Source organism: Sphaerotilus natans, from assembly GCF_900156335.1.
Lineage (GTDB): Bacteria > Pseudomonadota > Gammaproteobacteria > Burkholderiales > Burkholderiaceae_C > Sphaerotilus > Sphaerotilus natans.
In genome coordinates this window covers 30,492-141,171 of sequence record NZ_FTMZ01000011.1, presented here as the reverse complement: position 1 = coordinate 141,171, position 110,680 = coordinate 30,492, and the positions used below count along the sequence as shown (strand labels likewise).

Sequence of the window (110,680 nt, the reverse complement as noted above, 5' to 3'; positions counted from 1 at the left end):
GCATCGCCGAATACCTTGAGCGCCTGCCGGCCATGGCCTTCTCGGCTGACATTGTGATCATCGAATGATCGTGATCCCGGAGGGTGCGAAACGCCCAATCAGGTCGGACCTGCTGGTCCGTGTGGTCCTTCGGTCCGACCTGACCCCTATCCCGTTGACCGTGGAGCTTGAGGTTCGGGATGTTGCTGAGACCAAGCCGCTGCGCGAGGGCGCCATCTGCAAGGTGGGGCGGGATCAGCACGAGTTTCTGCTGGTGCGCCGCGGCGGGCACACGGATGACGGCTATGACCAGTCCATGCGCAACACGGGCACTCGCGCATACATCGGGCTGCTCGCCTCGTGCGCACCGATCGCTGACCCGCTGCAGCGTGCTGTGATCAGGTACGGTGCAACGCTGGGCGATGTCTACCGAGCGTGCGGTGCGCGGGTGCGGATCGAATCCGACTTCACGCTGCCGATCTTCGTCTGCATGAAGGGGCTCACGCCCAGCTTCGAGCTTGCGAAGTCATTGGTTGAGGCCGCCGGCTCGATCGTGGTGACGGATTCTGGCCAGATCGCGTTTCGGCGCTTGCCCGAGATGCTTGCCCAGGCGCCGGTCGTTGAGATGAGGGAGGACTCGGCTGAGCAGATTTCGTCGAACCTGCTGGAGCGGCAGTTTGTCCCTTCGGTGTTCTCGACTGATCGCACAGGGGAGTTCCTGCAAGGTCGGACCGACAGCGCGCGAGGTATCGCGTACCGGCCGCGTGCCAGCATGGACATCCTGAACAACATGCGATCCGTGCCGATCACCCGTCGCAGAGTGATGTCGGGGTTCGCACCTCACATCAACGCAGGGCACTGCATCACGCTCGCGGGGACGAGGTACTTCGTGCTGACCGCTGCGCACGCATTCGAGACTGGTGGCGACGGCACTGACTCTGTGCAGGCTTCAACGCTCTGGCTGGCTCAGGTGGCAGCATGAACAGGATCGATGGATTGATACCCGGCGTGGTGCGCGAGTACCTGGCCGATTCGCGAGAGTGCCGCGTCGAGATCCCCGGCATGACGGACGGCGCTACCGAAATGTTGCTCGCCCAGATCATGCAGTCGATCGGAGATGTTTCCGAGAAGACGGAGATCGAAATTCTTCCTGGCGATCGCGTCTGGATAGAGTTCGAGTGTGGAGATCAGCGGTTCCCCGTCATCGTGGGGTATCGGGCCAAGAATGTCGGCAACAGGCTGCAGTGGCGCCGCTGGCACCACCAGAATGTTGAGGTGCTGGCAGACGATGTGCTGCAGCTCGTGACCCCGAAGGGGAAGGTGCGGATCAGCGGTGGCGGCGATGACATCGAGGTCGCCGCCGCATCGCGGATCCGCGCCAGTGTCGGCTCTTCGGCAGTCACCGTCACCGGATCGTCGATCAAGCTGGAAGCTGGTGGATCGTCCATATCGATCGACAGCGGCGGCGTGAAGATCAACGGTGCAACGATCAGGCTGAACTGATGCTGACATGGCGCGTTGAGAGCACGGACGGTCAGTCGGACGTGCTCGACGAGACGGTGTGGTTTCAGTATCCGCGTGCAGCATCCGGAACCATGGACACGATCACGGTGATCGCCCCTGAAGGAGAGCCTGAACCGGGAAAGGTGCTGGTCAGGATCGTGGACATCGACCCGCCATTGCCGGACGGACTGGCCGTCACCATCTCCAGCGACATCCCGGCGGCTGCTGTTCGCCTGGTGCTGGAGCTGCCTCGTGCTGCCGTCCTGATCGGCGCGAGTGTGCCGATCATCGAGCTGTCCTACCAGCGCATTCAGGGCGGTGAGCTGACCCGTGCCGAAGACTTCGATGGCATCCCCCCTGAAGCCGAAGAAGTCATCAGCTACCACGCTGACACCTCATACCTTCCTGCCTACACGATCACGATCGAAGCGGATGAGTGGGCTCCGAACGGAGGGGGTTTCGTCGGATCTGAGCGCCGGACGTACAGGTTCGGCTTGCAGAAGGACTATTCGATCAACAGGGACGCCCTCGTGGCGGCCGTGAACTCGCGAAGGAAGAGCTGATGCCTGCCGCCACTCGACTCGGAGATCTGTGCTCAGGACACGGACCTTTTCCCCCGAGGCCGATCATCGCCGGCAGTGGCGATGTGCTGATCAATGGCCGTCCCGCTGGTCGGCAGGGCGATGCCTACGGTGTCCACTGCTCGCCGAAAAAGTGCCATGCCGGAAACGCCGCCACTGGCAGCAGCTCGGTGCTCATCAATGGCATGCCGGCCGTCAGGATCGGTGATGCCGTGAGCTGCGGCAGTGTCTCAGCACAGGGATCATCGAATGTCTTCATCGGCGGGTGAGGGCCGGAAAGCCAGCGGGATTTCCAGCATCTGCGGGGGGATGATTCTCGGCAAGGAGAACCCCGATGAACCTGCTGTTCAAGTACCAATCCCCGAAGCCCAGCGATCCCGCCATCAAGGCAATTTCCAAGGCACTCGGGCAGGCCGGTGCGCCAGTCGCCGCTGCCACGTTCGATAGCGCCACGCAGCGCCGCGCAGGCGTCGAGTACCGAACTGTCTGCCTGGTGATGCAGGACGGCCAGCGGGTCGAACTGCTGGTGAAGCCCACTGGCGATGCGTTCGAGGTGCGCATCAACGGATCGCGCATCCCAGTCTTCAATGCGCACGACTCGGATGCCGCTGCGAAAGAGATCGGTGCTCGCCTGGTCGCTGGCCGTGCCCGCTTCGTGAAGAAGCAGCTCGCGGACACAGCCGGCGTGGTCGTCCCGCCCGCATCGCGCACGGCACGGACCAATCTGATTGTCTCGCTGACGAGCCGACGAGACGAACTCAAGGATCTGGTGAGCCAGAAAGAGGCACGCCTGGAGTCCCTGCGTCCCGCGTGATCTGTGGCATTGGAAAACGGCGCCGATGGGGTGATTTTCGGGGCAAAAAATCCTGATCGAACCGGCGTAGAGGCCGGCCAACAGGAGATTCCACATGCCCACGAAACGCCGCCCCTATTCCCGCGACGAGTTCCCGTTCAAGTCCACGCAAGATGCGGTCGTCGTGCTCGATGCCGTCGATCACATCCCGGCGGGCGAAAGCAGCCGCGGCACGCGCTTCCGAGAGCTGCTCGGCTCGAACGTGCCCGACTCGATGGCCAGCCTGGCAGACAGCCTCCCCGGCGCCGACAGCGATGGCGTCGCCTGGGCCGACAAGCTGTTCGACAGCGTGGCCGACGGCATCGAGCGCTACACCGATGCCCATGGTGTCGCCCCGTCCCCCGACCTGCTGCTGGCCGCGATGCAGCAGGCCGATTCGGCTCGCCATGACTACACGAACGACGGCATTCCGCGCTCGGTCATGGACAGCGTTGGTGGCTCGGACCACCACGCCGCGAACAGCATCAACGCCAACCGTGCCTTGCTGGCCATCGAGCAGCTTTTCGAGACTGCGATTCCGTTCGGCTCCTACCTGGCGACCGACATCTCGTCGAACGAGGCCCGGCTCCACATCCTGTCGCACATCGCTGCATCGACCCACGGCGGCTACAAGGCCAACGACAGCCTGAACGGTGGCCTGGCCGGCAAGCCGTTCGCGTCGTCCTCGCGATGGATGAAGTTCGGGGGCGACTTCTCTGCCCCCCAGACGCAGAAAGTCACGTCGATCGTCGATCGCGACGGCTTCTGCGTGCAGACCGACGGCCTGGTCGTGCCGCCGATCCTGCGTGGTCGCACCATCGTCTACATCAACGGTCTGGTGGCGGCCGAAGAGCGCCCGAACCCGTCGGGAGAGACCTCGCCGATCGCCGGGGCCGTGACCATCAATGGCACGGAATACAGCATCAACGCCAAGTCGGAGCCGAGCCGTGGTCTGGTGACGATCAACAGCATCAGCCCGGCACTGCCGGAGGGCTCGGAGGTCGTCGCTCAGGCGTACATCGACTACGAGCGCGCTCCGGCACTGACTCCGCGGGTCGGCATCGAGGTCGAGACCTTCTCGATGTACGCGAACCCGAACCGCATCACCACGTCCACGACGATCGACTTCATGACGCAGCTGCAGCGTGAACTGTCGATCGACGGCCAGTCTCAGGCGCTGCAAGCGGTCCGGACTCAGCTGAGCATGGAACGTCACTTCGAGGCGCTCCGCATGGCTCGCCGGCTGGCCAAGAACACCAGCGTGTCGCATGACCTGGATCTCGCCAGCCGGAACAGTGCGCTGCTGCACTGGCAGATCTGGCAGGACTTCCTGCCGGCGCTGTCGGCCGTGCTCCAGATCGTCGTCGAGAAGACTGCCGATGCGTCCGTCGAAGTGGCCTACGTCGGCCGCCGGCTGGCGAGCGAGTTCCTGTCGCTGCCGCGCGAGATGTTCGTGCCGTCCGGTGTCCGCCCGCGTCCCGGTGTCTACCGCCTGGGCCGCCTGTTCGACCTGATCGATCTGTATTTCCTGCCGGACGGCGAGAACATCCTGCGCTCCGATTCGGCCGTCGGCGAGCACGAAATGCTGCTCATCGGTCGTGGCTCGCAGCCGGGTCGCTCGCCGATCGTCCTGGGTGACGCCGTTCCGCCGACGCTGCTGAGCCTGGCCACCAACGCCGACTTCAATTCCAACTTGGGCATGTACTCGCGCGAATTCACCCGCGTGAACCCGCACTACCGCTCCGCGCATGGTGCTGCCCTGATGACGATCAAGGGCATCAAGTGACCGTGGCGACTGCAACCCCTCGTCGGTCCGCAGTCGCAGCGCAAGCAGCCGCAGCAGCCGCCGCGGCTGCGGCTGCTGCTGTGGTGCCTGATGTCACTCAGACCGATCCACCGCCTGAGGCGAGTTCCTCCCCCGCGGGCGACATCGCCGTTCCCGTGGCCATGCCTTCTGTGTGGCCCATCACGGTGCAGATCCGCAACGACAGCGCTTTCCCGATCAGCGACCAGTCAACCGGGATGTTTGTCCCGGCTGCTTCGTCTGTCGAGATGGTCCTGTTCGATGCCGAACACGCGCGCCATGTCCGTGAGGCCGTCACTCGTGCGGCCCGAACCATCTGTCTCGCCGCGAGCGCCATCAGCTTCGTCGGCTTTCCCGATCAGGAGTGATCTGTGACCACTTTCCAATCCTTCGTTCGCTCGCTGGGCAATGAGCCCGGTGTCCAACTGTCCCCCCCGGTGGACATGACCGAGGGCGCGCAGAACTCGGCCACCGACCAGATCGCTGGTGTGATCGGCCGTTTTCAGCGCGGCCCGATCGACTCAGCCATCTTCGTGACTCGCGACACGGTGTCGCAGGCTCTCGGTCCGGCGGGCTCGATTCGCTCGAACCCGCTGAACGAGTGCGGTATCCAGCTGCGCGAAGCGCTGGAACTGGGCACCCGTGGCGCTGTCGTTCGTCGAATCGCTGCGCCGAACGCTTCGCGCTCGTTCGCTGTCGTGCGCATCCCCGGTGGCGCCGCTCTGTCCGCCGTGGTCACGGCTGGCGCGGTTTCCGAGCTGAAGATCACTGCCGCAGGCAAGCACTACCAGACCGGCACGCTGGTGAGCTTCAGCGGCCCTGGCACTGGCGCGTCGGCGAAGATCGTCGCGAACCCTGCCGGCGAAATCACGGGCTTCACCGACCTGAAGGGCGGCACCGGCTACACCACTGCGCCGACCGCCACGCCCGATGGATCGATCTGGTACAGCGTCAGCGCCGTCGAGCCGGTCAACTTCAGCCTGTACCTCGATGATCGCCACTGCTGGAACAGCGGCGTCGTCCTGAGCCTGCACGCCGATCGCACGCCGATCAGCGGCGCATCGACCCCGAACCAGGTGGTCTCGCTGCGTGTGATCGACCCGCTGAACAACAACGAAGTGACCACGTTCACCGGCTCGCTGCAGATGGGCGCGCAGGACGACTATGGCCACTCGATCTATCTGCCTGACGTGATCGAGCGGCAGGCGCCGCTGTACCGTCTGACGGTGGCCACTGGCACCGCCATCGGTCCCGAGAACGGCAACGCCTACGGCCGCTCCAGTGCCACCGGCAAGGATCTGTGGGCGACCAGCCAGACGCTCGCACTGTTCAGCGAAGGTACGGCTGCCTACACCGAAGAGACCTACGCCGAAGCGATCAAGTCGCTGACCTCGGCGTCTGGCCGTCCGTTCGGGATCCTGATGACCGGCGGCACGCAGTCGGTCATCCTGCTGGCCAAGCTGGGCGAAGCGTCCCGCGCCCTGAACATCCCGTTGGTCGGTGACGTGAACGGCAAGATGACCTACCGCGAGGCGATCGACTTTGTGCAGGGCCTGGGCTTCCAGGATGACACCGCGCACCTGATCAGCTTCTACTGGGCACCTGTCGAGGCCTATGAGCCGTTCAACGGCTACCGGGAGGTCTGGGGCACTTCCGGGGTGCAGGTCGGTCTGCGCTGCGCCCGCAATGCGCAGATCAACTCACACGGCTTCGCCCCGAAGAACCAGCCGATCGCCGGCCATCGGTTCCCTCTGCCGCGCCAGCAGCTGCGGCAGCTCGTGGCGGTTTCGGATGCGGAGAAGTCCGACCTGGCGGTCGGCGGCATCAATCCGGTGTTGTTCTACAACACTGGTGGCGGCAGCTACCAGTTCGGCGACTGCCTGACCGTGGTCAAGTCGCGCACCTCTGACCGGCGTCTCATTGCCGTCGGCGAGATGTCCGCGCACATCGACAACGCCCTCGCCGACTACGCCTCGCAGCTGACCCACAAGCGCATGAAGCAGGCCGTCAAGGACATGGAAGATTTCGCTGATCGTTTCCTGTCCAACGCGACCGCCGCTGAATGGCTGGTGCCGTCGAACCGACTGGGCGGCTCGACGTTCTCTGTCACCGTCACCCCTGTCAGCGACAGCCCGAAGACGAAGATGGCCGTCTACTACTCGACCAGCTTCGACGGCACGCTCCGTCAGGCCTTCCTGCAGCAGGCCATCACCGGCTGATGACCGAACCGGCCGCCGTAGAGGCGGCCGGAGAAGGAGAAACCATGGAATTCCTCCCCAAGAAGCGGACGCACCGCCCGACCACGCTGGCCGCGCTGAAGGCGCTGGATGCACAGAAGGCGCCGGCCGCCCCCCAGCCGGACGCCACCCCCGTGCTCGACAGCGCAGGGTTCGCGGATGCCGAGTTCAAGCTTGGCGCGGCGAGCGCAGTGCAGGCCTGGGCAGCCACCTCGCCGGCCGATCTCGCGCCCGGTGAGACGCTGATCGACCTGCTGATCGGTATCCTCGCGGGCATCTCGGCGCCCGACATCGACGCCGAGATGACGACGGATCAGTCTGATGTGTCCACGGCGCACCTGCACATGGCCGCCGACTACATGCAGCGCAAGGGTGTCGCCGAATCCGACATCCTGGCCATGCTGAACGAGGACGACATCGGCGCCGCCGAGCGAATCCACGAGTATCTGGCCGCCGAATTCGCTGCCGAGGACGGTCTGGATGACCTGCACGGCTATGTGTTCGATGCCGGCGACCAGGTGCCGATGCTCGATTCGGTGGCGGTGCTCGATGCCGTCTACAAGAAGACGGCAGTGATCCGCGGCGGGCGAAAGCTGATGGTGAACCGGCGCATCTCCGGATCCGTCAAGCTCAGCAGCGCACAGAAGGTCGCGATTCGTCGCGCGCAGCTCAAGTCGCACAGCTCTGGCGCGAAGATGGCCCGCGCCAAGTCGCTCCGCATGCGCGCGAGCATGGGCCTGTGATGTGGTGGTGGCGCAGTGAAAATCCTGTCGTCTGAATGGGGCGCACTCTCCCCCTACCTGATCGCCTTGATCTATCCGGTCAAGATGACGACGCAAGGGGACTCGCGCAGCTTCCAGCCGTTCGGGGACTTCGCTGTCGCTGCCCCCATCTCTGATGCCAACCTTGAACAGTCGGCCAACTGGACAAGCCCGTTCGAGCAGCAGACCCCGGATGCGCGCTTCAGTACGTTCTCCAGCCTGCTCCAGGTCGGCGGCCTAGACAGCGTTCTGAACGCGCTCATGAAGGTCGCGCCGGGGTCTCAGTCGGTCCTTGGCGGCGCTCAGGAGCAGCTAAGCAGCATGACCGGCCGGTCTTCAATGACCAAGCTCAACTCGACGCAGATCTACAGCGGATCGCCTCCGCTCTCGATCTCTCTGACGGCCCACTTTCGTGCCCTCAAGGATCCGTGGAAAGAAGTCGATCGGCCGGTGAATCAGCTCATGTCGTGGGCATTCCCTGAAGAGCTGGCCGCTGCAGGTATTGCCACGAATGCACTCAATCAGATGGCGGCAGGCGGATCGATATCTGTTGATTCTGTGATGCGCACCATTTACCCGTCTGTCGGGCCTTCCATCGTCGGGCTGCGGTACAAGGGCAAGGATTTCTGTCCGATGGTCATTGAGCGCGTCGGCAAGCCACTCGACTCCCCGATTGACCAGAACGGTCAGACCATCATCACGTCGGTGCAGATGACGATTTCCAGTCTGACCGCCATCGATCGAATCGACCTCAAGAAATTCGGATTCAAGTAATGAAGATCTTCCCCCCCAAGAAGACCTCCCGGATCGATGTCCGGATGCGTGAAATGACGATCGGAGAGTGCGGCGCCCTGTGCGGTATGCGTGCAGCCGCGCACGAGGCAACGACGACGCAGTTCTTGCGGTTCGTGTTGGAGTGGCAGCCTGGCTGCAAAGCCATCGATCCGTTGGCCATGACGGTCCAAGAGCGAGCCCTGCTGGTGTGCCACTACCTGTCCGTGATCCTGCCCGACGGGCCGAACTTCGCCCTGTCGAGTGGCGACACCCCGAAGGACCAACCAGCCGTGAATGCTGGGCGACTCGCCGACTTCCTTGAGATCGGGGACGACTACCTGCACGACGAAGTGGAGATCGGCCACATCGGCACTGAGGCGGTGCTGTTCCGGCCGCTCCTGGGCGTGCATGCCGAGATGCTGGAGAAGTTCTGTTCCTCTCGACGGCAGTGGATCGCAGGCATGATGGCCTGCCAGATCCGCATGGAGTCGGAGGACTACCCTGATCTGCTCGCGATGACCGACGTGGCGCGCTTCCAGTGGGTGAACGACCGGATCAATCGCATGAGCGGCATGCCACTGTCCCAAGGGGTCGAGCTGCATGACTCCTTCTTCTCTGAAGGCGCAGCCGCAGTCCGGCACTTCTTCGACGTGTGGGCCGATGACGAGGGTCTGGTGTTTCGACCGAAACCGGGGGCAGGCGTTTCGACGCTGGCCCGATTTCGATGCGATCCCTGCATCCCAGAAAGAGCGCGATCGCTTTTCGGTTGATCTGAAGGAGTCTGCCGCAACGATGGCCATCGTCGGCGGAGCCAGCTATCCGCAGGCTCTGGCCCTGCCGATGTCGTCGCTGTCAGACTTCTTCGATTCGCGAGCGTACAGCGACTTTCTGCGCCGCAAGGAAGCGGAAGGGAAGGTGACGATGGCCATGATCGATCGCGGTGACGCGATCATCCGTGCGGTCGGTGGCCTGGCGCGCGTCATGAGCAAGAGCATGGGGGCGCTTGGCACGCTCTTGCTGAAGCGGTCTCGGTAGGAAATCCTGGGCAGAGTGGTTCGTTTCGGGTGCTGCAATTGCTCCTGAGAACGAACCCATGAACATCAGCCCGCACACCATCGCCAGCACAGTCGGACCCGCGGCGTCCGCCGCACTTCCGCCGGCCGTGCTGCAGGCGGCCGGCGCACCCATCCCCGACGGCGTGTCGATCATCGCCGCAGTCACTGGGGCGCTGTGCTCCACGTACCTGAGAGAGAACAACAACCCCAGGCTCAATGCCGGGTATGTCGTTGGGTCGATCATCCATGCGATCTTGGCCGCCGGCATTGGTCTCTCAATCGCCGCAATTCTGAAAGCGGACCTGCTGCAGAACCTGCCCTTGTGGGCGATGGTCTTCCCCCTCAGCACGTCCTCGCATCTGCTGATGCCGGCAATCGGGCATCTGCTGTCCGCCAACTCGCTCGGATCGCTGGTATCTGCTCTGAGTGATCGGCTTCGCGGAGGTATCAAGAGTGAATGAGCAAATCACATGGCCTGCATTGATCTGCTGCATCTCGGGAATAGTCCTGTTTGTGTGCGCGTCTTTCGTTCTGGATAACTCAAAGCGATTGGAGTGCTCGTTGCGAGCATTCACTGGAATCTCTTTCGGTGCGCTTGGTGCCAGCGCGATGTATGCCGGGTTCTACTCGCCTGACTGGCCGATAGCTGCATTTTTCGTGTTTCTTGCTTCTGTAATTTCAGCAATCGTCGCTGCTGGCCGGGATGTTCTCGGCCGGCATCGAATTTCCAACGTGCCGAGTGAATCTCTCGGCCGCATCACACGGGAAGGGAAATCACCATGTTCAGCAGACTGAAAAAATTCATCCGTTCTTCGTCTCGCCCGAATCGCCTCCAGGTCGGCGTGCTTTATCCGTCCGGCGATGTCGTGGTGATGTGGGAGGGCGAAGCGATCCCGCGTGTCTGGCCTGCTGGCGTGGCCGTCGCGATCGCCGATCGGGTCAATGCGCACCGCGACCTGTATGAGGGCGCCCACGTCGTTTCCGGGGCTCTGCCGGCGCCTCAGGTGTCGTGAGCTGCGCCGATGCGCTGGCCCCGTTCTACCCGGCCGGATCTGCGTTGTTCGCCGATCCGGCGCCGCCTGCTGATGTCGCATTAGCGCCACGGCCTGTTTTCGCAAAATTGGCGTAACTGATGGCGTAGCTTTTGGCCTTCAAAGACCTGTTCCACATAGGAGAACACTCCTATTGAGGATCAATGTGTTTGAAGGCCATTTTTGATTGCGTAGTTTTCCGCGTAGCTTTTGCGTAAAAATGGCATCTCTCATTCGAGAATACGCCTCTGCATCATCGGCGTGTGGCCGCCCAGGCTGTCCGTGTCCGGGCGCGTCGTCGGGGTTCTGCTCATGGGTGTCGGCGCCGGGGGCGCCGGGGCGGAAAAACCCGCCATCTTAGCGAGCACCTGGGAAACTTCACGATGGACATCATTCACCAGATCCTGTCGCACAACGCCGGCCGCGAGCCCGAGCGGCTGCAGCGCAAGTACGACCGCATGCGCGAGAGCGCCTTCGTCTTCCTGCGAGCGACCTGCCATCTGTTCTGGCGGCGGCTGCCGGCCGGGCTGGCGCTGTTCGAGGCGGGGCCGGACGGCGCGCCGGCCGTCTGGAGCTGCGGCGACCTGCATTTCGAGAACGTCGGCAGCTACGAGGGCGACAACCTCCAGACCTACTTCGACATCAACGACTTCGACGAGTCGGCGCTGGCGCCGGCGAGCTGGGACCTGCTGCGGCTGCTCGCCAGCCTGCGTGTGGGCGCCGACACGCTGGAGATCGACGCCGAGGCCGCGCGGGCGCTGTGCCGCACCACGCTGCAGGCCTATGTGCAGGCGCTGCGGCGCGGCAAGGCCTTCTGGATCGAGCGCGACGTGGCCGACGGCGTGGTCCGCGAGCTGCTCGATCAGCTCCGCCGCCGCGATGCCGAGGCGTTTCTCGACAAGCGCAGCAGCGGGCGTGGCGCCTCGCGCCGGCTGAAGGTCGACGGCAAGCGCGCGCTGAAGGCGTCCGAGGCCGAGCAGCAGCAGGTGCGTGCCTTCATGGCCGACTTCGCGGCGACGCAGCCCGATCCGGACTTCTTCCGGGTGCTCGATGTCGAGCGGCGGGTGGCTGGCACCGGCTCGCTTGGCCTGGCGCGCTGGGTGGTGCTGGTGCAGGGCGAGGGTGGCGACAGCGGCCAGCGTCTGCTGGACCTGAAGCAGGCGGTGCCCTCATCGCTGGAAGCGCTGCTGCCGGCGCATGGCATGGCGCAGCCGGCCTGGCCCGATGCGGCCACCCGCATCGTCACGCTGCAGCAGCGGCTGCAGGCGGTGCCGATGGCCTGGCTGCATGCGGTCAGCCTGGGCGACAGCCCCTGCGTGCTGCGCGAGCTGCAGCCCACCGAGGACCGGGTCTCGCTCGACCGTGCCACCACCTCCGGCGAGGAGCTGCGCGACTTCGCCGCGACGCTGGGCCGGCTGCTGGCCTGGGCCCAGCTGCGCTCGGGCGGGCAGGGCGGCTCGGCAAACGCCGATGCGCTGATCGCCTTCGGCGCGCGCCAGGACTGGCACGCGTCGATGCTCGACACCGCCGAGACGATGGCGCTGCAGGTCGAGCAGGACTGGGCGGTCTATGCGGCCGCGCATGACGCGGGCCGCTTCCGGGTCTTCGAGGGCTGAGCCGGCCGGTTCGATCAGAACGGCGCGTCGCCGTCGCGGCGGCGGCCGCGGCGCGGGGCCTCGGCAGGGGCCTCTTCCTTCGGCGGCATGTCTGCCTTGCGGATGCGGGTCGGGGCCTTGCGGATCACGACCGGGGCCGGCGCGGCTTCCTCGGGCATCGGCTCGAAGGCAGCGGCCAGCGCGGCGGCCGGCGACAGCGGCACGTCCACCGGCAGCGCGGCCTTCGGCGCCTCGGCTTCCGGCTCGGGCTGGGTGGCGGCCAAGTATTCGTCGAGCGGCACCAGCTTGCCCGGCTGCGTCGGCGCGGCCTTGCGCACGGTGCGGACCGGCGCGGTGGCGCTGCCCTCGTCGGCGGTCTCGGCCTTCTTGGCGCGCGGCTTGCGGGCCTTCGGCGCGGCCTCGATCACCGGGGCCTCGGGCTCGTCTTCCTTGATGATGCGGGTGAAGGGGGTCAGGATCTGCACCAGCTGGCCGTAGACCTTGGGCGTGGCGGCGATCACCTCGCGCTGGTAGAGGTAGTCGGCCTCGCCGGTGAAGTTGCCGATCAGGCCGCCCGCCTCAGTCACGATCAGCGAGCCGGCGGCGATGTCCCACGGGCTCAGGCCGGTCTCGAAGAAGCCGTCATACCAGCCCGCCGCGACGTAGCACAGGTCCAGCGCGGCCGCGCCGGGGCGGCGCAGGCCGGCGCAGGCGGGCATCAGCTCTTCCATGATCTTCAGGTAGCGCTTGAAGTTGTCGCCCTTGCGGAAGGGGAAGCCGGTGCCGATCAGCGCGTCGGCCAGGCGGATGCGCTTGGAGACGCGGATGCGCTTGTCGTTGAGGTAGGCGCCGCGGCCCTTGGTGGCGTAGAACAGGTCGTTGCGGCTCGGGTCGTAGACGACGGCCTGCTCGACCTTGCCCTTGAAGGCCAGCGCGATCGAGACCGCGTACTGCGGGAAGCCGTGGATGAAGTTGGTCGTGCCGTCCAGCGGATCGATGATCCAGACGAAGTCGCTGTGCTGCGCGCCCTGCGAGCGGCCCGACTCCTCGGCCAGGAAGCCGTGGCCCGGATAGGCCTGGCGGATGGTGTCGATGATCGCCTGCTCTGCCGCCTGGTCGACCTCGGTGACGAAGTCGTTGGGCCCCTTGCTGGTCACGGTCAGGCGCTCGACGTCGAGGCTGGCCCGGTTGATGATCGCCCCGGCCGCGCGCGCGGCCTTGATGGCGATGTTGAGCATGGGGTGCAAAGAGGCTTGCGACATGGAAATGCGGCTCCGGGACTCGGTTCGACGAGTGAAGTGGGTGCGAGGGGCTGGCGAAAGGAAAGAGCGGGGCGCGGACGGATCAGCCACGCTGGCTTGAACGCCTAAGATAACCGGTCATTCTACGATGTCCGCGCCCGAAAACGGCGCCTGAAAGGTCTTCTCTCGTGCCTGTCGCCCCCGATTCGACCCGCTTCGTGCTGGTCAACACCAGCCACCCCGGCAACGTCGGTGCCACCGCCCGCGCGATGAAGGTGATGGGATTTTCCGAGCTGGTGCTGGTGGCGCCGCGCTTCGGCGACGTGCTCAGCCAGGAGGAGACGGTAGCGATGGCCAGCGGCGCGGCCGACATCCTGGTGCGCGCGCGCATCGTGCCGACGCTCGACGAGGCGCTCGAGGGCGTGCAGCTGGCCTGCGCCACCGCGATGACGCCGCGCGACTTCGGCCCGCCGGTGGAATCGCCGCGTGCCTGCTTCGAGCGCCTGGCCGCGCGGCCCGACAAGGTCGCCTTCGTCTTCGGCAGCGAGCGCTTCGGGCTGTCGAACGAGGATGTCTACCGCTGCCATGTCTGCCTCTCGATCCCGACGAACCCCGACTACGGCTCGCTGAACCTGGCGCAGGCGGTGCAGCTGCTGGCCTACGAGTGGCGCCAGGCGCTGGGCGGCTTCGCGGTGCTGCCGCGCACCCGCGACGCCGAGCGCGCCGGCATCGACGCGGTGCAGGGCGCGCTCGCGCATTGGGAGCAGGCGCTGGTGCACCTGGGCTTTCTCGATCCGAAGGTGCCGCGCAAGCTGATGCCGCGCCTGAACCAGCTGCTCAACCGCGCCGAGCCGACGGTCGAGGAGATCAGCATCCTGCGCGGCATCGCCCGCGAGATCCTGCGTCGCGGCTGAAAATCGGCGCCCGTCCTACACTTCGCTTTCGTCGGCGATGCGTTGCGTCGCTGCCTCCCGAAGCTCGTCACGAGTCCGCCATGTTCAGCCGCCTGAAAGAAGACATCGACTGCATTCTCGAACGCGATCCGGCCGCCCGCTCGCGCCTGGAGGTGCTGACCTGTTATCCGGGCCTGCATGCGCTGTGGATCCAGCGTCTGGCGCACTGGTTCTGGGTGCGCGACTTCAAGTGGCTGGGCCGCTGGCTGTCGAACTGGGGCCGCTTCCTGACCGGCATCGAGATCCACCCCGGCGCCACCTTCGGCCGGCGTGTCTTCATCGACCACGGCATGGGCATCGTCATCGGCGAGATGGCCGAGGTCGGCGACGACTGCACCATCTACCAGGGCGTGACGCTGGGCGGCACCTCGCTGGTCAAGGGCGCCAAGCGCCATCCGACGCTGGGCCGCGGCGTGATCGTCGGCGCCAACGCCTGCGTGCTGGGCGGCTTCACGGTGGGCGACGGCGCGCGCGTGGGCTCCGGCGCGGTGGTGACCAAGCCGGTGCCCGAGGGCGCCACCGCGGTGGGCAACCCCGCGCGCATCATCGCCGCGCAGCAGGACGCCCAGCGCGAGGCTGCGGCCGCGCGCATGGGCTTTTCCGCCTACGGCGTGACGCAGGGCGAGGACCCGGTCGCGCAGGCGATGAAGGGCCTGATCGACAACGCCTCCAGCCACGAGCACCAGATCGCGCTGCTGTGGCAGGCGATCGAGAAGCTCTCGGCGCGTGCCCGCGAGCTGCCGGCCGACCCCTGCGTGCCCGACGAGGCGCACCGCACCGAGACGTTCGACGCCGAGCGGCTGAATCGGCTGGTCAAGTAGCGCAGTGGCGTTGCGCCGCCCCGTCGCAAGGTTTCTGAAAGTTTCCAGAAAGACTCGGCGTCGATCTCCTTGTTAAGTTACATCCAGTTGCAATCAGACAGGATGTTTCGCATGGAGATCACTGGAAAGTCGGGGAGAGCGGCCGGGCCGCTGCTGTCGACCGGGCTGCTGCTGCCGCTGCTGCTGGCCGGCTGCCTGTCGGGCGGCTCGGACAGAGAGATCGCCTCGCCGCAGGCCCAGGCGCTGGAAGCCATCCTGCAGAGCGAATCGGGCGGCAGTGCGCTGCAGCCCTTCAGCGCCTGTGAGGCCTCCGGCCTGGGGACCGATCACCGTGTCGGTCCGGGCCAGCCCTACACCGAGCTGGAGCAGGTGCCCTGGGAGTCGCTGCGGGCGGGCGACACGGTGCGCATCTTTCACCGTGCCGAGCCCTACCGGGGCAAGTTCATGCTGGCCGCGCAGGGCACGGCTGCCGCGCCGGTGCGGGTGTGCGGCGTGCGCTCGGCCGCGGGCGAGCGCCCGACGATCAACGGCAGCGGCGCGGTGTCGCGCCCGGCGCTGGCCAGTGGCTACAGCGCCAGCGCCGAATACCGCCTGCTGCATCAGGCGCGCTCGCTGATCCTGATCAAGCCGCTGGCCAGCGCGGCCGACGCCTGGACCCAGGCGCCCTCGCACATCCAGATCGACGGCCTGCGCATCGTGCGCGCCCACCCCGACCTGTCCTTCACCGATGTCGACGGCGTCAGCCGGCGCTACGAGGCCTTCGGCGCCTGCATCTGGATCGAGCGCGGCCGCAACATCACGCTGGCCGACAACGAGATCGCCGACTGCCAGATGGGCGTGTTCAGCAAGTCGACCGACGACAACAGCGCCTCGGTCACCCGGGACCTGCGCCTGATCGGCAACCACATTCACGGCCACGGCATCCGGGGCAGCGACCGGGTGCATGCGACCTACACCCAGGGCGTGGGCACGGTGATCGAGTTCAACCGCTACGGCCCGCCGCGCGAGGGCGCGCTGGGCAACGCGATCAAGGACCGTTCGGCCGGTCTGATCGTGCGCCACAACCGCATCGAGGAGGGCGCGCACGCGCTCGATCTGGTCGAGGCCGAGGATTTCCCGAAGACCGCGCTGGCCACCGCGGCCTACCGCGAGACCCATGTGCACGGCAACGTCATCATCAAGCGCGGCGACACCGGCACCACGGTCCACTACGGCGGCGACCACTATGGCAGCTGGCCCGGCGCGATGTGGGGCGAGCCGATCTACCGCAAGGGCACGCTGCATTTCTACGACAACCTGGTCGAGCTGACCGGCAGCTCGGCGGTGCTGTTCCAGATCTCGACGACCGAGGAGCGGGTGCAGGCCTGGAACAACATCGTGGTCTATGCGCCGACGGTGCAGTCGCGCCTGCTGCGGGCCGAACAGGACATCGGCGCGTCCTGGACCAGCGGCGGCATCGTGACGCTGGGCGCGAACAACCGCATCGTCAGCGGCTGGCGCGACACCAGCCCGTGGCACCCGGTCGGCGGCCAGCTGATCGGCGCCGAGCGGGTGACGACGATCGACGCGATGCCCGCCGATCCGGCCGCGCTGATCGCGCAGTCCGGCGGCCTGCTCGGCGCGCCTCAGGTGCGCTGAGGCCGGCGCGCGGTCTTCGGCCGGAAGGCGCTGATGACCGCCTCGCGCGTCTCGATGTAGGGCCCGCCGATCAGGTCGATGCAGTAGGGCACCGCGGCGAAGATGCCCGGGCAGGGCGGCTGCGCGTCCGGCAGGCCTTCGAGCGTCTCGGCGATCGACTTGGGCTGGCCCGGCAGGTTCAGGATCAGCGCGCGGCCGCGGATCACCGCCACCTGGCGCGACAGGATGGCCGTGGGCACGAAGCGCAGGCTGATCTGGCGCATCTGCTCGCCGAAGCCCGGCATGACCTTGTCGGCCACCGCCAGCGTGGCCTCAGGCGTCACGTCGCGCGGCGCCGGGCCGGTGCCGCCGGTGGTCAGCACCAGGTCGCAGCGCTCGACGTCGACCAGCTCGCGCAGCGTCGCGCTGATGCCGTCCTGCTCGTCCGGGATCAGCCGGGTGACCCAGGTGACCGGGTTGTGCAGCGCGCGTGCCATCCAGTCCTGCAGCGCCGGGATTCCCTTGTCCTCGTAGACGCCGCTGCTGGCACGGTCGCTGATCGAGACCAGGCCGATGCGCAGCGGCTCGGGCGGGGGCAGCAGGGTGGTGGCGTCACTCATCGTCGTCTTCCTGGTCGTCGTCGGCGTCGTCCGGGGCGGCTGCGGCGGCGGCCGCGGCCAGCGTGGCCTTGATCTGCTGGAACAGCTCGCGGTAGGCGCGGCCCTTGCGCTCGGTCGGGGCCTCGGCGCCCTGGGCGGCGGCGGCTGCAGCCGCGGCCTGGTCCTTGCGCGCGTTGCGGATCAGCGTGCGCAGCGCCTGCGCATCGGTGCCGGGGTGCTCGCCCATCCACTGGGTGAAGGCGTCGTCCTCGGCGATCAGGCGGTCACGCCAGCGCTCGGCGGTGTGCAGCGCCAGCGTCTCCTTGGCGCCGGGCAGCTTGAAGGAGGCCACCGCCTCGCGCAGCGGCTCGGCGTCGATGCCGCGCATGATCTTGCCGATGTACTGCAGCTGGCGCCGGCGGCCCTCGTGCGAGCGGATGCGCTTGAGGTCGAGCAGCGCGTCGAGCAGCGACTCGGGCATGCCGACGATCGCCTTCAGGCGGTGCGCGGGCATTTCGTCGAGTTCCTTGCCGAGCGCCTGCAGGTCGTGCATCTGCTGCTTCAGCCGCGTCTTGCTGGGGCGGCCGGAAAAGTCCTCGTCGGGCAGCTCATCGCCGGCGGGCTCGTGATCGAAGTGGTAATTCGGGTGCATGGGTGGGAAGGGGGCTCGGGGACCGGGCGGGTCGGACTGCCCCCGGTGGGGACGACGGCTATGATACGAGCGACCACCCCCCGCACCGCCAGCCCCGACTGTCCATGACCGCCAAGACCCGCCGTCCGTCCCGTTCGAAGGCTGCAGCTCCGGCTGCCGCGACCGTGCCTGCCCAGGCGCCCGAGGCGGGCTTCGCCTACAGCCGCGCGCAGTTCGCCGACCTGGTCGAGCAGACGCTGGAGATCGCCAAGTCGCTCGGCGCCAGCGACGCCGGCGTCGAGGTCTCCGAGGGCTCGGGCCTGTCGGTGTCGGTGCGCAAGGGCCGGCTCGAGAACGTCGAGCGCAACCGCGACAAGGCGGTCGGCGTGACCGTCTACCTCGGCCAGCGCCGCGGCAACGCCAGCACCTCCGACTTCTCGCCGCAGGCGCTGCGCCAGACGGTGCAGGCGGCCTACGACATCGCCCGCTTCACCGCCGAGGATCCGGCCGCTGGCCTGCCTGAGGCCGAGGACCTCGCGCTGGGCGAGGCGGCCGAATGCCGGCTCGATCTCTTCCATCCCTGGCAGGTCGAGGCCGAGGCCGCCGCCGAGATGGCGCTGCGCTGCGAGGCCGCGGCCCTGGGCGTGGACCGGCGCATCACCAATTCCGACGGCGCGGGCGTGTCGGCGCAGCAGTCGCACTTCTTCGCCGGCAACAGCCGGGGCTTTCGCGGCGGCTACGCCAGCTCGCGCCACTCGATGTCGGTCTCGCCGATCGCGGGCCGGGGCGCGCAGATGCAGCGCGACTCCTGGTACAGCTCGGCGCGCGACGTGGCGGATCTGGCCTCGCCCGAGGCGGTGGGCCGCTACGCTGCCGAGCGTGCGCTCTCGCGCCTGAAGGGCCGCAAGATCGCCACCGGCGAGGTGCCGGTGCTGTTCGAATCGACGGTGGCCGCCGGCCTGCTCGGCGCCTATGTGCAGGCCACCAGCGGCGGCGCGCTCTACCGCCGCACCACCTTCCTGGCCGACAGCCTGGGCCAGCAGGTCTTTCCCGATCACATCGACATCCACGAGGATCCGCACCTCCTCAAGGGCAAGGGCAGCGCGCCCTTCGACGACGAGGGCGTGCGCACCCGCGCCCGCCAGGTGGTCGAGGCCGGCGTGACCCAGGGCTATTTCCTGTCGAGCTACTCGGCGCGCAAGCTCGGCATGAAGACCACCGGCCACGCCGGCGGCGCGCAGAACCTGCGCCTGTCGAGCCGCCTGACCCAGGCCGGCGACAGCCTCGACGAGATGATCCGCAAGCTCGGCCGCGGCCTGTTCGTCATCGAGTTGATGGGCCAGGGCGTCAACTACGTCACCGGCGACTACTCGCGCGGCGCGGCCGGCTTCTGGGTCGAGAACGGCCGCATCGCCTATCCGGTCGAGGAGATCACCATCGCCGGCAACCTGCGCGACATGCTGCGCGGCATCGTCGCGGTCGGCGCCGACGAGTACGCCTCGGGCAGCCGCACCATCGGCTCGGTGCTGATCGACCGGATGATGGTGGCCGGCCACTGACGTGTCCCGCGGTGAGTCCGCTCCCTACGTAGTCCTGCGCAGGGGTTAGTCTCATGGTTATCCCGAAGAGGTGTTACTAGAATCGCTCTCGACCCCGAGAGAAGAACAGATTCCGCGAACATCGCCCCTTCAGGACTCATCCGCATGCAACGTCGCTCCTTCATTCGTCATTCCGGCCTGGCCGGCGTTCTGGCTGCCGGCGCTGCGCCGGCCGTGGTGCACGCGCAGGCCAACATCCGCTGGCGCCTGGCCTCGAGCTTCCCGAAGTCGCTCGACACCATCTACGGCGGCGGCGATGTCTTCGCGAAGAAGGTCGCCGAGATGTCGGGCGGCAAGTTCCAGATCACGGTGCACCCGGGCGGCGAGCTGATGCCCCCCTTCGGCGTGGTCGATGGCGTGCAGAACGGCACCGTCGAGTGCGCCCATACCGTGCCGTACTATTTCTTCGGCAAGGACGAGACCTTCGCGCTGGGCGCGGCCATTCCCTTCGGCATGAACAGCCGCCAGATGACCGCGTGGATGTTCGAGGGCAACGGCCTGAAGCTGATGCGCGAGTTCTACGCGCAGTACAACATCATCAGCTTTCCGTGCGGCAACACCGGTGCGCAGATGGGCGGCTGGTACCGCAAGCCGCTGCAGTCGATCGCCGACATGAAGGGCCTGAAGTTCCGCGTCGGCGGCTTCGCCGGCAAGGTGGTCGAGCGTCTGGGGGGCGTGCCGCAGAACATTCCCGGCGGCGAGATCTACCAGGCGCTGGAAAAGGGCACGATCGACGCGGCCGAGTGGATCGGCCCCTACGACGACCAGAAGCTCGGCTTCAACAAGGTGGCCCCCAACTATGCCTATCCGGCCTGGTGGGAGGGCGGCCCGCAGATCGACCTGTTCGTCAACCAGAAGGCCTTCAACAGCCTGTCGGCCGAATACAAGGCCATCGTCGAGGCCGCGGCCACCTACTCGCATGTCGAGATGCAGGCCAAGTACGACGCGAAGAATCCGGCCGCGCTCAAGCAGCTGGTCTCCAGCGGCACCAAGCTGTTCCGTTTCCCGAAGGACGTGATGGATGCGGCCTTCAAGGAATCGATGGCGCTGTACAGCGAGCTCTCGGCCAAGAATCCGAACTGGAAGAAGGTCTACACCGACTTCGCCAAGTTCCGCGCCGAGCAGAACCTGTGGTTCCGCTTCGCCGAGTCCGGCTTCGACGACTTCATGCAGCAGCAGAAGCTCTGATCGCCATCGCGACGATTGCCGCGAGCACCGTGCTCCTGGCGGCCGGCGGACCTGACAGCTGCACCAGATTGTCGCTCGGGTATTCCCCGCACGACAGACCGTCCCGCTCTTCCTAGAATTGGACACCCGTGCCCGACAGCCCCGGTGGCCTTGTCGGGCCACCCGCGCGATGAAGGCGCTGCAGACAGCGCTGATGACACAGGAGACAGATTCATGGAACGCCGCTCGTTTGTTCGTCATGCCGGCCTGGCCGGCATCCTGGCCGCCGGTGCCGCGCCGGCCGTGGTGCATGCGCAGGCCAACATCCGCTGGCGTCTGGCCTCGAGCTTCCCGAAGTCGCTCGACACCATCTACGGTGCCGCTGACGAGTTCTCGAAGAAGGTGGCCGCGATGTCGGGCGGCAAGTTCCAGATCACGGTGCACCCGGCCGGCGAGCTGATGCCTGCCTTCGGCGTGGTCGACGGCGTGCAGAACGCCACCGTCGAGATGGCGCACACCGCGCCCTACTATTTCTTCGGCAAGGACGAGACCTTCGCGCTGGGCTGCGCCATTCCCTTCGGCCTGAACAGCCGCCAGATGACCGCGTGGATGTACGAGGGCAACGGCCTGAAGCTGATGCGCGAGTTCTACGCCAAGTTCAGCATCGTGAACTTCCCCGGCGGCAACACCGGCGCGCAGATGGGCGGCTGGTATCGCAAGCCGGTGGCCTCGATGGCCGACATGAAGGGTCTGAAGTTCCGCGTCGGCGGCTTCGCCGGCAAGGTGGTCGAGCGCATGGGCGGCGTGCCGCAGAACATTCCCGGCGGCGAGATCTACCAGGCGCTGGAAAAGGGCACGATCGACGCGGCCGAGTGGGTCGGCCCCTACGATGACCAGAAGCTCGGCTTCAACAAGGTGGCGCCCAACTATGCCTATCCCGGCTGGTGGGAAGGCGGCCCGCAGCTCGACTTCTTCATCAACCAGAAGGCCTGGGACGGCCTGTCGGCCGAGTACAAGGCCATCGTCGAGTGCGCGGCTTCCTACGCGCATGTCGACATGCAGGGCAAGTACGACGGCCGCAATCCGGTGGCGCTGCGCAACCTGGTGGCCAGCGGCACCAAGCTGTTCCGCTTCCCGAAGGACGTGATGGACACCGCCTTCAAGGAGTCGATGGCCCTCTACGCCGAGATCGGCGACAAGAACCCGAACTGGAAGAAGGTCTACGCCGACTACGCCAAGTTCCGTGCCGATCAGAACGTGTGGTTCCGCTTCGCCGAGTCCGGCTTCGACGACTTCATGCAGCAGCAGAAGCTGTGATCGCTCGGGGCGCTTCGTGCGCCTCGCACTGAATTTCAGGGCCGCCCAGCACAGGCTGAGGCGGCTTTTTCATTTTTGTTCTGCCTTCTGTGGCGCCTCCCCCCGGCTTGAGTGGAAGTGACACTTGTCACAAAAATGAAAGGGGTATTGGGCATGAATGGTGGATAGACTTTGCATGAATAGTTCTTGTTTGCATAAATCTGGAAACCGATTATCACAATCGGATGCGATGAGTTCGAACAGGATTCATGCGTTTGCTGCACCATCGCCCTCGATGTTCCCTGTGCTTTCATGACGGATACCCCTCAGCCTTTTTCCCGTCCCCAGCTTGTTGTGCGTGCGTGGCAGCTGCGTGATGCCGACGCTGGTGCGCTGAAGCTGTTCATGAACCTGCTTCGCAGCCGCCTGCAGGCCGAATGGGTGGTGGCAGAGGCGGGTTCGCCGGTCGATCTTCTGGTGCTGCCGGTGGGCGCGGCCGATCCGTCCGGCTTCGAGGCCTTGGCCACGTCCGGGGCGATCCGGCTGAGCATTGCCGCCGATGTGGCAGAGCGGGCTCGTGCGGAGGCACCGGTGCTGCAGCGGCCGCTGCAGTTCGAGGAGTTCAGCGCGCTGATGCTCGAGATCGAGCCGGGGCTGATCGAGACGGCGGGGGCTCGCCGTGCTGCACCGGCCCCGGCTCCAGCTCCGGTCACGGTCGATGTCGCACCTGCACCCGCTCCGACCGCCGCTGTCGTCGCGGCCGCCGTGGTCGTCGAACCGGTGCCTGTGGCCCGGCCGTCTGCCCGTCCCGGGCTGGAGCTGGCGCCGGGCGCGCGGGTGCGGCTGCGGCGCTGGCCGGATCCGGTGCAACTGCAGGGGCGCAAGGGGCATCAGCGGCTGGCCAGCCAGATCGCGGCCACCGCGCTCGAGCGTGAGGATCTGCTGTCGCTGTCGGGCCTGCCGGAGGTCGAGGTCGATGCCTTCCTGCAGGCGATGCACCGTGCCGATCTGCTCGAGGTGCTGCCGCCCGAGGCCGCTTCGGCCGGCGCTGAGGCGGCTGAAGTCGCAGCCGTCGATCCCGCCGCCGCCGAGCCGGTGCCGGGCAGCCTGTTCGGTCTGATCCGCCGCCGCCTGGGCATCGGCAGCTGAAGCCCGGACGACTCGGCCTGATGCGCGACTGCAAGATCGTCTTCACCGGCACGCCCGGTGCCGGCAAGACCACCGCGATCGCCGCGATCAGCGATGTCCCGCCGGTGGTGACCGACGTGCCCAACCGGGATCCCTCGCTGGCCAAGGCCCGCACCACCGTCGGCATGGACTATGGCGAGGTGGTGATCGCCGATCTGGTGCGGGTGCGCCTGTTCGGCACGCCGGGCCAGACCCGCTTCGACTTTCTCTGGCCCATCCTCGCCCACAAGGCGATGGGGCTGATCATTCTGGTCGACAACTCTCGCCCCGATCCGCTGGCCGACCTGCGCATCTATCTCGATGCCTTCGCCGAGCAGCTCGAGCACACCGCCTGCGTCATCGGCATCGGCCGGACCGAGGCGCATCCCGAGCCGGGCCTGCAGGCCTTCGGCGACGAGCTGGCGCGGCGCGGCCGGGTGTTTCCCGTACTGCCGGTCGATGTGCGCGAGCGCGACGAGGTGCTGATGCTGCTCGACTGCATCCTGGCCCAGCTCGAGGCCCGCAACCGTGCCGGCCGTGGTCTGGCCCTGATGCGTCGCACCGGTCGGCACGAGCGATGAGCCGCTCTTTCTCTCACCTGATTTCACACTGACCACGGAAGGAATCCGAACATGGCCAACATCAAGCAAAGCCTTGAACAACTGATGACCGTCGATGGCGCGATGTGCGCAGCCCTCGTCGACTCCGAGAGCGGCATGATGCTCGGCTCGACCGGCTCCGGCGTCGATCTGGAGATCGCCGCCGCCGGCAACACCGAGGTGATGCGCGCCAAGCTGCGCACGATGAAGCAGCTCGGCCTGGACGACCGCATCGACGACCTGCTGATCACGCTGGGCAAGCAGTACCACATCATCCGCCCCTGCACCCGCCAGGAAGGCATGTTCTTCTACTTCGTGCTGGACAAGTCGCGCGCCAACCTGGCGCTGGCCCGCCGCAAGGTGGTCGACATCGACCGCGACCTGCAGTTCTGATCTTCGGCCGATCTTCTGGCTGCACCGGGCGCGGGTTCTAGAATCCGCGCCGATGAATCCTTCCTCACGGATCGCCGGCACGGCGACTGGCCGGCCGGCTCTCTGGCCCGGGCTGGCCTTTGCGCTCGTCGGCTCGATCGCCTTTTCCGGCAAGGCCATCATCGTCAAGCTGGCCTATCGGCATGGCACCGACGCGGTGACGCTGCTGATGCTGCGCATGCTGTTCGCGCTGCCGCTGTTCCTCGCGCTGGCCTGGTGGTCGGGGCGAGGGCGGCCGGCGCTGACCCGGCGCGACTGGGGCGCGGTGCTCGGTCTGGGCTTCTCGGGCTACTACCTCGCCAGCTTTCTCGACTTTCTCGGCCTGGCCTACATCAGCGCCAGCCTCGAGCGGCTGATCCTCTACCTCAACCCGACGCTGGTGCTGCTGCTGGGCGTGGTGCTGCATGGCCGCCGGGTCAGCGCGAAGCAGCTGCTGGCGCTGGCGGTCAGCTACGGCGGCGTGATGCTGGTCTTCGGCCATGAGCTGAACGATCTGGGTCCGAATGTCGGCCTGGGCACGCTGCTGGTCTTCGGCAGCGCGCTGAGCTATGCGGTCTATCTGGTGCAGAGCGGCCAGGAGGTGCAGCGCCTGGGCGCGCTGCGTCTGACCGGACTGGCCACCACCGTGGCCTGCCTGCTGTGCATCGGCCAGTTCCTGCTGCTGCGCCCGGCGGCGTCGGTGCTGACGGTGCCGACGCCGGTGCTGTGGCTGTCGCTGCTCAATGCCATCGCCTGTACCTTCGCGCCGGTCATCCTGGTGATGATGGGCATCGAGCGCCTGGGCGCGACGCTGGCGGCGCAGACCGGGCTGGTCGGGCCGATGAGCACCATCCTGATGGGCATCTTCATTCTCGGCGAGCCGATGACGCCGTGGATCCTGGGCGGCACCGCGCTGGTGCTGGTCGGCGTGGCACTGCTGGCGCGATGGCGTTGACGCTAACGGTGACGCCGAGGTTCAGCGCTTCGACGACACCACGATGCCGGCGACGATCAGCACGAAGGCCGCTGCGTGGTACAGGTGCGGCGCCTCGCCGAGCAGCGCGGTGGAGAGCAGCGCTGCGAACAGCGGCGTCAGATTGACGAACAGGCCGGCGGTCGTCGGCCCCACCGCGGCCACCGCCCGTCCCCACAGGCCATAGGCCACCAGCGACGGGCCGATGACGATGTAGGCGATCGCGGCGAACACGCCGATCGACCACTCGGGCTGGCGCGGCCAGGCCAGCGCCTCCACGCCGGCCGCACCGCCCGCCCAGAGCAGGCCGAAGAGCGTCTGCACCAGCAGGAACTCATGCCATTCCCAGGTGCGCGGCTGGCCGTCCGTGCCGGTGACCTGCGGGCGCGCCGCACCGCGCATCGACGCGGGCGGGCGCACCAGCAGCCAGCTGTAGCCCGACCAGCTCGCGGCCGCGGCCAGCATGAACAGATCGCCCTGCACGAAGTGCACCTGCGCCAGCGCCAGCGGATCGCCCCGGCCGAGCACCACCGCCACGCCGGCCAGCGACAGCGCCGCGCCGACCATCTGGCCACGCTGCGGTCGCTCCGCGAAGAAGAGCGCGCCGATCAGCAGCATCCACAGCGGCATGCTCGCGGCGATCAGCGTGACGTTGATCGGAGTCGAGGTGGTCAGCGCCACGTACTGCAGCGCGTTGTACGCGCCCACGCCCAGCAGGCCGACCAGCGCCAGATAAGGCCAGCGTGCGGCGATGTCGGCCCGGTTGCGTGCACCGGCGATCGCGCGGTGTCCGATCACCAGCAGCACCAGCAGCACCAGCGCCCAGCGGATCGCGTTGAGCAGCAGCGGCGGCACATGCGGCACCGTCATGCGCCCGACCACCGCATTGCCGGCCCACAGCAGCGGCGGCAAGGTCAGCATCAGCACCAGGCGGGGAGACAGGGCGGGCATGGCAGGACGGTCCGGAAGGGGAGCCGCATCCTAACCGCGAAATAGAACGGTCGTGCAGGACGGTGCACAGGCGTCACCATCGAAATCACACCCTTTTCGAGCGTGATTTATTTGTCATTTTTTGCGCGATGGCTCCCGGGGAGACGTTTTTTTCATCTGCTTGGATGATGCGGTTGGTCGTGATGTTCCGCACAGTCCGGTCGGAAGACAGGGGGGACGGATCGGGCGCCCGGCCACAACAGGGACCTGCGTCTCCGCGTGATGGATTCAGGCCAACAAAGGAACGCAGATGGGACGGGATGTCATCGAGCCGGCAGGCATGGGCGAGCGGCTTGTGCCGGGGGCGAGGGAGGTGGCAGGCCTGGAGGCCGAGACGCCAGGGGTGCGGCTGCTGCTGATCGACGACTACGAGTTCATCCGCATCGGCGTGCGCACGATGTGCACGCGGCTGCACGGCCGACCGGTCGCGTGGCACGAGGCGGGCTCCCTGCAGGACGGCATCGGGATCTTCGGCCACGACGGGCCCTTCGATGCGGTGCTGCTGGACCTCAACCTGAGCGACTGCAAGGGCCTGCAGGGGCTGCGCCTGTTCATGCAAGCCCATCCGCGGGCCCGGGTGCTGATCTTCAGCGGCACGGTCGACGAATTTGTCATCCGCCAGGCCCGGGCACTGGGAGCGCAGGGCTATCTGCGCAAGACCGGCTCGGCGCAGGAGCTGCAGTGCGCGCTGGCCGAGCTGCTGCCGCCGCCTGAGCGTCCGCGCCTGCCGCAGGCCGCCGAGCGGCTCTTTCCCCGACTGCCGGGCTCGTCGATGTACGACCGCATCGCCGAGCTGGGGCCGCGGCATCTGGAGGTGCTGGAGCTGGTGCTGTCGGGCTGCACCAACCAGGAGATCAGCAGCGCCACCACGCTGTCGCTGGGCACGGTCAAGAACTATGTGTCCTCGCTGCTGCTGGCGCTGGACGTGCGATCGCGCTCGCATCTGATCAGCCTGTTCCGCTGAGCGGCGCCACCGGGCCGGCATGACGCAGCGGCAGATCGCTCGGCGCGTCGTCGTCGGCCCTGGCGAAGGGGGGGAGGCGGCGCCAGAGAATGCACGGGCCGAGCGCCGCTCGGTGCGCCGCCGGCTCGAGGATGCGGCCTTCGCCGATGCCTTCGAGCGGGCGCCGGAGGTGCTGCTGGTGCTGGCCTTGGCGCAGATGGTCAGTGCAGTCTGGCTGGGCGCGCTGCAGCAGCGCGGCCCGGTGCTGCTGTGCGCGATGCTGGCGCTGGCCGGTCTGGTGCCCTGCGCGCTCGGTCACCGCGCGCTGCGCCGGGCGCGGGTGGCCGGTGCGCCGCGCGAGCGGCTGCAGCGGCTGCGCCGGCGCTGGCAGCGTTGCATGGCGCTGGCGCTGCTGACGCCCGCGCTCACGCTGGCGGCCGACCTGCTCTCGGCCGGTCGGGTCGAGCTCGAGGCGGTGGTGCTGCTGGTGCTGGTCAGCCTGTATGTCGCGGCGGTCTGGGCGGCACGGCCGCTGCTGGGCAGCATGGCGGCGGTGGGGGCGGCTGCCTGCGCGCTGGTCTGCGTCGGTCTCGGCGAGCTGCGGCTGGCCCTGTCGCTGGCGGCGGCGGCGATGCTGGCGCTGTGGCTGCGCCATCAGGTGGCGGCGGTCTGGCTGCGGGCGATGCGCGCCCGTCTCGGGGCAGATGATCTGAGCGCCTCGCTGGCGCGCGAGCGCGATGCGGCGCTGCGTGCGCAGGCCGATGCCCACCGCTTCGTCGCCACCGCCAGCCACGACCTGCGCCAGCCGATGCATGCGCTGGGCCTGTTCGTCTCGTCGCTGGAGCAGCGGGTGCAGGGCAGGCCGGAGGCCTCGATCGTGCGCAACATGACCCGATCGATCGAGGCGCTGGAGCAGTCCTTCGGCGCGATGCTCGACATCTCGCGGCTCGAGGCCGGCTCGATGGAGGTCAACCTGCAGCATTTTGCGCTGCGCGATGTCTTCCGCCGGCTGCATCTGCATTTTGCCGGGCTGGCCGAAACGGCCGGGCTGGGCCTGCGCTTCTCGCCGGGCGGCAAGTCGGTGCGCAGCGACCCGCAGCTGCTCGAGCGGGTGCTGGGCAATCTGGTGCAGAACGCGCTGCGCCATACCCGCGAGGGCGGCGTGGTGGTGGTCGCGCGCAGCACCCGCACCCACACGAACATCGAGGTCTGGGACACCGGCCGAGGCATCGCACCCGAGGAGCTGCCGCGCATCTTCGACGAGTTCTATCAGGTCCGCGAGGGCGCCCGACGCCGCCAGCGCGGCCTGGGCCTGGGCCTGGCGATCGTGCGCCGGCTGGTGCGGCTGATGGGGCACACGCTGACGGTGGCGTCCTGCCCGGGGCGGGGCACGATGTTCCGCATCGGCATCGCCACCGGTGCGCTCGACGAGATGGAGCGCGCCACCGCCGCGTCCGACACCGTGCCGATGCCGCTTTTCGAGGCCCGCTCCATCCTGGTGATCGACGACGACGAGGCGATCCGCGAGGGCCTGACGGCGGTGCTGTCCGAATGGGGCTACGAGGTGATGACGGCCGCCGGCATCGGCGAGGCGCTGGTGCTGGCCGACGAGGCCGGCGGCGCGATCGACCTGATCCTGTCGGACCTGCATCTGGCTGACGGCGAGGACGGCCTGGACGCGATCGACAGCGTTCGTCGGCGCTGCGCGTTGCCGGTGCCGGCGCTGGTCATCACCGGCGACACCACCGCCGACGAGATGCGCCGCGTCGAGCAGGCCGGGCTGGTGCTGCTGTTCAAGCCGCTGCAGCCTCGCCGGCTGATGGCGGCGCTGAGCCGGATCGATCCTCGCGGGTGACTTTGGTCGATTGCCCGCTCTTGGCGCCTGGCTGCAGACTGGCCGCCCAGGAGGACCGTGCGCTCATGCCGTCATCGAGATGTCGTTGCTGATTCGTGCCGTTCTTCGGGCGGGGGGCGTCATTGGGGGATCGCTCTGCGCGGCTTTTGGGGCGGAGGGGGGCACGCTGGGACGCGCAGACGACTGCACGCTGGCACTGCCGGATCCCCGGCGATGCATCTCGCGGCTGCAGGCCGAGGTGCTTCCCATCGAGGACGGCTACATGCTGCGCAGCCTGGGGCGGGCCAATCCGCTGCGTCTGAACGGGCAGATGCTGGCACCGGGCTGCTGCGTGCGTCTGCTCGACGGCGACGAGCTGCAAGTCGGCGACTATCTGCTGCAAGTGCAGCTGCTTCCGGCAGGATCGACCGTGATCTCGTAAGCTGACGCCTGGTCACAGGAGACATGAATGCCCGCAAGCGCCCGTGCGATCCAGATCCGCCAGTTCGGCGGCCCCGAAGCGATGCAGCTCGTCGAGCTGGAGGTCGGCGAGCCCGGCCCCGGCGAGGTGCGCATCCGCCACCACGCCGTCGGCGTCAACTTCATCGACATCTACCAGCGCACCGGCCTCTATGCCAACCCGCTGCCGCTGACGCTGGGCATGGAGGGCGCCGGCATGGTCGAGGCGGTCGGTGCGGGTGTCGATCACCTGCGGGTCGGCGACCGCGTCGCCTACGCCAGCCAGCCGCCGGGCAGCTACTGCGAGCTGCGGGTGATGCCGGCGCGCTCGGTGGTGGTGCTGCCCGACGGCATCGACTTCGAGACCGGCGCGGCGATGATGCTCAAGGGCCTGACGGTGCAGTACCTGCTGCGGCGCACCCAGCCGCAGGGCGGCCTGCAGCCGGGCGACTTCGTGCTGTGGCATGCGGCGGCCGGCGGCGTCGGCCTGATCGCCTGCCAGTGGGCGCGTGCGCTGGGCCTGCGGCTGATCGGCACCGCCGGCGGCGCCGAAAAATGTCGCCTGGCGCGGGATCACGGCGCCGAGTTCGCCATCGACTACCGCAGCGAGGACTTCGTCGCCCGGGTGCGCGAGATCACCGGCGGGCGCGGCGTGCGCGCGGTCTACGACTCGATCGGCCAGGACACCTTCGAGGGCTCGCTCGACTGTCTGGAGCCCTTCGGCCTGATGGCCAGCTTCGGCAATGCCTCCGGGCCGGTGCCGCCGGTGAACCTCGGGATGCTGGCGGCCAAGGGCTCGCTGCACCTGACGCGCCCGACGCTGTTCACCCATCTGGCCACCCGCGAGAGCACGCAGGCGATGGCCGATGATCTGTTCGCGCGGGTGGGCTCAGGCGAGGTGCAGGTTCCGGTGTCGCGCCGCTACGCGCTGGCCGACGCGGCCCAGGCCCATGCCGATCTGGCCTCGCGGGCCACCACCGGCTGCCTGGTGCTGCTGCCTTGAGCCGAACAACGCCGCTCAGCCGCGTGCGTTGCCGTCCGGGTCGCGGGTCTCGTCGATGACCGCGTCCCGGTAGGCATGCCAGCTGGCATGGCCGAGGATCGGGCCCAGGACGATCAGGCCGAGAAAGCCCGGCAGCATCGCCAGCAGCGTCAGCGCGGTCAGCAGCGCGCCCCAGAAGATCATCACCCCGGGCTGGGTCAGCACCAGGCGCATGCTGGTCAGGCCGGCGGTGATCGCGTCGACCTGGCGGTCGAGCATCATCGGAATGCTGATGACGCTGACCGCGAAGATCAGCCCGGCGAAGATCGCGCCGACGCCCAGGTAGGTGACGATGAAGCCGATGTTGTCCGGGTCCAGCAGCGCCAGCAGCGAGCCCTTCATGTCCGGCATGCCGTCGAAGCTGACCGCGAACACCACCATCGCCGCGCGGCCCCAGAGCATTTCCAGCACCAGCAGCACGAAGCCGAAGATCGCCATCTGGCCGAGGTGGCTTTCCCAGGCGACCAGGGAGTCGCCGAAGTCGGGACGCTCGCCGCGCTCGAGCTTCATCGACACGTCGTACAGGCCCATGCACAGGAAGGGGCCCATCAGCAGGAAGCCGGCCGACAGCGCCAGCATGTAGGCTGGCGCGTTCTCGTAGACCTTCAGCAGGCCCCAGCCCATGGCGACGAAGCACAGGCCGTAGAACAGGCCGATCGAGGGGTGGCGGCGGAAGTCGGCCATTCCTCGGGCCAGCCAGCGCACCGGTGCGCCCATCGGCAGCGGGCGCAGCCGGATCGGTGCAGCCTCCCGCGCTGCGGCCGGGTCGCCGGTCTGGGTTGCGGAGGATTCGGCCGGCGTGTTGTCGGTCGACGGATTGATCGGCGTCATTGCGCATCTCCTGTCGCTCTGCAGGGAGATTAGCGCCGCCCTTCGACCCTGGACAGCCCGGGGATTCCCGGCCGGCTGCTGGCTGCTCAGCGGTGTCGCTCAGCTGCGCCGCACCCGCAGCAGCTCGTCGAGGATCAGCCCGACCGCGCCCGCGGTGAGCGCGCAGTCGGCCAGATTGAAGGAGGGGAAATAGCCGCCCGGGAACATCGGCGCGAGGAAGTCCCCGTGGAACTGCAGGAAGTCGATCACATGGCCGTGCCAGGCGCGGTCGATGACATTGCCCAGCGCGCCGCCGAGCAGCATCGCCACGCTGAAGGCGAACAGGCGCTGACCGGCGTGGCTGCGCAGCATCCAGATGAACATCGCCGAGGCCGCGAAGCCCAGGCCGATGAAGAACCAGCGCTGCCAGCCCGAGGCCTGGGCCAGGAAGCTGAAGGCCGCACCGGTGTTGTGGACCCGCACCAGATTGAAGAAGCTGGTGATGACCTGGCCGTCACCGAGCTGGAAGCGCTGCACGATCAGGATCTTGGTGATCTGGTCGAGCACGATGATCAGGAACGCCAGGGCCAGCCAGGGCAGCAGGCGGGCATCGGTGCGGGAGGGCGAGGAGGAGCGGGGCTTGGAGGACATCGCGGTCGCAAAGGTCGGAGAAGGAGCCGGCGCGAGACCGGCGGATGCGCCACTGTAGCCAGTTTGCGCCGGGTGACCGTGCGCTGCGTGCTCATCGTGCCACGCCGTGAACCGGGGGGGCGGCTGTTGGTCCGGCGCATCGCCCGCACGCGGGTCACGTGATCTGCATCACAGTACGGCAGACCGGCTGGACTTCCTCTGATCTGGTCGCTTGTCAGGCATCATGGCGGATGGGAGAAGTCAAGCCTGCATAACCGGGCCGGGGAGGCAGACGGCCGATTGCCGCCTGGGTCGTGACGATGCAGCACTGCGGCACCGCAGCGCACCTGCCAGATCCCAAGAGAGCACAAGAGAGCCGAGAACCATGCTGGAACCGATCAAGTCCGCACTGCGGACTGCCTATTTCTCGAAGCGATTCAATGCGGTGGCCGTCAAGGCCTACTCCCGTCTGCGCCCGCCGCCCTACATGCGCCCGCGCATGGAGTTCGACTACGACGTCTGGAACGGCATCTGCGCTTTCCATTCCGACGATGGCCGCCAGATCGGCGAGAACAACACCAATCCCGAGATCTACCGCGAGATCGTCGAGACCGAGAGCAAGCCCTGCAAGTTCGAGGGCTCGCGCTACGGCCTGCCGATCAATCTGACGGCGCTGCGCAGCGTGATGGCGTCCTGGGACGACGCGCTGCAGCTGGTCACCACGGTGCGCGCGAACTACATCGCACGCCGCGGCCTCGACCATGCGCGCTTCAATCTGATGGAAGGCTACGTGCTGTCGAAGATGGGCGCGGCCTACGTGTCCTATCTGGTACGTCGCCGCGGCAGCACCTATGCCGCCACGCCGCCGCTGGAGACGGTGTTCTTCACGCTGGGCGTCGGCCCCTTCATGGTCGTGCGCGCGCTGATGGAGAAGGGCGACCTCACGCCGCTCGATCCGGAGCCGATGAGCGGCGAGCGCCTGTACGAGCTGGCTGACAGCTCGGGCTCTCTGCTGTCGGGCCTGAGCGGTCACGGCTGCGCGGGCAGCAAGAAGCTGATCACCCAGTTCCTCGACGCGACGATGAACGGCACCTACACCAAGGCGCTGAACTCGACCGAGGTCACGCGCATGCTGTCGGCGATCGATGACTGGGACCGTTTCTATGCCTATGTCTACGCGACCTCGAAGCTGGAGCTGCTGGTCAAGTTGGCGCAGTGCCTGAGCGCGCAGACGCTGCTGGCGCTGCAGGCCGACCAGGCCGCCGCACTGGCGCCGGCCGAGGCCGAGCTGCTGGCGCGCACGCTGGCGGGCTGCTACCACCGCGCCCAGACCGAGCTCGACGACCGCACCGTGCTGGCCAACCTGCTGACGGTGGTGCTGGCGCTGCTGGCCGAGTTCGACGACCACGAGACGCAGGCCGCGCTGACGAAGGCCGGCCTGCTCGGCCCCGACGGCCAGGCGCGCCTGGGCGAGGTCTCCGGCCCCGAGGGCCGCGCCGCGGCCGCGCGCCGGCTGCGCCGCATCACCGCGGTGCTGCAGCCGCGCTGCCAGCAGGAGCTCGATCTGACCAACCAGTCGCTGGACCGCTTCCAGGGCACGAAGGTCAGCGAGGATGACCTGCAGGTGCGCAGCTGTGGCGTGGCGGTGCGTGCGCTGCTGCAGTCGCTCGACGCCGAGCAGGGCCTGGATGGTCGTGCGGCCAGGGCGGCGGCCTGATGTCGGCCGTGCCGAAACCTGCTGCGCTGTCGGCGCTGATGGAACTGATGGAGCTGACGGTGCCTGGCCTGGGCGTGATCCGGTTGCGCCCGCTGGACCCCGAGACGGACTCGGCCACGCTGCACGACTGGCTGCGCCGCGACTACGCCGCGTTCTGGGGCATGCAGCGGCTGACGGCCGACCAGGTGCGGGACAAGTTCCGTGCGGTGGTTCAGGAGGGCCGGATGGAGGCGCTGATCGGCGAACTGCACGACGGTGTCGGCGGGCCGCGCCGGCTGTTCCTGATGGAGGCCTATCGCCCTCGGCAGGACGATCTGGCGCGCTTCTATCCGGCCCAGGACAGCGACCGGGGATTTCACCTGATCGTCGCCCCGGCCGGGGGCGCGGCGGTGCCGGGCCTGTCGTTTCACATCATGCGGCTGATGTGCGGCTGGATCTTCCGCGACGCCTCGGTGCAGCGCATCGTGGCCGAGCCCGACATCCGCAATGCCCGGATGCTGGAGCGCTGCCTGCAGACGGGCTTTCGCCTGGGCCGGGTGATGCACCTGCCGCACAAGACCGCGCAGCTGGTGACGCTCGCGCGCGCCGACTTCGAGCGGCTGGGCGAGACGCCGCCGCCCAAGGCGACGCTGCCCGCCGGCCGGGGCCGGTGGGTGAAGCTGCACCTGCTCGCCGGCCGCATCGGCCGCAAGCTCGGGATCTACGAGCGCAACTGGTGAGCTGACGGGCGCCGGGGGCGCGCCCCGTCCGGGGCTGGCGGGATCGCGCTGCCCCGGTGCGACGCCCGCCTCAGGCGCAGTGGCGCGCCTCGCCCTGGCCGTGCAGGTTGCTGTCGCAGCGGCCGCAGATCGTCGGATGCGCCGGGTTGGCACCGACATCGTCGCGGTAGTGCCAGCAGCGCTCGCACTTGGGCGCGGTGCTCGGCGTGACCGCGATGGCCAGCGCGTCGCCGGCCGCCAGCGTCACCGCCGAGGTGATCAGCACGAACTTCAGGTCCTCGCCCAGCGAGGCCAGCACCTCGAAGTCGGCCTGCGGCGCGGTGATCGCCACGGTCGCCTGCAGCGAGGCGCCGACCGCGCCGGCGGTGCGCACTGTCTCGATTTCCTTGTTGACCGCCTCGCGCACCGTGCGCACGGTGGCCCACTTGGCCAGCAGCGCGGCGTCCGGCGTGCCCAGCTCGGCGCAGGTCTCGAAGAAGATCGAGCCCTGCGAGGCGGTCCCCGCGAACTGCGCCCAGGCCTCCTCGGCGGTAAAGCTCAGGAACGGCGCCATCCAGCGCAGCATCGCGCCGGTGATCTTCCACAGCGCCGTCTGCGCCGAGCGGCGGGCCAGCGACTTCGGCGCGGTGGTGTACAGCCGGTCCTTCAGCACGTCCAGATAGAAAGCGCCCAGGTCTTCCGAGCAGTAGACCTGCAGCTTCGAGACCACCGGGTGGAACTCGTAGACCGCGTAGTGCTTCAGGATCTCGGCCTGCAGCTCGGCGGCGCGCGCCAGCGCGTAGCGGTCGATCTCCAGCAGTTCGGCGTCCGGCACCAGGTCAGTGGCGGGGTCGAAGTCGCTGGTGTTGGCCAGCAGGAAGCGCACGGTGTTGCGGATGCGCCGGTAGGCATCGACCACGCGCGCCAGGATCTTGTCGTCGATGTTGAGGTCGCCCGAGTAGTCGGTCGAGGCCACCCACAGCCGCACGATCTCGGCGCCGAGCTTGGTGGTGATGGTCTGCGGCTCGACGGTGTTGCCCAGCGACTTGCTCATCTTGCGGCCCTGGCCGTCGGTGGCGAAGCCGTGGGTCAGCAGGCCACGATAGGGCGCGCGGTCGTACAGCGCGCAGCCCAGCAGCAGCGACGAGTGGAACCAGCCGCGGTGCTGGTCATGGCCTTCGAGGTACAGATCGGCCTCGGGGCCCTCGGCATGGAAGGGCGCATGGGCGTAGTTCTTGGCGTGGCTGCCGCGCAGCACATGCTGGAAGGTCGAGCCGGAGTCGAACCACACTTCGAGGATGTCGGTGCTCTTGGTGTAGTGCGGCGCGTCCTCCGCCCCGAGGATCTCCTCGGTCGTCACGCGGCTCCAGGCCTCGATGCCGCCCTGTTCCACGATGGCCGCGGCCTGGTCGAGGATCTCCATCGTGCGCGGGTGCAGCTCGCCGGTGTTGACGTGCAGGAAGAAGGGCACCGGCACGCCCCAGGAGCGCTGGCGCGAGATGCACCAGTCCGGGCGGTTGGCGATCATGTCGCGCAGGCGCGCGCGGCCGTTCTCGGGATAGAACTGCGTCTGGTCGATGGCGTCGAGCGCGAGCTGGCGCAGCGTCTTCGGCGCCTTGTCCTTCGTGAAGACGCCTTCGCCCTCGTCCATGCGCACGAACCACTGCGCGGCGGCGCGGTAGATCACCGGCGTCTTGTGGCGCCAGCAGTGCGGGTAGCTGTGGACGATCGGCTGGGTCGCCATCAGGCGGTCGCTCTGGCCGAGCACCTCGATGACGCGCTCGCAGGCCTTCCAGATGTGCTGGCCGCCGAAGAAGGGCAGCTCGTCGGCGTAGACGCCGTGGCCCTGCACCGGGTTGAGGATATCGTCGTACTTCAGGCCATGCGCGACGCAGGAGTTGAAGTCGTCCACGCCATAGGCCGGCGCCGAGTGCACGATGCCGGTGCCGTCGCCGGCGGTGACGTAGTCGGCCAGGTACAGCGGCGACAGGCGGCGGTAGCTGTACTTGCCGCCTTCTTCGGCCGTGACGGTGTCAAAGAGTGGATGGCGGAAGACCAGGCCCTTGAGCGCCGCGCCCTGGGCGGTGGCCAGCACCGTGCCTTCGAGCTTGTAGCGCTCCAGGCACTTGGCCACCAGCTCCTCGGCCAGCAGCAGCACGCCGCGCGGCGTGTCCACCAGCGCGTAGGTGAGCTCCGGGTGCGCGTTGAGCGCCTGGTTGGCAGGGATCGTCCAGGCGGTGGTCGTCCAGATGACCGCGAAGGCCTTCTTGCCGCCCTGCGCGAGCGACTCCGGCAGGCCGCTCAGGCCGAAGGCGGCGGCCAGCGCGCCGGTGTCATCGGCCTCGAAGGCCACGTCCAGCGTGTCGCTCTTCTTGTCGGCGTACTCGATCTCGAACTCGGCCAGCGACGAGCCGCAGTCGAAGCACCAGTAGACGGGCTTCAGGCCCCGGTAGACGAAGCCGCGCTCGATCACGCGCTTGAAGGCGCGGATTTCGCCGGCCTCGTTGGCGAAGTCCATCGTGCGGTAGGGCCGCTCCCAGTCGCCGAGCACGCCCAGGCGCTTGAAGTCCTCGCGCTGCTGGCTGATCTGCTCGGTGGCGTAGGCGCGGCTCTTGGCCTGCATGTCGTCGCGCGAGAGCTTGCGCCCGTGCAGCTTCTCGATCGCGTTCTCGATCGGCAGGCCGTGGCAGTCCCAGCCGGGGATGTACTGCGCGTCCATGCCCATGAGCTGGCGCGACTTGACGATCATGTCCTTCAGGACCTTGTTCAGTGCGTGGCCGATGTGCAGACGGCCGTTGGCATACGGCGGGCCGTCGTGCAGCACGAACAGCGGCGCGTCCTTGCGGGCCTCGCGCAGGCGCAGGTACAGGCCCTCGTCGTTCCAGGCCTTGACCCAGGCGGGCTCGCGCTTGGGCAGGTCGCCGCGCATCGGGAAGGGCGTGTCGGCCAGGTTGAGCGTCGCGCGGTAGTCGGTGGCGGGGGTCTGAGTCATGGCGATTCGTTCAAGCCGTCATTCCCGCGCAGGCGGGAATCCACGACGGGGAGGGCGGTGGCAAGGGTGGGTTCCCGCGTGCGCGGGAATGACAAGGCGGGGCGGTTGCGGCGTGGGGGCGCCGCGTTCAAATTCGGTCGCGCGTGGTCTGGCGGCGTTCGGCGGCGTGGCCGTCGAACCACAGGCGTGCGTTCACCACGTCCTGGCGGATCGCGGCGGTCAGGGCGTCGAGGCCGTCGTAGCGGGCCTCGTCGCGCAGCTTGTGCAGAAGTTCCACCCGCACGAGTTTACCGTAGCCCCCCTCGCGGCCGAGCCCGGCCGGCCAGTCGAGCACATGCGTCTCGAGCAGGATGCGCCCGGCGTCCTCGACGGTGGGGCGCACGCCCAGGCTGGCCACGCCGTCGAGCGGCTGCGCCGTCAGGCCGTGCACCCGCACGACATAGATGCCGGCAGCCGCCGAGCGGCGATGCGCGAAGCGCAGGTTCAGCGTGCGAAAGCCGTCGTCCGCGCCGGCGGCCGAGGCGCCGAGCCCGCGGCCGAGCTTGCGCCCGTGCGTCACATGGCCGCTGATGCTGTAGGGGCGGCCCAGCAGCGCGGCGGTGGCAGTCATGTCGCCGCGCGCCAGCGCCTCGCGCACGGCCGAGCTCGACACCCGCAGCCCGTGCACCTCGTAGCTCATCATGCGCGCGACATCGAAGCCGGACGCGCTGCCGGCGCGGTCGAGCATCGCGTAGTCGCCGGCGCGGCGCGCGCCGAAGCGGAAGTCGTCGCCGACCAGCACATAGCGCGCGCCCAGGCCGCGCTGCAGCACCTCGCCGATGAAGGCCTCGGGCGACTGCACGGCCAGGCGCTCGTCGAAGCGCATCAGCACCACCTGATCGACGCCGCAGCGCTCCAGCTCGCCGAGCTTGTCGCGCAGCGTGGCGATGCGCGCGGGCGCCTTGTCCGGCTGGCCGGAGCGCGCGGCGAAGAAGTCGCGCGGATGCGGCTCGAAGGTCATCACGCAGCTGGGCAGGCCGCGGTGGCGCGCCTCGTTGTTCAGCAGCGCCAGCATCGCCTGGTGGCCGCGATGCACGCCGTCGAAATTGCCGATCGTCAGCGCACAGGCCGGCGCCAGCCCGGGATGATGGATGCCACGGAAGACTCGCATGGGACGCGATTATCCGGTGCCGCTCGGCTCCCGGCTCAGATCGCCGCCGGATCGACCCAGCACCACTGGCCCGGCGCGAGCCCGTCGGGGATCGTCAGTCGGCCGAAGCGGCTGCGGTGCAGCGCCTCGACATGGTTGCCCACCGCCGCGATCATGCGCTTGACCTGGTGGTACTTGCCCTCGGTCAGCATCATGCGCAGCGTGAGCTCGCCGGTGATTTCGCACTCCTCGGAGCGCACCGGCACGGGGTCGTCGTTGAGCACCACGCCGGCGCGCAGCTTCGCCAGCTGCTCCTCGGTGACCGGGCGTGCGCAGCTCACCTCGTAGACCTTGTCGACATGCTTCTTCGGGTGGGTGAGGCGGTGGATCAGCGCGCCGTCGTCGGTCAGCAGCAGCAGGCCGGTGGTGTCCTGGTCGAGCCGGCCGACCGGCTGCAGGTCGCCGCCGCTGCGCCAGCGCAGCGGCGGGGGCAGCAGCGTCATCACGCTGGGCCAGTGCTTGGGCTTCTGCGAGCACTCGTAGCCGGCGGGCTTGTGCAGCAGGATCAGCGCCTTCTCGTGCCAGGGCCAGTCGCGGCCCTCGACGGTGAGCACCAGGCCGTCGGTCTCGACCGGCTCGTCGGGATCGTCGATCACCCGGCCGGCCACCGTGACCAGGCCATTGAGCACCAGGCCATCGCAGTCGCGACGGGTGCCGAAGCCTTGCGAGAAAAGCGCCTGCGAGACGGAGAGCGCCGCAGCGCGGCGGGAGGATTTCTTGGCCATCGTGTCCAGGGAGAAAGAGGGTTCGGAGCTCAGGGCCGGGCGGCGGGCAGCGCGGCGGCGGCACCGCCGCCCAGGCCGTCGAGCGCGGCCAGCAGCGGTGCGGGCTCGCCCGACTGGCGCAGGCCGACCACCTGCTTGCCGGTCAGCATGCCCTGGCGCTGGCCGGTCGCGTCCAGCACCACCAGGGCCGGAATGCCATCGTCGACCGGATTGCCGAGCTGCTGGATGATGCGGCCGTTGCGGTCGAAATGGCCGATGTCGACCTTGACGGTGACGAAGCGTTCGGCCACCGGCGCCCCCAGCGCCGGCTGCGCCAGGTCGTCGGCCAGGCGGCGGCATTCCGGGCACCAGTTGGCGCCGAACATCACCAGCACCCGCCGGTTCTCGCGCCGGGCCTGGTCGACCGCACGGCCGATGTCGGCCTGGGCGTCGGCACGGCGGTCGTAGGGGCCGGGCACGTCCGGGCGCAGGTAGCGATTCCAGACCCGCTGGCCGACATAGGCCGCGGGAATCGCCAGCACCACGGCCAGCGCGATCAGCAGGGCGCGTGGGAGCTTCTTTCTCGGGGAGGAGGGCTTGCTGCTCGTCATGGGCCGCGATGATGCCAGCCCGCAGGCCGGATCAGCCGAACACGCCGGCGGTGTCCTGCATCTGCGCGCTGACTTGGCCGAGGTGGTGCAGCGTGTCGCCCCACTGCAGCTCCATGCAGGTCAGGCGCTTGAAGGCGTGCGCGCCGACATAGTCGTCGGTCACGCCGATGCCGCCGTGCATCTGCACGCACTGCTGGCCGACGAAGCGCATCGACTGGCCGAGCTGCACTTTGGCCTGCGCGAAGGCACGACGGCGCAGCTCGGGCGCGTCGGCCAGGCGCAGCGTGGCCAGATAGCTCATCGAGCGCGCCAGCTCCAGCGCCATCTTGCAGTCGGCCAGCCGGTGGCGCAGCGCCTGGAAGCTGGCGATCGGCACGCCGAACTGGCGCCGCGTCTTCAGGTAGTCGGCGGTCAGCGCGACGATGAAGTCCATCAGCCCGACCGCCTCGGCGCACAGCGCGGCGATGGCCACGTCGGCAGCGTGCTCGAGCGCGGGCAGCGCGTCGGTCCCGGCCGCGCTCAGGCGGTATGCCGGGGCGTCCCGGAAGGTGACTTCGGCCGCGCGTGTACCGTCGTGCAGCAGGTGGCCGCGCGTCGTCACGCCGGGCGCGTCGCGCTGGACCAGCGCCAGCGCCAGCCGGCCCGTCTCGTCGCGGGCACTGACGATGACGGCCTCGGCGCGGTCGCCGACCGGCACCAGGCTCTTGCGGCCGCTCAGGCGCCCGCCGCCGTCCGCGGCCGCCAGCGTCGTCTCGACCCGGTCGAGCCGGTAGCGTGCGCCGCTTTCCTGGTGCGCGAGCACGACCCGAGCGTCGCCGGCGGCGATGCGCGGCAGCCAGGCCGCCTGCAGCGCCTCGGGTGCGCCCGACAGCAGCACCGGGGCCACCAGCGCCGCCGCCGCATACGGCGCGCCGACCCGACCGCGGCCGAGTTCCTCCATCACCACCATCGCCTCGACCGGGCCGAAGCCCAGGCCGCCGTGCGCCTCCGGCACCGCCAGCGCGGTCAGGCCGAGTCCGGCCAGCTCGGCCCAGACCGCCGCGCTGTCGCCGCCCTCGTCGCGCACGATCGCGCGGTGGCGCTCGAAGCCGTGCGCCCGCTCGGCCCAGCGCCGCACCGCCTCGCGCAGCTGCGCCTGCTCGTCGCTGAAATCGAAGTCCATCGCCGTCTCCTTGTCCTGTGCCCAGCCCTCAGCCCAGCAGCGTCTGCGCGACGATGTTGCGCTGCACCTCGTTGCTGCCGCCGTAAATGGTGGTCTTGCGGTAGTTCAGGTAGGTCGAGGTCAGCGGGATGCAGTGCGCGTGCGCCGCGCCGCCCGGCCAGACGCCCCCCAGCGCCGCGTCGCCCTGCCAGCCGGCCTCCATCGCCTCGAAGATGAAAGGCAGGCTGTAGGGACCGCCGGCGAGCATCATCAGCTCGGTGTAGCGCTGCTGGATCTCGCTGCCGCGGATCTTCAGCAGCCCGGCCACGTCCAGCGACTGGCGGCCGCCGCGCTCGGCCGACAGCACCCGCAGCACCATCATCTCCAGCGCGACGATGTCGACCTCCAGCAGCGCGATCTGGTCGCGAAAGCGCGTGTCCTCCCACAGGCCTTCGGCGCGCGCGATGCGCTTGAGGCGCTCGAGCTCGCGCTTGGCGCGGTTGACGTCGGCGATGTTGGTGCGCTCGTGCGCGAGCAGGTGCTTGGCGCAGGTCCAGCCCTGGTTCTCCTGGCCGACGAGCTGGTCGGCCGGCACCTCGACGTCGTCGAACCAGACCTCGTTGACCTCGTGCTCGCCGTCGAGCGTGAGGATGGGCCGCACCGTCACGCCGGGCGACTTCATGTCGATCAGCAGGAAGCTGATGCCGGTCTGCGGCTTGCCCTCGTTCGAGGTGCGCACCAGGCAGAAGATCCAGTCGCCGTGCTGGGCCAGCGTGGTCCAGGTCTTCTGGCCGTTGACGATGTAGCGGTCGCCGACGCGCTCGGCGCGGGTCTTCAGGCTGGCCAGGTCCGAGCCCGAGCCCGGCTCCGAGTAGCCCTGGCTCCACCAGACCTCGCCGCTGGCGATGCCGGGCAGGAAGCGGCGCTGCTGCTCGGGCGTGCCGAAGGCCATGATGACGGGGGCCACCATCACCGGCCCGAAGGGCACGACCCGCGGCGCGCCGGCCAGCGCACATTCCTCCTCGAAGAGATGGCGCTGCACCGCGTTCCAGCCCGGCCCGCCGAATTCCTTCGGCCAGCCCCAGCCCAGCCAGCCCTTGGCACCCAGGATGCGCGCCCAGCGCTGCAGGTCCTCGCGCGACAGGCGCAGCGCGCCGTGCACCTTGGCGGCCAGGTCGGCCGGCAGGTTCTCGGCGACCCAGGTGCGCACCTCGGCGCGAAAGGCGATTTCCTCGTCGGTGAAGGACAGCTGCATTGGCGGACTCCTCGGGCGTCGGGTGCTGGCGTCGCAGTGTAGAAATCGCCTGCCGACCGCTCTTGTCGCTGCCGGGACAGCTCCGGGTTGATCCGGATCCGGCCCGCGGGCGTCAAGTTCAGGCCCGGAATGCCGATGCTACGAACTGGTACCAGTGCCGGCCCTCCGCCTCCGACGCCATGAAGAAGACGCTCACCTTCGTCCATCCCGTGCTGCACCGGCACACCGACGTGTCCCTCGGGACCGATGCCGTGCTGGTGCTGGGCGGCGTCGCTGCGGCGGTGGCCGAGCTGTTCGTGATGCTGGACGCCGGCGGCGGTCTGTCCTGGCCGGTGCTGGGCGCGGGCATCGCGCTGGCCCATGCGCGCCAGTGGCGGCATCTGCACACCTGGCCGGTGGCGGCCTCGCTGGCGCTGGCGCTGATGTCGTCCGGCCTGTCGATGCTGATCACTGGCTGGGTGCTGAACCGCGGCATCGCGCGCCGCTACCGGGGCGCCGGCTGGAAGGTGCGCGACACCGAGGGCGAGCTGGGCGAGTATTCCTCGCGCTTCCTGGCGGTCGACGGGCTGGGCTTTCGCGAGAGCGACCTGATCGGCGGGGTGGTGCGCCGCCATCTGCGCGCGGGGCTGGAGGAGGCTCAGGCCGGCGAGGTGCTGGAGCCGGTGACGCCCCAGGCGCGGCGGCGACGGCGCAGCAGCCGCACCGCGACGGCCCAGGTGCTGCCGCCTTCGCTGCCGACGCTGCTGAATCGGCCGGTGGCGCAGCCCCGTGCCGCCGAGACCGCGTCGGCCGGCGAGATCGACGCGCCACGCTGAGCGATGCGCCCGATCCGCCGGGCTCAGTCGCGGAAGTTGTTGAAGCTCAGCGGCGCCTCGGTGACGGTCTTCTTCAGCAGCGCCATCGCGGCCTGAAGATCGTCGCGCTTGGCGCCGGTCACGCGCACCGTGTCGCCCTGGATGCTGGCCTGGACCTTCATCTTGCTGTCCTTGATGGCCTTCTGGATCTTCTTGGCCAGATCGCTTTCGATGCCGGCCTTCACGGTCACCTTCTGCTTGAGCTTGTCGTGGCTCATCTTCTCCGGCGTGGCCGTCAGGTCGAGGAAGCGGATGTCGACGCCCCGCTTGGCCATCTTGCCCAGCACGATGTCGGTGACGTTCTTCAGCTGCAGGTCGTTGTCGGCGAACAGCGTGATTTCCTTGTCCTTCAGCTCGACCTTGGCATCGCTGCCCTTGAAGTCGAAGCGGGTGCCGATTTCCTTGTTCGACTGGTCGATGGCGTTGCGCACCTCGACGAGATCGGGTTCGAGGACGGTGTCGAAGCTGGGCATGGCGGGTTCTCTTTCTGGACGACGGGCGTCGAAGGGGTTCGGAAACAGGGGAAAATTCTGCCATGCGCATCGAAACCGCCGTCAACCTGCGGGCCTGGAACACCTTCGGCCTGCCCGCCATCGCCCAGACGCTGATCCACATCGACGAGGAGGCCGACGTGCGCCGCGTCGTCGATCACCCCGAGTTCGGCCGCGCGCCGAAGTTCGTGCTGGGCGGGGGCAGCAACATCGTGCTGGCGCGCGATGTCTCCGCGGTGGTGCTGAAGGTGGCCATCGGCGGCATCCGGCTGCTGGAGACCCGGGGCGACGCCTTCATCGTCGAGGCCGGTGCCGGCGTGCCCTGGCATGAACTGGTCGCCTGGACCATCGAGCAGGGGCTGCCGGGGCTGGAGAACCTGGCCCTCATTCCCGGCACGGTGGGCGCCGCGCCGGTGCAGAACATCGGCGCCTACGGGCTGGAGCTGCAGGACCGCTTCGAGTCGCTCGACGGCGTCGATCTGGTCACCGGCCGGGGCTTCACGCTCGACGGGCGGCTGTGCCGCTTCGGCTACCGCGACAGCGTCTTCAAGCACGAGCTGGCGGGCAAGAGCGTCATCACCCGGGTGCGCCTGCGCCTGCCGCGGCCGTGGCGCCCCGAGCTGGGCTACCTCGACCTGCAGCGCCGGATCGAGGAGACCGGCCTCGCCGCGCCCGACGCGCGCCAGATCTTCGACTGGGTCTGCCAGATCCGCCGCGCCAAGCTGCCGGACCCGGCGGTGATCGGCAACGCCGGCAGCTTCTTCAAGAACCCGGTGGTCACGCCCGAGCAGTGCCGCGACATCATCGCGCGCGATCCGCATGTCGTGCATTACCCGATGGACGACGGCAGCTTCAAGCTCGCCGCCGGCTGGCTGATCGACGCCTGCGGCTGGAAGGGCAAGACGGTGGGCGGCGCGGGCGTGTATGAAAAGCAGGCGCTGGTGCTGGTCAACCGCGGCGACGCCCGTGGCGCCGAGGTCATCACGCTGGCGCGCGCGATCCAGGAGAGCGTCTACGGCCGCTTCGGCATCCGCCTGGAGCCCGAGCCGGTGGTGGTGGGCTGAAGATCGGCGAGCGATGATCGGTGATCCGCGCGCTCAGCGCTGCCAGCTGCCGTTGCGGATCTCCTCGTGTGTCAGCCGCTCGACCTCGACCGGGCTGACGCCGCCGGCCACGCCCAGGCGTACCGCCGCGCTCAAGGACAGGTCGATGATGCGGCCCGGGTGAAAGGGCCCGCGGTCGTTGACCCGCACGATCACCTCACGGCCGTTGAGCGGATTGCGCACCCGCGCGTAGCTCGGCAGCGGCATCGTCGGGTGCGCGGCGGTCATCGCGTACATGTCGTAGATCTCGCCACTGGCGGTGGGGGCGCCGTGGAACTTGGTGCCGTACCAGGACGCCAGGCCGCTTTCGCGCAGCGGCTCGTCGGCGGTCATCGGCACATAGCTGCGCCCGAGCACCTGATAGGGCTTGTTCGGCCCCCCCCGGCGCAGCGGTTCGACCCGGGGCTGCGCATCGGGCACCTGGTTCAGGTCGAAGGGCCAGCGTGCCGGCGCGCCGTCGCGTGCGGCGGGATCGACCCGCTTGCCGCGCGGGGCGCGCTCCGGCGTCGTCGAGCAGCCCGCCGTCAGCAGCACGGCCGCCAGCAGCACCGGCAGACCGCGCCGGCCACCGCCCCAGGATCGCAGGAAAGACAGGGCAAGCATCATGGGTCTCATGTCGGTTGAACGGGGAATGATGAATACCATCGCTGCTCAAGCAGGCAGCCATCCATGAATCCCTGCATGAAGGGTCATTCTGGATTTTCCGTGCAGCATGTCACGGTTGAGCGGGAATCACCCTGTCCAAGGGATGGACGAGCCCGGTGTCGCTGTCGTCGGCGACGACTGTCGCGGCAAAACCCCATGGCCGCCTGATGTCCGGGGCCGATGGTGATTTCTGACCGAGGCATATTCACAGGCAGCGCCCGAGTTTCTCCCGCGTTCACGGGGTCAAGCCACGAAATGGGTGCATTTTCCGGATCGGGCGGCGTACGCTGCATTCCGTGGGCACTGTCGTCAGCCCCGCGGATGCCGGTCCAGACCGGGATTCCACGGAAACAGGCGGGTCGCGGCTGTCCATCGCGAGCCTTTCCATACCGGGAGAACCATTTCATGCGCAAGACCTTCATCGCCCTGGCCGCCTCGCTGCTGGCCGCCACCGCCGCTCACGCGTCCACCAACCTGGTCGCCAACGGCACCTTCGACAACCCCGATCTGGCCACTGGCACCTTCGAGCAGGTCAGCACCGTCGGCTTCGGCAATCTGCAGTGGGGTCACTACTCCGGCGGCACCGGCGTCACCAAGCTGGTCGACGTCGCGGGCGAGCAGTTCGCCCAGATCGCCAGCGGCGACATCATGTACGCTGCCTTCACCGCCACCGTGACCGGTGCCTACGACATCAGCTTCGACTACTCGGGCGGTGGCATCTGGGGCCTGACGGGCGCCAGCTGGGCGCCGTCGATCGTCGACTACTCCTTCGTCACCCCGTCGGCCGCCTGGACCACCCAGACCACCAGCGCCAACCTGGTGGCCGGCGAGTCCTACAAGATCTACTTCGGCGGCATGGTCACCCCGCCGGACTTCCATCCGACCCTGAACATCGACAACGTGTCGGTGGCCGCCGCGGTGCCGGAGCCCGAGACCTACGCGATGATGCTCGCCGGCCTGGGCGCGCTGGGCATGATGAGCCGCCGTCGTCGCCTCGGCGGCAAGGCCTGATGCCCGCCTGACCCCCCGCCGCACTCGCGTGCGGCAGGTGTGCGGTTGTTCTCGCCACGAACCCCCCGGACCCGCGTCCGGGGGGTTTTTATTTGTGGTGCCGCGTCGAGAGATTTTGTCGCAGGATTTTCTGGATGAAAAATAATATCTTGAATTGACTTTATCCCTCGGATAGGGTGGTTTTGCGGAAGGGGGTGATGATATTTGACCGGCCCCTGTTCATGGGTTGGCATCAGTTTGCGGGGGAGATGGAATTCTCTATCCGCCTTAATCTTCGATCGCTGTCCGGGACAGGACCCTAGACTGCAACTGGTGCTCTTTCGGCCCCGAAAGGGGCTGGCATCTTCATCCAACCCTGCTTCGACTGGAGTATTTCTCATGCGCAAGTCCATTCTTTCTGCAGCCGTCGCCCTGCTGGCGATCGGCGCCACCGCCGGTGCCCAGGCCCAGAACGTGATCGCCAATGGCGACTTCGAGCTGGCGAATGTCGCCACCGGCGGCTTCGAGAGCTTTGCCAACCTGGGCTGGAACAATCTCCAGTGGGGTTCGTACAGCGGCACCTCGTCGATCGTCGACGTGGCGGGCGATCAGTCGGCGCGCGTCAACGGTGGCGATGCCATCTGGTCGGCCTTCCAGGTGACCGCGGCGGGCGACTACGAGATCAGCTTCGACACCTTCGGTGACGGCTACTTCTCGCTCTACAACGCCAGCACCGGCACCGCGCTGAGCATGAACTTCCTGAGCAACGTCACGGAGACCACGGTCGCCGCGGGCGTCTACACGCTCAACACCACCGACGTCTACCGCCTGTACTTCGGCTCGACCGTGCTGCCGCCGACCTTCAGCAATTCGCTGACCGTCGACAACGTGTCGGTCGCTGCGGTGCCGGAGCCGGAGACCTACGCGATGATGCTCGCCGGTCTGGGTGCGCTCGGCCTGATGAACCGTCGTCGCATGAACGGCAAGCGCGCCTGAGCGCCTTCTGACCGTTCTTCTCCCGGCATGAATTGACAGGCGCCCTGCGGGGCGCCTTTTTTCGCTGTTTGTCCTGCTATCGCAGCGTCACCCAGACCGGCGCGTGATCGCTCGGGCGCTCGTTGCGGCGCGGGCCGCGGTCGATGCCGCAGGCCGAGGCGCGTGCGGCCAGCGGTGCGCTCAGCAGGATGTGGTCGATGCGCAGGCCCTGGTTGCGCCGGAACGCCAGGTTGCGGTAGTCCCACCAGCTCCAGCTGCGCTCGGGCTGCTCGAACAGGCGGAACGCATCGCTCAGGCCCAGATCGAGCAGCGCGCGGAAGGCGGCGCGCTCCTCGTCGGTGCAGTGGATCTGGCCGGCCCAGGCGACCGGGTCGTGCACGTCGCGGTCCTCGGGCGCGATGTTGAAGTCGCCCATCAGCGCCAGCGCCGGATGCGCGGCCAGCTCCTGCGCCAGCCAGCGCTGCAGCGCGGCCAGCCACGCCCGCTTGTAGACGAACTTCTCCGAATCCGGCGCCTGGCCATTGGGAAAGTAGGCGCCGACGATGCGCACGCCTCCGACCGTCGCGGCGATCACGCGCGCCTGCGGGTCGTCGAGGCCGGGAATGTTGCGGGTGATGTCGGTGATCGCCTGGCCCGAGCGGGCCAGCAGCGCCACGCCGTTGTAGGTCTTCTGGCCGAACCAGGCGCAGCCGTAGCCGGCGGCCTGCAGCGCCTCGGCGGGGAACTTGTCGTCGGTCAGCTTGGTTTCCTGCAGCACGACGATGTCGGGCGAGGCGGCGGCGAGCCAGTCGAGCAGCTGCGGCAGCCGCACCGACAGCGAATTGACGTTCCAGGTGGCAAGTTTCATGGTGCGCGCATGGTAGCGGGGGGCGCGGCGCCGGCCAGGGCCGCGGCTTCCATCGCCGCGCCGAGGCTGGGGGCCACGCCATGGGTTCCCAGCTGCGCGACGAAGCCCGAGCGCTCCAGCAGCGAGCGCGGCTGCGTGTTGAGCGCCGCGACGATCAGCCGCACGCCGCGGCGCTGCAGCTGGCGATGCAGCTGCACCAGCGCGTCGACGCCGGAGCTGTCGACCGAGATCAGCCGGTGCATCTCCAGCACCAGCACCCGGGTGTCGGGGCGCAGCCGCTCGGCCAGCGTCTCGACCTTGCCGATCGCGCCGAAGAACAGCGTGCCGTAGAGGCTGTGCACCTCGATGCCGGCCTGGGCGCCGGGCAGGGTGTCCTGGAAGGTGGTGACGTCGATCTCGGGGTCGGGTGCCAGGCGCTCGATCGAGAACAGCTGGCTCATGCGCCAGATGAAGAAGCCGCAGGCCAGCAGCAGCCCGACCTCGACCGCCACCGTCAGGTCGAAGATCACCGTCAGGAAAAAGGTGCCCAGCAGCACCGAGCGGTAGGGCAGCTTGAAGTGCCGCAGCCGGGCGAACTCGTGCCATTCGCCCATGTTCCAGGCGACGAACAGCAGGATGCCGGCCAGCACCGCCAGCGGCACATGCAGCGCCAGCGGTGCGGCGGCCAGCATGATCAGCAGCAGGATCAGCGCATGCAGCATGCCCGCCACCGGCGAGGTGGCGCCGGCGCGCACGTTCGTCACGGTGCGCGCGATCGTTCCGGTGGCCGGAATGCCGCCGAAGAAGGGCACGACCACATTGGCCACGCCCTGGGCCATCAGCTCCTGGTTCGGGTCGTGGCGGGGCGCGTCGATCATGTTGTCGGCCACCCGCGCGCACAAGAGAGACTCGATCGCGCCCAGCAGCGCGATGGTCAGCGTCGGCATCAGCAGCTGCTTGGCGGTGGCCCAGTCGAAGTCGGGCGGCTCGAAATCGGGCAGCGACTGCGGAATGCCGCCGAAGCGCGAGCCGATCGTCTCCACCGGCAGTCCCAGCAGCGTGCTGAAGGCCGTCAGCGTGACCAGCGCGACGATCGGGCCGGGCAGGCGCGAGACCACCCGGGCGCTGCGGCCCTCGACGATCTCGCGCGGCAGGAAGGTGCCCGGCTTGAAGATGCGTGCCCAGACGAACAGCCCGGCCAGGCAGAGGCTGCCCAGGCCGAAGGCCCAAGGGTTGAAGCTCGCGCGGTGCAGCCACAGCGTGTGGATCTGGGCGAAGAAGTCGGCCGGCATCTTCGTGATGTCCAGCCCGAGCAGGTCGCGCAGCTGCGACAGCGCGATCAGCACCGCAATGCCGTTGGTGAAGCCGATGACGATCGACACCGGGATGTAGCGCACCAGCCCGCCCAGCTTCAGCAGGCCCATCAGGAACAGCAGCACGCCGGCCAGCATCGTCGCGATCAGCAGGTTGGCCAGGCCGTGGCGCTCGATGATGCCGAAGACGATGACGATGAAGGCGCCGGCCGGACCGCCGATCTGCACGTTCGATCCGCCCAGCAGCGAGATCAGGAAGCCGGCGATGATCGCGGTGTACAGGCCCTGCTCGGGCTTGACGCCGCTGGCGATCGCGAAGGCCATCGCCAGCGGCAGCGCGACGATGCCCACCGTGGCGCCAGCGCCCAGGTCGGTCAGGAAGCGGCTGCGATCGTAGCCGCGCAGACTGTCGAGCAGCCGGGGACGGAAGCGGTGCAGCCGCTCGGGCAGGGCGGCGAGCACCTCGGACAGGGTGGACAGGGAACGGGACTTCACGCGGGCACTCCGGAGACGGGACGGAGCCTCGGGCGGGAAAGGCGCCCGCCGAGGCGGTCGAGGGGTCAGCGGGAAGCGCGCGCCGGCGGGCCGCAGTGGTGACGCAGCGCGATGAAGCGCCGGCGCCGGCTCAGGGGCCGGACGGCGTCTTTCGGGCGGGGCACCGCGTGCATGGTGTCGCGATTGTGCATCGCGATGGTGCGGCTGAGGATCGGTGAATGCGCGTGCGCCGATGCCCGCTCGGGCCGGATCACCGACGATGGGCGCCGTGTCTCTGGATCGGTCATGTCCTCGCGTTCACCTTCCTCGTCATCGTCGTCGCCGCGCGGCTTTCGCGGCAACAAGTCCAGCCTGCCGAGCAAGCCCTGTGCCGCCTGCGGACGCGAGATGAGCTGGCGGCGCGCCTGGGCGCGCTGCTGGGACGAGGTGAAGTACTGCTCCGAGGCCTGCCGGCGTGCGCCGGCCGCGCTCAGGCGATCCTGATCAGACGATCCGGAACACCCGGATCAGCACCGCGTTGCGCTTCGGGCGCAGGCTGTCGAGCGTGCCGGTGTAGACGCAGTCGTTGAGCCAGCCGTACTTGCCGTCGGGCGCGCTCAGGTGGATGTGCGAGGCGGCGTAGCGCGGCTGGCCCGGCGCGGTGCGCACCAGCACCTGGTTGTGCACGGTGATGATCGCGCCGTCGTCGGTCTTCAGCTCGTAGAGCGCGTCGAGCAGCCGCGCGCCGTCGCGGCGCACCAGCTGGCGGTCGGCGCCGCCGGGCAGCACCGTGCCCTTCAGGCCGGGGCCGGCGAACTCGCCGCCGGTGATCGGCACGATGCGGCGCTCGCCCAGCGGGCCCGGGCCGATCGTCACCATGTCGGCGATGTCGACGATCGATTCGTAGACGAACTCGGTGCGCGGCGCGCTGATCGGCACGTCGGTGCCCAGCGGCGAGGCGGGCGGCACGGGCGTGGCGGCGGGCTGCGCCTGGGCGGGCAGGGCGGCGGCGGTCGCGGCTGCCGCGGCGCCGAGCAGCCAGTGGCGTCGGCCGGATGCGAGGGGGGCGGGCATGGTGGTCTCCTGGGGCGGGTTCGGGCTCATTCGCAGCGGAAGCTCGTGGCGCGCTCGAGGTCGCCGCCGGCGTAGCGCGCGACCTTCGGCCAGGCGCACAGCGGGCGGCTGCGCTCGGGCGACCAGCCCGCAGGCAGCTCGGTGTTGGCGCCGCCGGGGTTGCCGGGGCCGCGCACCTGGGCGGTCACCCCGGCGGGGGCCTGGCCCTTTTCCACCCAGTCCACCAGCGGCTGCAGCAGATTGAACTGGTCGGTCGCGGGGCCGCCGCCGCAGTGGTTCATGCCGGGCACCAGGTAGAGCTGCGCGAAGTCGCTGGCATCGCCGCCGCTGTTCTTCTGCAGGTCCCGGTACCAGGCGACGCTGGCGTCGGTGGAGAACACGCCATCGCTGGTGCCGTGCCAGACCAGCATCTTGGCGCCGCGTGCGCGCAGCGCGCCGAGCTCGGCCGGCTTCGGTGGCGTCATGAACTGCATCGCCGATTCGGTGAAGGTCGCATCGGTGCGGAAGATGCCGGGGGCGTCGCGGTCCAGATGGAAGCTCAGCGCATAGCCGAGCGTGTCCTTCAGCATCTCCTTCGGCGCCGGCGGCACCATGAAGACGTAGCCGAGCGCGACCGGATCGCGGTTGCTCACCGAGTAGACGAACTTCCAGTTGGCCCAGTCCTCGGACACGAAGCCGGGGTCGGCCGGGAAGCTCGTGTAGAGCGCCCGGCCCGCCGAGTCGCGGGCGCCAGCCAGCACCTGGCCCAGCGCGGTCTTCTGCGCGCCGGTCAGGCACTGGCCGGTGCGGGTGTTGCCGTCGCAGGCGGGCACGTCGCGCTGCAGGTCGAAGGCCTTCTGGCAGGCGGCCACGTCCTGCACCATGCCGTCGGCCACGCCGTCGAGCGTGTCGCAGCGTGCCAGCAGCTTTTGCGCGAAGAACTGGCGCTCGGCGGGCGTGATCGCCGTCTTCAGGTCCTTCGGATCGGTGGCGACGCGGGCGAATTGCTGTGCGCCGTGAATCTGCGCGACCGCCGCCTGCGGCAGGTTGTAGCCGGGCGCGCCGGCCAGGATGCCGTCATAGGCCTCGGGCAGCCGCGCGGCGGTCACGAAGGCATGACGCCCGCCGTTGGAGCAGCCGCTGAAGTAGGCGCGATCCGCCGGTCGGCCGTAGCCGGCCGCGACCAGCGCCTTGGCCATCGGCGTGAGCTTGGCCACGGCCTGATAGCCGTAGTCGAGGCGCGCCTGCGGGTCCAGACCGAACAGCGGCAGCTGCTTCACGTCATGCCCGGCGTCCGAGCTGATCACCGCGAAGCCCTGCTGCAGCGCGTTGGTCAGGCCGCCGCGGCCGCCGACCGGCCCGGTGGCGGGCACCAGCAGGCCGTCCAGGCCGCCGTTGGCCTGGTAGAGGAAGCGGCCGTTCCAGGCCTGCGGCAGGCGCATCTCGAAGCCGATCGCGTAGCGCTGGCCGTCGACCGGGCTGGTGCGCTCGTGCATCACGCCGGTGATCCGGCAGTGCGCGCCCACCGGCTGGCCGGCGATCTTCAGCGCGTCGGCAGCGACCGGCTCGGCGGCGGTGAGGCGGGTGTGCGCGAAGCGGAAGCTCGCGGCCAGCTCGGCGCACTGCTGCAGCGCGCCGGGCCGGGCCGCGGCCATCGGGGTGACGGGCGCCGCCGGGCTGGCCGGACCGGGCAGGCCGGCACACCCGCCCAGCAGCGCGGCGGCAGCCAGTGCCAGAGGAAGCGGACGGATGGGCGAGGGCGAGACAGCAGGCATCATCTCTGTGACCTAACAATTGTTTGGTTCTTCGTGGCGCGACTGTAGGCAGCGACGGGAAACGCTTCCATGCGCACAAACCCGCAGATCCGCTCTGCCTAGAATCGCGCTCCATGCCTGATCCCGATCTGCCTCTCGCCGCGCCGGCCGATGCCGCCCCCGAGCCCTCCGCGCGCAAGCAGCATCTGCTGCAGGCGGCGGCCCGGGTGTTCGACGCGCGTGGCTTCAAGGCCGCCACGCTGCGCCAGATCGCCGAGGAGGCCGGCATCCTGGCGGGCTCGGTCTACCACCATGTCGAGTCGAAGGAGGCGCTCTACCTGGAGGTGCACCGCACCGGCTACCTGCGCATGCAGGCGGTGGTCGAGCGTGCGCTCGCCGGCGTCGAGGGGCCGTGGCCGCGGCTGGAGGCCGCGCTGGCGGCGCATCTGCAGGAGATGCTCGGCGGGGACCCGATCGCCCGCGTCACCGGCCAGGGGCTGATGGCGCCGCGCGACGGCCCGGTGCATGCGGTGCTGGCGCCGCTGCGGCGCCAGTACGAGGCGCTGTGGGCGCAGCTGGTCGAGGCGCTGCCCCTGCCGGCCGATCTGGACCGCCGGGTGCTGCGGCTCAACCTGCTGGTGGCGCTCAACGGCACCCGGCTCTGGTACCGGCCCGATGGCGGGCTGAGCCCGGCCGCGCTGGCGCGCCAGTGGGTGCGGATGCTGGGCGGTGACGCTCAGCCGTGGATGTAGCGGCTGAACACCTCGCCGAAGTCGCGCCGGGTGTGGCGCACATGCACCGCCTCGTTGAGATTGTCGAGCAGCGCGTTGAACTGGTCGGGCAGATCGCGCGGCAGGCCGACCTGGCCGATCCGGTACATCGACGACATCGCGCCGAGCACCTTGAAGGCGTGGCTGCGATTGTCCTCGTCGCGCGCCTGCAGCCGGCCGATGGCGATCAGCGCCTTGTAGACATCCTTGAGCTGCTCGAGGAACTGCTTGCGCACGTCGATGCTGAAGGCGGTGCCGCCGATCGAGAACTTCAGCTCCACGTCCATGTCGACGGTGCCGGCGGTCTCGATGGTGACGCGCTCGATGCGCGCGTCGGCGTAGTCATGGCGCCGGATGGTGCGCTTGGAGGACACCGCCGAGTCGCCGTCGACATGGATCAGCGCCAGGTTGGTGAAGCAGTACTCGTCCTTGCGCGACTTGATCAGGAAGAAGATCTTCTCCCCGTCCTCGTGGAAGAGGTAGTCGTCGGCGTCGACGCTGCCGTAGTCCTTGGGCTGGATGATGGTGCCGATGTCGCTCAGGCCGAGGGCTTCGGAGGCGAGCTTCTTGAACATGCGCAGTCTCCCGGAACTGGAGAAATCATTGGAGAAATCACCGATGGGCCGCGACGGGCGCGGCAGCGCAGCATAGTCCGATCACGACAGGACCGCGGAAAGGACAAGGACGATGCCGACGACGATCGATGTGCGGCGCTCGCTGCTGCTGGTGGTCGATGTGCAGGCGCTGCTGGCGCCGGCGATCGACGAGGGTGCGGCGGCGGTGGCGAACAACCGCCGGCTGCTGCAGGCGGCGCAGCACCTGCAGGTGCCGGTGCTGGTGACCGAGCACTATCCGCAGGGCCTGGGCGCGACGGTCGAGCCGCTGCAGGCGCCGATGGCCGCCGCCGGCGCCACGGTGATCGAGAAGATCCACTTCGGCGCCACCCGCGAGCCGGGTTTCCTGGAGCGGCTGCGCGGCTTCGGGCGCGACCGGATCGTCCTGACCGGCATGGAGGCGCACATCTGCGTGCTGCAGACCGGCCTGGGCCTGATCGAGGCCGGCTTCGCGCTGGCGGTGGTGGCCGACGCCAGCGCCTCGCGCACCCGGGCGAACCGGGAGGCGGGCCTGGCGCGGCTGGCCCGCCACGGCGCCGAGCTCGTCACCACCGAGATGGTGATCTACGAGTGGCTGGAGCGCGCTGGCACCGCGGACTTCCGGGCGCTGCTGCCGCTGGTGCGTTGACTGGCGGCGCAGCGGCGCCGGCCGTCAGCGGATGCGCATCCCCGGCTGCGCGCCGGGGAAGGGCTCCAGCACGAAGATGCCGGGGTTCTTCTTCTCGTCGGCGTCGCTGGCGGCCAGCACCATGCCTTCGCTGATGCCGAACTTCATCTTGCGCGGCGCGAGGTTGGCGACCATCACGGTCAGCTTGCCTTCCAGATCCTCGGGCTTGTAGACGGAGGCGATGCCGGAGAAGACGTTGCGGGTGCGGCCTTCGCCGGCGTCGAGCGTCAGGCGCAGCAGCTTGGTCGAGCCGTCCACCGTCTCGGCCTTGACGATCTTCGCCACGCGCAGGTCGACCTTGGTGAAGTCGTCGATCTTGATCTCGGGGGCGATGTCCTCGCCGCCGGGAACGATCTTCTCGGGCTCGGGCGCGGCGAAGAGTTCTTCGAGCAGCTTCGGATCGACGCGCTGCATCAGGTGCTGATAGCTGCCGATGGCGTGCGCGCCCAGCGCGCGCTCGGCGTCCGCGAAGTCCAGCGGCGCGACCTGCAGGAAGGCCTCGACCTGGGCGGCCAGCGCCGGCAGCACCGGCTTGAGGTAGATGGTCAGCAGGCGGAAGGCCTCGATGCAGACGGTGCAGACGTCCTGCAGCACGGCGTCCTGACCCGGCTGCTTGGCGATCTCCCAGGGCTTGTTCTGGTCGACGTACTCGTTGACGCGGTCGGCCAGCGCCATGATCTCGCGCAGCACCTTGGCCAGCTCGCGCGCCTCGTACAGGCCCGTCACCGTGTCGCGGTGCGCGCGCAGCGTGTCGAGCAGCGCGCGGCCCTCGACGCCGACATCGCTGCTCAGCTTGCCGCCGAAGCGCTTGCTGATGAAGCCGGCCGCGCGCGAGGCGATGTTGACGTACTTGCCGATCAGGTCGGCGTTGACGCGGGCGGTGAAGTCGTCGCGGTTGAAATCGACGTCCTCGACATGCGAGTTGAGCTTGGCGGCGATGTAGTAGCGCAGCCACTCGGGGTTCATGCCCAGCGACAGGTACTTGAGCGGATCCAGGCCGGTGCCGCGGCTCTTGCTCATCTTCTCGCCGTTGTTGACGGTCATGAAGCCGTGCACGAAGACGTTGTCGGGCGTCTTGCGGCCCGAGAAGTGCAGCGTCGCCGGCCAGAACAGCGTGTGGAAGTAGGTGATGTCCTTGCCGATGAAGTGGTACTGCTCGATCTCGGGCGAGGCCATGAACTCGGCGAAGCTGCGGGTGTCGCCGTACTTCGCGGCCGGGCCGCCCTTGTCGAACCAGTTCTTCAGCGAGGCGAGGTAGCCGATCGGCGCGTCCAGCCAGACGTAGAAGTACTTGCCCGGCGCGTCCGGGATCTCGATGCCGAAGTAGGGCGCGTCACGGCTGATGTCCCAGTCGCCCAGGCCGCCCTGGCCTTCTTCATCCTTGGTGAACCACTCCTTGATCTTGTTGAGCACCTCGGGCTGGAGCTTGCCCGGCTCGGTGGTCCAGTTCTGCAGGAACTCGACGCAGCGCGGGTCCGACAGCTTGAAGAAGTAGTGGTCGCTGGTCCTGAGCACCGGCGTGGCGCCCGACAGCGCCGAATACGGGCTTTTCAGCTCGGTCGGGCTGTAGACGGCGCCGCAGGATTCGCAGGAGTCGCCGTACTGGTCCTTGGCGCCGCACTTCGGGCACTCGCCCTTGATGAAGCGGTCGGGCAGGAACATGCCCTTCTCGGGGTCGAAGAACTGCTCGATGGCGCGGACCTCGATCAGGCCGTTGTCGCGCAGGCCGCGGTAGATGTCCTGCGCCAGCTCGTGGTTTTCGACGCCGTCGGTCGAGTGCCAGTTGTCGAAGGAAATGTGGAAACCGTCGAGGTATTCCTTGCGGCCGGCAGCGATGTCGGCGACGAACTGCTGCGGCGTCTTCCCGGCCTTCTCGGCGGCGATCATGATCGGCGCGCCGTGCGCGTCATCGGCGCCGACAAAATGCACCTGGTGGCCCCGCATGCGCTGGAACCGCACCCAGATGTCGGCCTGGATGTACTCCATGATGTGGCCGATGTGGAACTTGCCGTTGGCGTAGGGCAGGGCGGTGGTGACGAAGAGCTGGCGGGTCATGGTGGCGTTCCGGGGGGCGCTCGTGGCGGAAGAAAGCCGCCGATTCTAGGCCTGCCGCTCCTGATATCGTTGCCGCATGACGACCCCGATCCCCCCGTCCGAACCGGTGCTGACGCTCACCCGGCTGGGTCTGCGGCTGCCGGTGGCGCCGGGCCAGTCGCTGCTGGAGGCCGCGCGCGCCGCGGGCCTGCGGCTGCGCAGTTCCTGCCGCAACGGCACCTGCCGGGTCTGCCTGTGCCGGGTCACGGCCGGCGAGGCGAATCTGCGCTACCGCATCGACTGGCCCGGCCTGAGCCTGGAGGAGCGCGCCGAGGGCGGCTGGACGCTGCCCTGCGTCGCGCTGGCCGACGGCGACGTGGCGATCGACGCCACGCTGGATCCGCGCACCGCACCGCGCTGAAGTCCGAGACGACGGCCGATCGCCCCGGTCATCGGCCGATTTCATCGCGCCGGCCGCAGGTCCAATCGGGCCGGTCGCGGGAAGGTGTCGATGGCAGTGCGGAGTCGATCAGGCGGGATGGCGAGTGTCGGTCCTCGGGGACTGGCGGCGCTGTCGTGGCCGGCGCTGCGGCTGCTGATCGCGCTGCTGCTGGCGCTGCTGCTGTGGCCGCTGCCTGCGCGCGCCGTGCCGGCGGCCTCGCCGACCGAGCCACAGATGCGGGTGCTGGAGGATGTCTCCGGCGCACTCGATGCCGCGCAGGTGCTGGCCGCGCCGGGCTGGCGCGCGCTGCCGGCCGGTGCGCCCAATCTGGGCTATTCCGATTCGGCCTGGTGGTTCGACCTGCGCTGGACGCCGCCGCCCGGCGGCGGGCGCTGGAGCCATCTGGCGCTGGCCTACCCGGTGCTGGACCGGGTCGAGATCCGGCTGTTCGACCGCGACGGGATCGAGCGCGGCCACTGGCGGCTGGGCGACAAGCAGCCTTTCCATCAGCGTCCGGTGCCGCATCGTCACTTCATCGTGCCGCTGCCGCGGGCCGCGCCGGGTCAGGAGGTGGTGCGGGCCCTGGTGCGCGTGCACACCAGCAGCGCGGTGCAGCTGCCGGCGCAGCTCTGGACCGAGCAGGCCTTCCTGGCCGGCGAGCAGCTCGACCAGCTGGTGCAGGGCCTCTATCTGGGCGTGATGCTGGGCATGCTGGCCTACAACTTCTTCCTGTGGCGGGTGATGCGCGAGCGCGTCTACCTCTGGTATGTGCTGTGGGTGGCGGCGATCGCCAGCTTCCAGGCCTCGATCGGCGGGCTGGCCTTCCAGCACCTGTGGCCCGAGGCGACGCAGTGGAACGACCGCGCGATCGTGGTCTTCCTGGCGCTGGCGGTCACCAGCGCGTCCTTCTTCATGATCGATTTCCTGGCGCTGGCGCAACGCGGCGGCTGGATGCTGCGGCTGCCGCAGGCCACCGCCTGGCTGTGCCTGCTGGCGCTGCTGTCGGCCTTCGTGCTGCCGTATCCGATGGCGATCCGGCTGGCGATCGGCTGTGCGGTGGTGGCGATGTTCGGCGCGCTGGGGGTGTCGGCGCTGCGCGGCCGCGAGGGCTTTGCGCCGGCGCGCATCTTCCTGCTGGCCTGGTTCCTGGTGCTGGCGGGCGGTCTGGTGCTGGCGGCCAGCAAGTTCGGGCTGCTGCCGCGCAATGGGCTGACCGAGCATGCCACCCAGGTCGGCACCGCGCTGGAGGTCATCCTGCTGTCGCTGTCGCTGGCCGGGCGGCTGCAGCATGAACGCCGGCTGCGCGAGCAGGCCCAGGCCGAGGCGATGGCCACCCAGCGCCGCGCCAACGAGCGCCTGGAGCAGCGGGTGACCGAGCGCACCCGCGATCTCGAGCAGCTCAACCGGCGCCTGGAGCAGGCCAGTCGCACCGATGCCTTGACCGGCGTGGCCAACCGGGGCCATTTCGACGAGCGCCACGCCGGCGCGGTGCAGCGTGCGATCGCGAGCGCAGGGCCGCTGGGCGTGCTGCTGCTCGACCTCGACCATTTCAAGCGCATCAACGACACGCTCGGCCACCCGGCCGGCGACGACTGCCTGCGCGAGGTGGCCCGGCGCGTGGCGATGCTGCTGGCCGGGCAGGACGGCGTGCAGGCGCTGCTGGCGCGCTATGGCGGCGAGGAGTTCATCGCGCTGCTGCCCGGCCTGCCCCCGCAGCAGGCGCTGGCGCTGGCCGAGCGCATCCGCCTGGTGATCGCCGAGCGGCCGGTCGACAGCGTGGCCGGCCCGGTGGCGGTCACCGCCAGCCTCGGGCTGTGCTGCCGGGTGCCGCGCGATGCGGCCGATGGCATCGCGATGCTGCGCGAGGCCGACGAGGCGCTCTACCAGGCCAAGCGCAGCGGGAGAAACCGGGTGGCGATAGACTTGCGCACCGCCGCCGCGGGCGCGCCGTGAGCCGCGCGCCTGCGCCTTTCCTCGACGTCTCTCCCGAAGCCCTCCCGTCATGTCCCTGAACGAGAACACCGTCCGCGCCGCGATCCAGACCGTGGTCGACCCCAACACCGGCAAGGACTTCGTCACCGGCAAGCAGCTGCGCAACCTGAAGGTCGACGGCAGCGATGTCGCCTTCGACATCGAGCTGGGCTACCCGGCGCGCAGCCAGGTCGACGGTCTGCGCCGTGCGCTGATCGATGCGGTGCGCACGCTGCCCGGCGTCGGCAATGTCAGCGCCAACATCAGCTGGAAGGTCACCGCGCACGCGGTGCAGCGCGGCGTGCAGCTGCTGCCGGGCGTGAAGAACATCGTGGCGGTCGCCTCCGGCAAGGGCGGCGTCGGCAAGAGCACGACCGCCGTCAACCTCGCGCTGGCGCTGGCCGCCGAGGGCGCCACCGTGGGCATCGTCGACGCCGACATCTACGGCCCGAGCCAGCCGATGCTGCTGGGCATCACTGGCGCGCGGCCCGAGAGCTACGACGGCAAGACGATGGAGCCGCTGGTCGGCCACGGCATCCAGGTGATGTCGATCGGCTTCCTGGTCGACAACGACCAGGCCATGATCTGGCGCGGCCCGATGGCCACCCAGGCGCTGGAGCAGCTGCTGCGCCAGACCAACTGGAAGGACCTCGACTACCTGATCGTCGACATGCCCCCGGGCACCGGCGACATCCAGCTCACGCTGGCGCAGAAGGTGCCGGTCACCGGCGCGGTCATCGTGACCACGCCGCAGGACATCGCGCTGCTCGACGCGAAGAAGGGCCTGAAGATGTTCGAGAAGGTCAGCGTGCCGATCCTGGGCGTGGTCGAGAACATGGCGGTCTACTGCTGCCCGAACTGCGGCCACACCGAGCACATCTTCGGCGCCGACGGCGGCAAGCGCATGGCGGCCGAATACGGCATCGACCACCTCGGCAGCCTGCCGCTGAACCTGTCGATCCGCCAGCAGGCCGACGCCGGCTGCCCGACGGTGGCGGCCGAGCCCGACAGCGAGATCGCCGCGCTCTACCGCGGCGTCGCCCGCCGCGTGGCGATCAAGATCGCCGACAAGGCCAAGGACTACTCGTCGAAGTTCCCGACGATCACCGTCTCGAAGTCGACCTGAGGCGGACCGTGCCGATGCCGGCTGCGCTCACAGCGGCCGCGTCGGCACCACCCGGATGCGGTGCCAGAAGGCGCGGTCGATGATGGCCATCACGCAGGGCCGCACCTGGCGCGGCTGCTGATCGTCCATCACGCGCTTGCGCACCGGCCAGTACAGCACGCCGCCGCTGAGGCGGATCACCCGCGCCGGCGACTCCAGCCGCACCGCCTCGGCCTGGCGGCCCTGCATGTCGGCGGCGAAGATGATCACCCGCTCGCGGCTCCAGCGCACCTTGCGGCCGAGCGCGGCGACCTCGCCCTGCTGCTCGAGGGTGTCCTCCCACTCGGCCGGCGAGTCGATGCCGATCAGGCGCTGCTGCCGTCCAGGCAGCGGACAGTGCATGTGGCTGCGGGTCGCGTGCACCCGCAGCAGGGTCGCGCCGCGGCTGCCATTGCCGCTGCCGCCGATACGCTCAGGTCCTGCCTCGGACGCGTCGCTGCCGGGGGCCGCTCGCGCCGGGCCGGCCAGAAGGCTGCCCATCACCAGGCTCAGCACCACGAGCGTGCGCAGCAGGCGCGGGCGGCGACGCACAGGGGCGAAGGCAAAGGCAGACGGTTTCATGGGCTCCTGATTCTTTCGATTTGGTCGCCGACTATAGCGTCGGGATACATCTTGGCGTCGGGACTGACCCGCAGCGGCAAGCCGGCCCTCAGAATCGCGCCATGAACCTGCTCGACGCGATGCGCTACCTCAGCGCGCTGGCGCAGGCGCGCCACTTCGGCCGCGCCGCCGAGGCCTGCCACATCACCCAGCCGGCGCTGTCGAACGCGATCCGCGCGCTCGAGCAGGAGTTCGGCGTGACCATCGTGCGCCGCGGCCGCCAGTACGAGGGCCTGACGCCCGAGGGCGAGCGGGTGCTGGCCAGCGCGCACCGCATGCTCCACGAGCGCGAGGCGCTGCGCCAGGAGCTCGGCCAGGCGCGCGCCGCGCCCGGCGGGCCGCTGCTGCTGGCCTGCGTGCCGACCGCGCTGCCGGTGGCCGCGCGGCTGGTGGCGCGGCTGCGCGCGGCGCATCCGGCGCTGCGCCCGACGCTGCGCTCGCTCAGTTCGCCCGAGATCGAGACCGGGCTGGAGGAGCTGTCGATCGACCTGGCGCTGGGCTACGCCGACCGCATCGGCGAGCGCGGCGTGCGCGCGCGGGTGGCGGCGTCCTACCGCGAGCGCCATGTGCTGCTGCGCCGGCGCGAGCCGTCCGGCGCGGGCCGGCGCCGGCGGATCGCGCCGATGCGCTGGCGCGAGGCCGCCGCGCTGCCGCTGGGGCTGCTGACGCCGGAGATGCACAACCGCCACATCGTCGATGCGGCCTTCGCGCAGGCGGGCGTGGCGGTGCGGCCGGTCTTCGAGACCAACTCGGTGCTGGCGCTGCTGCTGGCGGTGCACGAGGGCGCGGTGGCCGCCAGCGTCATGCCCGGTGTGCTGGCCGGCCAGGCCCGGCGCGACGCGCAGCTGGAGATCGTGCCGCTGGTCGAGCCGGAGGTCACGGTGACGATGGGCCTGCTGGCGCCGCAGGGCGGCCGGCTGTCGCTGGCGCAGCAGGCCGCGCTGGGCTGCGTGGCCGACGCCCGCTGGTGGCACGAGACGGTCGAGGTCGGCGGCACCGAGGCCGTGGATGCGATGGATGCTGCGGTGCATCATTCAGCGCCGCTATCGGACGGTTCACCGACGTGATTGGACAGCGCCGGGGCGCCCGCCCGATGATCGGCGCATGGAGACAAGCCCCCCCCTCGACGCGCCGCAGCAGACGGCGCTGGACCAGGTGCTGGCCGCGCACGCCGGCCAGGCTGGCGCCCTGCTGCCGATCCTGCATGCGCTGCAGGACCGGCTCGGCTTCGTGCCGCCAGCGGCGCTGCCGCCCATCGCGCGCGCGCTGAACCTCTCGCGCGCCGAGGTGCACGGCGTCGTCAGCTTCTATCACCACTTCCGCACCACGCCGCCGCGCGGCCGCGTGGTGCAGATCTGCCGCGCCGAGGCCTGCCGCGCCCTGGGCGCCGAGGCGCTGTGGGCGCATGCGCAGGCGGCGGTCGAGGCGCAAGGGCGCGACACGCTGGAGCCGGCCTACTGCCTGGGCCTGTGCGCGCAGTCGCCCGCCGGCATGATCGGCGCGCGGCTGCATGCGCGGCTGACGCCGGCGCGGCTCGATGCGCTGCTCGAAGGAGACGCCGCATGACAACGATGATGGAGACGGCGCCGCTGCGGCTATGGGTGCCGCGTGACAGCGCCGCGCTGGCGGTGGGCGCCGATGCGGTGGCCGACGCGCTGCAGGCGCGCGCGTCCGCCCAGGGCGTGCCGCTGGCGCTGGTGCGCAACGGCTCGCGCGGGCTGCTGTGGCTGGAGACGCTGGTCGAGGTCGACACGCCGCTCGGACGCGTCGTCTTCGGGCCGGTGATGCCCGAGGACGTGGCGGCGCTGTGGCCGGCCCTGTGCGCCGAGGCGCGCGGCGAGGCGAGCGCGCATCCCTTGCGCCAGGGCATCGCCGCGCAGATGCCGTATCTGGCCCTGCAGGAGCGGCTCACCTTCGCGCGGGTCGGCGTCACCGATCCGCTCTCGCTCGACGACTACGCCGCGCACGGCGGCTGGACCGGGCTGAAGGCGGCGGCCGCGATGACGCCGGCCGACATCCTGCGTCAGGTCACGCATTCCGGCCTGCGCGGGCGCGGCGGCGCGGCCTTTCCGGCCGGCATCAAGTGGCGCACGGTCGCGCACGCCGAGGGCCAGACCAAATACGTGGTCTGCAACGCCGACGAGGGCGACTCCGGCACCTTCGCCGACCGCATGCTGATGGAGGGCGATCCCTTCCTGCTGATCGAGGGCATGGCGATCGCCGCGCTGGCGGTGGGCGCCGCCGAGGGCTATGTCTACATCCGCTCCGAGTACCCGCACGCGGTGGCAATGCTGCGCGAGGCGGTGGCGCGCGCCGAGACCGCGGGCTGGCTGGGCGCGGACGTGGCGGGCTCGGGTCGGGCGTTCCGGCTGCAGGTGCGCATGGGCGCCGGCTCCTACGTCTGTGGCGAGGAGACGGCGATGCTCGAAAGCCTGGAGGGCCGGCGCGGCGTCGTGCGCGCCAAGCCGCCGCTGCCGGCGATCGAAGGCCTGTTCGGCCGCCCGACCGTCATCAACAACGTGCTGACCTTCGCCGCGGTGCCGACCATCCTGGCGCGCGGCGCCGACTTCTACCGCGGCTACGGCGTCGGGCGCTCGCACGGCACGCTGCCCTTCCAGCTCGGCGGCAACATCCGCCACGGCGGGCTGGTCGAGAAGGCCTTCGGGTTGACGCTGCGCGAGCTGGTCTTCGGCTTCGGGGGCGGCACCGCCAGCGGGCGGCCGGTCAAGGCGATCCAGGTCGGCGGGCCGCTGGGCGCCTATGTGCCCGAGCCGCAGTGGGACGTGCCGCTGGACTACGAGGCCTATGCGGCCATCGGCGCGGTGGTCGGCCACGGCGGCGTGGTCGTGCATGACGACCGCGCGGACATGGCGGGGCTGGCGCGCTATGCGATGGAATTCTGCGCGCTGGAGTCCTGCGGCAAGTGCACGCCCTGCCGCATCGGCTCGACCCGCGGCGTCGAGGTGATCGACCGCATCGTGCTCAACCGCGAGCGCCCGCAGGTGCGCGCGCAGCAGGTCGAGCTGCTGCGCGACCTCTGCGACACGATGATCGGTGGCAGCCTGTGCGCGATGGGCGGCATGACGCCCTATCCGGTGCTGTCGGCGCTGGACCACTATCCGGCCGACTTCGGCCTCGAGGCGGCGCCGCTCGCCGCACCCGCCGAGGAGACGACGCGATGAACCACCCCGTCATTCCGATCCAGGCGGTCAAGACGCTGGACGCCTGCCGCCAGCCCGAGATCGACCGCGGCACGCCGGCCAGCCTCGCCGCCGAGACGGTCACGCTGAGCATCGACGGCTTCCAGGTCACGGTGCCGCAGGGCACCTCGCTGATGCGCGCGGCCATCGACGCCGGCATCCAGGTGCCCAAGCTCTGCGCCACCGACACGCTGGAGCCCTTCGGTTCATGCCGGCTGTGCCTGGTCGAGATCGAGGGCCGGCGCGGCACGCCCGCGTCCTGCACCACGCCGGCCGAGGCCGGCATGACGGTGCGCACGCAAAGCCCCAGGCTGCAGAAGCTGCGCCAGGGCGTGATGGAGCTCTACCTCAGCGACCACCCGCTCGACTGCCTGACCTGCGCGGCCAACGGCGACTGCGAGCTGCAGACCCAGGCCGGCGTGGTCGGCGTGCGCAACGTGCGCTACGGCGTCGGCGACCGCGCGGTGGCCGGCATCACCGGTCGCCACCATCTGGCGCACGCCCAGGACGAGTCGAACCCGTACTTCACCTACGATCCGTCGAAGTGCATCGTTTGCAACCGCTGCGTGCGCGCCTGCGAGGAGGTGCAGGGCACGTTCGCGCTGACGATCTCGGGCCGCGGCTTCGAGTCGCGGGTGGCCGCCGGCATGGACGAGCCGTTCATGCAGAGCGAGTGCGTCTCCTGCGGCGCCTGCGTGCAGGCCTGCCCGACCGCGACGCTGACCGAGAAGACGGTGATCGAGCTCGGCCAGCCCGAGCACAGCGTCATCACCACCTGCGCCTACTGCGGCGTGGGCTGCTCGTTCAAGGCGGAGATGAAGGGCACGCAGGTCGTGCGCATGGTGCCGTGGAAGGACGGCAAGGCCAACGAAGGCCACAGCTGCATCAAGGGCCGCTTCGCCTGGGGCTACGCGACGCACAAGGACCGCCTGACGAAACCGATGGTGCGCGACAAGATCACCGACCCGTGGCGCGAGGTGAGCTGGGACGAGGCGTTGAACCACGCCGCGGGCGAGTTCCGCCGCATCCAGTCGACTTACGGCCGCGATTCGGTCGGCGGCATCACGTCGAGCCGCTGCACCAACGAGGAGACCTACCTCGTGCAGAAGCTGATCCGCGCCGCCTTCGGCAACAACAACGTCGACACCTGCGCCCGCGTCTGCCACAGCCCGACCGGCTACGGCCTGGGCCAGACCTACGGCACCTCGGCGGGCACGCAGACCTTCAAGTCGGTCGAGCACACCGATGTGGTGATGGTCATCGGCGCCAACCCGAGCGAGGGGCATCCGGTCTTCGCGTCGCGGCTGAAGAAGCGGCTGCGCCAGGGCGCGCGGCTGATCGTGGTCGATCCGCGCCGCATCGACCTGGTGGATGCGCCGCACATCCATGCCGACTTCCACCTGCAGCTGAAACCCGGCACCAACGTGGCCGTCATCACCGCGCTGGCGCATGTGGTCGTCACCGAGGGGCTGGTGAACGAGGCCTATGTGGCCGAGCGCTGCGACCCCAAGAGCTTCCAGCAGTGGCGCGACTTCGTGTCGAGCCCCGAGAACTCGCCCGAGGCCTTCGAGGCGGTCAGCGGCGTGCCGGCCGAGGTGGTGCGCGGCGCGGCGCGGCTCTATGCGGGTGGCGGGCAGGGCGGCAACAGCGCGATCTTCTACGGCCTGGGCGTGACCGAGCACGCCCAGGGCTCGACGATGGTGATCGGCATCGCCAACCTCGCGATGGCCTGCGGCATGGTCGGGCGCGAGGGCGTGGGCGTGAACCCGCTGCGCGGCCAGAACAATGTGCAGGGCTCCTGCGACATGGGCAGCTTCCCGCACGAGCTGCCCGGCTACCGCCACATCAGCGACAGCACGGTGCGCGCGCAGTTCGACGCCGCCTGGGGCGTGACGCTCAGCCCCGAGCCGGGCCTGCGCATCCCCAACATGCTGGACGCGGCGCTGGAAGGCTCGTTCAAGGCGCTCTACGTGCAGGGCGAGGACCCGGCGCAGTCCGATCCGAACACGCAGCATGTCGCGGCGGCGCTCTCCAGCATGGAATGCGTGGTCGTGCAGGACATCTTCCTGAACGAGACAGCCAAGTACGCCCACGTCTTCCTGCCGGGCGCGTCCTTCCTGGAGAAGGACGGCACCTTCACCAACGCCGAGCGCCGCATCAGCCGCGTGCGCCAGGTGATGCCGCCGCTCTCGGGCAAGGCGGACTGGGAGGTGACGCAGGCCTTCGCCAACGCGCTGGGCTACCCGATGCACTACACGCACCCGTCGCAGATCATGGACGAGATCGCCGCACTCACCCCCAGCTTCGCGGGCGTGAGCTTCGAGAAGATCGAGCGCCTGGGCAGCGTGCAGTGGCCCTGCAACGAGACCACCGACGAGGCCGGCACGGCGATCATGCACGTCGGCGGCTTCGTGCGCGGGCGGGGGCGCTTCCTGCCGACGCAGTACGTGCCGACCGACGAGCGGGTGACGCGGCGCTTCCCGCTGATCCTGACCACCGGGCGGGTGCTGAGCCAGTACAACGTCGGCGCGCAGACGCGGCGCACCGCCAACAGCCGCTGGCACGAGGAGGACCGGCTGGAGATCCACCCGCATGACGCCGAGGAGCGCGGCGTGAAGGACGGCGACTGGGTCGGCATCACCAGCCGCGCCGGCGAGACGGTGCTGCGCGCCACCGTCACCGAGCGGGTGCAGCCGGGCGTGGTCTACACCACCTTCCATTTCCCCGAGTCCGGCGCCAACGTCATCACCACGGATTCGAGCGACTGGGCGACCAACTGCCCCGAGTACAAGGTGACGGCGGTGCAGGTCAGCCGCGTCACGCAGGCCAGCGGCTGGCAGCGCGACTTCGCCGACTTCGACCGCCTGCAGCACGGCCTGCTGCCGGAGCACGCCCGATGAGCACCGTCACTGTGGACAGCGCCGCGACGCTGGTGCGGCTGGCCAACCGCATCGGCGAGTTCTTCGCAGCCTTTGCCGATCGCGAGGAGGCGCTCGACGGCATCGCCCAGCATCTGGCGAAGTTCTGGGAGCCGCGCATGCGCCGCGGGCTCTATGTCCACCTCGACGGGCCGTCGCAGGGCGAGGGACTGGCGCCGCTGGTGCGCGAGGCGGTGCTGACGCGGCGCGGGCGGCTCGAGCCGCTCAGCGCGGCGCCAGCACCTTCGGCCGCTGGATCGTGATCGCGCGGGCCTGGTCGCGCTCGCGCCGGTAGGTGAAGGCCCCGCCTTCGAGCGCCTGCACGGCGACCGACAGCTGGGCCACGGTCGCCGCCTGCGACAGCGAGACCAGCGTGCACAGGCCGCTGGCCGCGGTGCTGCAGCTCACCGGGGTGGTCGCGCCCTGGAACAGGCCGCTGACCTTGACGCCGCCCATCGGCTTGCCGCTGGCATTGACGACGCGCACCGTGGCGCGTGCCGTCCAGCGGCCCTTGCTGACGGCGGTATCGCCCTGCAGCAGGCCGATGTTCAGCTCGTGCGCGGGCGGGAACTTCAGCGCGGTGGCGCTGCCGGCGAACAGCAGCCGGTTCGGGCTGCCCGAGAGCTGCGCCAGCACCGATGGCGTGGCCTGCGCCAGCAGCTGCTGCGTCAGCTGCGTCGGAGTCAGCGTCGGGCGCGATTCCAGCAGCAGCGCCAGCGTGCCGGCCACATGGGGTGCGGCCATCGAGGTGCCGCTGAGCAGCCGCTCCGCGGTCGGGCTGCGCCAGTCCGGCGCCGACACCCACAGACCCGGTGCCAGCAGGTCGACGCAGCTGCCGAAGTTCGAGAAGGACGCGCGCTTGTCCGCGTTGTCGCTGGCGCCGACCGTGATCGCAGCCGGCACCCGCGCCGGCGAGCGCAGGCAGGCGTTGGTGTTCTCGTTGCCCGCCGAGACCACCACATGGAAGCCCGCCAGCAGCAGACTGCGCACCGCTTCGTCCAGCATCGGGTACGCATTGGCTCCCAGGCTCATGTTGACGATGGCCGGGCGTTCCTGGCGGGTCAGGATCCAGTCGATGCCGGCCAGTACCTGGCTGATCGGTCCCGAGCCGTCGCAGCCCAGCACCCGCACCGACACCAGCGTGGTGCCCGGTGCGACCCCGGCGACGCTGCCGCCGATCGTGCCCGCCACATGGGTGCCGTGGCCACGGCAGTCGGCGCTGCCGTGGCCGTCGCGGACGTGGTCGGTGCCGGGCGCCAGTCGGTCGCCGAACTGCTGGTGGGCGGAAATGCCGGAGTCGAGCACGAAGACGGTCACGCCCTGTCCGCGTGTCGAGGTGCTCAGGCGCTGGTTCAGCGGCAGCCGGCGCTGGTCGATGCGGTCCAGGCCCCAGTGGCCGAACTCGGTCAGCGAGCGTTCCGAGGTGGTCTGTCCGGTCGACACCAGCGTGTCGGGCAATACCGAGAGCACGGCCGGATCCTGTTCGAGGCGCTGCTGCAGCGCTTCAGCCTCGCCTGCGGCCACCTCGACGGTGAAGCCGGGCCAGATGCGCGAGAAATGCAGCCTGGCCTGCGGGTCCCCTGGGCCCAGCAGCCGCAGGCTCTGGGCCTGGATGGCGGCTTCGGTGCGCTGCTGCAGCGTGCCGGCTTCGGCCTGCAGCGCGCGGGCCCGGCCGGCCTCATCGGCCGCGATCGCCGCCGGGTGCAGCTGCACGATCAGCCGCTGCGGTTCGCTGCCGGGGGCCGGGCGGGGCTCGTCCGCGCCGCCACCACAGGCAGACAGCAGCACTCCCAGCCCCAGCGTCGCCAGGGTGGTGTGCCAGGGGCGGAATCGGGCAAGGGTGTGGGCGAGGGCGCAGTCCGACTTCTCTGGCATCTCGATGTCCTCGGGGCTCATGGGCAATCAGAGGATTTCGATCTGCGCAAAAGAAAGTGAATTCCCGGCTTTTCCGGTTGCGGTCCCGGCGGGGTTCGCAGCGGGTGTTGCTGCGAAGAATGTCACGCTCCGCGTCAGGCGGCCGGATCGACCCGGTAGCGCTGCTGCATGAATCCGAAGCCGTAGGCGCGGGTCGACACCAGCGAGAGTTTCAGATCGGCCGGCAGCGGCCCGCCCAGCGGCCGGCCCTGGCCGATCAGCACCGGCACCACCGTCAGCGTGATCTCGTCGACCAGGCGCTCGGCCAGGAAGGCGGCCAGCAGCCGCGCGCCGTCGACGTAGACATGGCGCGCGCCGAGCCGGCCCAGCTCCTCGAGCACCGCCTTCGGGGGGGCCGTGCTGGCCTGCACGGTGGCGCGCAGCGCCTCGGGAATGAGCAGCGGCCGGCGGCTCATCACCCGCACCGGCCGGCTGCCATAGGGCCAGACGCCGTCGCCCAGCAGCAGCTCGAAGGTGCCGCGGCCCATCACGACCGCGTCGACGGTGGCCAGGAAGTCGGCGGTGCCGCAGTCCTCGCTGGGCGGGATGCGCCGGTTGGCTTCGTCGAGCCAGTCGATGCGGCCGTCGGGGCGGCTGATGTAGCCATCGAGCGTGGTGGCGAGGAACAGGGAGCAGCGGGGTTTCATGCGTCAGGCCGGACTTCGGAGTATCGATCTTGCGAACCCGCGATCATCCTCCATTCGCGGGGCTTTTCTGGATCCGGATGCAGATCTCCGCGTCGACACCGTGACACGATGCCGATGCCAGAATCGCCGCCATGCATGAAGACGATCACGAATTCCTGCCCGATCCGAGCGGACCCCGGCCGGTCGAGCGCCTGCAGGCCGGCCGGCGCGAGCCGCATGTCGAGACGCTGGCCGAGGAGCTGCCGGTCGCGCTGGTCTACAACGGCATCTCGCATGCGGTGATGCTGGCTTCGCCGGCCGACCTGGAGGACTTCGCGCTGGGCTTCTCGCTGTCGGAGGGCATCATCGATTCGCCCGACGATCTGCTCGACGCCGAGATCCTGCCTGCCGACCTGGGCGAGAGCGTCGCGCTGGCGGGCACCACCGAGCGCGGGCTGTCGGTCGAGCTGAAGGTGACGCTGCGCTGCTTCATGCGGCTGAAGGAGCGCCGGCGCACGCTGGCCGGGCGCACCGGCTGCGGCCTGTGCGGCACCGAGAGCCTGGCCGAGGCGGTGCGCCCGGTGGGCCGCGAGGCCGCCTGCATCGCGGTCGAGGCCGCGGCGCTGGAGCGCGCGATGGCGGCGCTGCCGCGTCACCAGACGCTGCAGCAGGCCACCGGCGCGACCCATGCCGCCGCCTGGTGCGCGCCCGACGGCGAGGTGCTGCTGGTGCGCGAGGATGTCGGCCGCCACAACGCGCTCGACAAGCTGATCGGCGCGCTGGCGCGTGCCGGCACCGATCCGGCCGCGGGCTTCGTCGTCGTCACCAGCCGCGCCAGCTACGAGATGGTCTACAAGGCCGCGCATGCCGGCTTCGGCCTGCTGGCGGCGGTGTCGGCGCCGACCGGGCTGGCGGTGCGCACCGCCGAGGCCGCCGGTCTGGTGCTGGCCGGCTTCGTGCGGGGCGACCGGGCGGTGGCCTACAGCCACGCCAGCCGGCTGCTGACCACGCCGGCGCCTGTCCCGGTCAGTTCCAGCTGACCTCGCTGGCGAAGAGATAGCCCGCGCCGTAGACGGTGCGGATCATCTTCGGGTTGTGCGGATCGGTCTCGATCTTGCGGCGCAGCCGCGAGATGCGCACGTCGATGCTGCGGTCCAGCGGCGAGAGGTCGGGGTCGCCGCAGATCTGCTCGCGCGCGAGGATGCGGTTGGGCCGCTGCAGGAAGGTCGCCAGCAGCCGTGCCTCGCCCGAGCTCAGCGTCCATTCCTGGCCGCTGGCGCTGCGCAGCAGGTTGGTGTCGGGCTGGAAGGTCCAGCCGTTGCCGAAGCGCGCCAGCTGCGGGCCGCGCTCGTCGCTGCCCTGACCGCGCCGGCGCAGGATGCTGCGCACCCGCGCGACCAGCTCGCGCGGCTCGAAGGGCTTGGTCACGTAGTCGTCGGCGCCCAGCTCCAGGCCCATGACCCGGTCGCCGATCCAGGCGCGGCCGCTCAGGATCAGCAGGCCGCAGTCATGGCGGCGCTGGATCTCCTGCATCAGCTCCATGCCGTCGCCGTCGGGCAGGCCGAGGTCGAGAATGCACAGGTCGGGCACCTGCAGCGCGAGCTGCTGGCGGGTCTCGGCGGCGCTGCGGCAGCCATGCGTCTCGAAGCCGAAGTCGCGCAGCACCGTCTGGAGCAGCCGCGCCACCTCGGCGTCGTCCTCGACGATCAGGATGCGCGTGCCCTCTCCGGGCGACCGGCTCATGGGCGTGTTCATGTGGGGTGAGCCCCTGAGGCTCGTCGGGGTCATCTCAAGGTCTCCTCGATGACGGATTCCAGCTCTTCCGGGGTGAAGGGCTTGCGCAGCAGCGGCCAGGGATCCTGCAGTCCGGGCTGCTCGTCGGAATAGCCGCTGATCAGCAGCATGCGCAGCCCGGGCCGGGCGCGCGCGGCGTGGCGGCACAGCGCCCGGCCGTCGGTGCGCCCGGGCATGACGATGTCGGTGATCAGCAAGCCGATGTCGGGCACCGCATCGAGGATCTCGCGGGCCTCGTCGCCGTCGCCGGCCTCGATCACCGGATGGCCGAGCGCGACCAGCTGGCGCCGCACGATGCGGCGCAGCTCGGCCTGGTCGTCGACCAGCAGCACCAGCGGCCGGCCGGGCCGGGCCGGTGCGGTCTCCGGATCAGGCGTCGCCCGCAGGCTCTGGCCGACGGGCGCACGCACGATCGCCGATTCGTCGAGCGCCGGCAGCAGCAGCGTCACCTGCGTGCCGGCGCCGGGGCGGCTGTGCAGCAGCACGCCGCCGCCGCACTGGTGCACGAAGCCGTAGACCATCGACAGCCCCAGGCCGCTGCCCTGGCCGAAGCGCTTGGTGGTGAAGAAGGGCTCGAAGACACGCGCCTGCGTGGCCTCGTCCATGCCGATGCCGGTGTCGGTGACGCGGATGCGCACATGGCGCCCGGGCAGCACCTCGGCCTCGGCCGCCTCGGCGGTGTCGAGCAGGCATTCGTCGGTCTCGATGCGCAGCTCGCCGCCCTCGGGCATGGCGTCGCGGGCGTTGATCGCCAGGTTCAGGATCGCGCTCTCGAGCTGATGCGCGTCGGTGCGGGCGATCAGGCGCTGGCGCGGCGCCGCCAGCGAGGTCAGCAGCCGCACCGAGTCCGGCAGCGAGCGCACCAGCAGCTGCGCGGCATCGGCCACCACCTCGCCGACATCGACCGCGCGCGGCGCCAGCGGCTGCTGGCGCGCGAAGGTCAGCAGCCGGCGGATCAGGTCGGCGCCGCTGTGCGCGGCCTTCAGCGCCGGGGTCAGGAACTCGGCCAGCTCCGGATCGCCCGGATGGCGGTCACGCAGCGCGGCCAGATTGCCGATCATCACCGCCAGCATGTTGTTCAGGTCGTGCGCGATGCCGCCGGTGAGCTGTCCGACCGCCTCCATCTTCTGCGCCTGGGCCACCGCCACCTGCGCCTGCTTGACCTCGCTGACATCGACCGACAGCACGAAGCAGCCCAGCACCTCGCCGTCGGGCCCGAACTCCGGCACCAGCTCGGTGCGGGCGTTGACGATGCGGCCGTCCTCGCGCTCCATCTCGTACTCGTAGCGCTGGCGACTGCCCTTGAGCGCCTGCACCACATGCGGGATCACCACCGCATAGACCTTGGGGGGCAGCACGTCGATGATCGGCCGCCCGGCGGCGATGTCGCGACCCCGTCCGAACCAGTCGGTATAGCCCTTGTTGGCGTACTGGTAGACATGGTTCTGGTCGAAGTAGCCGATCAGCGCGGGCACGTTGTCGAAGATCAGGCGCAGCCGCGCCTCGCTCAGGCGCAGCTCGGCCAGCAGCGCTTCGCGCGGTGCCGATTCGGGGTCGGGTTCGGAATGGGGAAGCAGCGGATCCATCCCGGCCCATTCTAGGCAGCGAGCTGACCCCGAGCTTCCGGATGCACCCGCATCGCAGGCTCGCCAAGATTCGATACATTTGCTCCGAGGTGTTGAAAAAGTCACTCGGGAAGATGCGCCTCCGTTGAATGACCAACGGAGACAGATGCCATGCCAGTGACCGGACACGCCGGCGCGATGCCTTATGACGAGGGCCTGGAGCGCCAGGCCGCCAACTTCGTGGCCTTGTCGCCGCTGAGCTTCCTGGCCCGCACCGCCGCCATTCATCCGGAGCGCATCGCCCTGGTGCACGGCCTGCTGCGCCAGACCTGGGCCACCACCTACCGGCGCTGCCGCCAGCTCGCCAGCGCCCTGCAGCGCCGCGGCGTCCACGCCGGCCAGACGGTGGCGGCGATGCTGCCCAACACCCCGGCGATGTTCGAGGCCCATTTCGGCGTGCCGATGGCCGGGGCGGTGCTCAACACCCTGAACACGCGTCTTGATCCGGAGGCGATCGCCTTCCAGCTCGATCACGGCGAGGCCCGCGTGCTGCTGACCGACCGCGAGTTCTCCTCGACCATCCGCCGCGCGCTGGCGCTGATGACCGGCCCGAAGCCGCTGGTCATCGATGTGGCCGATGCGCTGTTCGAGGGCGGCGAGTTCCTCGGCGAGAAGGAGTACGAGGACTTCCTGGCCGAGGGCGATCCGGCCTTTGCCTGGCAGCTGCCGTCGGACGAGTGGAACGCGATCGCGCTGAACTACACCAGCGGCACCACCGGCAACCCGAAGGGCGTGGTCACCCACCACCGCGGCGCCTACCTGAACGCCACCTCGAACGTCGTCACCTGGGCGATGCCGCGCCACGCCGTCTACCTGTGGACGCTGCCGATGTTCCACTGCAACGGCTGGTGCTTCCCGTGGACGATGGCGCTGCAGGCCGGCACCAGCGTGTGCCTGCGCCGGGTCGATCCGACGCTGATCTTCCCGCTGATCCGCGAGCACCGCGTCACCCACATGTGCGGCGCGCCGATCGTCTACGGCCTGCTGATCAACGCCTCCGAGCAGCTGCGCGCCGGCATCGATCACCCGATTCACGGCCTGATCGCGGGTGCGGCGCCGCCGGCGGCGATCATCGAGGGCTGCGAGCGCATCGGCATCGACATCACCCATGTCTACGGCCTGACCGAGGTCTACGGCCCGGCGGCGGTCTGCGTGCGCCAGGATGGCTGGGAAAAGCTGCCGATCGGCGAGCGTGCCGAGCTCAATGCCCGCCAGGGCGTGGCCTATCCGATGCAGGAAGCCATCGCGGTGCTCGATCCCGAGACGATGCAGCCGGTGCCGGCCGACGGCCAGACCATGGGCGAGATCTTCTTCCGCGGCAACCTGGTGATGAAGGGCTACCTGAAGAACCCCGAGGCGACCGCCGAGGCCTTCCGCGGCGGCTGGTTCCACACCGGCGACCTGGCGGTGATGCACCCGGACGGCTACGTCAAGATCAAGGACCGCAGCAAGGACATCATCATCTCCGGCGGCGAGAACATCTCCAGCGTCGAGGTCGAGGAGGTGCTCTACCGCCACCCGGCGGTGATGGTGGCGGCGATCGTCGCCGCGCCGGACCCGAAGTGGGGCGAGGTGCCCTGCGCCTTCATCGAGCTGCGCGAGGGCGCCGAGTGCAGCGAGGAGGAGATCGTCGAGTACTGCCGCCAGCACATGGCGCGCTACAAGGTGCCCAAGCGCGTGGTCTTCGGCACGCTGCCCAAGACCTCGACCGGCAAGATCCAGAAGTTCATGCTGCGCCAGCAGATGAAGTCGGCCTCGGCCATCGGCTGAGCCGGGCACCGCAACACGACAGGACGGGGGAGACGGCGATGAACGATCTTCAAGGCCACGACATCGAGGACCTGCGCGTCGGCATGACCGCGACCTTCTCGAAGACCATCACCGAGGCGGACATCGTGCTGTTCGCCGGCGTGTCCGGCGACGGCAACGCGGTGCACACCAACGAGGAGTTCGCGCAGGGCACGCCGTTCAAGGGCCGCATCGCCCACGGCTTCCTGACCGCCAGCGTCATCTCGGCCGCGGTGGCCAACAAGCTGCCCGGCCCGGGCTCGATCTACCTCGACCAGCGCATGAGCTTCAAGGCGCCGGTGCGCCCGGGCGACACGGTGCATGCGACGGTGCGGGTCAAGGAGGTCCAGCCCGAGCGCTGCCGCGTGCTGCTCGAGACGGTCTGCACCGTCAAGGGCACGGTGGTGATCGACGGCGAGGCGCTGATCAAGGTCGGCTCGCTGGTCAAGCGCGAGCAGGCCCAGGCCCGCACGGCCGCGGCGGCCGCCGCACCGGCCGAGGCCTGACGCAGCGCAGGGGGCGGCGCCGCGGGCGCCGCTATGCTCCGGCTCCTGTCCTTGCGTCCGGACCCGGAGAGCCTGCGCCATGAGCCTTGACGATGAACTGGTGGCCCCGCTGCGTGCGGTGGCCGAGCGCCTCGCGCTGCCGAAGGTGCGCGCGCTGCACCTGCCGCCGCGCGAGGCGGTGCAGGCGGCGCGCCGGGCCGGCCGCGGCGAGTTCTGCCTGCTCGAGCTCGACGACGGCACGCCCGGGGCCGCCTACGTCATGCTCGACGACGATCACGAGGCGCTGCTGCTCGGCCACGGCACCGAGGCGCTCGCGGGCGCGGACGCGCTGGCGCTGGCCGCCTCGTTCGGGGCTGCGCGCGGCGCGCGCCGGGTGGTGGCGTGGGCGGCGCTGGGCGCGCTGTCGCGCTGGCTGGTCGAGCGCGCCGGGCTGGAGGTGCCGCGCGGCGGCGATCCCTGGGGCCGGCCCGCGCCGCTTGCGGGCGAGCATCTCGGCATGGTCGGGCTGTTCACGCCGATGGTGGCGCCGCTGCTGCAGGCCGGCCTGCGGCTGACGGTGCTGGAGCTGCAGCCCGAGCTGGCCGGCCGGCGTGGCGCGCTGACGGTGACGCTGGACCCGGCGGCGCTGCAGGACTGCCCGCGCATCGTCTGCACCGCCACGACGCTGATCAACGGCAGCCTCGAGGCGCTGCTGCCGCGCCTGCGCCATGCGCGTCATCTGGCGCTGCTGGGCCCGAGCGCCGGCTGCCTGCCCGATGCGCTGTTCGCGCGCGGTGTCACCCAGCTCGGCGGGCGCTGGATCACCGATCCGGCCGGCGCGATCGATGCGGTGCGTGCCGGCCGCGGCCTGGGCGAGGTCTCGCGCAAGTTCGCCTTCAGCCGCGACGACTGGCCGGACTGCCCGGCGCTGCTCGCGCGGCTGTGATCGCGAAGGTCTCGGCGGTGGCCAGCACCTGCTCGATCGCCGCCAGCAGCGCCTCGGCGCGGAAGGGCTTGTGCAGCACCTGCAGCCCGCTGGCTGACAGCAGCGAGAGATCGCCCGGCGAGGTGTCCCCGGTGATCACCAGCACCGGGACCGGTCCGCCGTAGCTGCGTACCGCCTCGACCACATCCAGCCCGCTGGCACCGCGCAGCCGGTGGTCGGTGATCAGCAGGTCGATGCCGCTGTGGCCGCGCGGGCGCTGCGCGAGCTGGTGGCGCAGCGGCGCCAGTCCGTCATGGCACTGCACCACCGCGCCCCAGGCCTGCAGGCGGGCGCGCAGCGCGTCCTGCACCGCCGGCTCGTCCTCGACCACCGTCAGCCGCAGGCCCTGCAGCGGCAGCCTGCGCGGCAGGGCCGGCACCGCTAGCGCCGGCAGCGGCGTGGCACTGTCGAGCTGCACCGAGAAGCGGCTGCCCCGCCCGGGGCGCGAGTTCAGCAGCAGCCGATGGCCCAGCAGCGCGCAGCTGCGCTGGACGATCGACAGGCCCAGCCCCAGGCCGCGGCTGCTGTCGCCCAGGGCGCGCCGCGGCCTGCCGATCGGGGTGTCGAGCTGGACGAACTCCTCGAAGACCGCGTCCTGGTCCTCCTGCGCGATGCCGACCCCGGTGTCGATCACGTCGAGCTGCAGCCGCTCGCCGCGGCGGCGCACGCCGACCAGCACGCCGCCGCGCTCGGTGTAGCGCACCGCGTTGCTGACCAGATTGCGCAGGATCTGCTCCAGCAGCACCGGGTCGGACACCACGGTGGCGTCACTGGGCCGGAAGCGCAGCTTCAGGCCCTTGCGCCGTGCGGTCTCGCCCTCGTGCGCGGCGATCGCGTCGAACAGCGGCTGCAGCGCCACCGGCTGCGGGCGCGGGCGCACCGTGCCGGCCTCCAGCCGCGACAGGTCGAGCAGACCCTTGAGCAGATCCTCCATCGAGGAGACGGCCTCGTCGACCCGGTCGGTCATCGGCCGCAGCGGGGCGGGCACCTGCTCGCGCAGCAGGTCGATCAGCAGGCTGATCGTCACCACCGGCTGGCGCAGGTCATGGCTGGCCGAGGCCAGGAAGCGGGTCTTGGCCTGGTTGGCCTGCTGCAGCGCGGCGGTGCGCTCGGCCACCCGCCGCTCCAGGTCGGCGTTGAGCTGCTCGACCTGCCGCAGCGCCTCGACCAGCCGGCGGATCATCAGGCTGCCGATCGCCAGCAGCGCCAGCGGCAGCGCCTGCGGCAGCCAGTAGTGGTCCATCACCGAGCTCAGTCCCATCCAGACCAGATGATCATGGCCGGCGGCGATCAGCAGCGCCGCCAGCAGGCCGGCCAGCAGCAGGCGCGCCGGCCCCGGCAGGCGCCGGCAGCCGCTCCAGGCCAGCGGCATCAGCAGCGCGCAGACCAGGATCAGCACCGGGTGCAGCCAGAGGCGGACCTCGTCGAGCACGCCGGTCAGCGCCCCCCACAGCGCCAGCGCCACCATCAGCAGCAGCGTCGCCTGGGCGACGCCGGCGCTGGTCGACTGCAGCCGGCCGCTCAGCCGCAGCGCGATCGAGGCCCCGAGCGCCAGCGCGCCGATCTGCAGCAGCAGCAGCAGGCCGTCATGCACGGCGTCGGGCTGCGGCGGCGACAGCAGCACCAGCAGATGCATCAGGATGCAGAGCATCCAGATCAGCCCGAACTGGCCGCAGATGCGCTCGCTGGGTCGGCGCCACCAGATCGCCAGCATGAACACCGCCAGGCCGGCGCCGACCAGATAGAGGCTGCTCGGGATCCAGGTCATCTGGTGGATCAGCCGGGCGCCGGTCGGCAGGGCCTGCGCCGGGCCGAGCATCAGCATCGACAGGCCGGCATTGCGGCTGTGGACCACCGACAGCTCGATGCGGTTGAGGCCTGGCTGCAGCAGGTGGGGCGGCACGCTGACCAGATGGTCGCGGCCCCCGGTGTCGCCGGGCGGGCGATCGAAGGGATCGATCAGCGCACCGCCGAGCAGCTCGCCGTTGAGCCTCAGCTCGTGCACCCGGCTCATGCGCGGAATGCACAGCACCCACAGGCCCGCCGGGCGCGCGCCCAGCGTGAACGCGATGCGGTAGTGACCGAGACCGGTATTGGCCAGACCTCGCCGCGCCCAGGTGTCGGGCAGCGGCACCGGCTGCCAGGCATCACGCGGGCGCAGGCGGAACTCGGCCTCGCTCAGCTCGATCATCTGCATCGGTGCGGCGCCCGGCGCCCGCCCGTCCGCGAGGGGGGCCGGCGTGGTGCCCATGCCGCGTGCATCGTCCGGGCCGGCCAGCAGCAGGACCAGCGCCACCGCCAGCGCGGTCAGGATCAGTCCGCCCAGCAACAGCAGCCCGGCCCTGAGCCGCGGGCTGGAGCGGATCAGGGCGAGCGTGGCGGAGCGGGCGCCATGCGATGGCAAGGGCGGGGGAGGGGGCGGAGCGGTCATCGGCGCTGCCGATGATCGCAGAGCCGGCCGCTGCCGTCAGCGCCTCGGCAGCGCTTCAGGGTACTTCAGAGCGCCAGGATCCACTTCACCAGATCGCGGGCATCCGCTTCCTTGATGGCGACCGCATTGGGCGGCATGGCCAGGCCGGAGGCCTTGCCCTTCCAGTGGCTGTCGTAGGGGTTGGAGCCCTTCAGCACGATCTGGGTCAGGGTGTCGGAGGCCTGCTTGTCGCTCTTGTACTTGGCGCCGACATCCTTCCAGGCCGGGCCGATCGGCGCCAGGCCGTCCGGACCCTTGGCGCCCGGCTCGATGTGGTGGCAGGTCATGCAGCCGCTCTTGGTGGCGAGCGCCAGCATTGCGTCATCCTTCGCCTTGTCGGCCAGGGCGGCGCCGCTGGCGAGCAGGGCGATCGCGGCGAGGGCTTGGGTGCGGGTCTTCATGGTGGCTCCTGGAGTCGCGGCTTCGGCCGCGGGTTGAATCGGATGCCTCCAAGGTAGTGGCGTGCCGCGCCCCAAGGTTGCGCAAGATCAAGCGTGCGGTGGCTTTTGTCAGCGTGGCACAGCGCTGTTGCCAGATGGATCGCCGTCGTTGCCGGCAGATGCTGCACGCTGGAGCAGCATCGCGTCGCCGTAGCTGAAGAAGCGCATCCGGCGCGCGATCGCGTCGGCGTAGAGCGTGCGGATCGTATCAAAGCCGGCGAAGGCGCTGACCAGCATCATCAGCGTGCTGCGCGGCAGGTGGAAGTTGGTCACCAGCCGGTCGACGACGCGGAAGTCGAAGCCCGGCGTGATGAAGATGTCGGTGTCGCGGGCGCCAGCGCGCGGCAGCCGGTCGGGCGTGCCCAGCGCGGCCGATTCGAGCGAGCGCAGCGTCGTCGTGCCGACCGCGATGACCTGCCCGCCGCGCGCGCGGGTCTCGGTGATGGCGTCGACGGTGGCCTGCGGCACCTCGAACCATTCGCTGTGCATGCGGTGGTCGGCGATCGACTCGACCCGCACCGGCTGGAAGGTGCCCGCGCCCACATGCAGCGTCACGCTGGCGCGGCGCACGTCGCGGGCTTCGAGCGCCGCCAGCACGCCCTCGTCGAAATGCAGCGCCGCGGTGGGCGCGGCCACCGCGCCGGGCACGCGCGCGAACACCGTCTGGTAGCGGCGCGCGTCGTCCTCGTCGTCGGCGTGGGTGATGTAGGGCGGCAGCGGCACATGGCCGAACTGCTCCAGCAGCGCCAGCGCGTCGCCGGGCAGGCGCAGGTGGAAGAGGCCGTTCTCCGGGCCGCAGCGCCCGAGCACCTCGGCGGGGAAGCTCTGGCCGGCGGCATTGCGGAAGTGCACCGTCTGCCCGGCGCGCGGCGACTTGCTCGCGCGCAGGTGCGCCCAGACCTCGTGGCGGCCGTCCGCCGCGCCGGGCAGCACCCGCTCGACCAGCGCCTCGACGCTGCCGCCGGTGTCTTTGGCGCCGTGCAGGCGCGCGCGGATCACCCGGGTGTCGTTGAACACCAGCAGGTCGCCGGGCGAGAGCAGGTCGGGCAGCTCGCGGAACACCCGCTCGGTGGCCGGCAGCGTGCGCCCGTCGAGCAGGCGCGAGGCGCTGCGCTCGGGGGCCGGGTGCTGGGCGATCAGCTCCTGGGGCAGGTCGAAGTCGAAGTCGGCGACGGTGTAGGCGGTCATGGCGTCGTCTTGAAGGGCGCGGCGAAGGGGGGGCAGAATATAACGATTCCCTTTTCCCTTTGTCCGTGCCCTCGACGCCTTCCTCTGCTGCTGCCCCGGCGCCGTCCCCGAAGCCTGAAGCGAAGTCCGCCCCGCAGCGGGCGATGGACAAGCTCGGCCTGGTGCGCGACATCGACCTGGCGCTGCACCTGCCGCTGCGCTACGAGGACGAGACCCGCCTGACGCCGATCGCCGCGCTGCGCGAGGGCGACACCGCGCAGGTCGAGGGCGTGGTGAGCTCGTGTGTGGTCGAGTCGCGCACTCGCCGCCAGCTGGTCGTGCGCCTGGTCGAGGGGCGCGCCGAGCTGGTGCTGCGCTTCGTGCATTTCTTTCCGTCGCACCAGAAGACGCTGGCGGTGGGCGCGCGGGTGCGCGCGCGCGGCGAGGTGCGCGCCGGCTTCTTCGGCCGCGAGATGGTGCATCCGGTCTTCAAGGCGGTGCCCGAGGGCGGCGCGCCGCTGGCCGAGGCGCTCACGCCGGTCTATCCGGCCAGCGCGCAGCTGCCGCAGGCGTATCTGCGCAAGGCGGTCGAGTCCGGCCTGCGCCGCGCGCCGCTCGACGAGGTGCTGCCCGCCGGCGTGGTGCCGCGCGACCTGCCGGCGCTGCGCGATGCGCTGCAGCTGCTGCATCACCCGCCGGTCGGCACCTCGGCCTGGCAGCTCGAGGAGCGCAGCCATCCGGCCTGGGCGCGCATCAAGTTCGACGAGCTGCTGGCGCAGCAGCTCTCGCAGCTGACGGCGCAGCGCGAGCGCGCCCGGCTGCGCGCGCCGGTGCTGGCCGCCGTGCACGGGCAGGGCGCGCCGGGCAGCCTGCACGCGCGCCTGCTGGCAGCGCTGCCCTTCGGTCTGACCGGCGCGCAGCAGCGTGTCTGCGCCGAGATCGCCGCCGATCTGGCGCGACCGCAGCCGATGCACCGGCTGCTGCAGGGCGATGTCGGCTCGGGCAAGACGGTGGTGGCGGCGCTGTCGGCGGCGGTGGCGATCGACGCGGGCTGGCAGTGCGCGCTGATGGCGCCGACCGAGATCCTGGCCGAGCAGCATTTCCGCAAGCTGCTGCAGTGGCTGGAGCCGCTGGGCATCGGCGTGGCGTGGCTCACCGGCAGCCGCAAGGGCAAGGCCCGCGCGGCGATGCTCGAGCGTGTCGCCTCGGGCGAGGCCGCGCTGGTGGTCGGCACGCATGCGGTGATCCAGCAGGAGGTCCAGTTCGCGCGGCTCGGTCTGGCGGTGATCGACGAGCAGCACCGCTTCGGCGTGGCGCAGCGGCTGGCGCTGCGGCGCAAGCTCGCCGAGCAGGCGCTCGAACCCCACCTGCTGATGATGAGCGCCACGCCCATCCCGCGCACGCTGGCGATGAGCTACTTCGCCGACCTGGACGTGAGCACCATCGACGAGCTGCCGCCCGGGCGCACGCCCATCGTCACCCGCGTCTTCGCCGACGGCCGCCGCGACGAGATCATCGAGCGGGTGCGCGACGAGGTGGCCAAGGGCCGCCAGGTCTACTGGGTGGTGCCGCTGATCGAGGAGTCCGAGGCGCTGGACCTGCAGAACGCCACCGAGACGCACGCGCGGCTGGCCGCCGCCTTCGACGGCGTGGCGGTCGGGCTGCTGCACGGGCGCATGGCCTCCAGCGACAAGGCGGCGGTGATGGCGGAGTTCTCGTCCGGGCGCATGAGCGTGCTGGTGGCCACCACCGTCATCGAGGTCGGCGTGGACGTGCCCAACGCCAGCGTGATGGTGATCGAGCACGCCGAGCGCTTCGGCCTGGCGCAGCTGCACCAGCTGCGCGGGCGGGTCGGGCGCGGCGCGGTGGCCAGCGTGTGCGTGCTGCTCTACACCTCGCCCTTGTCGCCGACCGGGCGCGAACGCCTGAAGGCGATGGCCGAGACCACCGACGGCTTCGAGATCGCCCGGCGCGACCTGGAGATCCGCGGTCCCGGCGAGTTCATGGGCGCGCGCCAGTCGGGCGACGCGCTGCTGCGCTTCGCCGATCTGGGCCAGGATGGCACGCTGCTCGAGCGTGCCCGCGCGGTGGCGCCGGCGCTGCTCGAGCGCCATCCGGCGGCCGCGGCAGCCCACATCCAGCGCTGGCTGGGCGGGCGCATGGAGTTCCTGAAGGCCTGATGGTCAGTCGGACAGCCGGGGGGCTTCCGCCTGGCCGCCATGGCCCGGCCGCAGCTGCAGCCGGCGCTCCGCGCTCAGGTAGGGCCACAGCAGCGCCATCGCCTGACGGGTGCCGCGCCGTACCGCGGCGTCGGCGTTGTCGGGCTCGAGCGCGCGGCGCGGGTCGCGCACGTACTCGTAGCTCAGCCAGTAGGTCAGCAGCACGATGATCGAGGTGGCCAGCGCGTCGGCATCCTCCGGCCCGATCGGCGCGCCGTCGAGAATGCACAGCCGCGCGACGCGCTCGCGCACCGCCGCCTGCTGCAGCGCCAGCGCCGCCTGGCAGCGCGTCTCGAGCTGGCGGTTGCGGGTCAGCAGGTCGTTGAGATCGCGGAAGATGAAGCGGTAGTCCCAGGCCAGGCGCAGCAGCGCCGGCACCAGCAGCCAGGCGCCCTCGGCATCGTCGGCCGGGCCGGCGGCGGCCAGCGCGGCGGCCAGCGCCTGCTCGTAGCGGCCGACCAGCGCGTTGACCAGCGCCTCCTTGGCCGGGTAGTGGTAGTACAGGTTGCCGGGGCTGATGCCCAGCTCGGCCGCGAGCGCGTTGGTCGAGACATTGGGCTCGCCATAGCGGTTGAACAGCGCCAGCGTGTGGTCGAGGATGCGCTCGGCGGTGCGCCGGGGGGGCTTCTTGGCGCGGTCGGTCATGATGTTCTGCAGAGTCTCCGGGCGCCAATCTAGCACCGCCCTGGTGCCTGATCGCCCCGGGTTTGTCTCTGCAGGGCGCGTGCCCGCGCGGCCGCGCCACTGCGGGCTCAGGCGCCAGGTCGGTCCAGGTCGGTGGCGTCGTGGCGTTCCGGGCACTGGTCGGCCGGATCGCCGAAGGTGCGGTTGACGCGCCGGCCGCGCTGCACCGCGGGCCGCGCGCCCACCTCGTCGGCCCAGCGGCGCAGATGCGTGTACTGCTCGACCTGCAGGAATTCGCCCGCGCCGTAGAGCAGGCCTTGCGCCATCTGCCCGTACCAGGGCCAGATCGCGATGTCGGCCACCGTGTAGTCGTCGCCGGCGATGTGGCGCCGGGTGGCCAGCAGCCGGTCGAGCACGTCGAGCTGGCGCTTGGTCTCCATCGCGTAGCGGTTGATCGGGTACTCGAGCTTGTCCGGCGCGTAGGCATAGAAATGCCCGAAGCCGCCGCCGACGAAGGGCGCGCTGCCCATCTGCCAGAACAGCCACGACAGGCACTCGGCGCGCGCGGCCGGCGCGGTGGGCAGGAAGGCGCCGAACTTTTCGGCCAGATGCACCAGGATGGCGCCGGACTCGAAGACCCGGATCGGCTCCGGCCCGCTGCGGTCCACCAGCGCCGGGATCTTCGAGTTCGGATTGACCTCGACGAAGCCGCTGCCGAACTGCTCGCCGTCGCCGATCTTCACCAGCCAGGCGTCGTATTCGGCGCCGGCGTGGCCCAGCGCGAGCAGCTCCTCCAGCATCACCGTGACCTTCACGCCATTGGGCGTGCCCAGCGAGTAGAGCTGCAGCGGATGCCGGCCCACCGGCAGCGCCCGCTCGTGCGTGGCGCCCGCCACCGGGCGGTTGATGCTGGCGAACTTGCCGCCGCTGGCCTGATTCCAGGTCCAGATCGCGGGCGGGGTCCAGGTCGAGTCGGTCATAGGCTGATTTCCGGAGGTTCAGATCCGGCCACTCTACGGGAAGCGCGCCGCGCCTGCAGGACCGGGGGCGGCTGCCTACAATCCTCGCCCGATGACCCCCGCAATCTCCTTCCAGCAGGTCGGTAAGACCTTCCAGACCCCGCGCGGCCCGCTGCAGGCGCTCGATGGCGTCAGCCTCGACATCGCGCAGGGCGAGTTCTTCGGGCTGCTCGGGCCCAACGGCGCGGGCAAGACCACGCTGATCAGCATCCTGGCGGGGCTGGCGCGCGTCACCTCCGGCCGGGTCGAGGTGATGGGCCACGAGGTGGTGGCCGACTACGCCGCGGCGCGCCGCTCGCTGGGCATCGTGCCGCAGGAGCTGGTGTTCGATCCCTTCTTCTCGGTGCGCGAGGCGCTGAAGATCCAGAGCGGCTACTTCGGCGTGACCGGCAACGAGGCCTGGATCGACGAGCTGCTCGAGGGCCTGGGCCTGGCCGACAAGGCCGGCGCCAACATGCGCCAGCTCTCGGGCGGCATGAAGCGCCGGGTGCTGGTGGCGCAGGCGCTGGTGCACCGCCCGCCGGTGATCGTGCTCGACGAGCCGACCGCCGGCGTCGACGTCGAGCTGCGCCAGACGCTGTGGCAGTTCGTCGCCCGGCTCAACCGCGAGGGCCACACCGTGCTGCTGACGACGCATTACCTGGAGGAGGCCGAGGCGCTGTGCGGGCGCATCGCCATGCTCAAGCAGGGCCGCATCGTCGCGCTGGACCGCACCAGCGCGCTGCTGGGCGCGGCCTCCAGCACGATGCTGCGCTTCAAGACCGACGACGCGCTGCCGGCCGAGCTGGCCGCGCAGGCGCGCATCACCGGGCGCATCGCCCAGCTCAAGGCGCGCGACGCCGCCGAGGTCGAGCAGCTGCTGGCGCGGCTGCGCGCCGCCGGCGTGCGCGTCGAGGACCTGGAGATCGGCCGCGCCGACCTCGAGGACGTGTTCCTGGACATCATGCAGGGAGGCCGGACATGAGCGCCGTCGCCAGTTCGCGTCTTGCCGGGGCCGGCACGCTGTTCCGCAAGGAGGTGCTGCGCTTCTGGAAGGTCAGCTTCCAGACGGTGGCCGCGCCGGTGCTCACCGCGCTGCTCTACCTGCTGATCTTCGGCCATGTGCTCGAGGACCATGTGAAGGTCTACGACGCGGTCAGCTACACCAGCTTCCTGGTGCCGGGCCTGGTGATGATGAGCGTGCTGCAGAACGCCTTTGCCAACAGCTCGTCGAGCCTGATCCAGAGCAAGATCACCGGCAACCTGGTCTTCCTGCTGGTGGCCCCGCTGAGCCACTGGGCCTGGTTCGTGGCCTATGTCGGCGCCTCGGTGGTGCGCGGGCTGGTGGTGGGCGCGGGCGTGCTGGCGGTGACCGCCGGCTTCGCGCACCTGCGCCTGGCCGAGCCGCTGTGGGTGCTGGCTTTCGCGCTGCTGGGCGCGGGCATGCTGGGCACGCTCGGGCTGATCGCCGGGCTGTGGGCGGAGAAGTTCGACCAGCTCGCCGCCTTCCAGAACTTCATCATCATGCCGATGACGTTTCTCTCGGGCGTCTTCTACTCGGTGCACTCGCTGCCCGGCGTCTGGCAGCAGGTGAGCCACCTCAACCCGTTCTTCTACATGATCGACGGCTTCCGTCACGGCTTCTTCGGCGTGAGCGACGTGTCGCCCTGGACCAGCCTGGCGGTGGTGGGCACCAGCTTCGTGGTGGTCGCGGCGATCGCGCTGCGGCTGCTGGCCAGCGGCTACAAGCTGCGGCACTGAGGCCGCGTCGCCCCTCTCGCACCGCCCCCCGCATCGACGCCGAAGCGCTCCTTTTTCACGCTGCCGCTACAATCCGACCCATCATGGCTGATCCCACCCCCGCCCAGGTCCGCGACTACATCGCCGCGGGCCTCCCCTGCGAGCACCTCGATGTCGAGGGCGACGGCCGACATTTCTTCGCGACGATCGTCTCGGCGAGCTTCGAGGGCAAGCTGCGCGTCGCGCGCCACCAGCTGGTCTACAAGGCCCTGGGCGAGCGCATGCGCGAGGAAATCCACGCGCTGTCGATGAAGACGCTCACGCCGGCCGAATGGGCCGCGCAGTCCGGCGCCGCCCCGGCCGCTCATCCGCATCACTGACGACCCGCGCGCGGCGGCAGGCCGCGGCGCGGGCGCCCGGCCGGCCGGTCCTTCCGGCGTCTGATCGATCGTCCGCACCGCCCCAGGCCCCGCCGGACGCATCTTCCCCGCACCCCGCTCCCCTCACACCACGCCTGCCCATGGACAAGCTCCTGATCCGCGGCGGCCGCACCCTCCAGGGTGAGGTCACGATTTCCGGCGCGAAGAACGCCGCCCTGCCGGAGCTGTGCGCCGCGCTGCTCACCGCCGAGCCGGTCACGCTGGCCAATGTGCCGCTGCTCAAGGACGTCTCGACGACGCTGAAGGTGCTGGCGCAGCTCGGCGCCAGCTCGGTGCGCGATCCGGCCGACGCGTCGGTGGTCACCGTGGACGCCTCCAGCATCACCTCGACCGAGGCGACCTACGACCTGGTCAAGACGATGCGCGCCTCCATCCTGGTGCTGGGGCCGCTCTTGGCGCGCTTCGGCATCGCGCGGGTGTCGCTGCCTGGCGGCTGCGCGATCGGCTCGCGTCCGGTGGACCAGCACATCAAGGGCCTGCGCGCGATGGGCGCGGAGATCCGCGTCGAGCACGGCTACATCCACGCCACCGCCCGCCGCCTGAAGGGCGCGCGCATCACCACCGACATGGTGACGGTGACGGGCACCGAGAACCTGCTGATGGCCGCGACGCTGGCCGAGGGCGAGACGATCCTCGAGAACGCCGCGCAGGAGCCCGAGATCACCGATCTGGTCGATCTGCTGGTGTCGATGGGCGCGCAGATCGAGGGCCGCGGCACCAGCCGGCTGCGCATCACCGGCGTCGAGCGCCTGCACGCGCCCAAGGTGGCGCACCGCATCATCCCGGACCGCATCGAGACCGGCACCTTCCTGTGCGCGGTGGCGGCCACCGGCGGCGACGTGACGCTGCGCCGTGCCGACGCCAGCCACCTCGACGCGGTGATCGACAAGCTGCGCGAGGCCGGCGTGACGGTCGAGGCCGGCGCCGACTGGATCCGCGTCGCCGCCCACCAGCGCCCGAAGGCGGTGAGCTTCCGCACCAGCGAGCATCCGCTGTTCCCGACCGACATGCAGGCGCAGTTCATGGCGGTGAACTGCATCGCCGAGGGCGTGGCGCGCGTCACCGAGACGATCTTCGAGAACCGCTTCATGCACGTCAACGAGCTGGTGCGCCTCGGGGCCCACATCGCCGTGGACGGCCACACCGCCATCGTCGAGGGCATCCCGCGGCTGTCGGGCGCCACCGTCATGGCCACCGACCTGCGCGCCTCGGCCAGCCTGGTCATCGCCGGCCTGGTCGCCGACGGCACCACCACCGTGGACCGCATCTACCACCTCGACCGCGGCTATGACGCGATGGAAGTGAAACTGCGCGCCATCGGCGCCGACATCGAAAGGATTCCGGGATGAGCGACATGATCACGCTCGCGCTGTCGAAGGGCCGCATCTTCGAGGAGACGCTGCCGCTCTTGGCCGCCGCCGGCATCGAGGTGCTCGAAGACCCGGAGAAGTCCCGCAAGCTCATCCTGCCGACCAACCGCGCCGACGTGCAGGTGGTGCTGGTGCGCGCCACCGACGTGCCGACCTACGTCGGCCACGGCGGCGCCGACCTCGGCGTGGCCGGCAAGGACGTGCTGATCGAGCACGGCGGCGAGGGCCTGTACCAGCCGCTGGACCTGAACATCGCGCGCTGCCGCATGAGCGTGGCGGTGCGCGAGGGCTTCGACTACGAGGCCGCGGTGCGCCAGGGCTCGCGCATCCGCGTGGCCACCAAGTACACCACCATCGCGCGCCAGCACTTCGCCGACAAGGGCGTGCATGTCGACCTGATCAAGCTCTACGGCTCGATGGAGCTGGCGCCGCTGACGGGCCTGGCCGACGCGATCGTCGACCTGGTCTCCACCGGCAAGACGCTCAAGGCCAACCACCTGGTCGAGGTCGAGCCCTTCATGGAGATCTCCTCGCGCCTGGTGGTCAACCAGGCCGCGCTGAAGCTCAAGCGCGACCGGCTGCGTCCGCTGATCGACGCCTTCGCCGCCGCGATACCGAAAGACTGATTCCCCCGCTTCATCCTCACGGAAACTGCCATGCCTCCCGTCGCCGTCCGTCACCTGAACACCGCCAGCGCCGATTTCGAGACCGAGTTCAAGCGCGTGCTGCACTGGTCGGCGGAGACGGATCATGCGATCGAGGAGCGCGTCGCCGCGATCCTGGCCGACGTGCAGGCCCGTGGCGACGCGGCGGTGCTCGAGTACACCGCGCGCTTCGACGGGCTGGAGGCGCCTTCTGTGGCCGCGCTGGAGCTGACCCGCGAGGAGCTCAAGGCCGCCTTCGACGCCATCACGCCGGCGCAGCGCAGCGCGCTCGAAGCCGCGGCCCGGCGCGTGCGCGCCTACCACGAGCGCCAGCTCCAGGCCTGCGGCCTGAGCTGGTCCTACCGCGACGAGGACGGCACGCTGCTGGGCCAGAAGGTCACGCCGCTGGACCGCGTCGGCATCTACGTGCCCGGCGGCAAGGCGGCCTATCCGTCGTCGGTGCTGATGAACGCGATTCCCGCCCATGTGGCCGGCGTGCCCGAGATCATCATGGTCGTGCCCACGCCGCGCGGCGAGAAGAATCCGCTGGTGCTGGCCGCGGCCTATGTCGCGGGCGTGAGCCGCGCCTTCACGATCGGCGGCGCGCAGGCGGTGGGTGCGCTGGCGCACGGCACCGCCACCGTGCCGCGTGTGGACAAGATCACCGGCCCGGGCAACGCCTATGTGGCCAGCGCCAAGCGCCGCGTCTTCGGCCAGGTCGGCATCGACATGATCGCCGGCCCCTCCGAGATCCTGGTGCTGGCCGACGGCACCACGCCGCCCGACTGGGTGGCGATGGACCTGTTCAGCCAGGCCGAGCACGACGAGCTGGCGCAGTCGATCCTGCTGTGCCCGGACGCCGGCTACATCGCCCAGGTGCAGGCGGCGATCGACCGGCTGATCGAGGGCATGCCGCGCCGCGACGTGATCCGCGCCAGCCTGGAAGGGCGCGGCGCGCTGATCCTGACGAAGGACATGGAGGAGGCCTGCGCGATCAGCAACCGCATCGCGCCGGAGCACCTCGAGGTCAGCTCGGCCGAGCCGCACCGCTGGGAGCCGCTGCTGCGCCACGCCGGCGCGATCTTCCTCGGCGCCTACACCAGCGAGTCCTTGGGCGACTACTGCGCCGGCCCCAACCATGTGCTGCCCACCAGCGGCACCGCGCGCTTCAGCTCGCCGCTGGGCGTCTACGACTTCCAGAAGCGCTCCAGCCTGATCGAGGTGAGCGAGGCCGGCGCGCAGCAGCTCGGCCCCATCGCCGCCGAGCTGGCCTACGGCGAAGGCCTGCAGGCCCATGCGCAGGCCGCCGAGTTCCGCCTGAAGCGCGCCGACTGAACCGGAGTTCCGAGATGACTGCTTCCTCGTCTTCCGCTGCTGCGCTGCCCGAGCGCCTGCAGACCATCCTGCGCAACGATGTGCAGGGCATGCACGCCTATGCGGTGCAGCCCAGCGCCGGCTTCGTCAAGCTCGACGCGATGGAGAACCCCTTCCAGCTCCCGCCCGAGCTGCAGGCCGAGCTGGGCCGGCGTCTGGGCGCGGTGGCGATCAACCGCTATCCCGGCGCGCGCATCGACGAGCTGAAGGCCGCGCTGGCCGCGCACATCGACCTGCCCGAAGGCTGCGCGCTGATGCTGGGCAACGGCTCGGACGAGCTGATCTCGCTCTTGGCCATGGCCTGCGACCGCCCCGGCGCGACCCTTCTGGCGCCGGTGCCGGGCTTCGTGATGTACGCGATGTCGGCGCAGCTGCAGGGGCTGGCGTTCGTCGGCGTGCCGCTGACGCCTGACTTCGAGCTGGACGAGGCCGCGATGCTCGAGGCCATCGAGCTGCACCGCCCGGCCATCACCTACATCGCCTACCCGAACAACCCGACCGCCAACCTGTTCGACGATGCGGTGATCGAGCGCATCGTCGCGGCGGTCGGCCGCCAGAACGGCCTGGTTGTGTTCGACGAGGCCTACCAGCCCTTCGCCTCGCGTTCGTGGATGGCGCGCGCCGGCGAGTTCGACCATGTGCTGGTGATGCGCACGCTGAGCAAGTTCGGCCTGGCCGGCATCCGCCTGGGCTACATGGTCGGCCCGGCGGCGCTGGTGGCCGAGATCGACAAGGTGCGCCCGCCCTACAACGTCAGCGTGCTCAACGCCGAGGCGGCGCTGTTCGCGCTGGAACATGCCGACGAGTACGCGCGCCAGGCCGCGCTGCTGCGCCAGGAGCGCGAGCGGCTGCAGGCGGCGCTGCGCGAGATGCCCGGCGTGAAGGCCTGGCCGAGCGAGGCCAACATGATCCTGGTGCGGGTGGCCGACTCGAAGGCCGCCTTCGAGGGCATGAAGCGCCAGGGCGTGCTGATCAAGCATGTCGCCGCGCTGCATCCGCTGCTGGCCAACTGCCTGCGCCTGACCGTCGGCACGCCCGACGAGAACGACCGCATGATCGCCGCGCTGCGCGCGTCGCTCTGAGACCCGAGCCCCCCATGAGCACAGACACCCTGACCCCGGCCGCCGGTGCCGGCGCGGACCGCATCGCCGAGATCCGCCGCGACACCAACGAGACCAAGATCCGCGTGCGCGTCAACCTCGACGGCAGCGGAAAGTCGGTCCTGAAGACCGGCATCGGCTTCTTCGACCACATGCTCGACCAGATCGCCCGTCACGGCCTGATCGACCTGGAGATCGAGGCCGACGGCGACCTGCACATCGACGGCCACCACACGGTCGAGGACGTCGGCATCACGCTGGGCATGGCGGTGGCCAAGGCCGTGGGCGACAAGAAGGGCCTGACCCGCTACGGCCACGCCTACGTGCCGCTGGACGAGGCGCTCTCGCGCGTGGTGGTCGACTTCTCCGGCCGCCCGGGCCTGGCGATGGACGTGAAGTTCACCGCCGGCATGATCGGCGCGCTCGACACGCAGCTGGTGTTCGAGTTCTTCCAGGGCTTCGTCAACCACGCGCTGGTCAGCCTGCACGTCGACAACCTGAAGGGCCACAACGCGCACCACCAGTGCGAGACGATCTTCAAGGCCTTCGGCCGCGCGATCCGCATGGCGATCACGCCCGATCCGCGCTCGGCCGGCGTGATTCCGTCGACCAAGGGATGCCTCTGACATGAGCCAACGAACTGTCGCCGTCGTCGATTACGGCATGGGCAACCTGCGCTCGGTGTCGCAGGCGGTGATGCATGTGGCGCAGGGCTCGGGCCTGGAGGTGGTCGTCACCTCGCGCCCCGAGGACGTGCGCGCGGCCGAGCGCGTGGTGCTGCCGGGCCAGGGCGCGATGCGCGACTGCATGCGCGAGCTGCACGATTCCGGCCTGAAGGAGGCGGTGCTCGAGGCCGCCGCCTCGAAGCCGCTGATGGGCGTGTGCGTCGGCATGCAGATGCTGCTCGACCACTCGGAGGAGCAGGACACGCCGGGCCTGGGGCTGATTCCGGGGCGCGTCATCCGCTTCCGGCTGGACGGGCGCCTGCAGCCCGACGGCAGCCGCTTCAAGGTGCCGCAGATGGGCTGGAATCGGGTGCGCCAGATCGCGCATGACGGCGCGGTCCACCCGGTCTGGGCCGGCGTGCCCGATGGGGCCTGGTTCTACTTCGTCCACAGCTACCACGCCTGCCCGGCCGAGGCGCGCCACGCCGCCGGCGAGACCGACTACGGCGACGCCTTTACCTGCGCGGTGGCCCGGGATAACATTTTCGCGACCCAGTTCCACCCGGAGAAGAGCGCCGACCACGGCCTGGCGCTCTACCGCAACTTCCTGTCCTGGAAGCCCTGAGCGGCGCCGATCGGCTCCTGCTGCGCCTCCTTCCCTCCCTTCAACCGCAACCTCTGCGTTTCCAGCCATGCTGCTGATCCCGGCGATCGATCTCAAAGACGGCAAGTGTGTCCGCCTCAAACAGGGCGACATGAACGACTCCACCACCTTCGGGGACGATCCGGCCGTCATCGCGCGGCGCTGGCTCGACGCCGGCGGCCGCCGCCTGCATCTGGTCGACCTGAACGGCGCCTTCGCCGGCAAGCCGGTCAACGCCGGCGCGATCAAGTCCATCCTGGCCGAGGTGGGCGGCCGCATCCCGGTGCAGCTCGGCGGCGGCATCCGCGACCTCGACACCATCGAGCGCTATCTGGACGCCGGCATCAGCTACGTCATCATCGGCACCGCCGCGGTCAAGAACCCCGGCCTGCTGCGCGACGCCTGCGCTGCCTTCCCCGGCCACATCATCGTCGGCCTCGACGCCAAGGACGGCAAGGTCGCCACCGACGGCTGGAGCAAGCTCACCGGCCACGAGGTCGTCGATCTGGCCAAGAAGTTCGAGGACTATGGCGTCGAGAGCGTCATCTACACCGACATCGGCCGCGACGGCATGCTCTCGGGCATCAACATCGAGGCCACCGTGCGTCTGGCGCAGGCGCTGAAGATCCCGGTGATCGCCTCGGGCGGCCTGTCGAACATCCAGGACATCGAGGCGCTGTGCGCGGTCGAGAAGGAAGGCGTCGAGGGCGTCATCTGCGGCCGCTCGATCTACACCGGCGACCTCGACTTCGCGGCCGGCCAGGCCCGCGCCGACGCGCTCAACGGCGTGGCGGGCTGAGCACCATGCTGGCCAAGCGCATCATTCCCTGCCTGGACGTGACCGGCGGCCGTGTCGTCAAGGGCGTCAACTTCGTCGGCCTGCGCGATGCGGGCGACCCCGTCGACATCGCCGCGCGCTACAACGACCAGGGCGCCGACGAGCTGACTTTCCTCGACATCACCGCCACCAGCGACGGCCGCGACCTGATCCTGCACATCATCGAGGCGGTGGCCTCGCAGGTCTTCATCCCGCTGACGGTCGGCGGCGGTGTGCGCACGGTGGCCGATGTGCGCCGGCTGCTCAATGCTGGCGCCGACAAGGTCAGCTTCAACTCGGCGGCGGTGGCCAATCCGCAGGTGATCCGCGAGGCCAGCGACAAGTACGGCTCGCAGTGCATCGTCGTGGCGATCGACGCCAAGCGCCGTGTCGGCGAGGACCTCGCCGCCAAGGGTCCGGGCTGGGACGTCTACACCCACGGCGGTCGCAAGAACATGCACATCGACGCGGTGGCCTGGGCCGCGCAGATGGCGCAGATGGGCGCCGGCGAGATCCTGCTGACCAGCATGGACCGCGACGGCACCAAGATCGGCTTCGATCTGGAGCTCACCCGCGCGGTGGCGGATGCGGTGCCGGTGCCGGTGATCGCCTCCGGCGGCGTGGGCAACCTCGACCACCTGGCCGACGGCGTGCAGCAGGGCGGGGCGGATGCGGTGCTGGCCGCCAGCATCTTCCACTACGGCGAGCACACCGTCGGCGAGGCCAAGCGGCTGATGGCCGCGCGCGGCATCCCGGTGCGGATCTGAATGCTCAGTCCGGCGCGTCCTCGTCGGACGCGTAGCGGTCCAGCACCGGTTGGAACCAGGGCGGGATCGCGTCGGTCTCCAGGCTCAGCGACTCGCCCGCGTCGGTGATCTCGGCCAGCAGCAGTCGGTCCTCGCCGGAGTTGTCGAAGACATAGGCGCGGCTGCTCTGGTCGATGGCTTGCGGCAGCAGGTCCAGCGAGCGGTGGTAGCGCTCGCGGATCTTGTCCTGTGGCACCGGATGCCCGCCGCCGAGCACGCGGTTGCGCACGCGCTCGACATTGATCTCCGGGTCGTCGGTGGCGACGAAGTACAGGTAGGTGCGGTAGCCATGCGCGCGCGCCCGGGCCATGAAGTCCACCTTGTCGCGCGAGGACATGACTGTCTCGAAGGTGAAGGACTGGCCACGCGCCAGCAGCCGGTGGCGGATGAAGTCCGACAGCACCGAGGCGTGGTAGGAGTTGACCTGAACCGCACCGAAGGTCACCCGGCTGCCGTCGAGGCCCAGCCGGGCCGCGTCGACGAGCAGAGCCGGATCGCGCGACAGCAGTGTCGAGGCGGCCATGAAGGCGTGCAGGCTCCCGATGTCGGCGGCGTCCAGCGCGAAGTCGGCCAGGTCGAGGTGCCCTCGGCCGCGGATGGATTTCTCGATCTCGTCGGCGTTGACATAGACGCCCAGCCATTCCGGCCGCAGCGCCTCCTTGATCGTGCTCTTGCCCGAGCCGTTCGGGCCGGCGAAGACCCGCAGGCGCGGGACTCCCATGCTCAGCGCGGGGCCCGGCGCGTCAGCGTCATGCCGCGTCGCACCGGGATGCGGGCGGGCAGGCTGCGCAGCACATGACGCTCGCCGCTGGCACGGGTCTCGACCAGCTGGCCGTCGACCGCTTCGATCACCCGTCCGGAGATCTGCAGCGCCTGCTGGCGGGCCTGCCTGACCGCCAGCTCGGCCAGTTCGGGAATGCGGGCTTCGGCCGCCTGCATCGCGGCTTCGTCGAGAACGATCGGAGGGGTCATCGCGGGCTCCTGTGATGCGCCGGATTGTCTCATGCGGTCTTTGCCGCGCTCAGACCAGGCTGTTGCGGATCGCGTAGACCGTCAGCTCGGAGTTGTTGGTCAGCCCCAGCTTCTCCAGCACGCGCGCGCGGTAGACGCTGACGGTCTTGGGACTCAGCGACAGCTCCTCGGCGATGTCGGACAGGCGCTTGCCGGAGGCGATCATCGTCAGCGTCTGCAGCTCGCGATCGGAGAGCTTCTCGTGCGGCGCCTCGGGCGCGGGCGTGGTCAGGCTCTCGACCAGCATCTGCGCCATCTCGGCGGTGATGTACTTGCGCCCCTGCGCGACCATGCGCACCGCGGCGACGATCTGCGCCGGATCGGCGCCCTTGTTGACATAGCCGTAGGCGCCGGCGCGCAGCGCGCGCAGCGCGTACTGGTCCTCCGGGTACATCGAGACGATCAGCACCCGGATCGGCGAGCCCTCGTCCTTGAGCACATGCAGCACGTCCAGGCCGCTGCGCCCGGGCATGCTGATGTCGAGCACCAGCACGTCGCAGGAGGTGCTGCGCAGCAGCGTGCGCAGCTCGCCGTATTCGCCGGCCTCGCCGACGATCTGCATGTCGGGCTGCTCGGCCAGCGTGTCGCGGATGCCACGGCGGATCAGCGCGTGGTCGTCGCACAGGATGACGCGGGTCATAGCGCTCCCCAGGTGGATGGATCGTGAGGGCTGCCCAGGGGCAGGTCGATGTCGGTGTCGCCAGGACGCGAGCTGGTACCGACCACGTCGAGCGGCACCGACAGGATCAGCGTCGTGCCGGTGGGCGAGCTGCTCAGGTCGATCCAGCCGCCGACGGTGTCGGCGCGCTCGTGCAGGCCGCGGATGCCGAAGGAGCGCTCCTTGCCGAGGTCCTGGTTCGACAGGCCGCGGCCGTTGTCGCTGATCTCCAGCGACAGCACGCCGGCGGCCACCGTCAGGTCGACCTGCACCCGGGTGGCGCGGGCGTGCTTGGAGATGTTGGTCAGCGCCTCCTGCGCGGTGCGATAGGCCACCAGCGGCACGCCCGGGGGCAGGCGCAGGTGGTCATGGCTGGTGCGGAAGGCGGTCATGATGCCGTTGCGGCGCTCGAAGCGCTGCGTCATCCATTGCAGTGCCGCCACCAGGCCCTGTTCGAGAATGGCTGGGCGCAGGTTGTGCATGATGCGCTGGCTGGCCTCGATGGCGTGGTTGACCGTCTCCAGCGCCTGCTGGGCGCGCTCGGCCATCGGGCCGTTGGGCGCGTGGCGCGCCAGCCAGGCCAGATCGAACTTGACCGCGGTCAGCGAGCCGCCGACGTCGTCGTGGATCTCGCGCGCGATGGCGGCGCGTTCCATCTCGATCGAGGTCTGCAGGTGCTGGGCCAGCTCCGACAGGCGCTTGCGCGAGCGCGCCAGCTCCTCGTCGCTGCGTTGGCGCGCGCGCAGGCCCTCGCAGACCTCGACCGCATGCAGCAGCGCCGGCACCAGCCGGATCAGGTTGCTCTTGAGCAGGTAGTCGGAGGCGCCGTTGCGCATCGCCTCGACCGCGGTGTCCTCGCCGATCTCGCCGGAGACCAGGATGAAGGGCAGCAGCGCATCACGCTCGCGCAGCAGCTCCAGCGCCACCAGGCCGGAAAAGCCTGGCAGGTTGTAGTCGGAGATCACCGCGTCCCAGCGCTGGTCCAGCGCGGCCAGGAAGGCGCCCTCGGTGTCGATGCGCTGCATCGACGGCTCGATGCCACCGCGGCGCAGGTGTGCCAGCACCAGCTGGTGATCCAGCTCCGAATCTTCCAGATGAAGCAGGCGCAGGCGGCGCAGCTGGGGGGTACGGGGCATGGGCGGGCAACGTTTTTTCACATGTCAGGAACTGAGCCGGATTTTGAGGCGTGATCCCGGCACCGGTGACAGGCGCGATTGAGAAAAATTGATGCAATCGACACCCGTTCAGTGTCCATCAACAGCGGCGAGCCGCTGCCGGAGAGATTCATGCCATCCATCCTTGCTGTCGACGATTCCCCTTCCATGCGTCAGATGGTCCAGTTCACGCTGAAAAGCGCGGGCTACCAGGTCGTGGAAGCGGTCGACGGAGCCGACGCCTGGGAAAAGGCCGGCCGCCAGCAGTTCGACCTGGTGCTGACCGACCAGAACATGCCGCGCATGGACGGCACCTCGCTGACGCGCAAGCTGCGCGAGACCTCCCAGTACCGTTCCACGCCGATCCTGATCCTGACCACCGAGTCGGGCGACGACATGAAGAAGGCCGGCAAGGAGGCCGGTGCCACCGGCTGGCTGGTCAAGCCCTTCGATTCGATGAAGCTGCTCGAGGTCATCCGCATGGTCATCCGCTGACCCTGCCTTTCGACCCTGCACCGCCCATGGCACCGGCGTCGCAGCATGACTGCTGTGCCGGTGCCTTCTCGGACCTGTCCGACGATTTCCGCCGCCCGCACCGAGTCCGCGCCGAGCGCACTCACTGAGGAAGCCCCGACACCATGGCCGATCGACTCTCCCAAGGCTCTGCCTCTTCGCGTTCCAGCGACGGCGGCCTCGACCTGCAGCAGTTCCACCAGACCTTCTTCGAGGAGGCGGCGGAGAACCTGCAGAGCATGGAACAGCTGCTGCTTGCGCTCGATCCGGCCGCAGTCGACGACGAGACGCTCAACGCGATCTTCCGGGTCGCGCACTCGATCAAGGGCGGCGCAGCCACCTTCGGCTTCACCGCGGTGGCCACGCTGGCGCACGAGATGGAGACGCTGCTCGACCGGCTGCGCCGTCACGAGCTGGCTCCGACGCCGCCGATGGTCGACGTGCTGCTGCGCGGCGGCGATGCGCTGTGGGGCCTGCTGTCCTTCCAGCAGGGCCTGACCGACGAGGCGCCCGAGACCAGCGGCCTGGTCGCCGACATTCGCCGTCTGGCCAGCCTCGACGCGGCGGCCAGCTCGGCACCGGTGGCAGCACCTGCGGCGGCCGCGCCGGCCGCTGCGCCCAGGCCGGCGGGCACCCGTGAACTCGAGGTCCGCATCGGCCCGCTCGAGCTGCCGCAGACGGCCAGCCATCTGCATGAGCTCTTCGAGGAGATTCCCGGCATCGGCGAGATGAAGCCGCTGGACTTCGGTGAGCCGGTCGACGGCATGCGCCGCTTCACCGTCATCACCAGCTGCACCGACAACGAGCTGCTCGACCTGTTCAGCTTCCATGTCGATCGCAAGCTGGTCCACCTGATGGAATCCGGCCCCGGCTTCGGCTTCTACGAAGGCAATCCCGGCGTGCCCTCCGCCGCGCCCGAGCCGCCGCCGGCCGGCGCCCCGGCGCCAGCGGCGCCACCGGCGGCCGCCGCCCCGGCCAGCGCGGCCAAGGGCGGCAACCGCGCACCGGCCGCGCCGGATGCGGCCACGCTGCGCGTCTCGGTCGAGAAGGTCGACCAGCTGATCAACCTGGTCGGCGAGCTGGTCATCACCCAGGCGATGCTGATCCAGGGCAGCCGCTCGCTCGATCCGGTGGTGCACCAGTCCCTCGTCAGCGCGATCAACCTGATGGAGCGCAACTCGCGCGACCTGCAGGACGCGGTGATGTCGATCCGCATGATCCCGATGTCGGCGGTGTTCAGCCGCTTCCCGCGCATGCTGCGCGACCTCTCGGGCAAGCTGGGCAAGCAGGTCGAGCTGGTCACGCATGGCGAGGCCACCGAGCTCGACAAGGGCCTGATCGAGAAGATCACCGACCCGCTGACCCACCTGGTGCGCAATTCCTGCGACCACGGCATCGAGCTGCCGCAGGCGCGGGTGCAGGCCGGCAAGCCGGCGGTGGGCACGATCACGCTGTCGGCCTGGCACCAGGGCGGCTCGGTGGTGATCGAGGTGCGCGACGACGGCAAAGGCCTCTCGCGCGAGAAGCTGATCTCCAAGGCGATCGAGCGCGGTCTGCAGGCCTCCGACTCGATGACCGATGCCCAGGTCTGGAACCTGATCTTCGAGCCGGGCTTCTCGACCGCCGAGCAGGTCACCGACGTCTCCGGCCGCGGCGTCGGCATGGACGTGGTGAAGAAGAACATTCTCGGTCTGGGCGGGCGGGTCGACATCGAGTCGGCGCCGGGCTGCGGCATGAGCGTGAAGGTGCGCCTGCCGCTGACGCTGGCGATCATGGACGGCATGAGCGTGGCCGTCGGCGACGAGGTCTACATCCTGCCGCTGGGCTCGGTGGTCGAGAGCGACCTGATCGGGCCGGACCGCATCCGCTCGCTGGGCAACAACAACCGCGTTGCCAAGGTGCGCGAGGAGTACCTGCCGGTGGTCGACCTGGCCGGACACTTCGGCGTCTGGCGCGACGAGCCGGCGGCTCAGCCGATCATGGTCATCGTCGAGTCGGAGGGCTCGCGCGCGGCGCTGATCGTCGACGAGCTGATCGGCCAGCAGCAGGTGGTGGTGAAGAATCTCGAGACCCACTACAAGCGCATCCCGCATGTCTCGGGCGCGACGATTCTCGGCAATGGCCGGGTCGCGCTGATCCTCGACATCGCCACGCTGGTGCAGGCGCGCTGACGCGCCGTCCCGGCTCCTTCACGACACGACACGCGACAGACCAATCCCGGGAGCGCTTGCGATGCAGGACATGTTCTGGAATTTCACCATCCGACTGCGCATGGCCGCGGCGGTGGCCCTGCTGGTGGGGCTGTTCGCCGTCATCGGCGCCATGGTCTGGAGCGGCGCCGACCGCTTGCTGATCCTCGGCACGATGGCGGCGATGCTGGCGGTCGTCGTGCCGCTGACGCTGATCAACTCGGCCTCGATCGTCGCGCCGATCGCCCGCGCCCAGCAGCTGACCGACGCGATCACCCAGGGCGACCTGGGCACCCGCCTGGACGTCCGCGGCGAGGACGAGGCCGCGCAGCTGCTGCGTGCGCTGCTGCGCATGCAGGATGCGGTCGGCGCGATCGTCGGCAGCATCCGCGAGTCGACCGATGCGGTCGGCACCGCCAGCACGCAGATCGCGGCCGGCAACCAGGAGCTGTCGATGCGCACCGAGCAGACCGCCGGGTCGCTGCAGCAGACCTCCAGCTCGATGGAGCAGCTCAGCGAGACGGTGCGCCAGACCGCCGATTCGGCCCAGCTCGCCAACGAGCTGGCCGGCCAGGCTTCCAGCGCCGCCCAGCGCGGCGGCGACGTGATGACCCAGGTCGTCAGCAACATGGAGGAGATCAGCGCCTCCAGCCGCAAGATCGCCGAGATCATCGGCGTGATCGACGGCATCGCGTTCCAGACCAACATCCTGGCGCTGAACGCGGCGGTGGAAGCCGCCCGGGCTGGCGAGCAGGGCCGCGGCTTCGCGGTGGTGGCCGGCGAGGTGCGCAACCTGGCGCAGCGCAGCGCCCATGCGGCCAAGGAGATCAAGACCCTGATCGGAGCCAGCGTCGACAAGGTCGGTGCCGGCACGCATCTGGTCCACGATGCCGGTCGGGCGATGAGCGACATCGTCAGCGGCGTGCAGCGTGTCAGCGACCTGATCAGCGAGATCACCGCCTCGACCAGCGAGCAGAGCACCGAGCTCGGCCGGGTCAGCGCCGCGGTCGGCCAGCTCGACCAGATGACGCAGCAGAACGCCGCGCTGGTCGAGGAGAGCGCGGCCGCCGCCGACAGTCTGCGCCGTCAGGCCGCGACGCTGGCGGCTGGCGTCAAGAGCTTCCAGCTGGGAACGGGCGGCGGCAGCAGTGGCAGCCGGGTGCCGTCCGTGTCGCCAGCGCCGAAGCCGAAGTCGGCGGCGCGTGCCGCGGCAGCGCCGGTGGCCCGTGCCGCAGCGACGCCTGCGCCGGCACCGGTCAGCCGGCCGGCCCCGCCCCCGCCGCCCGCCGCCGAGCGCAAGGCCGCGCCGGCCCCCGCGCCGGTGGCCGAGACCGGCTCGACCGAGCAGTGGGAATCCTTCTGATCAGCCCAGCGCCTTCCAGCCCATGTAGAGCGCCAGCAGGTAGAGCACCAGCGCGAAGGCGCGCTTGAGCTGAGCGACCTGCAGCGCATGGGCAGCGCGTGCGCCCAGCGGCGCGGTCAGCACGCTGGCGCAGGCGATCAGCCCGAGGCCCGGCAGCCACAGCCAGCCCAGCGCGCCGGGCAGCGGCGCCGGCATCGACCAGCCGCCGATCAGGTAGCCGACGGTGTTGGCCAGCGCGATCGGCAGGCCCAGCGCGGCTGAGGTCGCCACTGCCTGGTGCATCGCGACATTGCACCAGGTCATGAAGGGCACCGAGATGAAGCCGCCGCCGGCGCCCACCAATCCGGAGATGAAGCCGATCAGCGTGCCAGCGCCCAGGCTGCCCGCGGTGCCGGGCATCTGCCGCGACGGCGCCGGCTGACGGTTGCGCAGCATCTGCGTGGCCGAGAAGGCGACGAAGACCGCGAAGACCAGCGCCAGCGTCGTGCCGCGCAGCGCGGCAAAGGCGCCTGCGCCGGCGATCAGCCCGCCGATCACGATGCCCGGCGCAATGCGTCGCACCAGATCCCAGCGAACCGCGCCGCGCCGGTGGTGGGCGCGCACGCTCGAGATCGAGGTGAAGACGATGGTGGCCATCGAGGTGGCGATCGCCATCTTGACCGCCAGTGCTGACTCCACGCCGCGCGCGGACAGGATCAGCGTCATGAAGGGCACGATCAGCATGCCCCCGCCAATGCCCAGCAGGCCGGCGAGAAAACCGGTGCAGCTGCCGAGCACGAGCAGCTGGGCGACCAGCATCGGGTCGAGGTTCATCGTGGTGGTGGGGAGGTGTCCGTCGCGAACCGAGGGCCGCATTCCTGAACCCAGGGGATTCAGGTGGGCGAGGTCAGTCCGGCTTCGGGTTCATCTGACGCGAGACGATCGCACCAGCCGGACAATGTTCCAGGCCCGGGCTCGCGAGAGCATCGGTTCAAGGAAATATAAAACCCCCGCGGACGCGACGGACGGGGGTCATTCTAGCTTCATTCCCTCGGCGCCGAGGCTGGCCTCGATGCGTCGGACCAGACTGTCGACATCGATGGTGATCGGCGGCGGAGCGGGCGGCGGCGGGGGCGGCAGCGGCATCGGGGTGCCGCCCGAGTGGCGCAGCTCGCTCAGCGCGTAGGCGATGTTCAGCGCCGCCAGCACGGCGATGCGCTCGCGTGCCTTGACCCGGCCGGCGTCGCGGATCGCGCACATCTCGCGGTCGACCCGGGTCACCGCTTCGGCCAGCACTGCGTCTCCGCCCTCCGGGCAGGCCAGCAGGTAGATCTGGCCCATGATGCTGACTTCCATCTGCTTCATGCTCATACCCCGCCTCCCGAGGCGCCGCGTTCATGGGTGTCGACATCGCCGGCGGGCAGCCGCTCCAGCAGCGCATCGATGCGGTTGCGCGCGGCCGCATAGCGCGAGCGCAGATTGTCCCGTTCGGCCGCGACCGCGGTGAGCTGCTGCTCGAGCTGGGCATTGGCGCGCTTGAGCTCTTCATGGCGAAGGATCAGCCGTTCTATCCGGTCGGCGAGGTCTTCGAGTGTGGACATTGCGCTGCTGTGCTGTCGGGGCGGTCGGTGCCGCTGCATCGTGTTGGCGCGAACGCCACAGGCGAGGGCGCCGGAAGGGTCCGATTGTAGTGGTGCACCGCCGCAATGTTTACAATTCACGCTGTTGGTGCTCGCCTGACCGGATCTGGTCGGTGGGTTAAACGGGAAACAGGAAGGTCAAGACCCGCCGGGTCGGCCCAACCTGTGCTGCCCCCGCAACGGTAAGCGGACGAGAGCCTCGGCGGCTCTCTGCCCCTGCGCACATGAACCACTGGCTTCACGACGAGGCCGGGAAGGGTCGCAGCGGGTTCGTCCGTCAGCCCGGATACCGGCCAACAGGGGGTCTGTCGATGTCGCGCCGGTCGCGGCGCCGGCGGGCCATGAGGTGCGAGGCCTGCGGGGACGCTGGCATGCACGATCCTGACACCGTTTCATCATGTCCAAGCTCTCCGTCGGCAGCCGTCTGCCCGAAACGCGCCTGCGCGCCACTGCTGCGGCCGCAGCGCTGATGCTGTGCCTGCCGCTGGGTGCCGCCGCCCAGTCCGCCCCGGCCGTGGCCACCGCGGCGGCCTCGCTGCCCGCGGTGGTGGTGACCTCCACCCGCAGCCCGATCCAGGCCGACCGCAGCATCGCCGACGTGACGGTGCTGACTGCCGAGGATCTGGCGGTCCAGTCCGGCCGCACGCTGGCCGAGGTGCTGGCGCAGCAGCCGGGCATCCAGTTCACCTCCAATGGCGGTCTGGGCAAGTCCAGCTCGATCTTCATGCGTGGCCTGGAGGCGCGCCATGTGCTGCTGCTGGTCGATGGCGTGCGCTACGGCTCGGCCACGCTGGGTCAGGCCGACTTCGACAACCTGCCGCTGGGCGACATCGAGCGCATCGAGATCGTGCGCGGCCCGCTCTCCAGCCTGTACGGCAGCGATGCGGTCGGCGGCGTGGTGCAGGTCTTCACCCGCCGTGCCCAGCCGGGCCAGGGCTTGCGTGGCAACGGCGCGCTGACGGTGGGCAGCAAGCGCCATGCCCAGGGCAGCGCCGGTCTGAGCTTCGACGATGGCCTCTGGAATGGCGCGGTCCAGCTGATCCACACCGAGAATCGCGGCTTTTCGTCGACCAACGAGCGGGTGCTGTACGGCAGCCACAACCCGGATCCGGACGGCTTCAACCAGAACGCCGGCAGCGCGCAGCTCGGCCTGCGCCTGCCGCAGGGCTGGCAGCTCAATGCCCGGCTGCTGCAGTCGGAATCGCGCACCGGCTTCGATGACGGCCCGGGCGCCGATTCGCGCGCCGGCCTGCGCACCCAGGTCACCTCGGTCGATGCCAGCGGCGAGGTGGTCAAGGGCTGGTCGACGGTGCTGCGGGTGGCCCGCAGCGCCAACGACTACGAGACGCTGGCCTCGGCCTCGCCCTGGACCGATCTGGGCACGATCGCCACGGTGCAGCAGCAGCTGAGCTGGGACAACACCTTGGTGCTGCCGGTCGGCTCGCTGCTGGTGGTGGCCGAGCATCTGAAGCAGAAGGTCAGCAAGCCGGGTGGCAACTACGAGGTGACCGAGCGCACCGTGCGCAGCGGCGCGCTGGGCTACCGCGCGGTGCTGGGTGCGCACACCGTGCAGGCCGGCGTGCGCCATGACCGCAACTCGCAGTACGGCGACCAGACCACCGGCAACCTCGGCTACGGCCTGGCGCTGAGCGATGCGCTGCGCCTGAGCGCCCAGCTCGGCACCAGCTTCGTCGCGCCGAGCTTCAACCAGCTCTACTGGCCGTCCTATGGCAACCCGGCGCTGGCGCCCGAGGAAGGCCGCCATGCCGAGCTGGGCCTGCGCTACACCCTGGGCGAGCAGAGCGTCAGCGCGACGCTGTTCGGCAACCGGGTGCGCGGCTACATCACCCAGGGCGCCAACCCGACCAATCTGCCCTATGTCGAGAGCCGGGGCGTGACGCTGGCCTATGACGGCCGCCTCGGCCCGGTGCGGGTCGGTGCCGCCTATGACCATCTGGACCCGCGCAACGCCACCGAGGGCAGCGCCAACCACGACAAGCTGCTGCCGCGCCGCGCACGCAACCAGGCCCGGCTGTCGGCCGATGTCGATCTGGGCGCTTGGAGCGTCGGTGCCGGCCTGCAGGCGCGCAGCCACCGCTACGACGACGCGGCCAACACCCGCCGCCTGGCCGGCTACGCGGTGGCCGACCTGAACGCGCAGTGGCAGTTCCAGCGCGACTGGTCGCTGGGCGCGCGGCTGAACAATGTGTTCGACCGCCAGTACGAGACCGCCTGGGGCTACAACCAGCCGGGCCGCGAGCTCCACGTCACGCTGCGTTACAGCCCGCGCTGAGACTGAGCGATCATCGGGTGATGAGAACGCAGAACCATCCGCGTTGCGAGTTCATCCTCGGCGGCCAGCGCAGCGGCAAGTCGCGCTGCGGCGAGCGCCGCGCGGCCGACTGGCTGGCCGGCGCGCCCGGGCGCCGTGCGGTGCTGCTGGCCACCGCGCTGGCGGGCGACGGCGAGATGCGCGAGCGCATCGCGCAACACCGCCTCGACCGCCTCGAGCGGGTGCCGGCGATGGCCACCGACGAGGACTGCCTCGACCTGGCCGCCGCGCTGCGCCGCCATGCCGTGCCCGACACGCTGGTGCTGATCGACTGCCTGACGCTGTGGACCACCCGCTGGCTGATGCCGCTCGAGGGCGAGCCGGCCGATGCGGCGCGCTGGCAGGCCGCCAGCGACGCGCTGGCGGCGGCGCTGGCCGAGGCGCCCGGTCCGGTGGTGCTGGTCTCCAACGAGATCGGCCTGGGCCTGGCGCCGCTGTCGCGCGAGGCGCGGCACTTCGTCGATGCGCTCGGGCGGCTGCATCAGCAGGTGGCGGCGGTCTGCCCGCAGGTCACGCTGATGGTGGCCGGGCTCGAGATGGCGGTGCGGCGGTGAGGCGTCTCTTTCTCCTGGCCTGCGCCGTCCTGCTGCCGCTGCTGCCCGCGCTGGCGGCGGCCCAGACCTCGTCCACGTCCACGCCGCCACGGCGCATCGTCTCGCTGATGCCCTCGCTGACCGAGACCGTCTGCGCGCTGGGCGAGTGCGAGCGTCTGGTCGGCGTCGACCGCTATTCCAGCTGGCCGGCCCGGGTCGAGCGGCTGCCACGCCTGGGCGGCATGGACGATCCGCAGATCGAGCGCATCGTCGGCCTGCGGCCCGACGTGGTGCTGGCCGTGCCGTCGAGCCGGGCGGTCGAGCGGCTGCAGTCGCTCGGCCTGAAGGTGGTGGTGCTGGAGTCGCGCACCACCGAGGAGGCGCGGCGCACCGCCGAGACGATCGCCACGCTGCTGGGTCGGCCCGGGCAGGGCACGGCGCTGTGGGCGCGCATCGACGCGCAGGTCGAGCGGGCCGTGGCGCGGGTGCCGGCCGGCTGGCGCGGGCGCAGCGTCTATTTCGAGGTCGACTCGGCGCCCTATGCGGCCGGGCGCAGCTCCTTCATCGGCGAGCTGCTGCAGCGCTTCGGCCTGGTCAACATCGTGCCGGCCGAGCTCGGGCCCTTCCCGAAGCTCAATCCCGAATTTGTCGTGCGCGCCGCGCCCGATGTGGTGATGGCGGTCGAGCGCCACATCGCCGACATGCCGCGCCGGCCGGGCTGGGCCGGGCTGAAGGCGCTGCAGTCGGGCCGGCGCTGCGCCTTTCCGGCCGATCGCTACGACACCCTGGTGCGGCCGGGGCCGCGCCTGGGCGAAGCGGCCGAGCTGGTCGCCGACTGCCTGACGGCCCTGCGCGAATGAGCCTCGAAGAACGCTATCGCCGCAGGCTGCTGGCGCGCGCGCTGGCGCTGCTGTCGCTGATCGGGCTGCTGGCCGGGCTGCTGATCGGCAGCGAAGGCGCCAGCTTCTCGGCGCTGCGGGCACTGTTCGACGACGGCTCGGCCGGGCTGGTGCTGGGCCAGATTCGTCTGCCGCGCACGCTGGGCGCCTGGCTGACCGGCGCGCTGTTCGGCCTGGCCGGCGCGATCGCGCAGGGGCTGTTCCGCAATCCGCTGGCCGATCCCTATCTGCTGGGCTCGGCCGCCGGCGCCTCGCTCGGGGTGGTGGGCGTGCTGACCGCCAGCTCGGTGGTGCTCGGGGGCGGTGCGGCGGGCTGGCTGGCGCGTTTCGGCCTGGTCGGTGCGGCCTTCTGCGGGGCCCTGCTGGGCGTCTCGCTGACGCTGCTGCTGGCCCGGGGTGCGACCCACACCACCCGGCTGCTGCTGGCCGGCGTGGTGGTCGGCGTGGTGCTGGGGGCCTTCAACGATCTGCTGACCACGCTCGACCCGGACGCGCTGCGTGGCAAGCAGGCCTTTCTGCTGGGCACGACCGGCTTTCTCGGCTGGCCGTCCTGCCTGCTGCTGCTGCTGGCGCTGCTGGCGGCGCTGCCGCTGGCCTGGCGGCTGGCGCGGGTGCTCGATGCCCTGTCGCTGGGCGAGGACAGCGCCACCAGCCTCGGGCTGTCGCTGCCGCGGCTGCGGCTGGTGATGGTCGCGCTGATGGCGCTGGCCACCGGCACCGCGGTCGCGCAGGCCGGCATGGTCGCCTTTGTCGGGCTGGTGGCGCCGCATCTGGTGCGCCGCTTCGTGCAGGCGACGCACGGCTACTGCCTGGTGGCCAGCGCGGCGATGGGCGGCGTGCTGCTGATGGGCGCCGACGTGCTCTCGCGCTGGCTGATCGCGCCGCAGGAGCTGCCCGTCGGCGTGCTGACCGCGGTGCTGGGCGGCTCCTATCTGCTGTGGCTGCTGCAGCGCCGGAGGATGGGCTGATGGGCGGCCCCTTCGTGCCCGATCCGATGCTCAGCGCCCGTCACCTGCAGGTGCGCCTGGGCGACCGCACGGTGCTGCGCGACATCGACCTGGACTTCGGCCCGGGCTGGACCGCGATCGTCGGGCCCAATGGTGCCGGCAAGTCGACGCTGCTGCGTGCGCTGGCCGGGCTGCAGCCGCTCGAGCAGGGCGAGGTCCGGCTCGACCGCGCGCCGCTGGCCGACTGGCCGGCGCCGCAGCGCGCGCGCCGGCTGGCCTGGCTGGCGCAGCAGGGCGAGGCTGGCGGCGACCTGACGGTGATCGACGTGGTCCGGCTGGGGCGTCTGCCGCATCTGGGGCTGTTCGGCCTGGCGCGCGGTCGCGACGAGCAGGCGGTTCGCCAGGCGATGCAGGCCACCGGGTGCACCGCCTGGCGCCACCGCCGTCTGGCCGAGCTGTCCGGCGGCGAGCGCCAGCGGGTGCTGCTGGCGCGGGCGCTGGCGGTGCAGTCGCCGGTGCTGCTGCTCGACGAGCCGACCACCCACCTCGACCCGCCGCATCAGGTGGCGCTGGTGCGGCAGATGGCCCGGCTCGCCCGCGAGGAAAACCGCACCATCGTCGCGGTGCTGCACGAGCTGAGCCTGGCGCTGGCTGCCGACCGGCTGGTGGTGATGGCCGCCGGCCAGATCCACGCGATCGGCCAGCCGGGCGATCCGCTGGTGCAGCGCACGCTGGTCGAGGTCTTCGGCGGCGCCATCCGCATCGAGGCGGTGCCGGTGGCTGCAGGCACGACCGAGGTGCAGTGGGTCGCGCTGCCCCGGCTCTGAACGACGGATTCCGAACAACGCAAGGACAGATCGATGCAGATCGAATCTCCCCCGGTCGAGCGCGACCGCCAGAAGCCCGAGGGCGAGCGCCGCGGCCTGATCCTGGTCCACACCGGTGACGGCAAGGGCAAGAGCACGGCCGCCTTCGGCCTGGCGCTGCGTGCGCATGGCCGCGGCAAGCCGGTGAAGATCTACCAGTTCATGAAGGTGCCCAGCGCGCGCTTCGGCGAGCACCGGATGTTCGAGCAGCTCGGTGTGCCGATCGAGGGCCTGGGCGACGGCTTCTCGTGGAAAAGCAAGGATCTGGAGCATTCCGCGCAGCTTGCCCGCGAGGGCTGGGCGCGCGCCGAGGCGACGATCCGCGCCGGCGCGCATTTCCTGGTGGTGCTCGACGAGATCATGTATCCGCTGCGCTACGGCTGGGTGGCGCTGGAGCCGGTGCTGGCGGCGCTGCGCGAGCGCCCCGCCCATGTGCATGTGGTGCTGACCGGGCGCAACGCGCCGCAGGAGCTGGTCGACCTGGCCGACACCGTGACCGAGATGCGCCCGGTCAAGCACCACTACCAGGCCGGCGTGCCGGCGCAGCGCGGCATCGAGGACTGAAGGGCCATGCCGCTGCCGGAGCCGCTGACCGTGCTGCTGGGCTCGCCCTGGCCCTGGCCGCTGCTGCAGGCCGGCGCGCTGCTGCTGGCCTGGGCGCTGGACCGCCGCTTCGGCGAGCCGCCCGACCGCTGGCATCCGGTGGCCTGGCTGGGCCGGCTGCTCGGGCCGGTCGGGCGCTTCTGGCGCGATCGTGCGCCGGCGGCGGCCTTTGCGGGCGGCGCGCTGTCGTGGCTGCTGATCGCGGCCGTGCTGGCCGGCGCGGCCTGGGCGCTGCAGCGCTGGATCATCGCGCTGCCGGGGCCGCTGGCGCTGGCGCTGCTGGCGCTGGCGCTCAAGCCGCTGTTCGCCTGCCGCATGCTGTGCGACGAGGTCGCCGCGGTGGAGGCGGCGCTGGCGCAGTCGCTCGAGGCCGGTCGCGCCCGGCTGGCCTGGCTGGTCAGCCGCGACGTGACGCGGCTCGATGCCGGTGAGGTGCGCGAGTCGGCGATCGAGACGCTGGCCGAGAACCTCAACGATTCGGTGGTGGCGCCGCTGGCCTGGTTTGCGCTGGCCGGGCTGCCGGGGGCGGTGCTGTACCGCTTTGCGAACACCGCCGATGCGATGTGGGGCTACCGGGGTTTCTGGGAGTGGGCCGGCAAGTGGGCGGCGCGGGCCGACGACCTGCTGTCCTGGCCGACGGCGCGGCTGACCGCGCTGCTGCTGCGTCCGGTCTGGCGACCGCACGAGTGGTCCCGGCTGGCCCGCGAGGCCGCGTGCACGCCGTCGCCCAACGGCGGCTGGCCGATGGGCGCGATGGCGTTACGTCTGGATGTCAGATTGCGCAAGCCGGGCGTCTATGCTCTGCATGCCGCAGGACGATCTCCCGAGGCCGCGGACCTCGGGCAGGCGCTGCGGCTGGCCCGGTCGGCCGCGCGGATCTGGACAGGCGTGCTCGCGGGCGGACTGGTGGCGGGCGCGCTGATGATGCTGACACGGCTGGCCGGGGGGCCGGCCTGAGCCCATGACGACGCTGCACCACGACCACCAAATCACTTCGTCCCTGCACGATTTCGCGCGCACGCATGGCGGGCCCGATGCCCACGGCGTGCCGCGCTGGGACTTCTCCACCAATGCCAATGCCTGCGGGCCGGCGCCGATGGCGCTGGAAATGGTGCGCCAGGTCGATGCCCGGCGCTATCCCGATCCGACCTTCAGCGCGCTGCGGCGCCAGCTCGGGCAGCTGCATCAGGTCGATCCGGCGCGCATCGTGATCGCTGCCAGCGCCAGCGAGTTCATCCGTCGCATGACGCTGGCGATCGCGATGCTCAAGCCGGGCGCGCGGGTGCAGGTGCCCGACTATGCCTATGGCGAATATGTCGCCGCGGCCCATGCGCTCGGGCTGCAGCCCTGGCGCGCCAGCGGGCTGCCTGGCGATGTGCCGCCCTATCTGATCTGGCACACCGAGCCGGGCAGTCCGGCCGGCGACGCGACGCCGGCGCCGGACTTCGATCCGACCGACTCGGTGCTGGTGGTCGACCGCGCCTACGCGCCGCTGCGCCTGGACGGCGAGGCGCCGGAACTCTCGCCGCATGCCTGGCAGCTGTGGTCGCCGAACAAGGCGCTCGGCCTGACGGGGGTGCGCGGCGCCTATGCGGTCGCGCCGGAGCGCGGCACGGTCACCGCCGAGCTGGTCGACTGGCTGCAGCAGCAGCTCGACCGGCTGGCGCCGTCCTGGCCGCTGGGCGCGCACGGGGTGGCGATGCTGAGCGCCTGGGCCAGCGACGAGGCCCAGTCCTGGGTGCGCGCCAGCCTGCACATCCTGCGCAGCTGGCGGCGTCAGCAGCTCGACCTGTGCCATCGGCGCCTGGGCTGGACCTGCCGCGCCAGCGTCACGCCCTTCTATCTGGCGCGCTGGGGGCGCTGGGAGGACCCGGCGCAGGCCCAGGAAGATCCTGCCCATCCGGTGCGGCTGCTGCCGGAGCTGCGCACGCTCGGGCTGAAGCTGCGCGACTGCAGCTCGATGGGGCTGCCGGGCTGGGTGCGCGTCAGCGTGCAGGCGCCGCCCTCGCAGCAGGCGCTGTCGCAGCTGTGGCGCCAGGTGATCGGCGAGTCGACCTTCGTGCCGACGGTGCGGCAGTCGGGCTTCCAGTCGCTGTCGACTTACTGATCACCGTCACCCTCGCGAAGGCGAGGGCCCAC

The 110,680-nt window shown here is 70.0% G+C and carries 110 protein-coding genes, 3 pseudogenes and 1 riboswitch (1 of these 114 running past the window's edge); of the genes and pseudogenes, 74 read left to right on the top strand and 39 right to left on the bottom strand.

Annotation, left to right across the window (positions count from 1 at the left end; translation table 11 throughout):
* The 16 genes from BW996_RS11725 to BW996_RS11655 form a co-directional block, all read left to right on the top strand.
* Positions 1–68 carry the 3' end of a hypothetical protein gene (locus tag BW996_RS11725; protein WP_037485441.1) on the top strand. 313 nt of this gene lie to the left of the window's left edge, so the window shows 68 of its 381 coding nt (coding positions 314–381); its start codon lies off the left edge, out of view; it ends in the stop codon at positions 66–68.
* Positions 65–961: a hypothetical protein gene (locus BW996_RS11720; protein ID WP_037485443.1), complete on the top strand. Its 897-nt coding sequence runs from the start codon at positions 65–67 to the stop codon at positions 959–961. Before BW996_RS11725 ends, BW996_RS11720 begins: the two co-directional genes overlap by 4 nt.
* Positions 958–1,482, top strand: a complete 525-nt coding sequence (locus tag BW996_RS11715; protein WP_139330854.1) for a DUF2345 domain-containing protein — start codon at positions 958–960, stop codon at positions 1,480–1,482. Before BW996_RS11720 ends, BW996_RS11715 begins: the two co-directional genes overlap by 4 nt.
* Positions 1,482–2,045 carry a hypothetical protein gene (locus BW996_RS11710; protein ID WP_037485446.1) on the top strand — a complete coding sequence of 188 codons (564 nt, stop codon included), beginning with the start codon at positions 1,482–1,484 and terminating at the stop codon, positions 2,043–2,045. The genes BW996_RS11715 and BW996_RS11710 overlap by 1 nt, the downstream gene beginning before the upstream one ends.
* Positions 2,045–2,332 (top strand): PAAR domain-containing protein, encoded by a 288-nt coding sequence (locus tag BW996_RS11705; RefSeq protein WP_037485448.1) that lies wholly within the window; start codon positions 2,045–2,047, stop codon positions 2,330–2,332. Before BW996_RS11710 ends, BW996_RS11705 begins: the two co-directional genes overlap by 1 nt.
* 65 nt (positions 2,333–2,397) lie before the next feature.
* The gene (locus BW996_RS11700) at positions 2,398–2,877 is read left to right on the top strand and encodes a defense against restriction DarA-related protein (protein ID WP_037485450.1); all 480 of its coding nucleotides are present in this window, start codon (positions 2,398–2,400) and stop codon (positions 2,875–2,877) included.
* 94 nt (positions 2,878–2,971) lie between these two features.
* Entirely contained in the window at positions 2,972–4,681 is a 1,710-nt protein-coding gene (locus BW996_RS11695) for a hypothetical protein (RefSeq protein WP_037485453.1), read from the top strand.
* Positions 4,682–4,764: 83 nt separating this feature from the next.
* Positions 4,765–5,067, top strand: a complete 303-nt coding sequence (locus tag BW996_RS11690; protein ID WP_139330853.1) for a hypothetical protein — start codon at positions 4,765–4,767, stop codon at positions 5,065–5,067.
* A 69-nt stretch (positions 5,068–5,136) separates the two neighbouring features.
* Positions 5,137–6,918, top strand: a complete 1,782-nt coding sequence (locus BW996_RS11685) for a hypothetical protein (RefSeq protein WP_139330852.1) — start codon at positions 5,137–5,139, stop codon at positions 6,916–6,918.
* 44 nt (positions 6,919–6,962) lie between these two features.
* Positions 6,963–7,679: a hypothetical protein gene (locus BW996_RS11680; protein ID WP_037485460.1), complete on the top strand. Its 717-nt coding sequence runs from the start codon at positions 6,963–6,965 to the stop codon at positions 7,677–7,679.
* A gap of 15 nt (positions 7,680–7,694) precedes the next feature.
* Positions 7,695–8,471, top strand: a complete 777-nt coding sequence (locus BW996_RS11675; RefSeq protein ID WP_051632262.1) for a hypothetical protein — start codon at positions 7,695–7,697, stop codon at positions 8,469–8,471.
* Complete coding sequence (locus tag BW996_RS11670; RefSeq protein ID WP_037485464.1) at positions 8,471–9,241, top strand: hypothetical protein; 771 nt, start codon at positions 8,471–8,473, stop codon at positions 9,239–9,241. The genes BW996_RS11675 and BW996_RS11670 overlap by 1 nt, the downstream gene beginning before the upstream one ends.
* Before the next feature lie 22 nt (positions 9,242–9,263).
* The gene (locus BW996_RS11665; RefSeq protein WP_037485466.1) at positions 9,264–9,506 is read left to right on the top strand and encodes a hypothetical protein; all 243 of its coding nucleotides are present in this window, start codon (positions 9,264–9,266) and stop codon (positions 9,504–9,506) included.
* Between the two features lie 58 nt (positions 9,507–9,564).
* A complete protein-coding gene (locus tag BW996_RS11660; RefSeq protein ID WP_037485469.1) occupies positions 9,565–9,987 on the top strand; it encodes a hypothetical protein in 423 nt (140 codons plus the stop codon).
* A gap of 318 nt (positions 9,988–10,305) precedes the next feature.
* Entirely contained in the window at positions 10,306–10,539 is a 234-nt protein-coding gene (locus tag BW996_RS21315) for a hypothetical protein (protein ID WP_139330850.1), read from the top strand.
* A gap of 401 nt (positions 10,540–10,940) precedes the next feature.
* Positions 10,941–12,173 (top strand): DUF2252 domain-containing protein, encoded by a 1,233-nt coding sequence (locus BW996_RS11655; protein ID WP_037485471.1) that lies wholly within the window; start codon positions 10,941–10,943, stop codon positions 12,171–12,173.
* Positions 12,174–12,624: 451 nt separating this feature from the next.
* Here the strand turns inward: BW996_RS11655 and BW996_RS11650 are convergent.
* Positions 12,625–13,414 (bottom strand): annotated as a pseudogene (locus BW996_RS11650) (inositol monophosphatase family protein); the annotation flags it as partial.
* A gap of 167 nt (positions 13,415–13,581) precedes the next feature.
* On the opposite strand from BW996_RS11650, the gene BW996_RS11645 reads away from it, so the two are divergent.
* The 3 genes from BW996_RS11645 (at position 13,582) to BW996_RS11635 (ending at position 16,805) form a co-directional block, all read left to right on the top strand.
* Positions 13,582–14,307 (top strand): RNA methyltransferase, encoded by a 726-nt coding sequence (locus BW996_RS11645; protein ID WP_051632264.1) that lies wholly within the window; start codon positions 13,582–13,584, stop codon positions 14,305–14,307.
* An 80-nt stretch (positions 14,308–14,387) separates the two neighbouring features.
* Positions 14,388–15,167 (top strand): serine O-acetyltransferase, encoded by a 780-nt coding sequence (gene cysE, locus BW996_RS11640; protein ID WP_037485473.1) that lies wholly within the window; start codon positions 14,388–14,390, stop codon positions 15,165–15,167.
* Between the two features lie 111 nt (positions 15,168–15,278).
* Positions 15,279–16,805 (top strand): right-handed parallel beta-helix repeat-containing protein, encoded by a 1,527-nt coding sequence (locus BW996_RS11635; RefSeq protein WP_037485475.1) that lies wholly within the window; start codon positions 15,279–15,281, stop codon positions 16,803–16,805.
* On the opposite strand, the gene mog is transcribed toward BW996_RS11635, so the two are convergent.
* Together mog and yjgA are read right to left on the bottom strand one after the other, a co-directional pair.
* Positions 16,793–17,404: a molybdopterin adenylyltransferase gene (gene mog / locus BW996_RS11630; RefSeq protein WP_051632265.1), complete on the bottom strand. Its 612-nt coding sequence runs from the start codon at positions 17,402–17,404 to the stop codon at positions 16,793–16,795. The two genes, BW996_RS11635 and mog, sit on opposite strands and share 13 nt — an antisense overlap.
* Entirely contained in the window at positions 17,397–18,035 is a 639-nt protein-coding gene (gene yjgA, locus BW996_RS11625; RefSeq protein WP_081838289.1) for a ribosome biogenesis factor YjgA, read from the bottom strand. Before yjgA ends, mog begins: the two co-directional genes overlap by 8 nt.
* Before the next feature lie 104 nt (positions 18,036–18,139).
* On the opposite strand from yjgA, the gene pmbA reads away from it, so the two are divergent.
* The 7 genes from pmbA to BW996_RS11590 all read left to right on the top strand — a co-directional run bounded on the left by pmbA (position 18,140) and on the right by BW996_RS11590 (position 25,207).
* Entirely contained in the window at positions 18,140–19,573 is a 1,434-nt protein-coding gene (pmbA, locus tag BW996_RS11620) for a metalloprotease PmbA (protein ID WP_037485478.1), read from the top strand.
* 144 nt (positions 19,574–19,717) lie between these two features.
* On the top strand, positions 19,718–20,800 hold the full coding sequence (locus BW996_RS11615; RefSeq protein ID WP_037485480.1) for a TRAP transporter substrate-binding protein: 1,083 nt from the start codon (positions 19,718–19,720) through the stop codon (positions 20,798–20,800).
* A gap of 213 nt (positions 20,801–21,013) precedes the next feature.
* Positions 21,014–22,096, top strand: a complete 1,083-nt coding sequence (locus tag BW996_RS11610) for a TRAP transporter substrate-binding protein (RefSeq protein ID WP_037485482.1) — start codon at positions 21,014–21,016, stop codon at positions 22,094–22,096.
* Between the two features lie 384 nt (positions 22,097–22,480).
* Positions 22,481–23,224 (top strand): hypothetical protein, encoded by a 744-nt coding sequence (locus BW996_RS11605; protein WP_139330848.1) that lies wholly within the window; start codon positions 22,481–22,483, stop codon positions 23,222–23,224.
* Positions 23,225–23,244: 20 nt separating this feature from the next.
* Positions 23,245–23,823 (top strand): GTP-binding protein, encoded by a 579-nt coding sequence (locus tag BW996_RS11600; RefSeq protein WP_051632266.1) that lies wholly within the window; start codon positions 23,245–23,247, stop codon positions 23,821–23,823.
* A 51-nt stretch (positions 23,824–23,874) separates the two neighbouring features.
* The gene (locus tag BW996_RS11595) at positions 23,875–24,234 is read left to right on the top strand and encodes a hypothetical protein (protein WP_037485488.1); all 360 of its coding nucleotides are present in this window, start codon (positions 23,875–23,877) and stop codon (positions 24,232–24,234) included.
* A 52-nt stretch (positions 24,235–24,286) separates the two neighbouring features.
* A complete protein-coding gene (locus tag BW996_RS11590; protein WP_037485491.1) occupies positions 24,287–25,207 on the top strand; it encodes a DMT family transporter in 921 nt (306 codons plus the stop codon).
* Positions 25,208–25,228: 21 nt separating this feature from the next.
* Here the strand turns inward: BW996_RS11590 and BW996_RS11585 are convergent, their stop codons facing one another.
* The gene (locus tag BW996_RS11585; protein ID WP_037485494.1) at positions 25,229–26,176 is read right to left on the bottom strand and encodes a DMT family transporter; all 948 of its coding nucleotides are present in this window, start codon (positions 26,174–26,176) and stop codon (positions 25,229–25,231) included.
* Positions 26,177–26,465: 289 nt separating this feature from the next.
* Here BW996_RS11585 and BW996_RS11580 point away from each other — a divergent pair, with 289 nt between their 5' ends.
* The 4 genes from BW996_RS11580 to BW996_RS11565 all read left to right on the top strand — a co-directional run bounded on the left by BW996_RS11580 (position 26,466) and on the right by BW996_RS11565 (position 30,454).
* Positions 26,466–27,179 carry a response regulator transcription factor gene (locus tag BW996_RS11580; protein WP_051632267.1) on the top strand — a complete coding sequence of 238 codons (714 nt, stop codon included), beginning with the start codon at positions 26,466–26,468 and terminating at the stop codon, positions 27,177–27,179.
* Positions 27,180–27,198: 19 nt separating this feature from the next.
* Positions 27,199–29,013, top strand: coding sequence for an ATP-binding protein (locus BW996_RS11575; protein ID WP_051632268.1), 1,815 nt, complete (start codon positions 27,199–27,201; stop codon positions 29,011–29,013).
* Positions 29,014–29,092: 79 nt separating this feature from the next.
* The gene (locus BW996_RS11570; RefSeq protein WP_081838290.1) at positions 29,093–29,434 is read left to right on the top strand and encodes an FHA domain-containing protein; all 342 of its coding nucleotides are present in this window, start codon (positions 29,093–29,095) and stop codon (positions 29,432–29,434) included.
* Positions 29,435–29,461: 27 nt separating this feature from the next.
* Complete coding sequence (locus BW996_RS11565) at positions 29,462–30,454, top strand: quinone oxidoreductase family protein (RefSeq protein ID WP_076458910.1); 993 nt, start codon at positions 29,462–29,464, stop codon at positions 30,452–30,454.
* A gap of 15 nt (positions 30,455–30,469) precedes the next feature.
* On the opposite strand, the gene BW996_RS11560 is transcribed toward BW996_RS11565, so the two are convergent.
* Together BW996_RS11560 and lspA are read right to left on the bottom strand one after the other, a co-directional pair.
* The gene (locus tag BW996_RS11560) at positions 30,470–31,324 is read right to left on the bottom strand and encodes a DUF2189 domain-containing protein (protein WP_037485714.1); all 855 of its coding nucleotides are present in this window, start codon (positions 31,322–31,324) and stop codon (positions 30,470–30,472) included.
* A gap of 99 nt (positions 31,325–31,423) precedes the next feature.
* The gene (gene lspA, locus BW996_RS11555; protein WP_037485712.1) at positions 31,424–31,954 is read right to left on the bottom strand and encodes a signal peptidase II; all 531 of its coding nucleotides are present in this window, start codon (positions 31,952–31,954) and stop codon (positions 31,424–31,426) included.
* Between the two features lie 364 nt (positions 31,955–32,318).
* Here lspA and BW996_RS11550 point away from each other — a divergent pair, with 364 nt between their 5' ends.
* Both BW996_RS11550 and BW996_RS11545 read left to right on the top strand, forming a co-directional pair.
* Positions 32,319–33,650 (top strand): hypothetical protein, encoded by a 1,332-nt coding sequence (locus tag BW996_RS11550; RefSeq protein WP_076458909.1) that lies wholly within the window; start codon positions 32,319–32,321, stop codon positions 33,648–33,650.
* Positions 33,651–33,658: 8 nt separating this feature from the next.
* Positions 33,659–34,369 (top strand): GNAT family N-acetyltransferase, encoded by a 711-nt coding sequence (locus tag BW996_RS11545; protein ID WP_175619118.1) that lies wholly within the window; start codon positions 33,659–33,661, stop codon positions 34,367–34,369.
* A gap of 70 nt (positions 34,370–34,439) precedes the next feature.
* Here BW996_RS11545 and ileS read toward each other — a convergent pair whose 3' ends face one another.
* From ileS to BW996_RS11515, 6 genes are all read right to left on the bottom strand, one after another.
* Positions 34,440–37,340: an isoleucine--tRNA ligase gene (ileS, locus tag BW996_RS11540; RefSeq protein ID WP_076458907.1), complete on the bottom strand. Its 2,901-nt coding sequence runs from the start codon at positions 37,338–37,340 to the stop codon at positions 34,440–34,442.
* 127 nt (positions 37,341–37,467) lie between these two features.
* A complete protein-coding gene (locus tag BW996_RS11535) occupies positions 37,468–38,490 on the bottom strand; it encodes a bifunctional riboflavin kinase/FAD synthetase (RefSeq protein WP_037479725.1) in 1,023 nt (340 codons plus the stop codon).
* 35 nt (positions 38,491–38,525) lie between these two features.
* Positions 38,526–39,254, bottom strand: coding sequence for a pseudouridine synthase (locus tag BW996_RS11530; RefSeq protein WP_037479723.1), 729 nt, complete (start codon positions 39,252–39,254; stop codon positions 38,526–38,528).
* Between the two features lie 29 nt (positions 39,255–39,283).
* Positions 39,284–39,844, bottom strand: coding sequence for a thioredoxin family protein (locus BW996_RS11525; RefSeq protein WP_051631702.1), 561 nt, complete (start codon positions 39,842–39,844; stop codon positions 39,284–39,286).
* Positions 39,845–39,875: 31 nt separating this feature from the next.
* Positions 39,876–41,006 (bottom strand): acyl-CoA dehydrogenase family protein, encoded by a 1,131-nt coding sequence (locus BW996_RS11520; protein WP_037479720.1) that lies wholly within the window; start codon positions 41,004–41,006, stop codon positions 39,876–39,878.
* A 28-nt stretch (positions 41,007–41,034) separates the two neighbouring features.
* Positions 41,035–42,240 (bottom strand): acyl-CoA dehydrogenase family protein, encoded by a 1,206-nt coding sequence (locus BW996_RS11515; protein ID WP_037479718.1) that lies wholly within the window; start codon positions 42,238–42,240, stop codon positions 41,035–41,037.
* A gap of 179 nt (positions 42,241–42,419) precedes the next feature.
* Between BW996_RS11515 and BW996_RS11510 the strand changes: the two genes are divergently transcribed.
* A complete protein-coding gene (locus tag BW996_RS11510) occupies positions 42,420–43,055 on the top strand; it encodes a hypothetical protein (RefSeq protein WP_037479716.1) in 636 nt (211 codons plus the stop codon).
* Positions 43,056–43,078: 23 nt separating this feature from the next.
* On the opposite strand, the gene BW996_RS11505 is transcribed toward BW996_RS11510, so the two are convergent.
* Positions 43,079–43,567, bottom strand: a complete 489-nt coding sequence (locus tag BW996_RS11505; protein WP_037479714.1) for a YajQ family cyclic di-GMP-binding protein — start codon at positions 43,565–43,567, stop codon at positions 43,079–43,081.
* Positions 43,568–43,629: 62 nt separating this feature from the next.
* Here BW996_RS11505 and murB point away from each other — a divergent pair, with 62 nt between their 5' ends.
* Positions 43,630–44,649, top strand: a complete 1,020-nt coding sequence (gene murB / locus BW996_RS11500; RefSeq protein WP_037479712.1) for a UDP-N-acetylmuramate dehydrogenase — start codon at positions 43,630–43,632, stop codon at positions 44,647–44,649.
* A 57-nt stretch (positions 44,650–44,706) separates the two neighbouring features.
* Here murB and BW996_RS11495 read toward each other — a convergent pair.
* Positions 44,707–45,291, bottom strand: a pseudogene (locus BW996_RS11495) (septal ring lytic transglycosylase RlpA family protein); the annotation flags it as partial.
* A gap of 447 nt (positions 45,292–45,738) precedes the next feature.
* Between BW996_RS11495 and BW996_RS21065 the strand changes: the two are divergent.
* Both BW996_RS21065 and BW996_RS21310 read left to right on the top strand, forming a co-directional pair.
* The gene (locus BW996_RS21065; RefSeq protein WP_051631700.1) at positions 45,739–46,344 is read left to right on the top strand and encodes a PEP-CTERM sorting domain-containing protein; all 606 of its coding nucleotides are present in this window, start codon (positions 45,739–45,741) and stop codon (positions 46,342–46,344) included.
* A 378-nt stretch (positions 46,345–46,722) separates the two neighbouring features.
* Positions 46,723–47,319 carry a PEP-CTERM sorting domain-containing protein gene (locus BW996_RS21310; RefSeq protein WP_051631699.1) on the top strand — a complete coding sequence of 199 codons (597 nt, stop codon included), beginning with the start codon at positions 46,723–46,725 and terminating at the stop codon, positions 47,317–47,319.
* 76 nt (positions 47,320–47,395) lie between these two features.
* On the opposite strand, the gene xth is transcribed toward BW996_RS21310, so the two are convergent.
* The 3 genes from xth to BW996_RS11470 all read right to left on the bottom strand — a co-directional run bounded on the left by xth (position 47,396) and on the right by BW996_RS11470 (position 50,315).
* Positions 47,396–48,166 (bottom strand): exodeoxyribonuclease III, encoded by a 771-nt coding sequence (xth, locus tag BW996_RS11480; protein WP_037479710.1) that lies wholly within the window; start codon positions 48,164–48,166, stop codon positions 47,396–47,398.
* The gene (locus tag BW996_RS11475) at positions 48,163–49,920 is read right to left on the bottom strand and encodes a SulP family inorganic anion transporter (RefSeq protein WP_241461891.1); all 1,758 of its coding nucleotides are present in this window, start codon (positions 49,918–49,920) and stop codon (positions 48,163–48,165) included. The genes xth and BW996_RS11475 overlap by 4 nt, the downstream gene beginning before the upstream one ends.
* A 98-nt stretch (positions 49,921–50,018) precedes the next feature.
* Complete coding sequence (locus tag BW996_RS11470) at positions 50,019–50,315, bottom strand: hypothetical protein (RefSeq protein ID WP_162177959.1); 297 nt, start codon at positions 50,313–50,315, stop codon at positions 50,019–50,021.
* On the opposite strand from BW996_RS11470, the gene BW996_RS11465 reads away from it, so the two are divergent.
* Positions 50,239–50,436: a DUF2256 domain-containing protein gene (locus BW996_RS11465; RefSeq protein WP_076458906.1), complete on the top strand. Its 198-nt coding sequence runs from the start codon at positions 50,239–50,241 to the stop codon at positions 50,434–50,436. The genes BW996_RS11470 and BW996_RS11465 overlap by 77 nt on opposite strands.
* Here the strand turns inward: BW996_RS11465 and BW996_RS11460 are convergent, their stop codons facing one another.
* Positions 50,437–51,006, bottom strand: a complete 570-nt coding sequence (locus tag BW996_RS11460; protein ID WP_139330846.1) for a DUF3237 domain-containing protein — start codon at positions 51,004–51,006, stop codon at positions 50,437–50,439.
* Between the two features lie 26 nt (positions 51,007–51,032).
* The gene (locus tag BW996_RS11455; RefSeq protein WP_051631706.1) at positions 51,033–52,760 is read right to left on the bottom strand and encodes a tannase/feruloyl esterase family alpha/beta hydrolase; all 1,728 of its coding nucleotides are present in this window, start codon (positions 52,758–52,760) and stop codon (positions 51,033–51,035) included.
* 113 nt (positions 52,761–52,873) lie between these two features.
* On the opposite strand from BW996_RS11455, the gene BW996_RS21700 reads away from it, so the two are divergent.
* Positions 52,874–53,491 (top strand): TetR/AcrR family transcriptional regulator, encoded by a 618-nt coding sequence (locus tag BW996_RS21700; RefSeq protein ID WP_051631698.1) that lies wholly within the window; start codon positions 52,874–52,876, stop codon positions 53,489–53,491.
* Here the strand turns inward: BW996_RS21700 and BW996_RS11445 are convergent.
* Positions 53,476–54,084 carry a PH domain-containing protein gene (locus BW996_RS11445; RefSeq protein ID WP_037479704.1) on the bottom strand — a complete coding sequence of 203 codons (609 nt, stop codon included), beginning with the start codon at positions 54,082–54,084 and terminating at the stop codon, positions 53,476–53,478. The genes BW996_RS21700 and BW996_RS11445 overlap by 16 nt on opposite strands.
* A 112-nt stretch (positions 54,085–54,196) precedes the next feature.
* Here BW996_RS11445 and BW996_RS11440 point away from each other — a divergent pair, with 112 nt between their 5' ends.
* Positions 54,197–54,751, top strand: coding sequence for an isochorismatase family protein (locus BW996_RS11440; RefSeq protein ID WP_037479702.1), 555 nt, complete (start codon positions 54,197–54,199; stop codon positions 54,749–54,751).
* A 24-nt stretch (positions 54,752–54,775) separates the two neighbouring features.
* Here the strand turns inward: BW996_RS11440 and metG are convergent, their stop codons facing one another.
* Positions 54,776–56,845 (bottom strand): methionine--tRNA ligase, encoded by a 2,070-nt coding sequence (metG, locus tag BW996_RS11435; RefSeq protein ID WP_037479700.1) that lies wholly within the window; start codon positions 56,843–56,845, stop codon positions 54,776–54,778.
* Positions 56,846–56,921: 76 nt separating this feature from the next.
* Between metG and BW996_RS11430 the strand changes: the two genes are divergently transcribed.
* The 3 genes from BW996_RS11430 to apbC all read left to right on the top strand — a co-directional run bounded on the left by BW996_RS11430 (position 56,922) and on the right by apbC (position 60,363).
* Positions 56,922–57,245 (top strand): 2Fe-2S iron-sulfur cluster-binding protein, encoded by a 324-nt coding sequence (locus BW996_RS11430; protein ID WP_037479698.1) that lies wholly within the window; start codon positions 56,922–56,924, stop codon positions 57,243–57,245.
* A gap of 117 nt (positions 57,246–57,362) precedes the next feature.
* Positions 57,363–59,219, top strand: coding sequence for a sensor domain-containing diguanylate cyclase (locus BW996_RS11425; RefSeq protein ID WP_162177960.1), 1,857 nt, complete (start codon positions 57,363–57,365; stop codon positions 59,217–59,219).
* A 49-nt stretch (positions 59,220–59,268) separates the two neighbouring features.
* On the top strand, positions 59,269–60,363 hold the full coding sequence (gene apbC, locus BW996_RS11420) for an iron-sulfur cluster carrier protein ApbC (RefSeq protein WP_037479696.1): 1,095 nt from the start codon (positions 59,269–59,271) through the stop codon (positions 60,361–60,363).
* 27 nt (positions 60,364–60,390) lie between these two features.
* On the opposite strand, the gene BW996_RS11415 is transcribed toward apbC, so the two are convergent.
* Entirely contained in the window at positions 60,391–60,963 is a 573-nt protein-coding gene (locus BW996_RS11415; protein ID WP_139330845.1) for a hypothetical protein, read from the bottom strand.
* A 101-nt stretch (positions 60,964–61,064) separates the two neighbouring features.
* Between BW996_RS11415 and BW996_RS11410 the strand changes: the two genes are divergently transcribed.
* The 5 genes from BW996_RS11410 to BW996_RS11390 are packed head-to-tail and all read left to right on the top strand — an operon-like array spanning position 61,065 to position 67,383.
* Positions 61,065–62,069, top strand: coding sequence for a LysR family transcriptional regulator (locus tag BW996_RS11410; protein ID WP_076458905.1), 1,005 nt, complete (start codon positions 61,065–61,067; stop codon positions 62,067–62,069).
* A gap of 37 nt (positions 62,070–62,106) precedes the next feature.
* Positions 62,107–62,568 (top strand): NAD(P)H-dependent oxidoreductase subunit E, encoded by a 462-nt coding sequence (locus tag BW996_RS11405; RefSeq protein ID WP_051631697.1) that lies wholly within the window; start codon positions 62,107–62,109, stop codon positions 62,566–62,568.
* Positions 62,565–64,184, top strand: a complete 1,620-nt coding sequence (locus BW996_RS11400) for an NADH-ubiquinone oxidoreductase-F iron-sulfur binding region domain-containing protein (RefSeq protein ID WP_076458904.1) — start codon at positions 62,565–62,567, stop codon at positions 64,182–64,184. The genes BW996_RS11405 and BW996_RS11400 overlap by 4 nt, the downstream gene beginning before the upstream one ends.
* A complete protein-coding gene (fdhF, locus tag BW996_RS11395) occupies positions 64,181–67,102 on the top strand; it encodes a formate dehydrogenase subunit alpha (RefSeq protein ID WP_081838179.1) in 2,922 nt (973 codons plus the stop codon). Before BW996_RS11400 ends, fdhF begins: the two co-directional genes overlap by 4 nt.
* Complete coding sequence (locus BW996_RS11390; RefSeq protein WP_037483189.1) at positions 67,099–67,383, top strand: formate dehydrogenase subunit delta; 285 nt, start codon at positions 67,099–67,101, stop codon at positions 67,381–67,383. Before fdhF ends, BW996_RS11390 begins: the two co-directional genes overlap by 4 nt.
* On the opposite strand, the gene BW996_RS11385 is transcribed toward BW996_RS11390, so the two are convergent.
* The gene (locus BW996_RS11385) at positions 67,346–69,016 is read right to left on the bottom strand and encodes a S8 family peptidase (protein ID WP_076458903.1); all 1,671 of its coding nucleotides are present in this window, start codon (positions 69,014–69,016) and stop codon (positions 67,346–67,348) included. The genes BW996_RS11390 and BW996_RS11385 overlap by 38 nt on opposite strands.
* A 113-nt stretch (positions 69,017–69,129) precedes the next feature.
* Positions 69,130–69,681, bottom strand: a complete 552-nt coding sequence (locus BW996_RS11380) for a dihydrofolate reductase family protein (RefSeq protein ID WP_037483191.1) — start codon at positions 69,679–69,681, stop codon at positions 69,130–69,132.
* Between the two features lie 131 nt (positions 69,682–69,812).
* Here BW996_RS11380 and fdhD point away from each other — a divergent pair, with 131 nt between their 5' ends.
* Positions 69,813–70,700, top strand: a complete 888-nt coding sequence (fdhD, locus tag BW996_RS11375; RefSeq protein ID WP_051632045.1) for a formate dehydrogenase accessory sulfurtransferase FdhD — start codon at positions 69,813–69,815, stop codon at positions 70,698–70,700.
* Here fdhD and BW996_RS11370 read toward each other — a convergent pair.
* Both BW996_RS11370 and BW996_RS11365 read right to left on the bottom strand, forming a co-directional pair.
* Positions 70,687–71,403, bottom strand: coding sequence for a response regulator transcription factor (locus tag BW996_RS11370; protein WP_037483194.1), 717 nt, complete (start codon positions 71,401–71,403; stop codon positions 70,687–70,689). The two genes, fdhD and BW996_RS11370, sit on opposite strands and share 14 nt — an antisense overlap.
* Before the next feature lie 41 nt (positions 71,404–71,444).
* Entirely contained in the window at positions 71,445–73,040 is a 1,596-nt protein-coding gene (locus BW996_RS11365; protein ID WP_051632046.1) for a hybrid sensor histidine kinase/response regulator, read from the bottom strand.
* A gap of 150 nt (positions 73,041–73,190) precedes the next feature.
* On the opposite strand from BW996_RS11365, the gene BW996_RS11360 reads away from it, so the two are divergent.
* The 3 genes from BW996_RS11360 to BW996_RS11350 all read left to right on the top strand — a co-directional run bounded on the left by BW996_RS11360 (position 73,191) and on the right by BW996_RS11350 (position 76,298).
* Positions 73,191–74,849, top strand: coding sequence for an acyl-CoA synthetase (locus BW996_RS11360; protein WP_241462005.1), 1,659 nt, complete (start codon positions 73,191–73,193; stop codon positions 74,847–74,849).
* 38 nt (positions 74,850–74,887) lie between these two features.
* Positions 74,888–75,373 (top strand): MaoC family dehydratase, encoded by a 486-nt coding sequence (locus BW996_RS11355; protein ID WP_037483196.1) that lies wholly within the window; start codon positions 74,888–74,890, stop codon positions 75,371–75,373.
* A 79-nt stretch (positions 75,374–75,452) separates the two neighbouring features.
* A complete protein-coding gene (locus BW996_RS11350; RefSeq protein ID WP_037483198.1) occupies positions 75,453–76,298 on the top strand; it encodes a Rossmann-like domain-containing protein in 846 nt (281 codons plus the stop codon).
* Here the strand turns inward: BW996_RS11350 and BW996_RS11345 are convergent.
* The 3 genes from BW996_RS11345 to queA form a co-directional block, all read right to left on the bottom strand.
* The gene (locus BW996_RS11345; RefSeq protein WP_139330844.1) at positions 76,249–78,741 is read right to left on the bottom strand and encodes an ATP-binding response regulator; all 2,493 of its coding nucleotides are present in this window, start codon (positions 78,739–78,741) and stop codon (positions 76,249–76,251) included. The genes BW996_RS11350 and BW996_RS11345 overlap by 50 nt on opposite strands.
* A 92-nt stretch (positions 78,742–78,833) precedes the next feature.
* Entirely contained in the window at positions 78,834–79,208 is a 375-nt protein-coding gene (locus BW996_RS11340) for a c-type cytochrome (RefSeq protein WP_037483199.1), read from the bottom strand.
* A 108-nt stretch (positions 79,209–79,316) separates the two neighbouring features.
* Positions 79,317–80,435: a tRNA preQ1(34) S-adenosylmethionine ribosyltransferase-isomerase QueA gene (queA, locus tag BW996_RS11335; protein WP_051632048.1), complete on the bottom strand. Its 1,119-nt coding sequence runs from the start codon at positions 80,433–80,435 to the stop codon at positions 79,317–79,319.
* 59 nt (positions 80,436–80,494) lie between these two features.
* On the opposite strand from queA, the gene recG reads away from it, so the two are divergent.
* A complete protein-coding gene (gene recG, locus BW996_RS11330; protein WP_037483201.1) occupies positions 80,495–82,594 on the top strand; it encodes an ATP-dependent DNA helicase RecG in 2,100 nt (699 codons plus the stop codon).
* 3 nt (positions 82,595–82,597) lie between these two features.
* On the opposite strand, the gene BW996_RS11325 is transcribed toward recG, so the two are convergent.
* Both BW996_RS11325 and yghU read right to left on the bottom strand, forming a co-directional pair.
* Positions 82,598–83,278: a TetR/AcrR family transcriptional regulator gene (locus BW996_RS11325; RefSeq protein WP_037483203.1), complete on the bottom strand. Its 681-nt coding sequence runs from the start codon at positions 83,276–83,278 to the stop codon at positions 82,598–82,600.
* A gap of 107 nt (positions 83,279–83,385) precedes the next feature.
* Positions 83,386–84,237: a glutathione-dependent disulfide-bond oxidoreductase gene (gene yghU / locus BW996_RS11320; protein WP_037483205.1), complete on the bottom strand. Its 852-nt coding sequence runs from the start codon at positions 84,235–84,237 to the stop codon at positions 83,386–83,388.
* Positions 84,238–84,328: 91 nt separating this feature from the next.
* Between yghU and BW996_RS11315 the strand changes: the two genes are divergently transcribed.
* The 11 genes from BW996_RS11315 (at position 84,329) to hisF (ending at position 93,815) form a co-directional block, all read left to right on the top strand.
* On the top strand, positions 84,329–85,240 hold the full coding sequence (locus tag BW996_RS11315; RefSeq protein WP_037483207.1) for an ABC transporter ATP-binding protein: 912 nt from the start codon (positions 84,329–84,331) through the stop codon (positions 85,238–85,240).
* A complete protein-coding gene (locus tag BW996_RS11310; RefSeq protein WP_037483208.1) occupies positions 85,237–86,016 on the top strand; it encodes an ABC transporter permease in 780 nt (259 codons plus the stop codon). The genes BW996_RS11315 and BW996_RS11310 overlap by 4 nt, the downstream gene beginning before the upstream one ends.
* A gap of 83 nt (positions 86,017–86,099) precedes the next feature.
* The gene (locus tag BW996_RS11305; RefSeq protein WP_037483211.1) at positions 86,100–86,375 is read left to right on the top strand and encodes a BolA family protein; all 276 of its coding nucleotides are present in this window, start codon (positions 86,100–86,102) and stop codon (positions 86,373–86,375) included.
* A gap of 140 nt (positions 86,376–86,515) precedes the next feature.
* Positions 86,516–87,784 carry a UDP-N-acetylglucosamine 1-carboxyvinyltransferase gene (gene murA / locus BW996_RS11300; protein ID WP_037483213.1) on the top strand — a complete coding sequence of 423 codons (1,269 nt, stop codon included), beginning with the start codon at positions 86,516–86,518 and terminating at the stop codon, positions 87,782–87,784.
* Positions 87,785–87,789: 5 nt separating this feature from the next.
* Positions 87,790–88,431: an ATP phosphoribosyltransferase gene (hisG, locus tag BW996_RS11295; protein ID WP_037483265.1), complete on the top strand. Its 642-nt coding sequence runs from the start codon at positions 87,790–87,792 to the stop codon at positions 88,429–88,431.
* Between the two features lie 30 nt (positions 88,432–88,461).
* The gene (hisD, locus tag BW996_RS11290) at positions 88,462–89,784 is read left to right on the top strand and encodes a histidinol dehydrogenase (protein ID WP_037483215.1); all 1,323 of its coding nucleotides are present in this window, start codon (positions 88,462–88,464) and stop codon (positions 89,782–89,784) included.
* A 14-nt stretch (positions 89,785–89,798) separates the two neighbouring features.
* Positions 89,799–90,905 (top strand): histidinol-phosphate transaminase, encoded by a 1,107-nt coding sequence (gene hisC, locus BW996_RS11285; protein ID WP_037483217.1) that lies wholly within the window; start codon positions 89,799–89,801, stop codon positions 90,903–90,905.
* Positions 90,906–90,919: 14 nt separating this feature from the next.
* Positions 90,920–91,549 carry an imidazoleglycerol-phosphate dehydratase HisB gene (gene hisB, locus BW996_RS11280; protein ID WP_051632049.1) on the top strand — a complete coding sequence of 210 codons (630 nt, stop codon included), beginning with the start codon at positions 90,920–90,922 and terminating at the stop codon, positions 91,547–91,549.
* Position 91,550: 1 nt separating this feature from the next.
* Positions 91,551–92,213, top strand: coding sequence for an imidazole glycerol phosphate synthase subunit HisH (hisH, locus tag BW996_RS11275; protein ID WP_037483219.1), 663 nt, complete (start codon positions 91,551–91,553; stop codon positions 92,211–92,213).
* Between the two features lie 67 nt (positions 92,214–92,280).
* On the top strand, positions 92,281–93,030 hold the full coding sequence (gene hisA, locus BW996_RS11270) for a 1-(5-phosphoribosyl)-5-[(5-phosphoribosylamino)methylideneamino]imidazole-4-carboxamide isomerase (RefSeq protein ID WP_037483221.1): 750 nt from the start codon (positions 92,281–92,283) through the stop codon (positions 93,028–93,030).
* 5 nt (positions 93,031–93,035) lie between these two features.
* Positions 93,036–93,815, top strand: coding sequence for an imidazole glycerol phosphate synthase subunit HisF (gene hisF, locus BW996_RS11265; RefSeq protein WP_037483224.1), 780 nt, complete (start codon positions 93,036–93,038; stop codon positions 93,813–93,815).
* 4 nt (positions 93,816–93,819) lie between these two features.
* Here hisF and BW996_RS11260 read toward each other — a convergent pair whose 3' ends face one another.
* From BW996_RS11260 to BW996_RS22405, 5 genes are read right to left on the bottom strand one after another with little or no spacing between them, the layout of a single operon-like run.
* Positions 93,820–94,575 carry an ATPase gene (locus BW996_RS11260; protein WP_037483227.1) on the bottom strand — a complete coding sequence of 252 codons (756 nt, stop codon included), beginning with the start codon at positions 94,573–94,575 and terminating at the stop codon, positions 93,820–93,822.
* 2 nt (positions 94,576–94,577) lie between these two features.
* Entirely contained in the window at positions 94,578–94,826 is a 249-nt protein-coding gene (locus tag BW996_RS11255) for a hypothetical protein (protein WP_037483229.1), read from the bottom strand.
* 49 nt (positions 94,827–94,875) lie between these two features.
* On the bottom strand, positions 94,876–95,505 hold the full coding sequence (locus BW996_RS11250; RefSeq protein WP_037483232.1) for a response regulator: 630 nt from the start codon (positions 95,503–95,505) through the stop codon (positions 94,876–94,878).
* On the bottom strand, positions 95,502–96,659 hold the full coding sequence (locus tag BW996_RS11245) for a hybrid sensor histidine kinase/response regulator (RefSeq protein WP_037483234.1): 1,158 nt from the start codon (positions 96,657–96,659) through the stop codon (positions 95,502–95,504). The genes BW996_RS11250 and BW996_RS11245 overlap by 4 nt, the downstream gene beginning before the upstream one ends.
* A 17-nt stretch (positions 96,660–96,676) precedes the next feature.
* On the bottom strand, positions 96,677–96,811 hold the full coding sequence (locus BW996_RS22405) for a hypothetical protein (RefSeq protein WP_259373329.1): 135 nt from the start codon (positions 96,809–96,811) through the stop codon (positions 96,677–96,679).
* Here BW996_RS22405 and BW996_RS11240 point away from each other — a divergent pair.
* From BW996_RS11240 to BW996_RS11230, 3 genes are all read left to right on the top strand, one after another.
* The gene (locus BW996_RS11240) at positions 96,810–97,172 is read left to right on the top strand and encodes a response regulator (protein ID WP_037483269.1); all 363 of its coding nucleotides are present in this window, start codon (positions 96,810–96,812) and stop codon (positions 97,170–97,172) included. The two genes, BW996_RS22405 and BW996_RS11240, sit on opposite strands and share 2 nt — an antisense overlap.
* Before the next feature lie 143 nt (positions 97,173–97,315).
* Positions 97,316–99,361, top strand: a complete 2,046-nt coding sequence (locus tag BW996_RS11235) for a chemotaxis protein CheA (protein ID WP_037483236.1) — start codon at positions 97,316–97,318, stop codon at positions 99,359–99,361.
* Between the two features lie 61 nt (positions 99,362–99,422).
* Positions 99,423–100,742: a methyl-accepting chemotaxis protein gene (locus BW996_RS11230; RefSeq protein ID WP_051632050.1), complete on the top strand. Its 1,320-nt coding sequence runs from the start codon at positions 99,423–99,425 to the stop codon at positions 100,740–100,742.
* Here the strand turns inward: BW996_RS11230 and BW996_RS11225 are convergent, their stop codons facing one another.
* From BW996_RS11225 to BW996_RS11215, 3 genes are all read right to left on the bottom strand, one after another.
* Positions 100,743–101,555 (bottom strand): sulfite exporter TauE/SafE family protein, encoded by an 813-nt coding sequence (locus BW996_RS11225; protein ID WP_037483238.1) that lies wholly within the window; start codon positions 101,553–101,555, stop codon positions 100,743–100,745.
* A 198-nt stretch (positions 101,556–101,753) separates the two neighbouring features.
* The gene (locus BW996_RS11220; protein WP_037483241.1) at positions 101,754–102,086 is read right to left on the bottom strand and encodes a cell division protein ZapA; all 333 of its coding nucleotides are present in this window, start codon (positions 102,084–102,086) and stop codon (positions 101,754–101,756) included.
* A gap of 2 nt (positions 102,087–102,088) precedes the next feature.
* Positions 102,089–102,322, bottom strand: coding sequence for a cell division protein ZapB (locus BW996_RS11215; protein WP_037483244.1), 234 nt, complete (start codon positions 102,320–102,322; stop codon positions 102,089–102,091).
* Positions 102,323–102,430: 108 nt separating this feature from the next.
* Positions 102,431–102,673: riboswitch (cobalamin riboswitch) on the top strand.
* Positions 102,674–102,758: 85 nt separating this feature from the next.
* Here BW996_RS11215 and BW996_RS11210 point away from each other — a divergent pair.
* From BW996_RS11210 to BW996_RS11175, 8 genes and pseudogenes are all read left to right on the top strand, one after another.
* The gene (locus tag BW996_RS11210) at positions 102,759–104,654 is read left to right on the top strand and encodes a TonB-dependent receptor domain-containing protein (protein WP_051632052.1); all 1,896 of its coding nucleotides are present in this window, start codon (positions 102,759–102,761) and stop codon (positions 104,652–104,654) included.
* A 20-nt stretch (positions 104,655–104,674) separates the two neighbouring features.
* Positions 104,675–105,247 carry a bifunctional adenosylcobinamide kinase/adenosylcobinamide-phosphate guanylyltransferase gene (locus BW996_RS11205; RefSeq protein WP_076458902.1) on the top strand — a complete coding sequence of 191 codons (573 nt, stop codon included), beginning with the start codon at positions 104,675–104,677 and terminating at the stop codon, positions 105,245–105,247.
* Complete coding sequence (locus BW996_RS11200) at positions 105,244–106,086, top strand: ABC transporter substrate-binding protein (RefSeq protein WP_037485567.1); 843 nt, start codon at positions 105,244–105,246, stop codon at positions 106,084–106,086. Before BW996_RS11205 ends, BW996_RS11200 begins: the two co-directional genes overlap by 4 nt.
* On the top strand, positions 106,083–107,093 hold the full coding sequence (locus tag BW996_RS11195; protein WP_037485569.1) for a FecCD family ABC transporter permease: 1,011 nt from the start codon (positions 106,083–106,085) through the stop codon (positions 107,091–107,093). The genes BW996_RS11200 and BW996_RS11195 overlap by 4 nt, the downstream gene beginning before the upstream one ends.
* The gene (locus BW996_RS11190; protein WP_051632274.1) at positions 107,093–107,899 is read left to right on the top strand and encodes an ABC transporter ATP-binding protein; all 807 of its coding nucleotides are present in this window, start codon (positions 107,093–107,095) and stop codon (positions 107,897–107,899) included. The genes BW996_RS11195 and BW996_RS11190 overlap by 1 nt, the downstream gene beginning before the upstream one ends.
* A gap of 30 nt (positions 107,900–107,929) precedes the next feature.
* Positions 107,930–108,502, top strand: a pseudogene (gene cobO, locus BW996_RS11185) (cob(I)yrinic acid a,c-diamide adenosyltransferase); the annotation flags it as partial.
* A gap of 6 nt (positions 108,503–108,508) precedes the next feature.
* Positions 108,509–109,498 carry an adenosylcobinamide-phosphate synthase CbiB gene (gene cbiB / locus BW996_RS11180; RefSeq protein WP_081838292.1) on the top strand — a complete coding sequence of 330 codons (990 nt, stop codon included), beginning with the start codon at positions 108,509–108,511 and terminating at the stop codon, positions 109,496–109,498.
* 4 nt (positions 109,499–109,502) lie between these two features.
* Positions 109,503–110,648 (top strand): aminotransferase class I/II-fold pyridoxal phosphate-dependent enzyme, encoded by a 1,146-nt coding sequence (locus BW996_RS11175; RefSeq protein WP_076458901.1) that lies wholly within the window; start codon positions 109,503–109,505, stop codon positions 110,646–110,648.
* Positions 110,649–110,680 lie beyond the last annotated feature (32 nt).

Coding starts and splice junctions, on each gene's coding strand:
- BW996_RS11720 (WP_037485443.1), top strand. CDS start 65: ATGATCGTGATCCCGGAGGGTGCGAAACGCCCAATCAGGTCGGACCTG.
- BW996_RS11715 (WP_139330854.1), top strand. CDS start 958: ATGAACAGGATCGATGGATTGATACCCGGCGTGGTGCGCGAGTACCTG.
- BW996_RS11710 (WP_037485446.1), top strand. CDS start 1,482: ATGCTGACATGGCGCGTTGAGAGCACGGACGGTCAGTCGGACGTGCTC.
- BW996_RS11705 (WP_037485448.1), top strand. CDS start 2,045: ATGCCTGCCGCCACTCGACTCGGAGATCTGTGCTCAGGACACGGACCT.
- BW996_RS11700 (WP_037485450.1), top strand. CDS start 2,398: ATGAACCTGCTGTTCAAGTACCAATCCCCGAAGCCCAGCGATCCCGCC.
- BW996_RS11695 (WP_037485453.1), top strand. CDS start 2,972: ATGCCCACGAAACGCCGCCCCTATTCCCGCGACGAGTTCCCGTTCAAG.
- BW996_RS11680 (WP_037485460.1), top strand. CDS start 6,963: ATGGAATTCCTCCCCAAGAAGCGGACGCACCGCCCGACCACGCTGGCC.
- BW996_RS11670 (WP_037485464.1), top strand. CDS start 8,471: ATGAAGATCTTCCCCCCCAAGAAGACCTCCCGGATCGATGTCCGGATG.
- BW996_RS11665 (WP_037485466.1), top strand. CDS start 9,264: ATGGCCATCGTCGGCGGAGCCAGCTATCCGCAGGCTCTGGCCCTGCCG.
- BW996_RS11660 (WP_037485469.1), top strand. CDS start 9,565: ATGAACATCAGCCCGCACACCATCGCCAGCACAGTCGGACCCGCGGCG.
- BW996_RS21315 (WP_139330850.1), top strand. CDS start 10,306: ATGTTCAGCAGACTGAAAAAATTCATCCGTTCTTCGTCTCGCCCGAAT.
- BW996_RS11655 (WP_037485471.1), top strand. CDS start 10,941: ATGGACATCATTCACCAGATCCTGTCGCACAACGCCGGCCGCGAGCCC.
- cysE (WP_037485473.1), top strand. CDS start 14,388: ATGTTCAGCCGCCTGAAAGAAGACATCGACTGCATTCTCGAACGCGAT.
- BW996_RS11635 (WP_037485475.1), top strand. CDS start 15,279: ATGGAGATCACTGGAAAGTCGGGGAGAGCGGCCGGGCCGCTGCTGTCG.
- mog (WP_051632265.1), bottom strand. CDS start 17,404: ATGAGTGACGCCACCACCCTGCTGCCCCCGCCCGAGCCGCTGCGCATC.
- yjgA (WP_081838289.1), bottom strand. CDS start 18,035: ATGCACCCGAATTACCACTTCGATCACGAGCCCGCCGGCGATGAGCTG.
- pmbA (WP_037485478.1), top strand. CDS start 18,140: ATGACCGCCAAGACCCGCCGTCCGTCCCGTTCGAAGGCTGCAGCTCCG.
- BW996_RS11615 (WP_037485480.1), top strand. CDS start 19,718: ATGCAACGTCGCTCCTTCATTCGTCATTCCGGCCTGGCCGGCGTTCTG.
- BW996_RS11610 (WP_037485482.1), top strand. CDS start 21,014: ATGGAACGCCGCTCGTTTGTTCGTCATGCCGGCCTGGCCGGCATCCTG.
- BW996_RS11605 (WP_139330848.1), top strand. CDS start 22,481: ATGAACCTGCTTCGCAGCCGCCTGCAGGCCGAATGGGTGGTGGCAGAG.
- BW996_RS11600 (WP_051632266.1), top strand. CDS start 23,245: ATGCGCGACTGCAAGATCGTCTTCACCGGCACGCCCGGTGCCGGCAAG.
- BW996_RS11595 (WP_037485488.1), top strand. CDS start 23,875: ATGGCCAACATCAAGCAAAGCCTTGAACAACTGATGACCGTCGATGGC.
- BW996_RS11590 (WP_037485491.1), top strand. CDS start 24,287: ATGAATCCTTCCTCACGGATCGCCGGCACGGCGACTGGCCGGCCGGCT.
- BW996_RS11585 (WP_037485494.1), bottom strand. CDS start 26,176: ATGCCCGCCCTGTCTCCCCGCCTGGTGCTGATGCTGACCTTGCCGCCG.
- BW996_RS11580 (WP_051632267.1), top strand. CDS start 26,466: ATGGGACGGGATGTCATCGAGCCGGCAGGCATGGGCGAGCGGCTTGTG.
- BW996_RS11575 (WP_051632268.1), top strand. CDS start 27,199: ATGACGCAGCGGCAGATCGCTCGGCGCGTCGTCGTCGGCCCTGGCGAA.
- BW996_RS11570 (WP_081838290.1), top strand. CDS start 29,093: ATGTCGTTGCTGATTCGTGCCGTTCTTCGGGCGGGGGGCGTCATTGGG.
- BW996_RS11565 (WP_076458910.1), top strand. CDS start 29,462: ATGCCCGCAAGCGCCCGTGCGATCCAGATCCGCCAGTTCGGCGGCCCC.
- BW996_RS11560 (WP_037485714.1), bottom strand. CDS start 31,324: ATGACGCCGATCAATCCGTCGACCGACAACACGCCGGCCGAATCCTCC.
- lspA (WP_037485712.1), bottom strand. CDS start 31,954: ATGTCCTCCAAGCCCCGCTCCTCCTCGCCCTCCCGCACCGATGCCCGC.
- BW996_RS11550 (WP_076458909.1), top strand. CDS start 32,319: ATGCTGGAACCGATCAAGTCCGCACTGCGGACTGCCTATTTCTCGAAG.
- ileS (WP_076458907.1), bottom strand. CDS start 37,340: ATGACTCAGACCCCCGCCACCGACTACCGCGCGACGCTCAACCTGGCC.
- BW996_RS11535 (WP_037479725.1), bottom strand. CDS start 38,490: ATGCGAGTCTTCCGTGGCATCCATCATCCCGGGCTGGCGCCGGCCTGT.
- BW996_RS11530 (WP_037479723.1), bottom strand. CDS start 39,254: ATGGCCAAGAAATCCTCCCGCCGCGCTGCGGCGCTCTCCGTCTCGCAG.
- BW996_RS11525 (WP_051631702.1), bottom strand. CDS start 39,844: ATGACGAGCAGCAAGCCCTCCTCCCCGAGAAAGAAGCTCCCACGCGCC.
- BW996_RS11520 (WP_037479720.1), bottom strand. CDS start 41,006: ATGGACTTCGATTTCAGCGACGAGCAGGCGCAGCTGCGCGAGGCGGTG.
- BW996_RS11515 (WP_037479718.1), bottom strand. CDS start 42,240: ATGCAGCTGTCCTTCACCGACGAGGAAATCGCCTTTCGCGCCGAGGTG.
- BW996_RS11510 (WP_037479716.1), top strand. CDS start 42,420: ATGAAGAAGACGCTCACCTTCGTCCATCCCGTGCTGCACCGGCACACC.
- BW996_RS11505 (WP_037479714.1), bottom strand. CDS start 43,567: ATGCCCAGCTTCGACACCGTCCTCGAACCCGATCTCGTCGAGGTGCGC.
- murB (WP_037479712.1), top strand. CDS start 43,630: ATGCGCATCGAAACCGCCGTCAACCTGCGGGCCTGGAACACCTTCGGC.
- BW996_RS21065 (WP_051631700.1), top strand. CDS start 45,739: ATGCGCAAGACCTTCATCGCCCTGGCCGCCTCGCTGCTGGCCGCCACC.
- BW996_RS21310 (WP_051631699.1), top strand. CDS start 46,723: ATGCGCAAGTCCATTCTTTCTGCAGCCGTCGCCCTGCTGGCGATCGGC.
- xth (WP_037479710.1), bottom strand. CDS start 48,166: ATGAAACTTGCCACCTGGAACGTCAATTCGCTGTCGGTGCGGCTGCCG.
- BW996_RS11465 (WP_076458906.1), top strand. CDS start 50,239: ATGTCCTCGCGTTCACCTTCCTCGTCATCGTCGTCGCCGCGCGGCTTT.
- BW996_RS11460 (WP_139330846.1), bottom strand. CDS start 51,006: ATGCCCGCCCCCCTCGCATCCGGCCGACGCCACTGGCTGCTCGGCGCC.
- BW996_RS11455 (WP_051631706.1), bottom strand. CDS start 52,760: ATGCCTGCTGTCTCGCCCTCGCCCATCCGTCCGCTTCCTCTGGCACTG.
- BW996_RS21700 (WP_051631698.1), top strand. CDS start 52,874: ATGCCTGATCCCGATCTGCCTCTCGCCGCGCCGGCCGATGCCGCCCCC.
- BW996_RS11445 (WP_037479704.1), bottom strand. CDS start 54,084: ATGTTCAAGAAGCTCGCCTCCGAAGCCCTCGGCCTGAGCGACATCGGC.
- BW996_RS11440 (WP_037479702.1), top strand. CDS start 54,197: ATGCCGACGACGATCGATGTGCGGCGCTCGCTGCTGCTGGTGGTCGAT.
- metG (WP_037479700.1), bottom strand. CDS start 56,845: ATGACCCGCCAGCTCTTCGTCACCACCGCCCTGCCCTACGCCAACGGC.
- BW996_RS11430 (WP_037479698.1), top strand. CDS start 56,922: ATGACGACCCCGATCCCCCCGTCCGAACCGGTGCTGACGCTCACCCGG.
- BW996_RS11425 (WP_162177960.1), top strand. CDS start 57,363: ATGGCGAGTGTCGGTCCTCGGGGACTGGCGGCGCTGTCGTGGCCGGCG.
- apbC (WP_037479696.1), top strand. CDS start 59,269: ATGTCCCTGAACGAGAACACCGTCCGCGCCGCGATCCAGACCGTGGTC.
- BW996_RS11415 (WP_139330845.1), bottom strand. CDS start 60,963: ATGAAACCGTCTGCCTTTGCCTTCGCCCCTGTGCGTCGCCGCCCGCGC.
- BW996_RS11410 (WP_076458905.1), top strand. CDS start 61,065: ATGAACCTGCTCGACGCGATGCGCTACCTCAGCGCGCTGGCGCAGGCG.
- BW996_RS11405 (WP_051631697.1), top strand. CDS start 62,107: ATGGAGACAAGCCCCCCCCTCGACGCGCCGCAGCAGACGGCGCTGGAC.
- BW996_RS11400 (WP_076458904.1), top strand. CDS start 62,565: ATGACAACGATGATGGAGACGGCGCCGCTGCGGCTATGGGTGCCGCGT.
- fdhF (WP_081838179.1), top strand. CDS start 64,181: ATGAACCACCCCGTCATTCCGATCCAGGCGGTCAAGACGCTGGACGCC.
- BW996_RS11390 (WP_037483189.1), top strand. CDS start 67,099: ATGAGCACCGTCACTGTGGACAGCGCCGCGACGCTGGTGCGGCTGGCC.
- BW996_RS11385 (WP_076458903.1), bottom strand. CDS start 69,016: ATGAGCCCCGAGGACATCGAGATGCCAGAGAAGTCGGACTGCGCCCTC.
- BW996_RS11380 (WP_037483191.1), bottom strand. CDS start 69,681: ATGAAACCCCGCTGCTCCCTGTTCCTCGCCACCACGCTCGATGGCTAC.
- fdhD (WP_051632045.1), top strand. CDS start 69,813: ATGCATGAAGACGATCACGAATTCCTGCCCGATCCGAGCGGACCCCGG.
- BW996_RS11370 (WP_037483194.1), bottom strand. CDS start 71,403: ATGAGCCGGTCGCCCGGAGAGGGCACGCGCATCCTGATCGTCGAGGAC.
- BW996_RS11365 (WP_051632046.1), bottom strand. CDS start 73,040: ATGGATCCGCTGCTTCCCCATTCCGAACCCGACCCCGAATCGGCACCG.
- BW996_RS11360 (WP_241462005.1), top strand. CDS start 73,191: ATGCCAGTGACCGGACACGCCGGCGCGATGCCTTATGACGAGGGCCTG.
- BW996_RS11355 (WP_037483196.1), top strand. CDS start 74,888: ATGAACGATCTTCAAGGCCACGACATCGAGGACCTGCGCGTCGGCATG.
- BW996_RS11350 (WP_037483198.1), top strand. CDS start 75,453: ATGAGCCTTGACGATGAACTGGTGGCCCCGCTGCGTGCGGTGGCCGAG.
- BW996_RS11340 (WP_037483199.1), bottom strand. CDS start 79,208: ATGAAGACCCGCACCCAAGCCCTCGCCGCGATCGCCCTGCTCGCCAGC.
- queA (WP_051632048.1), bottom strand. CDS start 80,435: ATGACCGCCTACACCGTCGCCGACTTCGACTTCGACCTGCCCCAGGAG.
- BW996_RS11325 (WP_037483203.1), bottom strand. CDS start 83,278: ATGACCGACCGCGCCAAGAAGCCCCCCCGGCGCACCGCCGAGCGCATC.
- yghU (WP_037483205.1), bottom strand. CDS start 84,237: ATGACCGACTCGACCTGGACCCCGCCCGCGATCTGGACCTGGAATCAG.
- BW996_RS11315 (WP_037483207.1), top strand. CDS start 84,329: ATGACCCCCGCAATCTCCTTCCAGCAGGTCGGTAAGACCTTCCAGACC.
- BW996_RS11310 (WP_037483208.1), top strand. CDS start 85,237: ATGAGCGCCGTCGCCAGTTCGCGTCTTGCCGGGGCCGGCACGCTGTTC.
- BW996_RS11305 (WP_037483211.1), top strand. CDS start 86,100: ATGGCTGATCCCACCCCCGCCCAGGTCCGCGACTACATCGCCGCGGGC.
- murA (WP_037483213.1), top strand. CDS start 86,516: ATGGACAAGCTCCTGATCCGCGGCGGCCGCACCCTCCAGGGTGAGGTC.
- hisG (WP_037483265.1), top strand. CDS start 87,790: ATGATCACGCTCGCGCTGTCGAAGGGCCGCATCTTCGAGGAGACGCTG.
- hisD (WP_037483215.1), top strand. CDS start 88,462: ATGCCTCCCGTCGCCGTCCGTCACCTGAACACCGCCAGCGCCGATTTC.
- hisC (WP_037483217.1), top strand. CDS start 89,799: ATGACTGCTTCCTCGTCTTCCGCTGCTGCGCTGCCCGAGCGCCTGCAG.
- hisB (WP_051632049.1), top strand. CDS start 90,920: ATGAGCACAGACACCCTGACCCCGGCCGCCGGTGCCGGCGCGGACCGC.
- hisH (WP_037483219.1), top strand. CDS start 91,551: ATGAGCCAACGAACTGTCGCCGTCGTCGATTACGGCATGGGCAACCTG.
- hisA (WP_037483221.1), top strand. CDS start 92,281: ATGCTGCTGATCCCGGCGATCGATCTCAAAGACGGCAAGTGTGTCCGC.
- hisF (WP_037483224.1), top strand. CDS start 93,036: ATGCTGGCCAAGCGCATCATTCCCTGCCTGGACGTGACCGGCGGCCGT.
- BW996_RS11260 (WP_037483227.1), bottom strand. CDS start 94,575: ATGGGAGTCCCGCGCCTGCGGGTCTTCGCCGGCCCGAACGGCTCGGGC.
- BW996_RS11255 (WP_037483229.1), bottom strand. CDS start 94,826: ATGACCCCTCCGATCGTTCTCGACGAAGCCGCGATGCAGGCGGCCGAA.
- BW996_RS11250 (WP_037483232.1), bottom strand. CDS start 95,505: ATGACCCGCGTCATCCTGTGCGACGACCACGCGCTGATCCGCCGTGGC.
- BW996_RS11245 (WP_037483234.1), bottom strand. CDS start 96,659: ATGCCCCGTACCCCCCAGCTGCGCCGCCTGCGCCTGCTTCATCTGGAA.
- BW996_RS11240 (WP_037483269.1), top strand. CDS start 96,810: ATGCCATCCATCCTTGCTGTCGACGATTCCCCTTCCATGCGTCAGATG.
- BW996_RS22405 (WP_259373329.1), bottom strand. CDS start 96,811: ATGAATCTCTCCGGCAGCGGCTCGCCGCTGTTGATGGACACTGAACGG.
- BW996_RS11235 (WP_037483236.1), top strand. CDS start 97,316: ATGGCCGATCGACTCTCCCAAGGCTCTGCCTCTTCGCGTTCCAGCGAC.
- BW996_RS11230 (WP_051632050.1), top strand. CDS start 99,423: ATGCAGGACATGTTCTGGAATTTCACCATCCGACTGCGCATGGCCGCG.
- BW996_RS11225 (WP_037483238.1), bottom strand. CDS start 101,555: ATGAACCTCGACCCGATGCTGGTCGCCCAGCTGCTCGTGCTCGGCAGC.
- BW996_RS11220 (WP_037483241.1), bottom strand. CDS start 102,086: ATGAAGCAGATGGAAGTCAGCATCATGGGCCAGATCTACCTGCTGGCC.
- BW996_RS11215 (WP_037483244.1), bottom strand. CDS start 102,322: ATGTCCACACTCGAAGACCTCGCCGACCGGATAGAACGGCTGATCCTT.
- BW996_RS11210 (WP_051632052.1), top strand. CDS start 102,759: ATGTCCAAGCTCTCCGTCGGCAGCCGTCTGCCCGAAACGCGCCTGCGC.
- BW996_RS11205 (WP_076458902.1), top strand. CDS start 104,675: ATGAGAACGCAGAACCATCCGCGTTGCGAGTTCATCCTCGGCGGCCAG.
- BW996_RS11195 (WP_037485569.1), top strand. CDS start 106,083: ATGAGCCTCGAAGAACGCTATCGCCGCAGGCTGCTGGCGCGCGCGCTG.
- BW996_RS11190 (WP_051632274.1), top strand. CDS start 107,093: ATGGGCGGCCCCTTCGTGCCCGATCCGATGCTCAGCGCCCGTCACCTG.
- cbiB (WP_081838292.1), top strand. CDS start 108,509: ATGCCGCTGCCGGAGCCGCTGACCGTGCTGCTGGGCTCGCCCTGGCCC.
- BW996_RS11175 (WP_076458901.1), top strand. CDS start 109,503: ATGACGACGCTGCACCACGACCACCAAATCACTTCGTCCCTGCACGAT.